103 protein-coding genes, 6 tRNA genes, 3 rRNA genes, 2 pseudogenes and 1 riboswitch (2 of these 115 only partly in view) are annotated in these 115,343 nt (G+C 52.6%); of the genes and pseudogenes, 53 read left to right on the forward strand and 61 right to left on the reverse strand.

Annotation, left to right across the window (positions count from 1 at the left end; all coding sequences use genetic code 11):
- The 12 genes from rpoB to G8S19_RS21135 all read right to left on the reverse strand — a co-directional run.
- A protein-coding gene (gene rpoB / locus G8S19_RS21080; protein ID WP_003033111.1) for a DNA-directed RNA polymerase subunit beta crosses the window boundary here: on the reverse strand, positions 1–1,822 show its 5' portion. 2,207 nt of this gene lie to the left of the window's left edge; only the first 1,822 of its 4,029 coding nucleotides appear in the window; the start codon lies at positions 1,820–1,822; the stop codon falls past the left edge of the window.
- Positions 1,823–2,142: 320 nt separating this feature from the next.
- Positions 2,143–2,508 (reverse strand): 50S ribosomal protein L7/L12, encoded by a 366-nt coding sequence (gene rplL / locus G8S19_RS21085; RefSeq protein WP_000028882.1) that lies wholly within the window; start codon positions 2,506–2,508, stop codon positions 2,143–2,145.
- A gap of 66 nt (positions 2,509–2,574) precedes the next feature.
- Positions 2,575–3,072 (reverse strand): 50S ribosomal protein L10, encoded by a 498-nt coding sequence (gene rplJ / locus G8S19_RS21090; protein ID WP_005132895.1) that lies wholly within the window; start codon positions 3,070–3,072, stop codon positions 2,575–2,577.
- Between the two features lie 418 nt (positions 3,073–3,490).
- A complete protein-coding gene (rplA, locus tag G8S19_RS21095; protein ID WP_005132897.1) occupies positions 3,491–4,198 on the reverse strand; it encodes a 50S ribosomal protein L1 in 708 nt (235 codons plus the stop codon).
- A 3-nt stretch (positions 4,199–4,201) separates the two neighbouring features.
- Complete coding sequence (gene rplK, locus G8S19_RS21100; RefSeq protein ID WP_003033122.1) at positions 4,202–4,630, reverse strand: 50S ribosomal protein L11; 429 nt, start codon at positions 4,628–4,630, stop codon at positions 4,202–4,204.
- Positions 4,631–4,785: 155 nt separating this feature from the next.
- The gene (nusG, locus tag G8S19_RS21105) at positions 4,786–5,331 is read right to left on the reverse strand and encodes a transcription termination/antitermination protein NusG (protein ID WP_003033125.1); all 546 of its coding nucleotides are present in this window, start codon (positions 5,329–5,331) and stop codon (positions 4,786–4,788) included.
- 1 nt (position 5,332) lies between these two features.
- The gene (gene secE / locus G8S19_RS21110; RefSeq protein ID WP_003033128.1) at positions 5,333–5,716 is read right to left on the reverse strand and encodes a preprotein translocase subunit SecE; all 384 of its coding nucleotides are present in this window, start codon (positions 5,714–5,716) and stop codon (positions 5,333–5,335) included.
- Positions 5,717–5,946: 230 nt separating this feature from the next.
- The gene (gene tuf, locus G8S19_RS21115; protein ID WP_003031109.1) at positions 5,947–7,131 is read right to left on the reverse strand and encodes an elongation factor Tu; all 1,185 of its coding nucleotides are present in this window, start codon (positions 7,129–7,131) and stop codon (positions 5,947–5,949) included.
- Positions 7,132–7,249: 118 nt separating this feature from the next.
- Positions 7,250–7,325: transfer RNA gene (locus G8S19_RS21120), tRNA-Thr, on the reverse strand.
- A 5-nt stretch (positions 7,326–7,330) separates the two neighbouring features.
- Positions 7,331–7,405 (reverse strand) — tRNA-Gly (locus G8S19_RS21125).
- Between the two features lie 115 nt (positions 7,406–7,520).
- A tRNA-Tyr gene (locus G8S19_RS21130) sits at positions 7,521–7,605 on the reverse strand.
- 8 nt (positions 7,606–7,613) lie between these two features.
- Positions 7,614–7,689: transfer RNA gene (locus G8S19_RS21135), tRNA-Thr, on the reverse strand.
- Positions 7,690–7,708: 19 nt separating this feature from the next.
- Between G8S19_RS21135 and G8S19_RS21140 the strand changes: the two are divergent.
- Positions 7,709–7,789, forward strand: a pseudogene (locus G8S19_RS21140) (hypothetical protein); the annotation flags it as partial.
- A gap of 290 nt (positions 7,790–8,079) precedes the next feature.
- Positions 8,080–9,030, forward strand: a complete 951-nt coding sequence (gene coaA, locus G8S19_RS21145) for a type I pantothenate kinase (protein ID WP_043018507.1) — start codon at positions 8,080–8,082, stop codon at positions 9,028–9,030.
- Positions 9,031–9,065: 35 nt separating this feature from the next.
- Here coaA and birA read toward each other — a convergent pair whose 3' ends face one another.
- From birA to btuB, 9 genes are all read right to left on the reverse strand, one after another.
- The gene (gene birA / locus G8S19_RS21150) at positions 9,066–10,028 is read right to left on the reverse strand and encodes a bifunctional biotin--[acetyl-CoA-carboxylase] ligase/biotin operon repressor BirA (RefSeq protein ID WP_124022169.1); all 963 of its coding nucleotides are present in this window, start codon (positions 10,026–10,028) and stop codon (positions 9,066–9,068) included.
- Positions 10,025–11,053 carry a UDP-N-acetylmuramate dehydrogenase gene (gene murB, locus G8S19_RS21155; protein ID WP_253685860.1) on the reverse strand — a complete coding sequence of 343 codons (1,029 nt, stop codon included), beginning with the start codon at positions 11,051–11,053 and terminating at the stop codon, positions 10,025–10,027. The genes birA and murB overlap by 4 nt, the downstream gene beginning before the upstream one ends.
- A 185-nt stretch (positions 11,054–11,238) precedes the next feature.
- Positions 11,239–11,354, reverse strand: a 5S ribosomal RNA gene (gene rrf / locus G8S19_RS21160).
- 96 nt (positions 11,355–11,450) lie between these two features.
- Positions 11,451–14,357 (reverse strand): 23S ribosomal RNA (locus G8S19_RS21165).
- Positions 14,358–14,563: 206 nt separating this feature from the next.
- Positions 14,564–14,639 (reverse strand) — tRNA-Ala (locus tag G8S19_RS21170).
- Positions 14,640–14,750: 111 nt separating this feature from the next.
- Positions 14,751–14,827: transfer RNA gene (locus G8S19_RS21175), tRNA-Ile, on the reverse strand.
- Between the two features lie 71 nt (positions 14,828–14,898).
- A 16S ribosomal RNA gene (locus G8S19_RS21180) occupies positions 14,899–16,440 on the reverse strand.
- The 16S, 23S and 5S rRNA genes sit together here with 2 tRNA genes alongside, the layout of an rRNA operon.
- 353 nt (positions 16,441–16,793) lie before the next feature.
- Positions 16,794–17,645 carry a glutamate racemase gene (gene murI / locus G8S19_RS21185; RefSeq protein WP_124022002.1) on the reverse strand — a complete coding sequence of 284 codons (852 nt, stop codon included), beginning with the start codon at positions 17,643–17,645 and terminating at the stop codon, positions 16,794–16,796.
- A complete protein-coding gene (btuB, locus tag G8S19_RS21190; RefSeq protein ID WP_101741940.1) occupies positions 17,590–19,428 on the reverse strand; it encodes a TonB-dependent vitamin B12 receptor BtuB in 1,839 nt (612 codons plus the stop codon). Before btuB ends, murI begins: the two co-directional genes overlap by 56 nt.
- Before the next feature lie 63 nt (positions 19,429–19,491).
- A riboswitch (cobalamin riboswitch) is annotated at positions 19,492–19,689 on the reverse strand.
- 115 nt (positions 19,690–19,804) lie between these two features.
- Between btuB and trmA the strand changes: the two genes are divergently transcribed.
- On the forward strand, positions 19,805–20,905 hold the full coding sequence (trmA, locus tag G8S19_RS21195) for a tRNA (uridine(54)-C5)-methyltransferase TrmA (RefSeq protein WP_048213972.1): 1,101 nt from the start codon (positions 19,805–19,807) through the stop codon (positions 20,903–20,905).
- An 82-nt stretch (positions 20,906–20,987) separates the two neighbouring features.
- Here trmA and G8S19_RS21200 read toward each other — a convergent pair whose 3' ends face one another.
- Both G8S19_RS21200 and fabR read right to left on the reverse strand, forming a co-directional pair.
- On the reverse strand, positions 20,988–21,347 hold the full coding sequence (locus G8S19_RS21200; protein WP_003028863.1) for a YijD family membrane protein: 360 nt from the start codon (positions 21,345–21,347) through the stop codon (positions 20,988–20,990).
- A gap of 15 nt (positions 21,348–21,362) precedes the next feature.
- On the reverse strand, positions 21,363–21,998 hold the full coding sequence (gene fabR / locus G8S19_RS21205) for an HTH-type transcriptional repressor FabR (protein ID WP_003028862.1): 636 nt from the start codon (positions 21,996–21,998) through the stop codon (positions 21,363–21,365).
- A gap of 191 nt (positions 21,999–22,189) precedes the next feature.
- On the opposite strand from fabR, the gene sthA reads away from it, so the two are divergent.
- Complete coding sequence (sthA, locus tag G8S19_RS21210; protein WP_124022000.1) at positions 22,190–23,590, forward strand: Si-specific NAD(P)(+) transhydrogenase; 1,401 nt, start codon at positions 22,190–22,192, stop codon at positions 23,588–23,590.
- On the opposite strand, the gene oxyR is transcribed toward sthA, so the two are convergent.
- The 4 genes from oxyR to argC form a co-directional block, all read right to left on the reverse strand.
- Positions 23,573–24,490, reverse strand: coding sequence for a DNA-binding transcriptional regulator OxyR (gene oxyR, locus G8S19_RS21215; RefSeq protein WP_003028858.1), 918 nt, complete (start codon positions 24,488–24,490; stop codon positions 23,573–23,575). The two genes, sthA and oxyR, sit on opposite strands and share 18 nt — an antisense overlap.
- Positions 24,491–24,775: 285 nt before the next feature.
- On the reverse strand, positions 24,776–26,149 hold the full coding sequence (gene argH / locus G8S19_RS21220) for an argininosuccinate lyase (RefSeq protein ID WP_048213973.1): 1,374 nt from the start codon (positions 26,147–26,149) through the stop codon (positions 24,776–24,778).
- A 108-nt stretch (positions 26,150–26,257) separates the two neighbouring features.
- Positions 26,258–27,034 (reverse strand): acetylglutamate kinase, encoded by a 777-nt coding sequence (gene argB, locus G8S19_RS21225; protein ID WP_086523529.1) that lies wholly within the window; start codon positions 27,032–27,034, stop codon positions 26,258–26,260.
- A 7-nt stretch (positions 27,035–27,041) separates the two neighbouring features.
- A complete protein-coding gene (gene argC, locus G8S19_RS21230) occupies positions 27,042–28,046 on the reverse strand; it encodes an N-acetyl-gamma-glutamyl-phosphate reductase (protein ID WP_116361113.1) in 1,005 nt (334 codons plus the stop codon).
- 155 nt (positions 28,047–28,201) lie between these two features.
- Here argC and argE point away from each other — a divergent pair, with 155 nt between their 5' ends.
- The 6 genes from argE to G8S19_RS21260 all read left to right on the forward strand — a co-directional run bounded on the left by argE (position 28,202) and on the right by G8S19_RS21260 (position 37,150).
- Positions 28,202–29,353: an acetylornithine deacetylase gene (gene argE, locus G8S19_RS21235; protein ID WP_061066984.1), complete on the forward strand. Its 1,152-nt coding sequence runs from the start codon at positions 28,202–28,204 to the stop codon at positions 29,351–29,353.
- A 242-nt stretch (positions 29,354–29,595) separates the two neighbouring features.
- Complete coding sequence (gene ppc, locus G8S19_RS21240) at positions 29,596–32,247, forward strand: phosphoenolpyruvate carboxylase (RefSeq protein ID WP_048213977.1); 2,652 nt, start codon at positions 29,596–29,598, stop codon at positions 32,245–32,247.
- A gap of 209 nt (positions 32,248–32,456) precedes the next feature.
- Positions 32,457–34,190, forward strand: coding sequence for a phosphoethanolamine transferase CptA (locus G8S19_RS21245; RefSeq protein WP_061066983.1), 1,734 nt, complete (start codon positions 32,457–32,459; stop codon positions 34,188–34,190).
- A gap of 85 nt (positions 34,191–34,275) precedes the next feature.
- The gene (locus G8S19_RS21250; RefSeq protein WP_253685861.1) at positions 34,276–35,124 is read left to right on the forward strand and encodes an AraC family transcriptional regulator; all 849 of its coding nucleotides are present in this window, start codon (positions 34,276–34,278) and stop codon (positions 35,122–35,124) included.
- Positions 35,125–35,371: 247 nt separating this feature from the next.
- Positions 35,372–36,034: a fructose-6-phosphate aldolase gene (gene fsa, locus G8S19_RS21255; protein WP_115601188.1), complete on the forward strand. Its 663-nt coding sequence runs from the start codon at positions 35,372–35,374 to the stop codon at positions 36,032–36,034.
- Between the two features lie 12 nt (positions 36,035–36,046).
- The gene (locus G8S19_RS21260; RefSeq protein ID WP_253685862.1) at positions 36,047–37,150 is read left to right on the forward strand and encodes a glycerol dehydrogenase; all 1,104 of its coding nucleotides are present in this window, start codon (positions 36,047–36,049) and stop codon (positions 37,148–37,150) included.
- 85 nt (positions 37,151–37,235) lie between these two features.
- Here G8S19_RS21260 and katG read toward each other — a convergent pair whose 3' ends face one another.
- From katG to G8S19_RS21275, 3 genes are all read right to left on the reverse strand, one after another.
- Positions 37,236–39,416 carry a catalase/peroxidase HPI gene (gene katG, locus G8S19_RS21265; protein WP_048213982.1) on the reverse strand — a complete coding sequence of 727 codons (2,181 nt, stop codon included), beginning with the start codon at positions 39,414–39,416 and terminating at the stop codon, positions 37,236–37,238.
- A 168-nt stretch (positions 39,417–39,584) separates the two neighbouring features.
- The gene (metF, locus tag G8S19_RS21270; RefSeq protein WP_005121692.1) at positions 39,585–40,472 is read right to left on the reverse strand and encodes a methylenetetrahydrofolate reductase; all 888 of its coding nucleotides are present in this window, start codon (positions 40,470–40,472) and stop codon (positions 39,585–39,587) included.
- A gap of 157 nt (positions 40,473–40,629) precedes the next feature.
- Positions 40,630–41,538, reverse strand: a complete 909-nt coding sequence (locus G8S19_RS21275; protein WP_253685863.1) for a LysR family transcriptional regulator — start codon at positions 41,536–41,538, stop codon at positions 40,630–40,632.
- 89 nt (positions 41,539–41,627) lie between these two features.
- On the opposite strand from G8S19_RS21275, the gene G8S19_RS21280 reads away from it, so the two are divergent.
- Complete coding sequence (locus G8S19_RS21280) at positions 41,628–42,005, forward strand: carboxymuconolactone decarboxylase family protein (RefSeq protein WP_199970770.1); 378 nt, start codon at positions 41,628–41,630, stop codon at positions 42,003–42,005.
- A gap of 38 nt (positions 42,006–42,043) precedes the next feature.
- Here G8S19_RS21280 and G8S19_RS21285 read toward each other — a convergent pair whose 3' ends face one another.
- On the reverse strand, positions 42,044–43,600 hold the full coding sequence (locus G8S19_RS21285) for a bifunctional UDP-sugar hydrolase/5'-nucleotidase (RefSeq protein ID WP_253685864.1): 1,557 nt from the start codon (positions 43,598–43,600) through the stop codon (positions 42,044–42,046).
- Positions 43,601–43,733: 133 nt separating this feature from the next.
- On the opposite strand from G8S19_RS21285, the gene G8S19_RS21290 reads away from it, so the two are divergent.
- Positions 43,734–44,906, forward strand: a complete 1,173-nt coding sequence (locus G8S19_RS21290) for a cytoplasmic protein (RefSeq protein ID WP_124021993.1) — start codon at positions 43,734–43,736, stop codon at positions 44,904–44,906.
- A 26-nt stretch (positions 44,907–44,932) separates the two neighbouring features.
- Here G8S19_RS21290 and metL read toward each other — a convergent pair whose 3' ends face one another.
- Both metL and metB read right to left on the reverse strand, forming a co-directional pair.
- The gene (gene metL / locus G8S19_RS21295) at positions 44,933–47,365 is read right to left on the reverse strand and encodes a bifunctional aspartate kinase/homoserine dehydrogenase II (protein ID WP_048213987.1); all 2,433 of its coding nucleotides are present in this window, start codon (positions 47,363–47,365) and stop codon (positions 44,933–44,935) included.
- A 2-nt stretch (positions 47,366–47,367) separates the two neighbouring features.
- The gene (gene metB / locus G8S19_RS21300; RefSeq protein WP_124021992.1) at positions 47,368–48,528 is read right to left on the reverse strand and encodes a cystathionine gamma-synthase; all 1,161 of its coding nucleotides are present in this window, start codon (positions 48,526–48,528) and stop codon (positions 47,368–47,370) included.
- Positions 48,529–48,793: 265 nt separating this feature from the next.
- On the opposite strand from metB, the gene metJ reads away from it, so the two are divergent.
- Entirely contained in the window at positions 48,794–49,111 is a 318-nt protein-coding gene (metJ, locus tag G8S19_RS21305) for a met regulon transcriptional regulator MetJ (RefSeq protein ID WP_048213988.1), read from the forward strand.
- 59 nt (positions 49,112–49,170) lie between these two features.
- Here the strand turns inward: metJ and G8S19_RS21310 are convergent, their stop codons facing one another.
- The 3 genes from G8S19_RS21310 to rpmE all read right to left on the reverse strand — a co-directional run bounded on the left by G8S19_RS21310 (position 49,171) and on the right by rpmE (position 51,918).
- Positions 49,171–50,595: an MFS transporter gene (locus G8S19_RS21310; protein ID WP_253685865.1), complete on the reverse strand. Its 1,425-nt coding sequence runs from the start codon at positions 50,593–50,595 to the stop codon at positions 49,171–49,173.
- An 89-nt stretch (positions 50,596–50,684) separates the two neighbouring features.
- Positions 50,685–51,365, reverse strand: a complete 681-nt coding sequence (locus G8S19_RS21315; RefSeq protein WP_124021990.1) for an oligogalacturonate-specific porin KdgM family protein — start codon at positions 51,363–51,365, stop codon at positions 50,685–50,687.
- A 340-nt stretch (positions 51,366–51,705) separates the two neighbouring features.
- Complete coding sequence (gene rpmE, locus G8S19_RS21320; RefSeq protein WP_003028810.1) at positions 51,706–51,918, reverse strand: 50S ribosomal protein L31; 213 nt, start codon at positions 51,916–51,918, stop codon at positions 51,706–51,708.
- Positions 51,919–52,122: 204 nt separating this feature from the next.
- Here rpmE and priA point away from each other — a divergent pair, with 204 nt between their 5' ends.
- The 8 genes from priA (at position 52,123) to G8S19_RS21360 (ending at position 61,042) form a co-directional block, all read left to right on the forward strand.
- Complete coding sequence (gene priA / locus G8S19_RS21325; RefSeq protein ID WP_253685866.1) at positions 52,123–54,321, forward strand: primosomal protein N'; 2,199 nt, start codon at positions 52,123–52,125, stop codon at positions 54,319–54,321.
- 156 nt (positions 54,322–54,477) lie between these two features.
- Positions 54,478–55,503: a DNA-binding transcriptional regulator CytR gene (gene cytR / locus G8S19_RS21330; RefSeq protein WP_003825179.1), complete on the forward strand. Its 1,026-nt coding sequence runs from the start codon at positions 54,478–54,480 to the stop codon at positions 55,501–55,503.
- Between the two features lie 93 nt (positions 55,504–55,596).
- A complete protein-coding gene (gene ftsN / locus G8S19_RS21335) occupies positions 55,597–56,571 on the forward strand; it encodes a cell division protein FtsN (protein ID WP_071887306.1) in 975 nt (324 codons plus the stop codon).
- Between the two features lie 92 nt (positions 56,572–56,663).
- Positions 56,664–57,194 (forward strand): ATP-dependent protease subunit HslV, encoded by a 531-nt coding sequence (hslV, locus tag G8S19_RS21340; RefSeq protein ID WP_003028805.1) that lies wholly within the window; start codon positions 56,664–56,666, stop codon positions 57,192–57,194.
- 9 nt (positions 57,195–57,203) lie between these two features.
- On the forward strand, positions 57,204–58,535 hold the full coding sequence (gene hslU / locus G8S19_RS21345; protein ID WP_003028803.1) for an HslU--HslV peptidase ATPase subunit: 1,332 nt from the start codon (positions 57,204–57,206) through the stop codon (positions 58,533–58,535).
- A gap of 67 nt (positions 58,536–58,602) precedes the next feature.
- Complete coding sequence (gene menA, locus G8S19_RS21350; RefSeq protein ID WP_048213993.1) at positions 58,603–59,532, forward strand: 1,4-dihydroxy-2-naphthoate polyprenyltransferase; 930 nt, start codon at positions 58,603–58,605, stop codon at positions 59,530–59,532.
- A gap of 92 nt (positions 59,533–59,624) precedes the next feature.
- On the forward strand, positions 59,625–60,110 hold the full coding sequence (rraA, locus tag G8S19_RS21355) for a ribonuclease E activity regulator RraA (RefSeq protein ID WP_008787034.1): 486 nt from the start codon (positions 59,625–59,627) through the stop codon (positions 60,108–60,110).
- 188 nt (positions 60,111–60,298) lie between these two features.
- Positions 60,299–61,042 carry an SDR family NAD(P)-dependent oxidoreductase gene (locus G8S19_RS21360; RefSeq protein ID WP_199970752.1) on the forward strand — a complete coding sequence of 248 codons (744 nt, stop codon included), beginning with the start codon at positions 60,299–60,301 and terminating at the stop codon, positions 61,040–61,042.
- 202 nt (positions 61,043–61,244) lie between these two features.
- Here G8S19_RS21360 and zapB read toward each other — a convergent pair whose 3' ends face one another.
- On the reverse strand, positions 61,245–61,490 hold the full coding sequence (zapB, locus tag G8S19_RS21365; RefSeq protein WP_019077914.1) for a septal ring assembly protein ZapB: 246 nt from the start codon (positions 61,488–61,490) through the stop codon (positions 61,245–61,247).
- Between the two features lie 426 nt (positions 61,491–61,916).
- On the opposite strand from zapB, the gene G8S19_RS21370 reads away from it, so the two are divergent.
- The 4 genes from G8S19_RS21370 to fpr all read left to right on the forward strand — a co-directional run bounded on the left by G8S19_RS21370 (position 61,917) and on the right by fpr (position 66,280).
- On the forward strand, positions 61,917–62,762 hold the full coding sequence (locus G8S19_RS21370) for an MIP/aquaporin family protein (protein WP_048213998.1): 846 nt from the start codon (positions 61,917–61,919) through the stop codon (positions 62,760–62,762).
- Positions 62,763–62,783: 21 nt separating this feature from the next.
- The gene (glpK, locus tag G8S19_RS21375) at positions 62,784–64,292 is read left to right on the forward strand and encodes a glycerol kinase GlpK (protein WP_048213999.1); all 1,509 of its coding nucleotides are present in this window, start codon (positions 62,784–62,786) and stop codon (positions 64,290–64,292) included.
- Between the two features lie 135 nt (positions 64,293–64,427).
- A complete protein-coding gene (gene glpX, locus G8S19_RS21380) occupies positions 64,428–65,438 on the forward strand; it encodes a class II fructose-bisphosphatase (RefSeq protein ID WP_061066970.1) in 1,011 nt (336 codons plus the stop codon).
- A 95-nt stretch (positions 65,439–65,533) separates the two neighbouring features.
- Complete coding sequence (gene fpr, locus G8S19_RS21385) at positions 65,534–66,280, forward strand: ferredoxin--NADP(+) reductase (RefSeq protein ID WP_200045124.1); 747 nt, start codon at positions 65,534–65,536, stop codon at positions 66,278–66,280.
- 51 nt (positions 66,281–66,331) lie between these two features.
- Here the strand turns inward: fpr and G8S19_RS21390 are convergent, their stop codons facing one another.
- Positions 66,332–66,760 carry a DUF805 domain-containing protein gene (locus tag G8S19_RS21390; protein ID WP_137364414.1) on the reverse strand — a complete coding sequence of 143 codons (429 nt, stop codon included), beginning with the start codon at positions 66,758–66,760 and terminating at the stop codon, positions 66,332–66,334.
- A gap of 100 nt (positions 66,761–66,860) precedes the next feature.
- Between G8S19_RS21390 and G8S19_RS21395 the strand changes: the two genes are divergently transcribed.
- Together G8S19_RS21395 and tpiA are read left to right on the forward strand one after the other, a co-directional pair.
- The gene (locus G8S19_RS21395; RefSeq protein WP_061066968.1) at positions 66,861–67,457 is read left to right on the forward strand and encodes a YiiQ family protein; all 597 of its coding nucleotides are present in this window, start codon (positions 66,861–66,863) and stop codon (positions 67,455–67,457) included.
- A gap of 111 nt (positions 67,458–67,568) precedes the next feature.
- Positions 67,569–68,336: a triose-phosphate isomerase gene (gene tpiA, locus G8S19_RS21400; protein ID WP_003028783.1), complete on the forward strand. Its 768-nt coding sequence runs from the start codon at positions 67,569–67,571 to the stop codon at positions 68,334–68,336.
- 41 nt (positions 68,337–68,377) lie between these two features.
- Here the strand turns inward: tpiA and G8S19_RS21405 are convergent, their stop codons facing one another.
- From G8S19_RS21405 to fieF, 6 genes are all read right to left on the reverse strand, one after another.
- On the reverse strand, positions 68,378–69,850 hold the full coding sequence (locus tag G8S19_RS21405) for a DASS family sodium-coupled anion symporter (RefSeq protein WP_061066967.1): 1,473 nt from the start codon (positions 69,848–69,850) through the stop codon (positions 68,378–68,380).
- Positions 69,851–69,963: 113 nt separating this feature from the next.
- Positions 69,964–71,268, reverse strand: a complete 1,305-nt coding sequence (locus G8S19_RS21410; protein ID WP_137364412.1) for an SLC13 family permease — start codon at positions 71,266–71,268, stop codon at positions 69,964–69,966.
- A 73-nt stretch (positions 71,269–71,341) separates the two neighbouring features.
- A complete protein-coding gene (locus G8S19_RS21415) occupies positions 71,342–72,091 on the reverse strand; it encodes a CDP-diacylglycerol diphosphatase (protein ID WP_048214005.1) in 750 nt (249 codons plus the stop codon).
- Between the two features lie 104 nt (positions 72,092–72,195).
- Positions 72,196–73,185: a sulfate/thiosulfate ABC transporter substrate-binding protein Sbp gene (gene sbp, locus G8S19_RS21420; protein WP_048214006.1), complete on the reverse strand. Its 990-nt coding sequence runs from the start codon at positions 73,183–73,185 to the stop codon at positions 72,196–72,198.
- Positions 73,186–73,388: 203 nt separating this feature from the next.
- Entirely contained in the window at positions 73,389–74,351 is a 963-nt protein-coding gene (gene pfkA / locus G8S19_RS21425; protein ID WP_003028778.1) for a 6-phosphofructokinase, read from the reverse strand.
- 184 nt (positions 74,352–74,535) lie between these two features.
- On the reverse strand, positions 74,536–75,438 hold the full coding sequence (fieF, locus tag G8S19_RS21430) for a CDF family cation-efflux transporter FieF (RefSeq protein ID WP_048214007.1): 903 nt from the start codon (positions 75,436–75,438) through the stop codon (positions 74,536–74,538).
- Between the two features lie 326 nt (positions 75,439–75,764).
- Between fieF and G8S19_RS22540 the strand changes: the two are divergent.
- Together G8S19_RS22540 and G8S19_RS21435 are read left to right on the forward strand one after the other, a co-directional pair.
- Positions 75,765–76,327, forward strand: a pseudogene (locus G8S19_RS22540) (type IV secretion protein Rhs).
- Positions 76,324–76,683: a putative T6SS immunity periplasmic lipoprotein gene (locus tag G8S19_RS21435; RefSeq protein WP_048214009.1), complete on the forward strand. Its 360-nt coding sequence runs from the start codon at positions 76,324–76,326 to the stop codon at positions 76,681–76,683. The pseudogene G8S19_RS22540 and the gene G8S19_RS21435 overlap by 4 nt, the downstream one beginning before the upstream one ends.
- A gap of 192 nt (positions 76,684–76,875) precedes the next feature.
- On the opposite strand, the gene cpxP is transcribed toward G8S19_RS21435, so the two are convergent.
- Positions 76,876–77,376, reverse strand: a complete 501-nt coding sequence (gene cpxP, locus G8S19_RS21440) for a cell-envelope stress modulator CpxP (RefSeq protein ID WP_005121753.1) — start codon at positions 77,374–77,376, stop codon at positions 76,876–76,878.
- Between the two features lie 150 nt (positions 77,377–77,526).
- On the opposite strand from cpxP, the gene cpxR reads away from it, so the two are divergent.
- Together cpxR and cpxA are read left to right on the forward strand one after the other, a co-directional pair.
- Complete coding sequence (cpxR, locus tag G8S19_RS21445; RefSeq protein ID WP_048214010.1) at positions 77,527–78,225, forward strand: envelope stress response regulator transcription factor CpxR; 699 nt, start codon at positions 77,527–77,529, stop codon at positions 78,223–78,225.
- Positions 78,222–79,595, forward strand: a complete 1,374-nt coding sequence (gene cpxA, locus G8S19_RS21450) for an envelope stress sensor histidine kinase CpxA (RefSeq protein ID WP_003840485.1) — start codon at positions 78,222–78,224, stop codon at positions 79,593–79,595. The genes cpxR and cpxA overlap by 4 nt, the downstream gene beginning before the upstream one ends.
- A 61-nt stretch (positions 79,596–79,656) precedes the next feature.
- Here the strand turns inward: cpxA and yiiM are convergent, their stop codons facing one another.
- On the reverse strand, positions 79,657–80,331 hold the full coding sequence (yiiM, locus tag G8S19_RS21455) for a 6-hydroxyaminopurine reductase (RefSeq protein WP_048214011.1): 675 nt from the start codon (positions 80,329–80,331) through the stop codon (positions 79,657–79,659).
- 152 nt (positions 80,332–80,483) lie between these two features.
- Here yiiM and G8S19_RS21460 point away from each other — a divergent pair, with 152 nt between their 5' ends.
- Positions 80,484–81,380, forward strand: coding sequence for a dihydrodipicolinate synthase family protein (locus G8S19_RS21460; RefSeq protein WP_048214012.1), 897 nt, complete (start codon positions 80,484–80,486; stop codon positions 81,378–81,380).
- A gap of 42 nt (positions 81,381–81,422) precedes the next feature.
- Here G8S19_RS21460 and kdgT read toward each other — a convergent pair whose 3' ends face one another.
- Entirely contained in the window at positions 81,423–82,406 is a 984-nt protein-coding gene (gene kdgT / locus G8S19_RS21465; RefSeq protein WP_048214013.1) for a 2-keto-3-deoxygluconate transporter, read from the reverse strand.
- A gap of 236 nt (positions 82,407–82,642) precedes the next feature.
- Entirely contained in the window at positions 82,643–83,263 is a 621-nt protein-coding gene (sodA, locus tag G8S19_RS21470; RefSeq protein WP_005121766.1) for a superoxide dismutase [Mn], read from the reverse strand.
- A gap of 289 nt (positions 83,264–83,552) precedes the next feature.
- Here sodA and rhaT point away from each other — a divergent pair, with 289 nt between their 5' ends.
- Positions 83,553–84,587: an L-rhamnose/proton symporter RhaT gene (rhaT, locus tag G8S19_RS21475; protein WP_199970745.1), complete on the forward strand. Its 1,035-nt coding sequence runs from the start codon at positions 83,553–83,555 to the stop codon at positions 84,585–84,587.
- Here the strand turns inward: rhaT and rhaR are convergent.
- Together rhaR and rhaS are read right to left on the reverse strand one after the other, a co-directional pair.
- Complete coding sequence (rhaR, locus tag G8S19_RS21480; RefSeq protein ID WP_253685867.1) at positions 84,584–85,432, reverse strand: HTH-type transcriptional activator RhaR; 849 nt, start codon at positions 85,430–85,432, stop codon at positions 84,584–84,586. The two genes, rhaT and rhaR, sit on opposite strands and share 4 nt — an antisense overlap.
- 152 nt (positions 85,433–85,584) lie before the next feature.
- Complete coding sequence (rhaS, locus tag G8S19_RS21485) at positions 85,585–86,433, reverse strand: HTH-type transcriptional activator RhaS (protein ID WP_048214016.1); 849 nt, start codon at positions 86,431–86,433, stop codon at positions 85,585–85,587.
- A 303-nt stretch (positions 86,434–86,736) separates the two neighbouring features.
- Here rhaS and rhaB point away from each other — a divergent pair, with 303 nt between their 5' ends.
- From rhaB to rhaM, 5 genes are all read left to right on the forward strand, one after another.
- The gene (rhaB, locus tag G8S19_RS21490) at positions 86,737–88,206 is read left to right on the forward strand and encodes a rhamnulokinase (protein ID WP_253685868.1); all 1,470 of its coding nucleotides are present in this window, start codon (positions 86,737–86,739) and stop codon (positions 88,204–88,206) included.
- Complete coding sequence (rhaA, locus tag G8S19_RS21495) at positions 88,203–89,462, forward strand: L-rhamnose isomerase (RefSeq protein WP_061066962.1); 1,260 nt, start codon at positions 88,203–88,205, stop codon at positions 89,460–89,462. Before rhaB ends, rhaA begins: the two co-directional genes overlap by 4 nt.
- 143 nt (positions 89,463–89,605) lie before the next feature.
- Positions 89,606–90,430 carry a rhamnulose-1-phosphate aldolase gene (gene rhaD / locus G8S19_RS21500; RefSeq protein ID WP_086523527.1) on the forward strand — a complete coding sequence of 275 codons (825 nt, stop codon included), beginning with the start codon at positions 89,606–89,608 and terminating at the stop codon, positions 90,428–90,430.
- An 11-nt stretch (positions 90,431–90,441) separates the two neighbouring features.
- Positions 90,442–91,590: a lactaldehyde reductase gene (gene fucO / locus G8S19_RS21505; protein ID WP_057063170.1), complete on the forward strand. Its 1,149-nt coding sequence runs from the start codon at positions 90,442–90,444 to the stop codon at positions 91,588–91,590.
- Complete coding sequence (gene rhaM, locus G8S19_RS21510) at positions 91,587–91,901, forward strand: L-rhamnose mutarotase (RefSeq protein ID WP_061066959.1); 315 nt, start codon at positions 91,587–91,589, stop codon at positions 91,899–91,901. The genes fucO and rhaM overlap by 4 nt, the downstream gene beginning before the upstream one ends.
- An 84-nt stretch (positions 91,902–91,985) precedes the next feature.
- Here rhaM and G8S19_RS21515 read toward each other — a convergent pair whose 3' ends face one another.
- Positions 91,986–92,534 carry a helix-turn-helix domain-containing protein gene (locus G8S19_RS21515; protein ID WP_003028726.1) on the reverse strand — a complete coding sequence of 183 codons (549 nt, stop codon included), beginning with the start codon at positions 92,532–92,534 and terminating at the stop codon, positions 91,986–91,988.
- A 101-nt stretch (positions 92,535–92,635) separates the two neighbouring features.
- On the opposite strand from G8S19_RS21515, the gene G8S19_RS21520 reads away from it, so the two are divergent.
- Together G8S19_RS21520 and G8S19_RS21525 are read left to right on the forward strand one after the other, a co-directional pair.
- Positions 92,636–93,295, forward strand: a complete 660-nt coding sequence (locus tag G8S19_RS21520; RefSeq protein WP_048214023.1) for an AzlC family ABC transporter permease — start codon at positions 92,636–92,638, stop codon at positions 93,293–93,295.
- The gene (locus tag G8S19_RS21525; protein WP_061066958.1) at positions 93,295–93,618 is read left to right on the forward strand and encodes an AzlD domain-containing protein; all 324 of its coding nucleotides are present in this window, start codon (positions 93,295–93,297) and stop codon (positions 93,616–93,618) included. Before G8S19_RS21520 ends, G8S19_RS21525 begins: the two co-directional genes overlap by 1 nt.
- 42 nt (positions 93,619–93,660) lie before the next feature.
- Here the strand turns inward: G8S19_RS21525 and G8S19_RS21530 are convergent, their stop codons facing one another.
- Both G8S19_RS21530 and fdhD read right to left on the reverse strand, forming a co-directional pair.
- Positions 93,661–93,873 carry a DUF1471 domain-containing protein gene (locus G8S19_RS21530; RefSeq protein WP_003825262.1) on the reverse strand — a complete coding sequence of 71 codons (213 nt, stop codon included), beginning with the start codon at positions 93,871–93,873 and terminating at the stop codon, positions 93,661–93,663.
- A gap of 128 nt (positions 93,874–94,001) precedes the next feature.
- Positions 94,002–94,802 (reverse strand): formate dehydrogenase accessory sulfurtransferase FdhD, encoded by an 801-nt coding sequence (fdhD, locus tag G8S19_RS21535; RefSeq protein ID WP_217438277.1) that lies wholly within the window; start codon positions 94,800–94,802, stop codon positions 94,002–94,004.
- 230 nt (positions 94,803–95,032) lie between these two features.
- Between fdhD and fdnG the strand changes: the two genes are divergently transcribed.
- Genes fdnG through fdhE form a run of 4 tightly spaced genes read left to right on the forward strand, consistent with a single transcriptional unit; the run spans position 95,033 to position 100,556 of the window.
- Positions 95,033–98,083 carry a formate dehydrogenase-N subunit alpha gene (gene fdnG, locus G8S19_RS21540; protein WP_253685869.1) on the forward strand — a complete coding sequence of 1,017 codons (3,051 nt, stop codon included), beginning with the start codon at positions 95,033–95,035 and terminating at the stop codon, positions 98,081–98,083.
- Positions 98,084–98,095: 12 nt separating this feature from the next.
- Positions 98,096–98,998, forward strand: coding sequence for a formate dehydrogenase O subunit beta (gene fdoH, locus G8S19_RS21545; protein WP_003028691.1), 903 nt, complete (start codon positions 98,096–98,098; stop codon positions 98,996–98,998).
- Positions 98,995–99,630, forward strand: coding sequence for a formate dehydrogenase cytochrome b556 subunit (gene fdoI / locus G8S19_RS21550; protein ID WP_137381433.1), 636 nt, complete (start codon positions 98,995–98,997; stop codon positions 99,628–99,630). The genes fdoH and fdoI overlap by 4 nt, the downstream gene beginning before the upstream one ends.
- The gene (gene fdhE, locus G8S19_RS21555) at positions 99,627–100,556 is read left to right on the forward strand and encodes a formate dehydrogenase accessory protein FdhE (protein WP_003028685.1); all 930 of its coding nucleotides are present in this window, start codon (positions 99,627–99,629) and stop codon (positions 100,554–100,556) included. Before fdoI ends, fdhE begins: the two co-directional genes overlap by 4 nt.
- Positions 100,557–100,592: 36 nt before the next feature.
- Here the strand turns inward: fdhE and G8S19_RS21560 are convergent, their stop codons facing one another.
- On the reverse strand, positions 100,593–100,967 hold the full coding sequence (locus tag G8S19_RS21560; RefSeq protein ID WP_003028682.1) for a type II toxin-antitoxin system VapC family toxin: 375 nt from the start codon (positions 100,965–100,967) through the stop codon (positions 100,593–100,595).
- Positions 100,967–101,209, reverse strand: a complete 243-nt coding sequence (locus G8S19_RS21565) for a CopG family transcriptional regulator (protein ID WP_043018956.1) — start codon at positions 101,207–101,209, stop codon at positions 100,967–100,969. Before G8S19_RS21565 ends, G8S19_RS21560 begins: the two co-directional genes overlap by 1 nt.
- Before the next feature lie 204 nt (positions 101,210–101,413).
- On the opposite strand from G8S19_RS21565, the gene G8S19_RS21570 reads away from it, so the two are divergent.
- The 3 genes from G8S19_RS21570 (at position 101,414) to G8S19_RS21580 (ending at position 103,183) form a co-directional block, all read left to right on the forward strand.
- Positions 101,414–102,343, forward strand: coding sequence for an alpha/beta hydrolase (locus tag G8S19_RS21570; protein WP_253685870.1), 930 nt, complete (start codon positions 101,414–101,416; stop codon positions 102,341–102,343).
- 85 nt (positions 102,344–102,428) lie between these two features.
- Positions 102,429–102,740 carry a type II toxin-antitoxin system HigB family toxin gene (locus tag G8S19_RS21575; RefSeq protein ID WP_115601211.1) on the forward strand — a complete coding sequence of 104 codons (312 nt, stop codon included), beginning with the start codon at positions 102,429–102,431 and terminating at the stop codon, positions 102,738–102,740.
- The gene (locus G8S19_RS21580) at positions 102,737–103,183 is read left to right on the forward strand and encodes a type II toxin-antitoxin system HigA family antitoxin (RefSeq protein ID WP_253685871.1); all 447 of its coding nucleotides are present in this window, start codon (positions 102,737–102,739) and stop codon (positions 103,181–103,183) included. The genes G8S19_RS21575 and G8S19_RS21580 overlap by 4 nt, the downstream gene beginning before the upstream one ends.
- A gap of 11 nt (positions 103,184–103,194) precedes the next feature.
- Here G8S19_RS21580 and fabY read toward each other — a convergent pair whose 3' ends face one another.
- The 6 genes from fabY to G8S19_RS21610 form a co-directional block, all read right to left on the reverse strand.
- A complete protein-coding gene (fabY, locus tag G8S19_RS21585; protein WP_048214031.1) occupies positions 103,195–104,136 on the reverse strand; it encodes a fatty acid biosynthesis protein FabY in 942 nt (313 codons plus the stop codon).
- A gap of 44 nt (positions 104,137–104,180) precedes the next feature.
- On the reverse strand, positions 104,181–104,618 hold the full coding sequence (gene dtd, locus G8S19_RS21590) for a D-aminoacyl-tRNA deacylase (protein WP_003028671.1): 438 nt from the start codon (positions 104,616–104,618) through the stop codon (positions 104,181–104,183).
- Positions 104,615–105,487, reverse strand: coding sequence for a virulence factor BrkB family protein (locus G8S19_RS21595; protein ID WP_121585273.1), 873 nt, complete (start codon positions 105,485–105,487; stop codon positions 104,615–104,617). Before G8S19_RS21595 ends, dtd begins: the two co-directional genes overlap by 4 nt.
- Positions 105,481–106,080 (reverse strand): glucose-1-phosphatase, encoded by a 600-nt coding sequence (gene yihX / locus G8S19_RS21600; RefSeq protein ID WP_048214033.1) that lies wholly within the window; start codon positions 106,078–106,080, stop codon positions 105,481–105,483. Before yihX ends, G8S19_RS21595 begins: the two co-directional genes overlap by 7 nt.
- A 105-nt stretch (positions 106,081–106,185) precedes the next feature.
- The gene (locus G8S19_RS21605; protein ID WP_253685872.1) at positions 106,186–106,989 is read right to left on the reverse strand and encodes a DeoR/GlpR family DNA-binding transcription regulator; all 804 of its coding nucleotides are present in this window, start codon (positions 106,987–106,989) and stop codon (positions 106,186–106,188) included.
- Positions 106,990–107,022: 33 nt separating this feature from the next.
- Positions 107,023–107,919, reverse strand: a complete 897-nt coding sequence (locus tag G8S19_RS21610) for a sugar kinase (RefSeq protein WP_121585272.1) — start codon at positions 107,917–107,919, stop codon at positions 107,023–107,025.
- 166 nt (positions 107,920–108,085) lie between these two features.
- Between G8S19_RS21610 and yihU the strand changes: the two genes are divergently transcribed.
- The 6 genes in view from yihU to G8S19_RS21640 are tightly spaced (at most 48 nt apart) and all read left to right on the forward strand, a layout consistent with a single transcriptional unit that may run on beyond the window.
- Entirely contained in the window at positions 108,086–108,982 is an 897-nt protein-coding gene (gene yihU, locus G8S19_RS21615) for a sulfolactaldehyde 3-reductase (protein ID WP_137376917.1), read from the forward strand.
- A 10-nt stretch (positions 108,983–108,992) separates the two neighbouring features.
- Complete coding sequence (gene yihT / locus G8S19_RS21620; RefSeq protein WP_043018880.1) at positions 108,993–109,868, forward strand: sulfofructosephosphate aldolase; 876 nt, start codon at positions 108,993–108,995, stop codon at positions 109,866–109,868.
- Positions 109,869–109,882: 14 nt separating this feature from the next.
- Entirely contained in the window at positions 109,883–111,124 is a 1,242-nt protein-coding gene (yihS, locus tag G8S19_RS21625) for a sulfoquinovose isomerase (protein ID WP_061066948.1), read from the forward strand.
- A gap of 18 nt (positions 111,125–111,142) precedes the next feature.
- Positions 111,143–111,985: an aldose-1-epimerase gene (locus G8S19_RS21630; RefSeq protein WP_253685873.1), complete on the forward strand. Its 843-nt coding sequence runs from the start codon at positions 111,143–111,145 to the stop codon at positions 111,983–111,985.
- A 48-nt stretch (positions 111,986–112,033) separates the two neighbouring features.
- Positions 112,034–114,070 carry an alpha-glucosidase gene (locus G8S19_RS21635; RefSeq protein ID WP_137346556.1) on the forward strand — a complete coding sequence of 679 codons (2,037 nt, stop codon included), beginning with the start codon at positions 112,034–112,036 and terminating at the stop codon, positions 114,068–114,070.
- 45 nt (positions 114,071–114,115) lie between these two features.
- On the forward strand, positions 114,116–115,343 hold the 5' portion of the coding sequence (locus G8S19_RS21640) for an MFS transporter (protein ID WP_101741981.1). It continues 155 nt past the right edge of the window; the window shows 1,228 of its 1,383 coding nt (coding positions 1–1,228); the start codon lies at positions 114,116–114,118; the stop codon falls past the right edge of the window.

A 115,343-nucleotide genomic window follows, 5' to 3' on the forward strand; every position in this document is an offset into this window, starting at 1 on the left:
CAGACAGGTAATGAATTTCATCGGTTACAACACCGTCGGTCACTTTACGGTACGGCGTCTCGAGGAAGCCGTATTCGTTAGTCTGTGCATACACGGACAGGGAGTTGATCAGACCGATGTTCGGGCCTTCAGGCGTTTCGATTGGACATACGCGACCATAGTGAGTCGGGTGTACGTCTCGAACTTCGAAGCCTGCGCGTTCACGGGTCAGACCGCCTGGGCCGAGTGCAGAGATACGACGTTTGTGCGTAATCTCAGACAGCGGGTTGTTCTGGTCCATAAACTGAGACAGCTGGCTGGAACCAAAGAACTCTTTCACTGCTGCAGAAATCGGCTTGGCGTTGATCATATCCTGAGGCATCAGGGTATCCAGATCGCCCAGAGACAGACGCTCTTTCACCGCACGCTCAACACGCACCAGGCCAACGCGGAACTGGTTTTCCGCCATTTCGCCTACGGAACGGATACGACGGTTGCCGAGGTGGTCGATATCATCGACTTCGCCTTTACCGTTACGGATATCGATGAGCTTCTTCATCACTTCGATGATGTCGTCTTTGCTCAGGATACCGGAACCTTCGATTTCGTCGCGCAGCAGAGAACGGTTGAACTTCATACGACCAACCGCAGACAGGTCATAGCGGTCTTCGGAGAAGAACAGGTTCTCAAACAGGCTTTCAGCAGCTTCACGAGTCGGCGGCTCACCAGGGCGCATCATGCGGTAGATTTCTACCAGTGCGCTCAGACGATCGTTGGTTGGGTCGACGCGTACAGTTTCAGAAATGTACGGACCGTGGTCCAGATCGTTAGTGAACAGCGTTTCGATACGTTTGTGGCCAGACTGGCTCAGCTTAGCCAGCAGATCCAGGCTCAGCTCCATGTTAGCTGCGCAGATCAACTCGCCAGTAGATTCGTCAACGTAGTCTTTAGCCGCAACTTTACCAGCAATGTATTCAACCGGAACTTCGATATGTTTGATATCGTCTTTTTCCAGTTGGCGAATGTGGCGCGCAGTGATGCGACGGCCTTTTTCGACGTACACTTTGCCGTTAGCTTCGATGTCAAAGGAGGCGGTTTCACCACGCAGGCGTTCCGGCACCAGTTCCATCTGCAGCTTGTTGTCACGAATTTCGAAAACAACTTTCTCAAAGAACAGGTCAAGGATCTGCTCAGTGGTGTAGTTCAGCGCACGCAGAATAATGGTCGCAGGCAGTTTACGGCGACGGTCAATACGTACGAACAGGTTGTCCTTCGGATCGAATTCGAAGTCCAGCCAGGAACCACGGTAAGGAATGATGCGCGCGTTATACAGCACTTTACCCGAAGAGTGGGTTTTACCTTTGTCGGAGTCAAAGAAGACGCCAGGACTACGGTGCAGCTGAGAAACGATAACACGCTCAGTACCGTTGATAACAAAGGTACCGTTGTCAGTCATGAGCGGAATTTCGCCCATGTAGACTTCTTGTTCTTTAATGTCTTTTACGGTGCCTTCCGGCGCTTCGCGCTCGTAGATCACCAGACGCAGTTTTACGCGCAGCGGTGCGGAATAGGTCACGCCACGGATCTGACATTCCTGAACGTCAAACACCGGTTCGCCAAGGCGGTAGCTGACGTATTGCAGCTCGGAATTACCGCTGTAGCTCTGAATCGGGAAAACGGAACGGAAAGCTGCTTCCAGACCATACTGCCCTTCAGGATCTTGCTCGATGAACTTCTGAAACGAGTCAAGCTGGATAGAAAGGAGATAAGGTATGTCCAACACTTGTGGACGTTTACCAAAATCCTTACGAATACGTTTTTTCTCGGTATAGGAGTAAACCATTAGGGTTCCTCAGCTCGCTGACAAGTCGACCCATCTGTCCGACGAAGGGACAGTTTGTGCAACACTATTTTGTTGACCGGAAAATCGAATACTTTCCGCAATGCCTGTTGCTATCACGCTTAAACCATTTCATTGCGATTTACACAGAACTGACGCTCTGTCGCAGTATATTAAGGCGTCGATAGAAACAAGCATTGAATGGCACAGCAGTAGTCAAACAGTGTGAAATGCTACTGGCGCCTTACAGCGCAAAAAGGCTGGTGACTAAAAAGTCACCAGCCATCAGCCTAATTTCTTAGGCTGCAACCAGAAAAGTTGGCTTATTTAACTTCAACTTCAGCGCCAGCTTCTTCCAGAGATTTTTTCAGTGCTTCTGCGTCGTCTTTGCTCACGCCTTCTTTCAGCGCAGCCGGTGCAGATTCTACCAGGTCTTTAGCTTCTTTCAGACCCAGGCCAGTTGCGCCACGTACTGCTTTGATAACAGCAACTTTGTTAGCGCCAGCAGCTTTCAGAATTACGTCGAATTCAGTTTTTTCTTCAGCAGCTTCAGCCGGGCCCGCAGCTACAGCTACAGCAGCAGCAGCAGAAACACCGAATTTTTCTTCCATTGCAGAAATCAGTTCTACAACGTCCATTACGGACATAGCGGATACTGCTTCAATGATTTGATCTTTAGTGATAGACATTTAAATTGTTCCTGAAAATCAGAATAAGTTTATACGTAAGCAGATGCTTGAGAAAGATAACTGCGATTAAGCAGCTTCTTTCGCATCGCGTACAGCAGCCAGAGTACGAACCAGTTTGCCAGCCGAAGCTTCTTTCATGGTTGCCATCAGGCGTGCAATTGCTTCTTCGTAGGTCGGCAGGGTTGCCAGGCGATCGATGTTCGATGCCGTGATCAACTCACCTTCAAAGGCTGCGGCTTTGACCTCAAATTTTGCATTCGCTTTCGCGAACTCTTTGAACAGACGAGCAGCAGCGCCCGGGTGTTCCATAGAGTATGCAATCAGGGTCGGACCAACAAACGTGTCTTTCAGGCACTCGAACTGAGTACCTTCAACGACGCGGCGCAGCAGGGTGTTACGAACAACACGCATGTATACGCCAGCTTCACGACCTGCTTTACGCAGTTCAGTCATTTTATCTACAGTTACGCCACGGGAATCCGCAACTACTGCAGACAGCGCGCCTTTGGCTACTTCGCTGACTTCAGCAACAATCGCTTGTTTGTCTTGAAGATTTAAAGCCATTAGCTTTGCTCCTGGATGTTTGCCGGAACTCATGTTCCGGAACTCACTTCACTCTCCCCAACGGAGAGAGCGTCTAAATACGGTGAGCAGAAACAAGCCAGAGTATCAGAAATAATCTTAGCGTTCTGTCACCGTCTACGCAGGGCATTAAGTTTCTGACGAAACACCTGCGGTCTTCGACGGAGGCCTGGATAGGCCAGGCTCCAACGAACAAATCTTGTCTATGACTTCGCCCTTTGAACCGTAGCTGCGTTAGCTGCTCTCGTTCACACCGGTCATGTAGTTAACTACACTCCCAGCGATTCACTCAATTGCTGCCTTGCTACAATTCAAATGACTCGCATAGAGTTCTGTTTATTTCAACAGAAACGTGGGGGTAAGATTGTAGACAAAATCACCGCCCACGTAAAGGCGAATATTAGTTCGCCACAGTCGCAGTCAGACCGGACTGATCAACGGCAACACCAGCACCCATGGTGGTGGAGATGCTAACTTTCTTGATGTACACGCCTTTTGCCTGAGTCGGTTTTGCTTTTTTCAGCGCAACCAGCAGAGCTTCCAGGTTTTCTTTCAGTTTGTCAGCGTCAAAATCCACTTTACCGATGGTGGTGTGGATGATGCCGTTTTTGTCGTTACGGTAACGAACCTGACCCGCTTTAGCGTTCTTAACAGCTTCAGCAACGTTAGGGGTTACAGTACCAACTTTCGGGTTTGGCATCAGGCCGCGCGGACCCAGAACCTGACCCAGCTGGCCAACAACGCGCATTGCATCCGGGGAAGCAATAACAACGTCAAAGTTCATTTCGCCTTTCTTGATCTGGTCAGCCAGATCTTCCATACCTACCAGCTCAGCGCCTGCAGCTTTAGCAGCTTCAGCGTTTGCGCCCTGGGTAAATACGGCTACGCGAACGGAACGGCCAGTACCGTGCGGCAGTACAGTTGCACCACGTACGTTCTGGTCAGATTTACGAGCGTCGATGCCGAGGTTAACAGCAACGTCCACGCTTTCTACGAATTTAGCAGTGGCCAGCTCTTTCAGCAGAGCGATAGCTTCGTTGATGTCGTACTGCTTAGTAGCATCAACTTTGTCACGGATCACGGACATGCGCTTGGTCAGTTTAGCCATTTCTTAGTCCTCCACTACCAGGCCCATGGAACGTGCAGTACCTTCAATGGAGCGAGTCATCGCTTCAATGTCGGAACCAGTCATGTCGGCAGCTTTGGTCTGCGCGATTTCCTGCAACTGAGCGCGGGAAATTTTACCCACTTTGTCTTTGTTCGGCTTGCCGGAACCAGACTTGATACCAGCCGCTTTCTTCAGCAGAACTGCTGCCGGAGGCGTTTTGGTAACGAAAGTGAAAGAACGGTCAGCGTAAACGGTGATAACAACCGGGATCGGCAGACCTTTTTCCATGGAATCAGTCTTAGCGTTGAACGCTTTGCAGAATTCCATGATGTTCACGCCTTGTTGACCCAGTGCTGGACCTACCGGCGGACTCGGGTTAGCCATACCAGCTGCAACCTGCAGCTTGACATAGGCTTGGACTTTCTTAGCCATTCTAAATTCCTCTGATTGGGTTATAGCGCCTCAAGGAGGCTCCCCGTGATTAAATTCGTTTTACGGATAGGATCCATAAAAACAAAAGGCGCGAAATTGTATTCCAATCTCGCGCCTTGTGCAACGATTAAATCGTCGCTTTTTTGATCGGCGTATTAGGCTTTTTCAACCTGAGCGAAGTCCAGTTCAACCGGAGTCGCACGACCGAAGATAGATACGGAAACTTTCAGACGAGACTTCTCGTAGTCCACTTCTTCAACGACGCCGTTAAAGTCAGCAAACGGACCGTCGCTAACGCGAACCATTTCACCTGGTTCAAACATCGTTTTCGGACGCGGCTTATCGCCAACCTGCTGCAGACGGTTCATGATCGCATCAACTTCTTTGTCGCTGATCGGCGCCGGACGGTCAGATGTACCGCCGATAAAGCCCATCACACGCGGCACACTGCGCACCAGGTGCCAGCTTGCATCATTCATCACCATCTGGACCAGTACATAGCCCGGGAAGAATTTACGTTCGCTCTTGCGACGCTGGCCGCCACGGATTTCGACCACTTCTTCGGTCGGCACCATGACTTCGCCAAACAGCTCTTCCATATTTTGTAACTTGATATATTCGCGCAGCGATGTGGCTACGCGGCCTTCAAAACCGGAAAACGCCTGAACGACGTACCAGCGCTTTTTAGGGGCTTCAGACATCTTAGAACCTCAGGCCAGTGATAAAGGATACCAGGCGAACCAGAATACCATCCAGTCCCCACAGGATCAGTGACATTACCGCAGTGACCGCAGCAACGATCAGCGTGGTGTGCAGCGTTTCCTGGCGAGTTGGCCAAATGACCTTACGGACTTCGGTTCTCGCTTCACGGGCAAAAGCAACGGTCGCTTTACCTTTTGTTGTCAACAGCGCGACACCACCCGCTGCGGCAATCAGAATCACTACGGCCAGCGCACGCAGCGGCAGCATCATGTCACGATAGAGGTAGTTGCCAACGATAGCTACAAGCAGCAATACAGCGACAACAACCCACTTCATCGCTTCCAGGCCGCGCCCGCTTCCTTGAGCTTCGGTATTCGCACTCATAAACCAACCTGTCAGAAGTATTCTACAAACATTTTCACCCCGCGTAAGCGAGGCGATCCAAACCGAAATGCTCTGGTGCGTTTCGGACTAAACGCCCTCTTCAGAGCCTGTCTCAGCAATGATTATGACAAAAAAAATCACTGATGAGCCAGGTTCTGGTGTGAAAGCGTGCAAAAAGGGCATCAAATGATGCCCTTTTATTGCGCATTGCGTCAAATGTTATTCGGCAATTAGCTCATTACTTTGGCAACAACGCCCGCACCTACAGTACGGCCGCCTTCACGGATTGCGAAACGCAGACCGTCATCCATCGCGATTGGGTGGATCAGGGTAACAACCATTTTGATGTTGTCGCCCGGCATTACCATCTCTACGCCTTCCGGCAGTTCGATGGTACCCGTCACGTCAGTAGTACGGAAGTAGAACTGCGGACGGTAGCCTTTGAAGAACGGAGTATGACGGCCGCCTTCGTCTTTGGACAGAATGTACACTTCAGATTCGAACTTGGTGTGCGGCTTGATAGAGCCCGGCTTAGCCAGTACCTGACCACGTTCGATTTCTTCACGTTTGATACCACGCAGCAGAACACCAACGTTCTCACCAGCACGGCCTTCGTCCAGCAGTTTGCGGAACATTTCAACGCCAGTACAGGTAGACTTGGCAGTCTCTTTGATACCAACGATTTCAACTTCTTCACCAACTTTGATGATACCGCGTTCTACACGACCGGTAACAACGGTACCACGACCGGAGATGGAGAATACGTCTTCGATTGGCAGCAGGAACGGCTTATCGATAGCACGTTCTGGTTCCGGGATGTAAGAATCCAGGAAGCCAGCCAGTTCGATGATTTTCGCTTCCCACTCTGCTTCGCCTTCCAGCGCTTTCAGAGCAGAACCACGAACGATCGGCGTATCGTCGCCCGGGAAATCGTACTGAGACAGAAGTTCACGAACTTCCATTTCTACCAGTTCCAGCAGCTCTTCGTCATCAACCATGTCGCATTTGTTCAGGAACACGATGATGTATGGAACGCCTACCTGACGACCCAGCAGGATGTGCTCACGAGTCTGCGGCATCGGGCCGTCAGTCGCAGCAACAACCAGGATCGCGCCGTCCATCTGCGCAGCACCGGTGATCATGTTTTTAACATAGTCGGCGTGGCCCGGGCAGTCTACGTGTGCGTAGTGGCGAGTCGGGGTGTCATATTCAACGTGAGAAGTGTTGATGGTGATACCACGTGCTTTTTCTTCCGGCGCGTTATCGATCTGATCGAATGCGCGAGCAGCACCGCCGTAGGTTTTAGCCAGAACGGTAGTGATTGCAGCGGTCAGCGTTGTTTTACCATGGTCAACGTGGCCGATAGTACCGACGTTAACGTGCGGTTTAGTACGTTCAAATTTTTCTTTAGACATCGATTGTCCCTCTAAGACACGGATAAATCGGTGATATCACCACATCAACCAGGCAATATACCTGAGCTGTTGAATGCTTTTAAAAGTAAACAGAGAGAAACGGGAGGGAGAAGTGAAGTGGTGCTGATACCCAGAGTCGAACTGGGGACCTCACCCTTACCAAGGGTGCGCTCTACCAACTGAGCCATATCAGCACGTCTGGAGCGGGCAGCGGGAATCGAACCCGCATCATCAGCTTGGAAGGCTGAGGTAATAGCCATTATACGATGCCCGCATCCTGAAACTCGGCTACCCAGTTCTTTCTGTAACAAAAAAGAGATTTCTCTCTTTTATGTTTGAGCTGATTAAATTTTTTAACCAACTCAGGCGGCGATAACGCTGCCAGAAAGTGGTGGTGGGGGAAGGATTCGAACCTTCGAAGTCTGTGACGGCAGATTTACAGTCTGCTCCCTTTGGCCGCTCGGGAACCCCACCGGACTTGATGGTGCCGACTACCGGAATCGAACTGGTGACCTACTGATTACAAGTCAGTTGCTCTACCTACTGAGCTAAGTCGGCATCAAGTAGCGCGCATTTTATGGATACCTGCGTGCTCATGCAACTAAAAAATTGCATAAAATGTTCTTCCGCTCACATTTTGCACTATACGCCCGATAAATAATCTATTTCTTATCTGAATTGCACAAATTTCCAACGTTGAGCGTTATAACCGGAGAGGGTTTTGCTCCGTTATTCACGTCCAGACAGAGAGAAAGCACATCTTTATACATCTGGAATACTCGTCACAATGCTTTTCAGGGGACGATTTTTTCTTATTATTCCCCCTCATCTGGTGTTACCCTCCTGCCCATTGTCCAAATTAACTGAAATGTGCGTGCCATTGCGTGCCGGGGATGATTTCGTTTTTTATCACTGACCTGATATAGCAATGACAGCCAGACCATGCGTATGAGTATAAAAGAGCAAGCGTTAACGTCGCCTTACCTACAGTTTGATCGCAACCAGTGGGCTGCGCTTCGTGATTCAGTGCCGATGACCCTGACCGAGGAAGAGATTGCTCGTCTTAAAGGCATTAACGAAGACTTATCGCTGGAAGAAGTTGCCGAGATTTATTTGCCTCTATCGCGTTTGCTAAATTTTTACATCAGTTCGAACCTGCGACGTCAGGCAGTGCTGGAGCAATTTTTAGGCACGAATGGCGAGCGTATTCCTTATATCATTAGTATTGCAGGCAGTGTTGCGGTGGGTAAAAGTACAACCGCACGCGTTTTGCAGGCACTGCTTAGCCGCTGGCCAGAGCACCGCAAAGTTGAGCTGATTACGACCGATGGGTTTCTTCACCCAAACCAGGTGTTGAAAGAACGCGGGCTCATGAAGAAGAAAGGTTTCCCTCAGTCTTATGATATGCACCGTCTGGTAAAATTTGTTTCCGACCTGAAGTCAGGCGTCCCTAACGTCACAGCGCCGGTCTATTCTCATCTGATCTATGATGTGATCCCTGATGGTGACAAAACCGTTGCCCAGCCGGATATATTGATTCTCGAGGGGTTAAATGTATTACAAAGCGGAATGGACTATCCCCACGACCCGCATCATGTATTTGTTTCTGACTTCGTCGATTTTTCTATTTACGTTGATGCTCCAGAAGAATTACTCCAGACATGGTATATCAACCGCTTCCTGAAATTCCGTGAAGGGGCATTTACCAACCCGGACTCTTATTTCCATAACTATGCAAAATTATCAGAAGATGAGGCTATCAACACTGCCACATCGCTATGGAAAGAAATCAACTGGCTGAATTTAAAGCAAAATATTTTACCAACGCGTGAAAGAGCCAGCTTGATAATGACTAAAAGTGCCAATCATGCCGTTGAGCAAGTCAGGTTAAGAAAATAAATAAAAAAGGGGAGCCGATGCTCCCCTTCTTTTTATTATTCAGCGCTTCTGAGCGATATTTCCCCACCCATCCATGGCTTTATCTCACCATTCTGCTCCAGCAATAGTGCACCTTGAGTATCTATTCCCCGCGAGACACCAAATATTTCTTTATCGCCAATAATGAGTTTAACCGGGCGGTTGATAAAGTTATCAAGTGCCTTCCAGCGTGATAAATAAGGCACTAACCCCTCTTGCTCAAACAGTATCAGTGCAGCACGAAGCTCGCGGATCAGTCGAGCCGCAAGAGTATTACGGTCAATGTTTATGCCTGCTTCCTGTAGGTTAATCCACCCCTGATTAACCACATTCTCTTCGACCCGGCGCATAGACATGTTAATTCCGGCACCAATAACGATTTGTGCGGCATCACCCGTCTTACCAGTGAGTTCTACCAGGATCCCTGCCAGTTTACGATCGAGCAAATAGAGATCATTAGGCCATTTAACACGAACTTTATCCGCACCCAGATCGCGTAAAACCTCAGCCATGACGATACCAATGACCAGACTCAGGCCAATTGCAGCGGCCGGGCCCTGCTCCAGGCGCCAGAACATAGAGAGATACAGGTTAGCACCAAATGGCGAAAACCATTTACGCCCACGCCGACCACGACCAGCCTGCTGATACTCCGCCACGCAGGCATCTCCGGATTCCAGTTGCCCAATTCGATCCAGCAGATACTGGTTGGTTGAATCGATTACGGGTAGAACAGTAATGTTTCCGCCACCCAGCTGAGAATGAATAAGTGATGAATCTAATAGCTGGATAGGTTCAGGTAAGCTATATCCTTTACCAGGGACAGTAAATACATCAACACCCCAGTCACGTAGCGTCTGGACATGCTTATTGATTGCCGCACGGCTCATTCCCAGCGTTTCACCGAGTTGCTCACCGGAGTGAAATTCGCCATCGGCTAATAATGAAATAAGCGTCAGGGGGACGGTATTATCCTTCATGCAACGATCTCCACGGCATTCACCTCACCCTGCGGGCCGATAAACCGGACTTCCGGTTCGAGCCAGACATTGAATTTCTCACCGACTTTTTGGCGTACGTGATGCGCAAGTTGCACCACATCCTGACTCGTCGCATGCTCTGCATTTATCAGCACCAGTGCCTGCTGCTGATGTACCGCTGCGCCACCAATGCGCATGCCTTTAAGCTGGCATTGATCGATAAGCCAGCCAGCAGCCAGTTTCACAGAACCATCAGCCTGCGGGTAATGAGGCGCAATCGGAAATTTCGCCAGTAGTTCCTGTGCGATATCCGAACTGACAACCGGATTTTTGAAGAAACTCCCCGCATTACCGTTTACTTTTGGATCGGGCAGCTTTGTGGTGCGCATATGACAAACAGAACCAAAAACCTGCTGAGGCGTTACCGTTGCAGGATCCAGGCGCGTCAGGTCACCGTAAGTGAGGACGGGCTGCCACTGTTTAGGTAAACGCAGCCCAACGGCTACAATCGCGAAACGATCCTGGTACTCATGCTTGAAGATACTGTCGCGGTATCCAAATCGGCATTCTGTGGCACTTACACGCAGATGCTTACCGGTAGCCAGTTCAATGCAGTCCACATATTCGCAAACACGCTGAAGTTCCACACCATAAGCACCAATATTCTGGATTGGCGATGAGCCAACACAGCCGGGAATAAGCGCCAGGTTTTCCAGTCCAGGCATGCCAAGCTGCAATGTATGCTGTACCAGATGATGCCAGTTCTCACCAGCCCCAACATGTAGGTACCACGCGTCAGGCTTCTCTGTAACCTCTATACCTTTAATACGATTGACGATCACTGTTCCCTGGAAGGTATCAAGAAACAGGACGTTACTCCCTTCGCCCAGGATCAGTACTGGATGATGTGATGCATTGGCTAATTGCCAGGCATTCAGTAGTTGTTGCTCATTTTCGGCGCGGACAAGTTCATTAGCTTGTTGATCGATACCGAAGGTGTTCCAGGCTTTAAGGGAGTGATTCATAGACGCTTTCCTGATGCAAAATCGCGCTTAGTTTACCGCATATGCTGCAGGATGGCTTGTGTTATGGAGGCTCAGGATGTTGCTTTGCCCCCGATGGTACGCGCTGCGCCGCATCCGGCAATGTGCACCCCGCACAGACGCAAAAAAGCCCATCCGTCAGGATGGGCTTCTTCACTTTAATTAATGCCTGGCAGTTCCCTACTCTCGCATGGGGAGACCCCACACTACCATCGGCGCTACGGCGTTTCACTTCTGAGTTCGGCATGGGGTCAGGTGGGACCACCGCGCTACAGCCGCCAGGCAAATTCTGTTTATCAGACCGCTTTATGCGTTCTGATGTCATCTGTAATCAATGCTGAAAATCGTCTCAATTCCGCCAAAACATCTTCGGCGTTGTAAGGTTAAGCCTCACGGTTCATTAGTATCGGTTAGCTCAATGTATCGCTACACTTACACACCCGACCTATCAACGTCGTCGTCTTCAACGTTCCTTCAGGAGACTTATAGTCTCAGGGAGAACTCATCTCGGGGCAAGTTTCGTGCTTAGATGCTTTCAGCACTTATCTCTTCCGCATTTAGCTACCGGGCAATGCCATTGGCATGACAACCCGAACACCAGTGATGCGTCCACTCCGGTCCTCTCGTACTAGGAGCAGCCCCCCTCAATTCTCCAGCGCCCACGGCAGATAGGGACCGAACTGTCTCACGACGTTCTAAACCCAGCTCGCGTACCACTTTAAATGGCGAACAGCCATACCCTTGGGACCTACTTCAGCCCCAGGATGTGATGAGCCGACATCGAGGTGCCAAACACCGCCGTCGATATGAACTCTTGGGCGGTATCAGCCTGTTATCCCCGGAGTACCTTTTATCCGTTGAGCGATGGCCCTTCCATTCAGAACCACCGGATCACTAAGACCTGCTTTCGCACCTGCTCGAGCCGTCACTCTCGCAGTCAAGCTAGCTTATGCCTTTGCACTAACCTCCTGATGTCCGACCAGGATTAGCTAACCTTCGTGCTCCTCCGTTACTCTTTAGGAGGAGACCGCCCCAGTCAAACTACCCACCAGACACTGTCCGCAACCCGGATTACGGGTCCACGTTAGAACACCAGCCATTAAAGGGTGGTATTTCAAGGTTGGCTCCATGCAGACTGGCGTCCACACTTCAAAGCCTCCCACCTATCCTACACATCAAGGACCAGTGTTCAGTGTCAAGCTATAGTAAAGGTTCACGGGGTCTTTCCGTCTTGCCGCGGGTACACTGCATCTTCACAGCGAGTTCAATTTCACTGAGTCTCGGGTGGAGACAGCCTGGCCATCATTACGCCATTCGTGCAGGTCGGAACTTACCCGACAAGGAATTTCGCTACCTTAGGACCGTTATAGTTACGGCCGCCGTTTACCGGGGCTTCGATCAAGAGCTTCTCCTTACGGATAACCCCATCAATTAACCTTCCGGCACCGGGCAGGCGTCACACCGTATACGTCCACTTTCGTGTTTGCACAGTGCTGTGTTTTTAATAAACAGTTGCAGCCAGCTGGTATCTTCGACTGATTTCAGCTCCATGAGTAAATCACTTCACCTACATATCAGCGTGCCTTCTCCCGAAGTTACGGCACCATTTTGCCTAGTTCCTTCACCCGAGTTCTCTCAAGCGCCTTGGTATTCTCTACCTGACCACCTGTGTCGGTTTGGGGTACGATTTCGTGTTACCTGATGCTTAGAGGCTTTTCCTGGAAGCAGGGCATTTGTTACTTCAGCACCGTAGTGCCTCGTCATCACACCTCAGCGTTAAAAAGGTACCGGATTTACCTGGAACCTCCGCCTACATGCTTAAACCGGGACAACCGTCGCCCGGCTAACATAGCCTTCTCCGTCCCCCCTTCGCAGTAACACCAAGTACAGGAATATTAACCTGTTTCCCATCGACTACGCCTTTCGGCCTCGCCTTAGGGGTCGACTCACCCTGCCCCGATTAACGTTGGACAGGAACCCTTGGTCTTCCGGCGTGCGGGTTTTTCACCCGCATTATCGTTACTTATGTCAGCATTCGCACTTCTGATACCTCCAGCATGCCTCACGACACACCTTCAACGGCTTACAGAACGCTCCCCTACCCAACAACACATAGTGTCGCTGCCGCAGCTTCGGTGCACAGTTTAGCCCCGTTACATCTTCCGCGCAGGCCGACTCGACCAGTGAGCTATTACGCTTTCTTTAAATGATGGCTGCTTCTAAGCCAACATCCTGGCTGTCTGTGCCTTCCCACATCGTTTCCCACTTAACTGTGACTTTGGGACCTTAGCTGGCGGTCTGGGTTGTTTCCCTCTTCACGACGGACGTTAGCACCCGCCGTGTGTCTCCCGTGATAACATTCTTCGGTATTCGCAGTTTGCATCGGGTTGGTAAGTCGGGATGACCCCCTAGCCGAAACAGTGCTCTACCCCCGAAGATGAGTTCACGAGGCGCTACCTAAATAGCTTTCGGGGAGAACCAGCTATCTCCCGGTTTGATTGGCCTTTCACCCCCAGCCACAAGTCATCCGCTAATTTTTCAACATTAGTCGGTTCGGTCCTCCAGTTAGTGTTACCCAACCTTCAACCTGCCCATGGCTAGATCACCGGGTTTCGGGTCTATACCCTGCAACTTAACGCCCAGTTAAGACTCGGTTTCCCTTCGGCTCCCCTATTCGGTTAACCTTGCTACAGAATATAAGTCGCTGACCCATTATACAAAAGGTACGCAGTCACCCCATAAAGAGGCTCCCACTGCTTGTACGTACACGGTTTCAGGTTCTTTTTCACTCCCCTCGCCGGGGTTCTTTTCGCCTTTCCCTCACGGTACTGGTTCACTATCGGTCAGTCAGGAGTATTTAGCCTTGGAGGATGGTCCCCCCATATTCAGACAGGATACCACGTGTCCCGCCCTACTCTTCGAGTTCACAACCTGTGCATTTTGGTGTACGGGACTATCACCCTGTACCGTCGGACTTTCCAGACCGTTCCACTAACACACAAGCTGATTCAGACTCTGGGCTGCTCCCCGTTCGCTCGCCGCTACTGGGGGAATCTCGGTTGATTTCTTTTCCTCGGGGTACTTAGATGTTTCAGTTCCCCCGGTTCGCTTCATTACGCTATGTATTCACGTAATGATAGTGTGTCGAAACACACTGGGTTTCCCCATTCGGAAATCGCCGGTTATAACGGTTCATATCACCTTACCGACGCTTATCGCAGATTAGCACGTCCTTCATCGCCTCTGACTGCCAGGGCATCCACCGTGTACGCTTAGTCGCTTAACCTCACAACCCGAAGATGTTTCGTAAAACACCACCGTGTTGCGAAAATTTGAGAGACTCGAACACACCATTTTTCATTTCTTATTACGGAGAAATGAAACAGTGTGTCGTTTCAATTTTCAGCTTGATCCAGATTTTTAAAGAGCAAAACTTCGCAGTGAACCTTTTCAGGTACACTCTGAAGTTTTCTTGTGTTTTTGCAGTAAAGATGGTGGAGCTATGCGGGATCGAACCGCAGACCTCCTGCGTGCAAAGCAGGCGCTCTCCCAGCTGAGCTATAGCCCCATCGTAAAACTGTTTTCTCTGTTACCGTTAATTCGGTGTCGGGCAAGGCGTGGTGACACGAAGCATACTGAAGTATGCGAGCGTCGCCGCAACGCAGCACGGCAGCGAATTTGGTAGGCCTGAGTGGACTTGAACCACCGACCTCACCCTTATCAGGGGTGCGCTCTAACCACCTGAGCTACAAGCCTGCAGAGATTTTCTTACTGCTAATTTTCATCAGACAATCTGTGTGAGCACTACAAAGAACGTTTCTTTAAGGTAAGGAGGTGATCCAACCGCAGGTTCCCCTACGGTTACCTTGTTACGACTTCACCCCAGTCATGAATCACAAAGTGGTAAGCGCCCTCCCGAAGGTTAAGCTACCTACTTCTTTTGCAACCCACTCCCATGGTGTGACGGGCGGTGTGTACAAGGCCCGGGAACGTATTCACCGTGGCATTCTGATCCACGATTACTAGCGATTCCGACTTCATGGAGTCGAGTTGCAGACTCCAATCCGGACTACGACGCACTTTATGAGGTCCGCTTGCTCTCGCGAGGTCGCTTCTCTTTGTATGCGCCATTGTAGCACGTGTGTAGCCCTACTCGTAAGGGCCATGATGACTTGACGTCATCCCCACCTTCCTCCAGTTTATCACTGGCAGTCTCCTTTGAGTTCCCGACCGAATCGCTGGCAACAAAGGATAAGGGTTGCGCTCGTTGCGGGACTTAACCCAACATTTCACAACACGAGCTGACGACAGCCATGCAGCACCTGTCTCACGGTTCCCGAAGGCACCAAGCCATCTCTGGCAAGTTCCGTGGATGTCAAGAGTAGGTAAGGTTCTTCGCGTTGCATCGAATTAAACCACATGCTCCACCGCTTGTGCGGGCCCCCGTCAATTCATTTGAGTTTTAACCTTGCGGCCGTACTCCCCAGGCGGTCGACTTAACGCGTTAGCTCCGGAAGCCACGCCTCAAGGGCACAACCTCCAAGTCGACATCGTTTACGGCGTGGACTACCAGGGTATCTAATCCTGTTTGCTCCCCACGCTTTCGCACCTGAGCGTCAGTCTTTGTCCAGGGGGCCGCCTTCGCCACCGGTATTCCTCCAGATCTCTACGCATTTCACCGCTACACCTGGAATTCTACCCCCCTCTACAAGACTCTAGCCTGCCAGTTTCGGATGCAGTTCCCAGGTTGAGCCCGGGGATTTCACATCCGACTTGACAGACCGCCTGCGTGCGCTTTACGCCCAGTAATTCCGATTAACGCTTGCACCCTCCGTATTACCGCGGCTGCTGGCACGGAGTTAGCCGGTGCTTCTTCTGCGAGTAACGTCAATTGCTGAGGTTATTAACCTCAACACCTTCCTCCTCGCTGAAAGTACTTTACAACCCGAAGGCCTTCTTCATACACGCGGCATGGCTGCATCAGGCTTGCGCCCATTGTGCAATATTCCCCACTGCTGCCTCCCGTAGGAGTCTGGACCGTGTCTCAGTTCCAGTGTGGCTGGTCATCCTCTCAGACCAGCTAGGGATCGTCGCCTAGGTGAGCCGTTACCCCACCTACTAGCTAATCCCATCTGGGCACATCCGATGGCAAGAGGCCCGAAGGTCCCCCTCTTTGGTCTTGCGACGTTATGCGGTATTAGCTACCGTTTCCAGTAGTTATCCCCCTCCATCGGGCAGTTTCCCAGACATTACTCACCCGTCCGCCACTCGTCACCCAAGGAGCAAGCTCCTCTGTGCTACCGTTCGACTTGCATGTGTTAGGCCTGCCGCCAGCGTTCAATCTGAGCCATGATCAAACTCTTCAATTTAAGTTTGATGCTCGTGAATTAAACTTCGTAATGAATTACGTGTTCACTCAGAGACTTGGTATTCATTTTTCGTCTTGCGACGTTAAGAATCCGTATCTTCGAGTGCCCACACAGATTGTCTGATAAATTGTTAAAGAGCAGTTGCGACGCGCTTTAGCGCTCTGTCGCGAGGTGGCGTATATTACGCTTTCCTCATTCAGAGTCAAGCATTTATTTTTGCTTTTCTCCGCTGACCCGGCGGCGTGTAATCCGTTGTTCCGTGTCAGTGGAGGCGCATTATAGGGAGTTATTTCAGGCTGACAAGGGGAAATTTAAAATAATTCTCCGAGTGCGTATTTTTTCACCAAAACAGACTAAATTGCCAGTTTTTCGAGCGTTTTGAAGCCATAGCGCTGCAACACTGGCAATAATTGTTCAGCCTCTGTTGTCATTGCCATGCAAAATGCCACATTCTCATCGGCCGATTTTGCATCTGGCGCTTCGTGTTCTAATAACCAGGCCGTTCGACGCGCAATCGCAGCACCAGAATCCACCAGCCTCGTCCCCTCGGGCAGGACCTGTAAAAGCTCTTCCTGTAATAGAGGGAAATGGGTGCATCCAAGGACCACCGTATCAGGAGGTTCCGACATCCGCAGCCACGGTCGCAGAATACGGCGCAGCTCTTCCAGAGAAACTGTTTCGCCGTGCAGCTTCGCTTCTGCCAGCTCCACCAACTCAGCGGATCCCAACATCGCTATCTGACACTCGTTAGCAAAGCGCGCAATCAATTCGTGTGTGTACGAGCGTTTCACCGTCGCGCGCGTCGCCAGTAGCCCTACAATACCATTCGCCGTGAGCCGCGCCGCGGGTTTAATCGCAGGCACCACACCGACAACCGGAAAAGCGAACTTTTCACGTAATGCCGGGAGTGACACCGTGCTGGCGGTATTGCATGCGATAACCGCAAGTGCGAGGGGATATCGTTGCTGAACTGCAGTCACAATCTCAACAACACGCTCAACGATAAACCCTTCGCTTTTCTCACCATAAGGAAAGGCGACGTTATCGAAAGCATATATATAGTGGAGATCCGGCAGGAGATTCCGGATCTCATTGTAGACCGACAACCCACCGACGCCGGAATCAAACACCAGCACGGTGGGACGTGAATCAGAAGGTGTAGCTGCCAGACAAGGTGTATTCCCGTCCTGCAGTTGGGTAGCCATAAACTGTCTCGTAATCTTTATCGAACAGGTTGGCGATTTTACCACGAACTGTCAGCTGTGAGGTGATCGGATATGACACTGCCAAATCCCACAAACTCACACCGCCCATTTTTACCGGTTGATAAGTAACGTAGTCCGTATCGTATCGCGTCCCCAGATATTGATATGTCAGGCCCCAGTCAAAATCATAGACCTGCCAGTCGAGCTGGTATTTCACCTGCTGTTTAGAACGACGAGCCAGTGGCTCGTTGGTAATCGCATTACGCGAATCTACGTAGTCGTAGCTAAGCGTATGCGCCAACGGCCCGGTGTCGAAGTTTGCAGTCGCTTCGATACCTTTAATACGCGCTTTGCCTTCGTTGTAGTACTTCTGAGTGTGGGTGTTGTAGTCGATCATGTCATCGATATCGTTGCGATACCCTGACACGCGCCAGTTAACCCCTGATGTTATCCCTTCAAACGCCCCTTCCCACTGCTTACTCTCTTCGGGATCAAGGTTTGCATTGCCGTAATAGCCATGCAACTGACCCAAATTTGGCGCTTTGTAAGATGTGCCATAGGAGGCAATGAAACGATAGCCTTCGATAAACTCCCATCCGGCACTGGTTTGCCATGTACCATGACGACCAAACTCAGAGTTATCATCACTACGTGCCGCACCTTCGAAGGTGAAGTCACCAAGTTGCTGCAATCCCGTCAAATAAAGGCCAGTATTACGTTGGTCGTAACCGTCCGTAACATACCCAGTGCCAGGTTCCGTAGTTTGCTTTTGCCAGTCCACGCCTGCACCAATGTTACCGTGGCCAACAACTATGCTGTTTGACCACTGAACATTGTATTGCTTCATATCATCTAACGTGGCCGAGGTATCATAGCGGCCATAGTTCGGATCATAGTTGTAGTCTTTACTGTGGCTGTAGCTCGAAACCAGTTGTGACTGAATCAGCTCGCCATTAAAACGTAACCCAGCGTCCCAGCTCTGGCTATAAAGCTGTCGGGTATCAAGTAGCGCCGAGCCAGGAGAATAATACGAGTCATAATCTGTGCGGTTATCATAACCATAACCACGAACAAACCCGCTCCATGTCTCGGAGAAGTTGTGCTCCAGTGCGCCATACAGCGTCTTGCTTAAGAAACCGTCTTTATCCGGTTGAGCCTGTGCGCCAGTGCTACCGTAGGCCACGACATCGAAGCCTTTGGTGTAGGCATAATCGCCCATCAACGTGACACGCGTATTTTCGCCAAGCTGTTGTTGGGTTGCGATATCGTAATTTTGATACCCATTGCTTCCCACGCCGGCAGTCAGTTCCGTCCCTGGTTTTTCGCGCGTAGTAATGATATTCACCACGCCGCCAATCGCATCCGAACCATATATAGCGGAACGCGGCCCGCGGATATACTCAATACGTTGCACCAGCGATACCGGGAACTGGCTAAGATCGGCCGAGCCGCTAACTCCCGCTAAATTAAGACGCACACCATCTATCAACACCAGAACATGGCTGGCGTTAGTGCCGCGAATAAAAATAGACGAGTTTTGCCCCATACCGCCGCTTTGTGCGATATCAACACCAGGCAAACGACGCAGTACATCGTTTACCGAGGTAGATTGCCAGCGATCGATGTCCTGACGTGTAACGACGGTGATGGGTGCAAGTACTGCACTTAGGGGCTGCTGAAAACGGTTGGCAGTAACGACGAGAGTATCTGGGCTAGCATCCTGCGCCCAACCAGAAGATGCCGCGACGGAAAGCGCCGTCAACAGCAACGATTTTTTAATCATTGTAAAGCATCCACAATATAAGAAGGATGCCGCAGGTCCACCGATAGTACGCGATAGTGAAAACCAGATGCGACGTTAGCCGGCAGGTCTTCGGGCTTGGAAGGTTATTCAGGATACCGAATAAAAAGAAATGAGGACTTCCCACCCACAGGCAGTGTCTGCTTTACGCTCTCATTTCACCTTTCCTTACCGCTGCGCGTCAGCTCCAGATTTACACTGGATTCCCTTTTAACTCACAGGACCGGAAAACGGATGCTACAGTTTGTTACAACCTGGTGTCCAGACCGGATATCACAATATCGGAAATCATCAATAACTGGACATCTGATGAGCAATCCCTACAATCCCCGCGTACTTTTATTTTTCAGGACGCATCATGACCCCCGAACACCTTCCGACAGAACAGTACGACGCCCAGTTAGCTGAGAAAGTAGTGCGTCTGCAGAGCTTAATGACGCCATTTTATGCACAGGCTCCGGAAGTGTTCCGCTCACCGGTTAGCCATTACCGTATGCGTGCCGAGTTCCGTCTGTGGCATGACGGGGACGACCTGTACCACATCATGTTCGACAGCCAAACGAAAAACCGTATTCGCGTCGACAGCTTTCCGGCGGCCAGCGAGCTTATCAATACGCTGATGACGGCAATGATTGCAGGTGTACGCAACAACCACGTCCTGCGCCACAAACTGTTTCAGATTGATTACCTCACCACCCTGAGCGATCAGGCGGTGGTATCGATGCTGTACCATAAAAAGCTGGATGATGAATGGCGTAAGGAAGCCGAAGCGCTGCGGGATGCGCTGCGGGCGCAAAACCTGAACGTGCATTTGATTGGCCGGGCCACCAAAACCAAAATTGAGCTGGACCAGGACTACATTGACGAGCGCTTGCCGGTTGCAGGTAAAGAGATTATCTACCGCCAGGTTGAGAACAGTTTTACCCAGCCGAATGCCGCCATGAATATCCAGATGCTGGAATGGGCAATTGATGTCACCAGAGGATCAAAAGGCGACCTGCTTGAGCTGTACTGCGGTAATGGCAACTTCTCGTTAGCTCTGGCGCAAAACTTCAACCGCGTACTGGCCACCGAAATCGCCAAACCGTCCGTTGCTGCAGCCCAGTACAACATTGCGGCTAACCATATTGATAACGTGCAAATTATTCGTATGGCGGCCGAAGAGTTTACTCAGGCGATGAACGGTGTTCGCGAGTTCAACCGTTTGCAGGGAATCGATCTGAAGAGTTACCAGTGTGAAACTATCTTCGTTGACCCACCGCGCAGCGGTCTGGACAGCGAAACGGAGAAAATGGTGCAGGCGTATCCGCGCATTCTGTACATCTCCTGCAATCCGGAGACGCTGTGTAAGAATCTGGAAACGTTAAGCCAGACGCACAATGTTTCACGTCTGGCGCTGTTCGATCAGTTCCCGTATACGCACCATATGGAGTGCGGAGTACTGTTAACGAAGAAGTAAGACTGAACGGAGGCCGGATAAGCACTACCGGTTCAGATTGCCGGATAGCGGCTTTGCCTTATCCGGCCTACAGCGACAACTGTTACTCCACAATTTCCTGTTTACGGTTACGCACTTTAAAGCCGATCCAGAACACCAGAATCACCGACAGCACCGCCGGGAAGAAGTTAGAGCCAATATCCGGATATTCAGCACGTACCACGGTGCTGTACAGCAGAACACCGAGAATAAAACAGGCGGCGGCCAGGCCCGGCAATCCCACAGGCATGGTGCGGTTCTGATAGCGTTGATGCAGACAATAAACCGTCAGCACCAGCGAAATAATCGGGAATACGGAGAATGGCACAATGGAGCTAAACAGCGCCGCAAATGTGCCATTGATCGATAAGCCAGCAACCAGCGCCAGCAGCAGCGTACCTTTATCTTGACCTGACTGTTTCATTGCTTGTCCTTCTCGTTACTCGGAGTGGTGCGTCATCTTCTCTTGTTCACGGCGGTACCAATAAAATGCGCCTTTCGCGATCATGCGCAGTTGCAATACCAGCCGCTCTTCCAGCTGCCGACGCTGTTCAGCGCCAACATCCAGTGCTTCTGCCCCGGCGCTGAAAACAATGGTTACCATGGCTTCGGCTTGCGCTTCAGTAAACGCACGAGGCATATGGTTTTCGAGTTCCAGATAGTCCGCAAGTTCCGCAATGAAGTGCTGAATTTCACGTGCGACCGCTGCACGAAACGCTGCGGAAGTCCCCGAACGCTCGCGCAATAATAAACGGAAGGCGTTGGGATTGTTGCCGATGAACTCCATAAATGTTGAGACCGAGGTGCGGATCACACTCCCGCCTTTAGCGATGCGCTGACGCGCCTGGCGCATCAACTGGCGCAGCATCAGACCACTCTCGTCCACCATCGTCAGACCGAGTTCATCCACATCGCGGAAATGGCGATAAAACGAGGTTGGCGCAATGCCCGCTTCACGAGCGACTTCGCGTAAACTGAGGCTGGCAAAACTACGCTCAGCGCTGAGTTGACTAAATGCGGCTTCTACCAGCGAACGCCGGGTTTTCTCTTTTTGTTGCGCTCTAACGCCCATCACGATGTCTGAATCCTTCCACATACCTTGCTGGCACTATACCAGAGATTAGGCGGTTGGCATGGCTTTGTGAATGATTGTTTACGCGCAGTTTGTGCTTCGACTTCGCAAAAAAGCACAACGATAATTGGGTTATCCCGACAACGATGTTACTATTCTGTTGCTTTTATGTATAAGAACAGGTAAGCCTGACCATGTCACATTCCTACGATTACGATGCAATAGTAATAGGTTCCGGTCCCGGCGGCGAAGGCGCTGCAATGGGTCTGGTTAAGCAAGGAGCGCGCGTCGCGGTAATTGAGCGCTATCATAACGTCGGCGGAGGCTGTACCCATTGGGGCACAATCCCGTCGAAAGCGCTCCGCCACGCAGTCAGCCGTATTATCGAATTCAATCAGAACCCACTTTATAGCGACCATTCCCGACTTCTTCGTTCTTCTTTCGCCGATATTCTCAACCACGCTGATAACGTCATTAATCAGCAAACGCGTATGCGGCAAGGATTTTACGAGCGTAACCACTGCGAAATTTTGCAGGGCAATGCCCGTTTTGTTGATGAACACACGATCGCCCTGGAATGCCACGACGGTACAGTGGAAACACTCACCGCAGATAAGTTTGTTATTGCCTGTGGCTCACGCCCTTATCACCCAACTGACGTCGATTTTTCGCACCCACGCGTTTACGACAGTGATTCTATCCTCAGCCTGCATCACGAACCTCGCCATGTTCTGATTTATGGCGCAGGCGTGATTGGCTGTGAATATGCGTCGATCTTCCGAGGAATGGACGTAAAAGTTGATTTAATCAACACCCGCGATCGTCTGCTGGCGTTCCTCGATCAAGAGATGTCCGACTCGCTCTCTTACCACTTTTGGAACAGCGGTGTGGTCATTCGCCACAACGAAGAGTATGAGAAGATTGAAGGCTGCGATGACGGCGTCATCATGCACCTGAAATCCGGTAAGAAACTGAAGGCAGACTGCCTGCTGTACGCCAATGGTCGCACCGGTAATACCGATTCGCTGGCACTGGAAAATATTGGTCTGAAAACCGACAGTCGCGGGCAGCTAAAAGTAAATAGCATGTATCAGACCGCGCTGCCGCACGTCTATGCCGTTGGCGATGTGATCGGTTACCCAAGCCTGGCATCTGCAGCTTACGATCAGGGGCGTATCGCCGCCCAGGCACTGGTCAAAGGCGAAGCCACCGCGCATCTGATCGAAGATATCCCGACCGGGATTTATACCATTCCGGAAATCAGCTCCGTCGGTAAAACCGAACAGCAGCTAACGGCAATGAAAGTCCCATACGAAGTCGGTCGCGCCCAGTTTAAACATCTGGCGCGGGCGCAAATCGTCGGTATGAGTGTCGGAACGCTGAAGATCCTGTTCCATCGCGAGACCAAAGAGATTTTGGGGATCCACTGCTTTGGGGAACGCGCAGCCGAAATTATTCATATCGGTCAGGCGATCATGGAGCAAAAAGGTGGTGGTAACACCATCGAGTACTTCGTTAACACCACCTTTAACTACCCAACCATGGCAGAAGCCTATCGGGTAGCGGCGCTAAACGGCTTAAACCGCCTGTTTTAACGCACTGTCGAAATGGCCATCCATTGATCCCCGGATGGCCTCTGCCAGCTGTTCATAACGGCTGCGCAGCGGCGAACCAGGACGGTACACCAGACCAATCGTACGACGCGGTTCGGGTTTAATGCACGGCAGATAAACGACACCATCACGCTTACGCTCCGGCGGAACAGCCAGCGCAGGCAGTAAGGTAATCCCGCTTCCTGCCGCCACCATGTTACGCAGCGTTTCCAGACTGGTTGCCCGAAAATGGGTATCTTCATCAGCACCCGCTTCAAAGCAGAAGCCCATTGCCTGATCGCGCAGGCAGTGCCCATCTTCCAGCATCAGCAGTTTTTCACCCGCCAGATCGGACATCGGTACACAGTCACGGTTTGCCCACGGATGATCTTCATAGATCGCCAGCAGCATAGGCTCATCAAATAGCGGTACTTCGATGAACGCCTCACTCTCTTTCACCAACGCCAGGATCACGCAGTCGAGCTTACCGCTATCCAGTTGCGCCAGCAGCTGATGCGTCTGCGCTTCATGCAGGTACATTTCCAGTTTCGGGAAGGTCTGGTGCAACATAGGGATAATATGCGGCAACAGGTATGGCCCCACCGTTGGGATCAAACCAATGTGCAGCGGGCCTGACATTGTCTCGCCTTGTTGGCTTGCCATTTCCTTGAGCACTTTGACCTCGCGCAGCACGGTACGCGCCTGATCCACCAGCAGTAAACCTGCCTGAGTGAACAGCACTTTACGACTCGTACGCTCCAGCAGCATAACGCCAAGCTCATCTTCCAGTTTGCGGATTTGCCCGCTAAGCGTTGGCTGGCTGACGTGGCAGGAGTCCGCCGCTCGCCGGAAGTGACGATGCTCGGCTAGCGCCACCAGGTATTCAAGATCACGAATATTCATTATTCATCCTCCATCGCCACGATAGTTCATGGCGATAGGTAGCATAGCAACGAACGATTATCCCTATCAAGCTTTCTGTTTAATAATGCACCACAGAAACGGAACGGTACCCTTTAACCCTTGAAGCGCCTGTCCGTTCTCATACTCGAAATAACTAAAGCCAACGTGAACTTTTGCGGACCTCTGGTCCGCATTTTTTTTGCATAAAAAAGCCCGGCTTAATGCCAGGCTCTGATAACTTTTTGCCTGATGACGCTACGCTTGTCAGGCCTACAACAACAAAGGTTATGCGAGACGCGCCTTTGCATCGTCGATCGCCTGCGCAACCTGCTGGGGTGACACGCCGCCTTTCGCCGCACGTTTATCCAGACAGGATTGCAGTGAGAGTATCGGATAGACATCATCGCCAATGACGCTGCTGAACTTTTGCAAGTCAGCAAGCGACAGCGCTTCCAGCGGTTTGCCCTGACGAATCGCCTCAACCACCGTCTCACCTACGATATGGTGTGCTTCTCTGAACGGAACACCTTTGGCAACCAGATAATCCGCCAATTCAGTGGCGTTGGCATAACCCTGCTGCGCCGCTTCCTGACAACGCGGACGTTTCACCTGGATGCCATCCAGCACCAGCGCGGCCATATGCAGACAGTCCAGCCAGGTGTCGAGCGCGTCGAACAGCCCTTCTTTGTCTTCCTGCATATCTTTGTTGTACGCCAGCGGCAGACCTTTCAGTGTCATCATCATGCCGGTCAACGCACCCTGCACGCGACCGCATTTGCCACGGATCAGCTCTAATGCATCCGGGTTTTTCTTCTGCGGCATCAGAGATGAACCTGAGGTCACACGATCGGACAGCTCGACAAAGCCCGCTTCACCGGTGTTAAAGAAAATCAGATCTTCAGCAAAACGCGACAGATGCACCATGCCGATAGAGGCATCAGAGAGCAACTCCAGTACATGGTCACGATCAGAAACGCTGTCCAGGCTGTTGCGGGTCGCCGAGGCAAAGCCCAACCAGCCCGCCAGCTGCTCGCGATCGATTTCATACGCCGTACCCGCCAGCGCGCCGCAGCCTAACGGACTAACGTCCAGACGCTTAAGCGCGTCCTGCAGACGGCTCTCGTCACGTGCCAGCATTTCGACATAAGCCAGACACCAGTGAGCAAACGTCACCGGCTGTGCTCGTTGCAAGTGCGTGTAACCCGGCATAACCGCGTCCTGATTATCTTGCGCGGTGTCGACCAACGCGCTTTGCAACTGACGATTAGCAGACAGCAGTTCCATGACCGTGTCTTTGCACCACAGTTTAAGATCAGTTGCCACCTGGTCATTACGGCTACGCCCGGTGTGCAGTTTTTTACCTAACTGCCCGACTTTATCAATCAGCTTGCCTTCCACCCAGCTGTGAATATCTTCAGCATCGCTTTGCAGGATCTGCTGCGGATTCGCGCGAACCTCTTCCAGCAGATTATTCAACGCTTCTTCCAGCTGCAGTTGTTCATCAGCAGTCAGTACGCCGACGGTTACCAGCGCTTTGGACCAGGCCACAGAGCCGACAATATCCTGCTCTGCCAGGCGGTAGTCAAAACGCAACGAGTCGTTGAACTGTTTGAACCGCTGATCTGCTGCCTGTGTAAAACGCCCACCCCAAAGTGCCATAACGAATTTCCTTAATATGATATTTTTGCCCGGTGGCGCTGCGCTTACCGGGCCTACAAAACCCATCCAGGCCGGATAAGGCGAAGCCGCCATCCGGCACATTAATAGTTAAGCCAGAATACGCGTACCAATTGGCGTGCCGTTAAACAGCGCCGGGAGTTGCTCAGCATGACGCCAGGAAGCGATATCTACCGGGCGGCCCAGCGTACGCGCAGCATCCAGCGCCGCATTGACCTTCACGATCATGCCATCGGTAATAATACCCTGCTCAATCAACTGTTCCGCTTTCGTCGCGGTCATTTCGGCAATACGCTGGCCTTTGCCATCCAGAATACCGCTCACATCAGAAAGCAGGATCAGATCCGCACCCAGCGTTGCCGCCAGCGCCGTCGCCGCCTGATCGGCATTAACGTTCATCAACAGCCCATCCTCAGTAACGCCAATAGAGCTCACTACCGGCAGAAAACCGCTTTCCAGCAGCGTGTTAATCAGCTTAGGCGAACCCGGCTGCGCCAGTCCAACGTGACCCAACTCTTTATCGAGTGGCGTCACTTTTACACTGTCGCCATCGCCAAGATACAGACCCACAGAGGCAATTTGATGTTTCTTCGCCCAGGCCAGTAAAGTTTTATTCGCGGTTCCCGCCAGTGCCCCTGTGATGATGTCGATTTGATCGGCTGGCGTAACACGCAGACCATTTTTCTTTTTCACCGGCAGATTGAGTTGTTTCATCAGCTCGTCGACGACACAGCCACCACCGTGCACAATGACCAGCGGACGCTGATGCGACTCGCGATAATTTACCAGCGCGGTAAACAGACGCTCCAGCGCCTCTTCGCTATCCAGTAAAACGCCGCCCAGCTTGATAATTAATGGATTCATCATTGCACCCTTAAATAAGAGACTGCGTCTCAGCAAAGCCGAAACGGATATTTGCGCACTGCATGGCCTGTGCCGCCGCGCCCTTCAATAAGTTATCTTCAGTCGCTACCACAATCAGATGTTCGCCCTGCACTGCAAATCCGATATCACAGAACGGTAAGCCAACCACGTTTTTCAGTGCCGGAACGCCTTTTTCATACAGACGCACCAGTGGTTTATCGCTATATGCCTGTTGCAGCGTCTGCGCTACCTGAGCCTGAGTTACACCCGCATTCAGACGGCAGGTAATGGTTTCCAGGATCCCACGTGGGAAATTGCCCAGATGTGGAGTGAAGATCACCTCCGTACCCAGGTGAGTCGCGATTTCCGGCTGATGGCGGTGAGTAAACACGCCATATGGTTGCAGGCTCACTTCACAAAAGCTGTTCGAAATAGCGGCCTTACGGCCCGCACCGCTCACCCCACTGGTGGCGTTAATCACCGGCCACTGACGGAGATCCAACAGCCCGGCATCAATCAGTGGTTTCAGCGACAATTGTGCTGCCGTCGGGTAACAACCCGGCACAGCAATCAAATTCGCGTCTTTCAGTCTGTCTGCGCTCCACTCAGCCAGACCGTATACTGCCTGTTCCAGCAGTTCAGGATGCTGATGGGTAAAGCCATAGTATTTCTCATAAAATGCGCCGTCGTTTACGCGGAACGCGCCTGAGAGGTCAAACACCACACACCCGGCACGCAGAAACTGCGGTGCCAGATCATGACTGACCTCATGAGCCGTCGCGAGAAACACAACGTCCACCCCTGCGCTAAACTCGCTGATATCGGACATTGGCTGTAACGGCAAATCGACAATGCCTTTTAGCTGCGGATGTAAATCGGAGATTAATTTTCCTGCATCATTGCTTTGCGCTGAGACGGTCAAAGCGGTTATGGTCATATCAGGATGGCGATTTACATAGGTCACAAGCTCTGCGCCAGCGTAGCCACTCGCGCCCACAATCAGCGTATTCAACATCGGAGCTGTTCACCTTCTTAGATTCGGTTGCCAGGTATAAGCCTTTATCACCTCACCTTACACTTGGTGGGTTTTATTACGCTCAACGTTATTGTATTTTTATTCACAAATACTGCATGAATATTGATACTATCATGACCCGAGGTGTGTCAACAATGAAAAACAATTTACCGCCATTTATCGAGATTTACCGCGCTCTGATTGCCACACCGTCGATTAGCGCAACCGAAGAAGCGCTCGATCAAAGCAATGCAGGTTTAATCACTCTGCTGGCGAACTGGTTTAAAGATTTAGGCTTCAATGTTGAAGTTCAGCCTGTTCCTGGTACGCGCAATAAATTCAACATGCTGGCGAGTGTCGGGCACGGTGCTGGCGGCCTGTTGTTGGCAGGCCATACCGATACCGTACCTTTTGACGATGGCCGTTGGACACGCGATCCCTTCACCCTCACCGAACACGACAATAAGCTTTACGGTCTGGGTACGGCGGATATGAAAGGCTTTTTCGCCTTTATTCTCGATGCACTGCGCGGTGTGGATGTAACGAAACTGAAAAAACCACTCTACATTCTGGCTACCGCTGATGAAGAAACCAGTATGGCCGGCGCACGTTACTTTTCTGAAACGACCTCGCTCCGCCCGGACTGTGCAATCATTGGCGAACCGACATCTCTGCAGCCCGTTCGCGCGCACAAAGGCCATATCTCCAACGCAATTCGAATTTTGGGTCAGTCGGGTCACTCAAGCGATCCGGCACGCGGCGTGAATGCGATTGAACTGATGCATGATGCCATCGGCCATATCATGAAGCTGCGCGATGACCTGAAAGAACGCTATCACCATGACGCCTTTACCGTGCCGTACCCCACGTTAAATCTGGGCCATATTCATGGCGGCGATGCTGCTAACCGTATCTGCGCCTGCTGCGAACTGCATATGGATATTCGCCCGCTACCGGGTATGACGCTAAACGATCTCAATGGGTTACTTAACGATGCGCTGGCCCCGGTCAGTGAACGTTGGCCGGGTCGCCTGACGGTATCGGAACTGCATCCGCCGATTCCTGGCTATGAGTGTCCGCCGGACCATCAGCTGGTCGAGGTGGTTGAGAAACTGCTGGGCGCACAGACTGAAGTAGTGAACTACTGCACCGAAGCGCCCTTTATCCAGACGCTGTGTCCGACGCTGGTATTGGGTCCCGGTTCTATTAATCAGGCACATCAGCCGGATGAATATCTGGAAACACGCTTTATTAAGCCAACCCGCGAATTAATCACCCAGGTTGTGCACCATTTCTGCTGGCATTAGCGGCTTGTTGCCCTGATAACCCTTTAGGGGTGATTGGGGCGATTTCTTAACATTTCCATAAGCAACGCTTATTTGGTTCGATGTGAATTAAATAACGTAAATTGCCGCCATTTTTTCGTTTGCTGAACCGATTTCGCAGCAATTGACGCCACGAGTTTTACGTGGCTTTATAAAAGACGGCTAAAAAGTTAAGCCCGAAAAATACAGGGCTAATAATTTCAAGATGGGGTGTCTGGGTAAATATGAACGAACAATATTCCGCGTTGCGTAGTAATGTCAGTATGCTCGGCAAAGTGCTGGGAGAGACCATCAAGGACGCGCTGGGAGAGAACATTCTCGACCGCGTAGAAACAATCCGTAAGTTGTCCAAGTCATCCCGCGCTGGCAATGAAGTTAATCGCCAGGAACTGCTCACCACACTGCAAAATCTGTCTAACGACGAGCTGCTTCCCGTTGCCCGCGCATTTAGCCAGTTCCTGAATCTGGCCAATACCGCCGAGCAGTACCATAGTATTTCGCCAAAAGGCGAAGCTGCCAGCAACCCGGAAGTGATTGCTCGCACCCTGCGTAAATTGAAAGACCAGCCCAACCTCGATGAAACCACCATCAAGAAAGCCGTGGAATCGCTGTCTCTGGAGCTGGTGTTGACCGCGCACCCAACCGAAATCACCCGCCGCACCTTGATTCATAAAATGGGTGAAGTAAACGCATGCCTCAAACAGCTTGATAATAAAGACATCGTCGATTACGAGCGCCACCAGCTGATGCGTCGTCTGCGTCAGTTGATTGCTCAGTCCTGGCATACGGATGAAATCCGTAAACTACGACCAAGCCCGGTTGATGAAGCCAAATGGGGCTTCGCAGTGGTTGAAAACAGCCTGTGGGAAGGCGTACCCAACTACCTGCGCGAGCTAAATGAACAGCTGGAAGAACATCTGGGCTATAAGCTACCTGTCGATTTTGTTCCGGTACGTTTTACCTCCTGGATGGGCGGCGACCGTGATGGTAACCCGAATGTCACCGCAGATATCACCCGCCATGTGCTGCTGCTTAGCCGTTGGAAAGCCACTGACTTGTTCCTGAAAGACATCCAGTTTTTGATTTCTGAACTGTCGATGGTTGAAGCCACTCCGGAACTGATGGCGCTGGTCGGTGAAGAAGGTGCGGCAGAACCTTATCGCTATCTGATGAAAATGCTGCGTTCACGTCTGATGGCAACTCAGGCCTGGCTGGAAGCGCGTCTGAAAGGCGAAAAACTGCCAAAACCTGTTGGCCTGCTAACCCAAAACGAACAGCTTTGGGAGCCGCTATACGCGTGTTACCAGTCTCTACAGGCCTGTGGTATGGGCATCATAGCCAATGGCGAGTTGCTCGACACCCTTAGGCGCGTGAAATGTTTTGGCGTACCGCTGGTACGCATTGATATTCGTCAGGAAAGCACTCGTCATACCGAAGCACTGGGCGAACTGACCCGCTATCTGGGAATTGGCGACTACGAAAACTGGTCAGAAGCGGATAAACAAGCGTTCCTGATCCGCGAGCTGAATTCCAAGCGTCCGCTGCTGCCGCGTCACTGGGAACCGAGCAACGATACCCGTGAAGTGCTCGATACCTGCCGGGTGATTGCCGAAGCGCCTTATGGCTCCATTGCTGCCTATGTTATCTCAATGGCGAAAACACCGTCTGACGTACTGGCCGTGCATTTACTGCTGAAAGAATCCGGCATTGGTTTTGCTATGCCTGTTGCCCCGCTGTTTGAGACACTGGACGACCTGAACAACGCCGATGATGTCATGAGCCAGCTACTGAATATCGACTGGTATCGCGGCTTTATTCAGGGCAAACAGATGGTCATGATTGGCTACTCTGACTCCGCAAAAGATGCGGGCGTGATGGCGGCCTCCTGGGCGCAATACCAGGCACAGGACGCGCTGATCAAAACCTGCGAAAAAGCCGGTATCGAACTGACGCTGTTCCACGGTCGCGGCGGCTCCATTGGTCGCGGCGGCGCGCCTGCCCATGCGGCACTGCTCTCTCAACCGCCAGGCAGCCTGAAAGGCGGCCTGCGCGTGACAGAACAAGGTGAGATGATCCGCTTTAAGTACGGCCTGCCGGAAGTCACCATCAGCAGCCTGTCGCTGTACACTGCCGCAATTCTGGAGGCTAACCTGTTACCGCCGCCGGAGCCAAAAGATAACTGGCGTCATATCATGGATGAGCTTTCAGATATCTCCTGCGATCTCTATCGTGGATATGTTCGTGAAAACAAAGACTTTGTACCTTACTTCCGTTCCGCAACACCAGAGCAGGAACTGGGCAAGTTACCACTCGGCTCACGTCCGGCAAAACGTCGCCCGACCGGTGGCGTAGAGTCTCTGCGTGCTATTCCGTGGATCTTCGCCTGGACGCAGAACCGCCTGATGCTTCCGGCCTGGCTGGGTGCGGGGACGGCACTGCAAAAAGTGGTTGAAGACGGTAAGCAAAGCGAGCTTGAAGCAATGTGCCGTGACTGGCCATTCTTCTCCACGCGTCTTGGCATGCTGGAGATGGTGTTCTCAAAAGCTGACCTGTGGCTGGCGGAGTACTACGATCAGCGCCTGGTCAAAAAAGAGCTTTGGCCATTGGGTGAAGAACTGCGTCAGCGTCTGGAAGCCGATATCAATGTGGTGTTGGCAATCGCCAATGACTCACATTTGATGGCCGATCTACCATGGATTGCCGAGTCTATTCAGTTAAGGAATATTTATACTGACCCACTGAACGTCTTACAGGCCGAATTATTATATCGTTCGCGCCAGGCAGAAGAGCAAGGTCATGCACCAGACCCACGCGTCGAACAGGCGCTAATGGTGACAATTGCTGGCGTTGCTGCCGGTATGCGTAACACCGGCTAATTTTTATGCCTGTCACCCTCGTGCTATTGCGCGAGGGTGATATAAAATACTGCTGTCATAACCATCTCATTTTTAATATATTCCTGTCTGCATTTTATACATCCAATGGATATTTGTTAGCAGAACGCGATTTTCGACTCGCATTGCTTCAGATCCTCTTAATGTTTAGCCGCTAACGTTGGCGCTACGATTAAAGACAGGCTCACACTATGCAATCCTTACAACTCCAGTCTAAACCCAAATTTAGCTGGAAAGCCCTGGGTTGGGCACTCCTCTATTTTTGGTTCTTCTCTACCTTACTCCAGGCCATTATTTATTTTACTGGCTATAGCGGAACTAACGGATTACGCGACTCAATACTGTTCAGCTCATTGTGGTTGATTCCGGTATTCTTATTCCCGAACCGTATTCGCATTATCGCTGCCGTTATTGGTGTGGCACTCTGGGCTGCTTCATTGGCCGCGCTGAGTTATTATGTTATTTACGGACAAGAATTCTCACAAAGCGTTCTGTTCGTCATGTTTGAAACCAACGCCAACGAAGCCCGCGAATATCTGAGCCAATATTTCAGTCTCAAGATCGTACTTATCGCACTGGCCTACACAGCAACCGCAATCCTGCTGTGGACGCGTTTACGCCCGGTTCATATTCCTTCGCCATGGCGTTATCTGGTGTCATTTGCGCTGTTGTACGGTTTAATTCTGCACCCAATGACCGTCAATACGTTTATCAAGCATAAGCCTTTTGAGAAAACGCTGGGCGGCCTTGCATCGCGCATGGAGCCTGCCGCGCCATGGCAGTTCATCTCTGGTTATTATCAATACCGTCAACAATTGACCGCATTAAATAGCCTGCTGAATGAGAACAACGCATTGCCACCACTGGCTAACTTTAAAGACAATTCTGGTGATGCTCCGCGTACGCTGGTGCTGGTGATTGGCGAGTCAACTCAACGTGGCCGCATGAGCCTGTACGGCTACCCACGTGAAACCACGCCGGAACTGGATGCGCTGCATAAATCCGATCCAAACTTCACCGTTTTCAATAATGTCGTGACCTCACGTCCGTACACGATTGAAATCCTGCAACAGGCGCTGACCTTCGCGAACGAGAAGAACCCGGATTTATATCTGACGCAGCCGTCGTTGATGAATATGATGAAACAGGCGGGTTATAAAACCTTCTGGATCACCAACCAGCAAACAATGACCGCCCGTAACACCATGCTGACCGTATTTTCCCGGCAGACAGACAAGCAGTTCTATATGAACCAGCAGCGTACCCAAAGTGCGCGTGAATATGACAGCAACGTACTGGCGCCGTTTAAAGAAGTCATGGCCGACCCGGCTCCGAAAAAGTTCATCATCGTCCACTTGCTGGGTACGCACATTAAATACAAATTCCGCTATCCGGAAGGCCAGGGCAAGTTTGACGGTAATACCGAGAACGTACCTGCAGGTCTGAGCAGTGATGAACTGGAGTCATATAACGATTATGACAATGCCAACGTCTATAACGACCATATCATTGCCAGCCTGATCAAAGACTACAAAGCAACTGATCCAAACGGCTTCCTGCTCTACTTCTCTGACCATGGTGAAGAAGTGTATGACACGCCGCCACATAAAACGCAGGGCCGTAACGAAGATAGCCCAACGCGCCATATGTATACGGTACCGTTCCTGCTGTGGACGTCTGAAAAATGGCAGGCTGCGCACCCACGCGACTTCTCACAGGACGTTAATCGCAAGTACAGCAGCTCTGAACTTATCCATACCTGGTCAGATTTGGCCGGCTTTACGTACGACGGTTTCGATCCGACCCGTTCTATTACCAGCCCGGAGTTCAAAGAGACGACCCGCTGGATTGGTAATCCGTACAAGAAAAACGCCCTGATTGATTACGACTCCCTGCCTTACGGCGATCAAATCGGGAATCAGTAATGCCCTCTCAGGCCACTCTTTAAGAGTGGCCTTTTTTTATGATGACGGTTACTGTTTCCCTGTCCACGATCTGTCAGGGATTCACATGTATCACAACATCAGCCACCTACTTTCCCGCCTGATTAACGGTCCCTTACCGCTGCACCAGGTTTACTTCGCCAGCAGCAACGCCGCAACGCCAGAACTGGCGTATAAGGTCGATTTTCCGCGACTGGAAATTGTGCTGGAAGGTGAATTTGCGGATTCTGGTATCGATAAGGTGCTTACCCCCGGCGATGTTTTGTTTGTTCCGGCTGGCGGCTGGAATATTCCGCAGTGGGTCACACCGGTCACGACACTCAGCATTCTGTTCGGCAAACAGCAACTGGGTTTCAGCATCGTCCAATGGGACGGCAAGCAATATCAAAACCTTACCCACCAGCACGTCGCTCGGCGTGGGCCGCGTATTGGCTCTTTTCTGCTGCAAACGCTCCATGAGATGCAAATGCAGCCACAGGAGCAGCAAACGGCCAGGCTAATCGTTGCGAGCTTGCTGAGCCACTGTCGCGATCTGCTCGGCAGCCAGATCCAAACCGCATCACGTAGTCAGGCGCTTTTCGACGCCATTCGCAGCTATATTGACGAACGCTACGCTTCGCCGCTCACCCGTGAATCCGTCGCACAGGCGTTTTACATTTCACCCAACTACCTCTCCCACCTGTTTCAAAAAACGGGCGCTATCGGGTTTAACGAATACCTGAACCACACGCGACTGGAACACGCAAAAACGTTGCTCAAGGGTTACGAGCTGAAGATCAAAGACGTGGCGCACACCTGTGGGTTTATTGACAGCAACTACTTCTGCCGCCTGTTTCGCAAGAATACTGAACGTTCGCCGTCAGAGTATCGTCGGCAGTATCACAGCCAGTTGTCGGAGAAAAAAACTGACCAGTAATCATCGCATACTGGGACAGAAAACGGAGACAAAGGTAACATTTACTGGATTTTTGTATTATCAAAAAACATATACCAGCACATATCACTTACATGTGAAGTATCTCTCACTTTTATAGACATATTACATTTATCCAGCTTTTGGCAGATTTGTCAGATAGCGCCGCGTGACGAAACACTCTTATCCTGTGCATAGCAAAGCAACCCGGCAACGGGCAGCTAACGGAAAACATAGAGGGTGTTTTTGTATGGAACTTTATCTTGATACCGCCAACGTCGCAGAAGTCGAACGTCTGGCACGCATCTTCCCTATCGCGGGCGTCACCACCAACCCAAGCATTGTGGCAGCAAGCAAAGAATCTATCTGGGATGTACTGCCACGCCTGCAGAACGCCATTGGCAAAGAGGGTATTCTGTTTGCCCAGACCATGAGCCGGGATGCACAAGGCATGGTGGAAGAAGCCAGACGCCTGAGCAACGCCGTGCCCGGTCTGGTGGTGAAGATTCCCGTCACGGCTGAAGGTCTGGCCGCGATCAAAATGCTGAAAAAAGAGGGTATCACCACACTGGGCACCGCGGTATACAGTGCTTCTCAGGGTCTGCTGGCCGCACTGGCTGGGGCAAAATATATCGCACCTTACGTTAACCGTATTGACGCTCAGGGCGGCGACGGAATTCGCACAGTACAAGAACTGCAAACATTGCTGGAACTGCATGCGCCAGACAGCATGGTGTTGGCGGCCAGCTTTAAAACTCCGCGTCAGGCGCTGGATTGCTTGCTGGCAGGATGTGAAGCAATCACCCTGCCATTAGACGTAGCGCAACAAATGCTCAATACCCCTGCGGTAGAGTCAGCGATAGAGAAGTTTGAGCAGGACTGGAACAACGCATTTGGTCACATCAACCTGTGAGGGAAATAAAGTATGGATCGCATTATTCAATCACCTGGTAAGTACATCCAGGGTGCTGATGTTATTACCCGTCTTGGCAGCTACCTCAAACCACTGGCAGAGCGCTGGCTGGTCGTTGGGGACAAGTTTGTCTTAGGCTTTGCCCAACCTGCGCTGGAAAAAAGCTTCCATGACGCCGGATTGGCGCTGGAAATTGCACCATTTGGCGGCGAATGTTCGCAAAACGAAATCGACCGCCTGCGTGGCATGGCAGAAAAAGCGCAATGCGGGGCCGTGCTCGGTATCGGCGGCGGTAAAACGCTGGATACCGCCAAAGCGCTGGCGCACTTTATGGGTGTACCGGTCGCCATTGCGCCAACCATCGCCTCCACCGATGCACCGTGTAGCGCACTGTCCGTCATTTACACTGATGCCGGTGAATTTGACCGCTATCTGCTGCTGCCGAACAACCCGGACAGGGTCATTGTTGATACCAAAATTGTCGCGGGCGCACCGGCGCGTCTGCTGGCAGCAGGTATCGGCGATGCGCTGGCAACCTGGTTTGAAGCACGCGCCTGCTCACGCAGCGGCGCAACAACCATGGCGGGTGGTCAATGCACTCAGGCCGCACTGGCGCTGGCGGAGCTGTGCTTCAATACGCTGATCGAAGAAGGTGAAAAAGCGATGCTGGCCGCCGAGCAGCACGTGGTCACGCCTGCACTGGAGCGTGTAATTGAAGCCAATACCTATCTGAGCGGCGTCGGTTTTGAAAGCGGCGGCCTGGCTGCGGCACACGCCATTCATAACGGTCTGACGGCAATCCCGGATGCGCATCACTACTACCACGGTGAGAAGGTGGCTTTCGGCACGCTGACGCAACTGGTGCTGGAAAACGCGCCGGTAGACGAAATCGAAACCGTGGCAGCGCTGTGCCATTCCGTTGGCTTGCCGATTACCCTGGCGCAACTGGATATCAAACAGGATATTCAGGCGAAAATGCGCATTGTGGCTGAGGCAGCCTGTGCCGAAGGCGAAACCATCCACAACATGCCTGGCGGCGCAACGCCGGATCAGGTTTACGCTGCGCTGCTGGTGGCCGATCAGTATGGCCAGCGGTATCTGCAAGAGTGGGAATAACCTGCCAATAAAAATCCCCGCAAATGCGGGGATTTTTTTATTCCTACGATGCCGGACCCGCACAAGCGGCATCCGGCATCGTCTGTTACAGCAGATCGAAACGATCCAGGTTCATCACTTTCACCCATGCGGCCACGAAATCTCTCACGAACTTCTCGTGGGCATCGCTGCAGGCATAAACTTCAGCCACTGCGCGCAGTACAGAGTTAGAACCAAATACCAGATCGGCGCGGGTTGCGGTGTATTTTACTTCGCCGCTCAGACGATCACGGCCTTCAAACAGCTCTTTTGACTCATCAACCGCCTTCCACTCATGACGCATATCCAGCAGATTGACGAAGAAGTCAGTGCTGAGTACGCCAGGACGATCGGTAAAGACGCCATGCTGGCTACCATCAAAGTTGGCACCCAGTACGCGCATCCCGCCCACCAGCACGGTCATTTCCGGTGCTGTCAGGGTCAGCTGCTGCGCTTTATCGATCAGCAGCGACTCGGTGGTCGACACGTCAGGACGGGCACGATAGTTACGGAAACCATCTGCAATAGGCTCCAGCAGCTCAAACATCTCGATATCGGTTTGGTCCTGACGCGCATCTACGCGGCCCGGAACAAAAGGTACAGTGATGTTAACACCCGCCGCGCTTGCCGCTTTCTCGACACCGACCACACCGGCCAGCACGATAATATCGGCCAACGAGGCGGTATGAGCAGATTTATAAATACCTTCCAGCACAGGCAGAACGCGTGCTGCGGTGGCATTCACATCCCAGCCGCGCTGTGGATCCAGCGCCAGACGCGCACCGTTAGCGCCACCACGTTTGTCACCACCACGGAAAGTCGATGCGGAAGCCCACGCCACCGATACCAGCTCACTGACAGAAAGTCCGGAAGCTGCAATGGTCGCCTTCAGGTTAAGAATGTCTTCTTCGCTTGGGTTGAAGAACGCATGCGGCAGTGGATCCTGCCAAATCAGATCTTCTTGCGGTACTTCCGGTCCGATGTAACGCGCTTTCGGCCCCATATCACGGTGCGTCAGTTTAAACCACGCACGGGCAAAGGCTTCGTTGAACGCCTGCGGATCGTTAAGGAAACGACGAGAGATCTTCTCGAACTCAGGATCAAAGCGCAAGGTCAGGTCGGTGACCAGCATTGTTGGCTTGCGTTTTTTCGACGGATCAAACGGATCGGGGATAATCTCCGGTGCGTCAACCGCTTCAAACTGAATAGCGCCTGCCGGGCTGCGAGTTTGCACCCACTCATATTTGAACAGGTTCTCGAAGAAATAGTTGCTCCACTGGGTCGGAGTCTGCGTCCAGACAACTTCCAGACCAGAAGTGATGGCATCTGCACCCGAGCCGCTGCCGTAGCTGCTGGCCCAGCCCAGGCCCTGCGCTTCAATTGGTGCAGATTCCGGATCAGGACCAACATGGGATGCTGGTGCTGCACCGTGGGTTTTGCCCAACGTATGACCACCACCAATCAGCGCGACAGTTTCTTCGTCGTTCATTCCCATGTTACCGAAGGTCGCGCGAATAGCCGCTGCCGCAGAAAGCGGTTCGCCGCTATGGTCCGGCCCTTCCGGGTTCACATAGATAAGGCCCATTTCGGTTGCGCCCAGCGGCGCTTTTGCCAACTCTTCAGGATGGCGGTGAGTCAGCCAGGCTTTCTCATCACCCCAGTTTACGTCCAGATCCGGTTCCCAGACGTCTTCACGCCCTGCGCCAAAACCGAAGGTACGGAAACCTGAGTTTTCCAGCGCCACGTTACCCGCGAGGATAAACAGGTCGGCCCAGGAAATTTTCTGACCATATTTCTGCTTGATTGGCCACAGCAGACGACGCGCCTTATCAAGGCTAACGTTGTCCGGCCAGGAATTCAGTGGTGCAAAACGCTGCTGTCCGCGACCCGCGCCACCGCGTCCATCGATGGAGCGATAGGTCCCTGCACCGTGCCATGCCATACGGATGAATAAACCGGCATAGGTACCCCAGTCAGCAGGCCACCACGGTTGAGATTCGGACAGAAGGGCTCTGAGATCCCCTTTCAGGGCAGAATAGTCGAGTTTGCTAAATTCTTTGCGGTAGTTGAAGTCCTCGCCCAGCGGGTTCGAACGGTTGGAATGTTGGTTCAGCAAATCTACACGGAGTTGATTAGGCCACCAGTCGCGGTTGTTCGTTCCTGCTCCCGCGCTCTGGTCGTGACCGCCCTGATGAAAAGGACACTTACCGGCAGTTGATGTGTTCTGGCTATCGTCGGACATGCTCATCTATATGCTCCCTTTACAGTGTTCTGACTACGATATACACCACCAGAGATAAGATATAGTCGAAATAACCCACAGATTCGATAGCTAATTCCTTTTATATTTTACGTTACAGAGATGTAGATCAAAATGATCAATAAAAAGCCCTCCGTAGAGGGCTGGGGCATCTGTTTAATTCGGTCTTACACCCAGTGTGTGACAAATAGCGTAGCTCATCTCAGCGCGGTTGAGCGTATAGAAGTGAAAATCTTTCACCCCTTCGCGACTGAGGATCTTCACCATGTCCATGGCGATATTCGCCCCTACCAGCTTGCGGGTTTCGGCATCATCATCCAGACCATCAAACATTGTCGACATCCAGGAAGGGATACGAACATTGGTCATGTCGGCAAATTTTTTCGCCTGCTTAAAGTTGGAGACTGGCAGGATACCCGGAATAATTTCCACATCGATACCCGCAGACACGCAGCGATCGCGAAAACGCAGATAGCTTTCTACATCGAAGAAGAACTGGGTAATCGCACGGTTCGCACCGGCATCAACCTTACGCTTCAGGTTCAGCAAATCAGCCTGAGCACTCTTTGCTTCCGGGTGCACTTCCGGGTAAGCCGCAACGGAGATATCAAAGTCAGCAACGTCTTTCAGCAGCGTCACCAGGTCAGAAGCATACATATCCGGTTTACCGCTTCCCGGCGGCAAGTCACCGCGCAGGGCAACAATATGACGAATACCGTTGTTCCAGTAATCCTGAGCAATGGTACGCAGCTCATCACGGGTCGCATCAATGCAGGTCAGGTGCGGCGCCGCTTCAAGACCCGTGCGATCCTTAATACCTTTAATAATGCTGTGAGTACGGTCGCGCTCACCAGAGTTTGCACCGTAAGTGACTGAAACAAACTTCGGCTTCAGGCTGCTCAGGCGATCGATGGAGTTCCACAGGGTTTGCTCCATTTCACTGGTGCGCGGCGGGAAAAACTCAAATGAAACGTTAATCTGACCGGCAACTTCTGCCAGGCTCTGATTCAGGGCTTCCCGCTGGTTGGCGTGAAAAAAGCTCATACCTTACCTCATCAATCTTTTGTCGTTATATGTTGTGTTGTAAACTGCTATACGTTTAGACGTCTAGATGTAAAAATGACGGAAAAGCATGCTGGCGTCAACACAAAAATCATCGCTAAAGGTGAGGAATACTCAGCCAACGTGAAAAAAATTCACATCAGTCTGAATTGATGAGGGATTGCGTCATGAGTTCTTGCACCCACTGCAACCGGCTCTCATTTTCAGGCAACATCACTAACCCGGCACGGATACACAGCTCAGCATCGCTCAGTGGATGGAATACCACGCCCTGGCGCTGGACAGCAGCAAATGAAGCCGGGAGCAAACTTAAACCATCGCCCTGGGCAATCCGCGCAAGCAGCACATCATGCTCCAGTGGTTCTTCAAGACAGGAAGGAGAGTAACCAGCGCGGTGGAAAATCTGCCGGGTATAGTCAAAGAAAGCCGGGTTACGTTCCCGCTGGAACCAGAACAACGGTCGGTGGTTGAGTGCCGATAAGGAAAGAGAAGCCGTACAAGCCTCTGACCAAAAGGAGGGTAATGCAGCAATTATCGGCTCTTGCCAGGCTAAAGGGGTGACGGTAAGCCCAGATGCCTCAATAGGCAAAGCCACCAGCGCCGCATCCAGTTTGCCTCGCCTTACCTGACGAACAAGTTCAGGTGAGCCGTGACGCATGACACGCAGCATTTTTACACGAGCATTTAGCGTTGATTCAAGCGCCACAAAAACGCCCTGTTCAAACGCCGTGCTTAATCCTAAACGCAGAGGTTGCACCTCCATCTGCGCTAGCTGGCTCAATGCAATATAGGTCTTGTCCTGTAGCGCCAGCAGCGGACGCACCATTTCAAGTACGCGCTGGCCGTCCTCCGTCAGCGTAAGCCCACGGGTATGACGGACAAAAAGCGTCACCCCCAGGCGTTCTTCAAGCTGGCGAATATGACGGCTTAGCGGCGGCTGCGACATAAAAAGACGTTGCGCCGCACGACTCATGTTGTTCTCTTCGGCCACTACGGTGAAGTAGCGCAGCAGACGGATATCCAGAGAGTGCAGGGGCGATATTGTCATACCAAAAAAGTATCACGGAAACGGTATTATCCCAATCATTCTGCGCGCTCTATCCTCACGCCACAGACCACACGATAGAGGAAGAAATGATGCTTTCAAAACGCTTTATTACCGGCCAGGAGATGTTGCAAAAAGTAGATGGCAAAGGGGGCGATGCAGTCATCGAAAGTCTGCAGGACATTGCGCCAGACTTCGCCCAATACCTGATTGAATTTCCTTTTGGCGACATCTATTCAAGACCGGGGCTGGATTTACGCAGTAGAGAAATAGCTACCGTCGCGGCATTAACTGCGCTGGGTAACGCCACACCGCAACTGAAAGTACATATTGGCGCGGCATTACACGTGGGTTTAACGCAGGATGAGATCGTTGAAGTGATTATGCAGATGGCCGTATATGCTGGCTTCCCCGCGGCACTCAATGGTTTGTTTGCCGCGAAAGAGGTGTTTGCCTCTCACAGAGGCTAAAACAACAGGCCAGCGGATTGTCTGCTGGCCTGAGCTCGCTACGGTTTCACATCTGCCACACGCATGCCTTTGAGTTGCTCATCCGTCAGCGGATTTCCCGCTTTGAAATAATCAACAACCGCATTAGAGATGTAGTAGCCTCCGGATGTATTTCGCGCTTTACCTTCGGTAAATGCGGCAAAACCATCACCGCCGTCAGCCAGGAAGCTATTGGTGGCTATGTGATAAACCGTGGCATCCTCAATCGGTTTACCGTTTAACGTTAGTACGGTGACGCGCTGACCGACCGGTTTACTGCTGTCATACTTCATCTCCAGTCCTTTGGACACCTGCAAAACACCGTTACTTAAACTCGCACCGTGCTCCATCAAACTACGCAACTGCTTACCGGTGAGATCCATTGTGGCCAGCTCGTTCGGGAACGGGAAGGTGCTAATGACTGCCCCCATGGTGATGGCTCCTGCGGGGACTTCATTACGGATGCCGCCTGAGTTAGTGAGCGCTAACTGGGTATCTTTACCTGCCGCCACCAGCAACGCATCCGCCGCCAGATTACCCAACGAAGAAGATTCACCGTAAGCACGCGTCAGCTCAACCGGAGAGTTTGCAACCGTTTGTTGTACCACCTTATCAAGCTTTTTATTCCAGCCATCGATGACCTGTTTCGTCTGCGGGTCTGGTTGCCATTCATCCGCAAAAATGGTCTTTAGCTCGAAATTCTTCACGGTAAATTGATGCGGTTTCTGCTGATAATCCAGCACCAGTTTACCCACATCAATGCCCCCGCTGTCGGTGGAAAGGATCAGGGTATTACCGACTTTAATCGGCTCCGGCGTGCCCACATGCGCATGACCGGTGATCAGGATATCCAGCCCCTGCACCTGGCCTGCGGTCTGGATGTCTTTATCCAGCGCACGGCGCACATCGGTGCCGCCCAGACTGGACTGACGCGCTGGCGTGCCTTCATGGATCAGCGCCACGGTGAGATCGACTTTGCCTTTAAGCTCATCGATATAGCGTTGCAACCACTTCACTTCATCACGCGCTTCGATACCAATACGTGTCGCCGCAGAAACCGTATCATCAAAAGCAAACACGCCGTGCAGGCCAATCACGCCAATCTTCACGCCATCTTTTTCAATAATGGTGTAAGGCTTATCCCAGAACATTTTGCTGCTGTTCTGATAAAAGATGTTGCCCTGCACAATCGGGAATTTCGCCTGACTCAGTTGCAACAGCGTATTGTCCCAACCGTGATCGAATTCATGATTACCCATGGTGACAGCGTCAAAATTCATGGTGTTCATGATATCGATAATCGCCTTACCCTTGGTCAGACTGCTGATATACGGCCCGGTAAAATAATCACCCGCATCAAAAAACCAGGTGGCGCTGTTTTTCGCTTTTTCCTGCCTCACCATCGTCGTGATATTGGCCCAACCGCCAATGTCACGCGTGCCATTAGCAATCCATGGGACTTTATAAGGTTCAACGTGGGCGTGAAGATCGTTGGTATAAATAATTGTGACATCTTTGGCACTCGCCCAAAGCGGCAACGATACCAGAACACCAACAGCAAGCATTTTTAACTTCATAATCAATCCCTTTCAGTCATATAAAGAATCGCTACGTTACGTTCTGAAAGGGTTTTTTATGTGAGAAAACTCACATCCACCGGTGATAGTCGCGGGTCAAAATCAACGACCATTAAAAATCGTTGGTAATACGATGACATCTCCGTTCACTATCAATTGCTGTAAATCCTTTGGCTGCCAAAATCTGGGACTGGCGAGCTCAGCAGATTACAGCTGGCCAGAGTATCGGCTGGGTTATGCCGCACTGCATTGCCGGGCATGCGGCAGCTATCCCCCGCTGTTTAATGAGGAACAGTTTGGTAGGTGGTTGTCAGCATATTTAACGGATTTTGCCGCCCAAAGCGGTCATTTTTGCCCACGTTGTTACCAGCGAGAAACGATACGCTATGGCCGAAATCCCCAGGGCAGCCAGCGCGTTCAGTGCCGGAGTTGCAAAAAGGTCTGGACACCAAAGCAGCAACCGCTTGTCGCCATCCAACCGCCCGAACAAATCGCAACAGTCTCTCTGATCGTACCTTTTCAGGGCGCCAGTGCAGATCAGCAACTCTATGTGTTGCTCAGTTTTGACGCTATTCGCGGTAATATTCTGCATATTTCCAGCAATTTCACACCTCATCCTGCCGGGGCTTCATTGCGTTACCGCTGGCGCGGCAGCACTGAGCCAGTGGTGAGTCATGATGATATTGTGGAACGAGTCAGTCAGCGAGAAACGCAGTTTTTACGCCGCAGCCAATTTGACGAAATTCAGTACGGCAGCGCGATGCTCAAGCGTAACGCCAGCGGCGCAATTTTACGCCCGGTCATTACCGCGCATGGGCATTTCCGCATACTGAGCCACCTCTGGCCTGCGGTAAAAACGCACATTATTGCCCACGAATGTTTTCTGCGCGGCGCGGCGATTACCGCATGGGCGGAACAATTTCGCGAACATCACGCCTCGCTTTGGTTTGTGGATGAAGAAATCAGCGACGATCAACACACCAGGCCCTGGCAGTTACTGGGCAAAAGTTATCAGGGATGGTGGCAGAACCAGTGGCAAATTTGGCAACAAGGCGACACGCGTAAAATGGTGTGTTTGTTAACAGAGGGTCAGGTTGAAAAAGGAGCGTCAATAACCCTGGCGGCAAGTCATCATTTTCTCAACTGGTTGCAGCAACAGACGGAATTTCAGCAAAGCCCACGTTACTCTGCCCATTCTGTGTTTCAGACGATAAGGACGCTGACGGAGAAATACAACATCCTGGATTTGCCCGGTGGCGCTGCCGCTTACCGGGCCTACGGTTTGTGTCATCGCCAGGCCGGATAAGCGTAAGCGCCATCCGGCAACGCAAACTACAGCAGTTGCGCCAAACGGTTGATGTCGGACTGGATAGCACCGGCGGTCACATCACGACCTGCGCCCGGCCCGCGGATCACCAGCGGGTTATCACGATACCAGCGGCTTTCAATGGCGAACACGTTATCGCACGGCAACAGCGCAGCCAGCGGGTGTTCAGCGCGGACTGCTTCAACACCCACACGCGCTTTACCATTGGCGTCAAAACGCGCCACGTAGCGCAACACCAGCCCCATTTCACGTGCAGCTTCCAGACGTTGCACCATCTGTTCATTCAACTCATCGCCATTTTCAAAGAAATGGTCAATGGAGCCTTCTTCGCAGTGCGCAGGCACCAGTGACTCAACGCGAACCTGGTCCGGCTCAATATCGTAACCTGCTTCACGCGCCAGGATCACCAGCTTACGCATCACATCTTTGCCAGAAAGATCGACGCGCGGGTCCGGTTCAGTTAGCCCTTGCTGCCAGGCCTGATCCACCAGATCGGTGAACGGGACCGTGCCATCAAATTGCAGAAACAGCCAGGATAACGTGCCGGAGAAGATCCCGCTGATCGACAGAATCGTATCGCCACTATCAATCAGATCGCGCACAGTATGGTTGATCGGCAAACCTGCGCCCACGGTGGCGTTATACAGCCAGTGGCGACCGGTTTTTTCGAAAGCATCATGAATTTGGCGATACTTATCACTGGTACTCGCCCCCGCCAGTTTATTGGCGCTAATGACATGGAAACCATGGCTGGCGAAGTCCAGATACTGATCGGCCAATTGTTCACTGGCCGTCACATCCAGCACCACTAAATCATCATACGGGTGGGCGCGCATCCACAGGAATAGCGCCTCTTCATCCTGCTCTACCGCTTCGTCGTCGAAGAAGGCCAGGGCACGGCTGGCATCCAGCCCTTCATAGTTCAGCAGGCTGCGGCGGCTATCCACCACGCCTGCCAGCACGAATTCAAACCCGGTACGCGCGGAAAGCGTTGTTTGTTCGCGGGCAAACAGTTCCAGCCAGCGTGAACCAATATTCCCCTTGCCGAACAGCACCAGACCAATACGTTTTTCTGCGCGGAAAATAGACTGATGCAAACCCTGAATCAGGCTTTCGGTCGGGCCGGTACGCAGTACCGCAACCAGACTGATCCCCTCTTCCGACTGCCAGGTAAACTCGACTGGCTGGCCTTTTAACTGTTGCCAGAAACGGTGGCAATGCAGCGGATTACGCGTTACGCCTGCCCCAACCATCGCCACCAGCGCCAGCCCCTGGCGCAGACGCAGCTCGCCCGGCAGGCCAGCTTCATCCAGAATTTTCAGCGCGCCGTCAGCGACTTCGGAGGTATAGCAAAATTGCAGTAGCTGACGGTCAGGATGCACGCCCACCGCCAGTGGACGCACCTGGGTGCGTTTTAAAATCTGGTCGACTTCTTTGTAGGCCAGCTTAAAGTCCTGGCCGGTGGGAACCTGAAACTCAATCAGACAGACGTCGTCATGGCTGGTCACGATGCGCGCCCCGGTACCAGAAGCCAGGACTCGCTCAATCCGCGTTGATCCCTGATCCGGCGTGTAGCTACAGCGCAGCTGGAGGTCGATATCACTACCCGAAACCGGCTGTAAGGTGCGGGCATGCAGAACCGGAGCCGCCAGACGCGCCAGCTCGCTGGCCTCATCAAGACGCAGCAGCGGTAGCAAACAGGCATCTTTGACTTTACGTGGGTCCGCACTATAAACCCCGGCGACATCGCTCCAGATGGTGACACGAGAAACCCCTGCCAGCGCGCCAACCTGCGTCGCCGAGTAGTCAGAGCCGTTACGCCCCAGCAGGACCGTTTCACCCGCATTGCTACGGCTGATAAAACCAGTCACCACCAGGCGCTTACCCGGATGCTGCGCCAACAGTTGCTGCAGTAATGGGTAAGAAAGACCTTCATCCACCTGCGGCTGAGCGCCGCGTTCAGCACGTAAAAACTCACGCGCATCCAGCCAGGCCGATTCCAGCCCCTGTTGATTAAGGACAGCGGACATCAAACGCGCGGACCACACCTCGCCATGCCCGACGACTTCAGCATAAACGGCATCGTTTACACCGCTGTCGAGTAACCCGGCCAGGCGTTCCAGATCGTGAATAAACGCGCCGATCAACCCATCCGCCACCTCAGGAGGTAACAAACCGCTGATAAGCTCGCTTTGATAGCGACGTAACGCCTGTTGAACCTGATGCGCAGAAAGACGATCGGTCTGGCTTAACTTCAGCCAGCTAATCAACTGGTTAGTGGTACTGCCCGCGGCGGAAACAACCATCATATCGTCAGGCTGCGAGTACTCCGCCATAATACCTGCGACACGCAAATAACATTTCACGTCTGCCAGACTACTACCACCAAATTTGTGCAGTTGACGACCCTTCGCCCCTGCCTGCGCAATCACACTCATGTTTACCCCTTGTTTGCAGCCCGGAAGCCATTTTCCAGGTCGGCAATTAAATCTTCGCCATCTTCAATACCGGTGGAGATACGCAACAACGTTTCTGAAATTCCGGCAGCAGCACGCGCTTCTGGCGCCATACCCGCATGTGTCATGGTCGCGGCGTGGGAGATCAAACTTTCAACGCCCCCTAATGATTCCGCCAGCGTAAACAATGACAACCCGCTCAGGAAGCGACGCAATGTTTGCTCGTCGCCATCCAGTTCAAAACTCAACATCGCGCCAAACCCTTTTTGCTGACGCGCGGCAATCTCATGCCCCTGATTATCCGGCAGTGACGGATGATACAGTTTCTTCACCAGCGGCTGGGTTTGCAGGTAGTCCACAATAGCCTGAGCATTACGTTGTGCCACTTCCATACGCGGTGACAGAGTACGCAGGCCGCGCAACAGCAGATAACTATCAAATGCGCCGCCGGTCACGCCAATATTATTCGCCCACCATGCCAGTTCAGTGACCGTTTCCGGATCTTTGGCTATAACAACACCAGCCACCACGTCTGAGTGACCGTTTAAATATTTCGTGCATGAATGCAACACCAGATCGGCGCCCAATGCCAGTGGATTTTGCAGTGCAGGACTTAAAAAAGTGTTGTCGACAACGCTCACCGCACCAGCCTCACGTGCCAGTTGGCAGATTTTTGCAATATCTACCACGCGCAGCAGCGGGTTGCTTGGACTTTCGACCAGCACCAGCTTCGGTTTTTCTGCCAGCGCCGCTTTCAGCGCCTGATCATCACTCTGATCGACAAACAGCACACGATAACAGCCACGTTTTGCCAGACTGTCAAACAGGCGGTAACTACCACCGTAACAGTCGTGCGGTGCGACCAGCAGATCGCCAGGCTTCAGAAACACCGTGGTGACCAGATGAATCGCCGACATGCCGGTATTGGTCAGCACTGCACCAGCGCCCCCCTCCAACTCCGCCAGCGCACGCTGAACCACATCACGCGTCGGGTTGCCACGGCGTGAATAGTCATGAGCACGAGGCTCATTAAAACCGGTGAAATTATAGGTACTGGAGAGGTGAATCGGCGGGACAACGCAACCGTACTGCTCGTCGTCATTTAATCCGCTACGCACTGCAATGGTGGCCTGTTTACGCGTCATATTGAGGAGATCCTGGCTGAGTCGGTGAAAAGTCAGACACCAGAGTAATCATTGTTACAATAGCCGTCAATACATCTGGACATCTAAACTTCTTTGCGTATAGATTGAGCAAACAGGAAATAGCCGTTAAAATTATATGCATTAGCGTACATTTGCGTCGGCTAACTTCGTGTCAGGGCCGCGCCACTACGATAAACTACGCGCAATTATGGTCCGGGCTCAGGTTCTGGCCTCAATATTAATGACAAAGAGGATTAGGTATCTCATGGCTGAATGGAGCGGCGAATATATCAGCCCATACGCTGAGCACGGTAAGAAGAGTGAGCAAGTCAAAAAAATTACGGTTTCCATTCCTCTGAAGGTGTTAAAAATCCTTACCGATGAACGCACGCGTCGTCAGGTCAATAACCTGCGCCACGCCACCAACAGCGAACTGCTGTGTGAAGCGTTTCTGCACGCCTTTACCGGACAACCGTTGCCAAACGACGAGGATCTGCGCAAAGAACGCAGTGATGAGATCCCGGAAGAGGCGAAGATCATCATGCGTGAACTGGGGATCGACCCGGAGACGTGGGAGTACTGATCGGCTGACGGTTAGAAAAAAAGAGAAAAGGCGGGATAACCCCGCCGTTTCTCACAACGTTATTTTCTAATACCATTGATTTTATTCAATGTTTCTTCCATTTTGAGCGTCTCTTTACGGTTCAATGGATAGAAATAAATCAGAATGACCGCGGCCAAAAACAGGCATAACGCCGGTAAAAGATTCGCCATCGTATAAATATTTTCCTGCACGATGCTGGTTTGCACAGCGCCGCCCGTTGACGAAGATTGATAACCAATAATGGCCAGCATAAAGCCACCAATCGCCCCTGCACACGCCTGACCCACCTTGCGGGCAAAGAAGTTCACACCATAAACGGTACCATCCTCGCGATCGCCGGTGACATACTGGTGATAATCACAAACATCGGTCATAAACGCCCAAATCATCAGGTTGAATAGTCCGGCCCCCAACGTCGCCAGGAACAGGAAAACCAAATAGACTTTCGCGTCCGTAATATGGATGAAGTACATAATCAGATACATCGCCACCGCAAAGAGCAATGCGCCGACGCTGGCCTCTTTTTTGCCAAACCGCTTCGTCAGCCAGGATGCCGAGGGTGCCAGCAAAACCAGAGAGCCGAAGGTAAATAGCAACGCCACGGACATGGCCTCTTTGTTGTGGAAGTAGTCATTAAACAGGTAAGTCATGTTGGTACCTGACAACCCCTGGTTAATCACAATCAGCAGATCCACCACAACTAAATCGATCAGTGCTTTATTGCGTAACAATCCCTTCAGCAGCACCGATACGGGCATACTCTCTTTTCGCTCCACGCGCACACGTTCTGTTGTTAACTGACAGGTCAACGTTAAAAAGATAAAGCCCAGTACGGCACAACCAATAGCAATCCAGAAAAAATGTTGCCCGGAAATCACCTGACTTCCGTCCACCAGGGTGGTGTACATCAGAATCGGGATAAAAAAGCCGGTTGCTCCACCGCCGATGGCGGAACCCACGCTGCGCCAGGTTGACAGTGACACCCGATCTTCCGGGTTCGAGCTAATCGCCGCAGACATGGCGCCATATGGAATGCTGACTGTCGATAACAGTGAACCGTAAACAAAATAGGAACAGCAGATATAGATAATTTTCGCCGTATAAGAAAAATCATTCACAAACGGCAGGAACAGGACCACCGCAATGATGCAGAACGGGTACTTCATACGGCGCACCCACGGATTAAATCGTCCATGTACCGTCAATTTAGAGGTATCGCATAAGCGCCCTACACCAACATCGACAAACGCATCAAAGAGCTTAGTCACAAAATAGAGCGAGCCGACAATAACTCCTGAAATGCCGAGGACGTTAGTGTAATAAATCATTAAAAAACTATTTACTAACCCAAGAATAAAACAGGTTCCCAGGTCACCACACAAATAACCAATTTTATCCCTGAATCCGAAAGGTCTGACGACAATATCTTGATTGCTTCCACTCACTGTTCCATCATTAGACATGATGTCAACTCCTTAGACATATTATTCACGCAAACTATGCGTATATCCTGGTGTTCAACGTAATAAACCAATACGCAGAGTATTAACAATCAGAAGTTATAACCGAGGCCGACACGATAGCGGGTCTGGCGATCGTCAGTCGTGGTGGTGTCATAACCCGAAGAAACATTACCAATTTCAATAAATGGAACCCAGGAATCTATTTTATAAGCGACACGGAAGTTATATTCATAATCATCTTTCCGGTTGTTATATAAATCTTCGCTATCGGCAATTTTATAAATGCCGTTTAGCTCAAACATCCAGTTATTGACGTTATAACCAAGCCAGACTTCCGGACGATAGACCATGCGGTCATCTTTGCCGTCAGTGTTTCTGCGCATGTACTCCTGACGATAGCGGAACGCGGTCCACCAGCTGTCGTTGATGTTGTACTGCACGCGGATATAAGGTTTATAAATCGTGATGTTATCGCCCGTTTCGATCGCAATACCTGGCTGCCAGATGAGATCCCGCCAGGTAAACTGGTAACTTGCCGTATACTCGTTACCGTTACTTTCCATATTATTCCACGCATCGTTCGATTGCGTATCTTCAGAACGTGAAATGGCCTCTACCGCTACACCAAAACCTGTAGCAAAACGATGAGACATATAAACACGATCGTAATTTCGCCCGTCATCATAATATTCATGGCGGTAATCAACATAACCCGCCTGCGCGGCCGCAGATAATAATGGAATAAGTAACAAGGTAGATTTGAATTTCATGACAATCCCTTTTCACACTAAATAAAGAAAATTCACCATCACATTCCGGGCTATAAACAGGAAAGCAATAGAGTCGTAAGAATAATTTTATATTTCCGCGAAAGTGTATTTTAGAAAGAGGGGATAAACCTTTGAGATTTTGCCAGGAATTGGCATGAGTGGCAAAGAACAGAAGATAAAAATGACGAAGATCACTAGTGCGAATATTTTATCTTAAAAAATAAAAACACTGTTTCATTTATTAAAAGTGAAACATCATTCAATACATCAATGTAAGTTTTATTATCAAGTACAGATACAAAAAAAGCGCCATAAGGCGCTTTTTTCTGACAGCAGGAACTTATTTGCTGCCCGGGATGCTGAAACGCTTGTTGAAGCGATCAACACGGCCACCGGTAGCAACATCACGCTGCTTGCCAGTATAGAACGGGTGGCACTTGCTGCACACGTCGAGGTTCAGATCGTGACCGACAGTAGAGCGGATTTTAATGACGTTACCGCAAGAGCAGTTTGCAGTAATTTCTTCGTATTTCGGGTGAATATCTTTTTTCATGGGAAAACCTCGGTTTAAGGCCGCGTCGCTCTTCCAGCCCTAACGCCAGACACCACGCGATGTTAATAGTATAGGTCAGTGATACAAATTTGTATCAAAGGCGGCGAATCATACAGAAATTAACCTGCTCATGCAAACTGATCCGCATTCTACCCTCCACTAATGTGTATACTAACCCGCCAGATTTCAAGTCAGGATGATTCAATGCCCGTTGCGCACGTTGCCTTACCCGTTCCGCTACCTCGTACTTTTGACTACCTCCTGCCGGAAGGCATGAGCGCCAAAGCCGGGTGTCGTGTACGCGTGCCTTTTGGCAAGCAGCAAGAGCGCGTGGGTATCGTCCTTTCCGTCAGCGAGCACAGTGAACTACCGCGGAGCGAATTGAAAGCCGTTCTCGAAGTGCTGGACAGCGAACCGGTCTACTCGACCTCTGTCTGGCGTCTGCTGTTGTGGGCGGCGGATTATTATCATCATCCTATCGGTGACGTACTGTTTCACGCTCTGCCAATTTTACTGCGCCAGGGACGTCCGGCGACTAACGCGCCCATGTGGTACTGGTTTGCCACTGAAGAAGGCCAGGTTATTGATCTGAACAGCCTGAAGCGCTCTCCCAAACAGCAGCAGGCGCTGGCTGCGCTACGCCAGGGAAAAATATGGCGCGACCAGGTCGCTGAACTGGAATTTAATGACGCCGCATTACAGGCACTGCGGAAAAAAGGTCTGTGCTCCCTGGCGAGTGAAACGCCAGGCTTTAGCGACTGGCGTACGCACTACGCCGTTTCCGGTGAGCGTCTGCGGCTGAATACCGAGCAAGCCACCGCTGTTGGCGCGATTCATAGCGCGTCGGACAGCTTTAGCGCCTGGCTATTAGCGGGCGTGACGGGGTCGGGCAAAACAGAGGTCTATCTAAGCGTACTGGAAAATGTCCTTGCCCAGGGCAAGCAGGCGTTGGTGATGGTGCCGGAGATTGGCCTGACGCCGCAAACTATTGCCCGTTTTCGCGAACGCTTCAATGCGCCTGTCGAAGTCCTGCACTCGGGTTTAAATGACAGTGAACGTCTTTCGGCATGGCTGAAGGCGAAAAATGGCGAAGCGGCGATTGTTATCGGCACGCGCTCGTCACTGTTTACGCCGTTTAAAAATCTGGGCGTGATTGTCATCGACGAAGAGCACGACAGCTCTTATAAACAGCAGGAAGGCTGGCGCTATCATGCGCGCGACCTCGCGGTTTATCGCGCCCACAGCGAGCAGATCCCGATTATTCTCGGCTCAGCCACCCCGGCGCTGGAAACGCTGTGCAACGTGCGGCAGAAAAAATACCGCATGCTGCGCCTGACGCGACGCGCCGGAAACGCACGCCCAGCCACTCAGCACGTGCTGGATCTCAAAGGTCAGCAGGTACAGGCCGGGCTCGCCCCTGCGCTTATCGCCCGTATGCGTCAGCATCTGCAAGCAGATAACCAGGTAATTCTGTTTTTGAACCGCCGGGGTTTTGCGCCTGCGCTGCTGTGCCACGACTGCGGCTGGATTGCCGAATGTCCGCGCTGCGATCACTACTATACCCTGCATCAGGCACAGCACCATTTACGCTGCCACCACTGCGACAGCCAGCGCCCAATACCGCGTCAGTGTCCTTCCTGCGGCTCGACGCATATGGTTCCGGTTGGACTTGGCACCGAACAGCTTGAGCAGGCTCTGGCGCCTTTTTTCCCCGGCGTGCCAATCTCACGCATCGATCGCGATACTACCAGCCGCAAAGGGTCGCTGGAGCAGCATCTGGCGGAAGTGCATCGTGGCGGCGCGCGAATCCTAATCGGCACGCAAATGCTGGCGAAAGGCCACCATTTCCCGGACGTCACCCTGGTGGCGCTGCTGGACGTTGACGGCGCGCTGTTCTCCGCAGATTTCCGGTCGGCGGAACGCTTCGCCCAGCTCTACACGCAGGTTTCCGGGCGTGCCGGTCGCGCCGGGAAGCAGGGCGAAGTGGTACTGCAAACGCACCACCCTGAACATCCGCTGCTGCAAACCTTGCTGTATAAAGGGTATGACGCCTTTGCCGAGCAGGCGCTGGCCGAGCGACAAACGCTCCAGCTTCCCCCATGGACCAGCCATGTGATCGTGCGGGCAGAAGATCACAACAACCAGCATGCGCCAATGTTCTTACAGCAGTTACGAAATCTGATTCAGGCCAGTCCGCTGGCCGATGACAAACTGTGGGTGCTCGGCCCGGTTCCCGCCCTGGCGCCCAAACGCGGCGGTCGCTATCGATGGCAAATTTTGTTGCAGCACCCGTCGAGAATTCGCCTGCAACATATCGTCAGCGGCACGCTGGCGCTGATCAATACGTTACCCGATGCACGTAAGGTTAAATGGGTGCTGGATGTCGATCCCATCGAGGGATAATGCCTCATGATGCGAGGCGGATCGTAAAATTAAACATCCATCACACTTTTTATGAAAATTCTGTAACCGCTTCCATTAACTATCTGATAAAAATGTTTCAGATGAAGGTTACCCAGGGACGAGTCTGTGCCAGCAGCCCTCTGGCGAGGAGAAAGAGTGAAACCGAATAAGCAGGTTGCCGCCGCTACGATGAAAGATGTTGCTCTGAAGGCGAAAGTCTCAACGGCAACCGTATCCCGCGCATTAATGAACCCGGACAAAGTCTCACAGTCAACCCGTAACAAGGTTGAGCAGGCCGCGCTGGAAGTGGGATATTTACCCCAATCAATGGGACGCAATGTTAAGCGTAATGAGTCACGTACCATTCTGGTGATTGTGCCGGATATCTGTGATCCCTTTTTTAGCGAAGTGATTCGCGGCATAGAAGTGACCGCCGCAGAACAGGGATATCTGGTGCTGATCGGCGATTGCGCGCACCAGAACCAGCAGGAAAAGACCTTCCTCAACCTCATAATCACCAAGCAGATCGATGGCATGGTCCTGCTCAGCTCGCGCCTGCCGTTTGATGCCAGCGTGGAAGAGCAACGCAACTTGCCGCCAATGGTCATGTCCAACGAGTTCGCGCCAGAGCTGGAACTGCCCACCGTGCACATTGATAACCTCACTGCCGCCTTTAACGCGATGAATTATCTGCTGGAACTGGGGCATAAGCGCATTGGTTGTATTGCCGGGCCAGAGGATATGCCGCTGTGCCACTACCGCCTGCAAGGCTATGTTCAGGCACTACGCCGCAGTGGAATTACCGTCGATCCACACTTCATCGCGCGCGGTGATTTCACCTATGAAGCGGGCGCCAACGCGTTAAAACAGCTGCTTGAGCTACCGCAACCTCCGACCGCGGTCTTTTGTCACAGCGATGTGATGGCGCTTGGCGCACTCTCTTACGCCAAACGTCAGGGCTTAAAAGTACCGGATGATTTATCTATCATTGGCTTCGATAATATTTCACTGACGGAATTTTGTGATCCACCCCTGACAACCGTCGCACAACCGCGTTTCGATATCGGACGTGAAGCTATGCTGTTACTGCTCGATCAATTACAAGGGCAGAGCGTCAGCAGTGGCTCACGTTTACTGGACTGCGAGCTAATTATTCGGGGTACTACCCGGGCACTGACGTAAAGTAAAGTGCTTTCGGACTCCCCTGTCTGGTCAAAGGCCCGTCGCTTAAGTAACATGGCGGGCTGACGAACGAATAAATACAGCGAAACGATAGTGGCACAACGAGATTATGTACGTCGCGGCCAACCGGCACCTTCGCGGCGCAAAAAGAGCACATCACGGAAAAAGCAACGCAGTACGCCAGCGGTATCCCCCGCGATGGTCGCTATTGCTGCAGCCGTACTCGTGACCTTTATCGGTGGTCTGTACTTCATTACGCATCACAAGAAAGAAGAGTCCGAGACGCTGCAAAGCCAGAAAGTCACCGGTAATGGCATCCCGCCTAAACCGGAAGAACGCTGGCGCTATATCAAAGAGCTGGAAAGCCGTCAGCCTGGCGTGCGTGCACCTACCGAACCCTCTGCGGGTGGCGAAGTGCTTAACGCCGATCAGTTGACCAATGAGCAGCGCCAGTTGCTGGCGCAAATGCAGGCTGATATGCGTCAACAGCCGACACAGCTCAACGAAGTACCGTGGAACGAACAAACGCCTGAACAGCGCCAGCAAACGCTGCAGCGCCAACGCCAGGTGCAGCAACAGCAATGGGCCAACACGCAGCAGCAGGCTCAGCAGCCGCGCCCACGGGCGACGGAACAGCCTTACCAGCAGCCACAAACGCGTACGGCACAAGCCGCACCGGTACAACAGCCGAAAGCGCAGCCAAAACCAGTGACCCAGCAGCCGTATCAGGATCTGTTGCAGACGCCTGCGCACACCACCGCCGCGCAGCCGAAAACGCAGCCGGCCGCGCCAATAACGAATGAAACGCAGCCGCCAAAACAGACGGCGGAGAAAAAAGACGAACGCCGCTGGATGGTGCAGTGCGGGTCATTTAAAGGCGCAGAGCAAGCAGAAACCGTGCGGGCGCAGCTGGCTTTTGAAGGCTTCAACTCCCGCATTACCACCAACAACGGCTGGAATCGCGTGGTGATTGGCCCGGTGAAAGGCAAGGAAAATGCCGACAATACCATCAGCCGCCTGAAAGTTGCCGGCCACACAAACTGCATTCGACTCGCCACTGGGGGTTGAAACCCCCAAAATCTCCCCCATCTATACTTGCATTACGCCCCGTACAACTGTGCGGGGCCTGTATTCTGCATTTGTAACCAAGGGGTCTGCTCGTGACAACAATAGTAAGCGTACGCCGTAACGGCCATGTGGTAATCGCCGGTGATGGTCAGGCCACACTGGGTAACACCGTAATGAAAGGCAACGTGAAAAAAGTCCGCCGTCTGTACAACGACAAAGTCATTGCGGGCTTTGCGGGCGGGACTGCGGATGCATTCACGCTGTTTGAACTGTTTGAACGCAAACTGGAAATGCACCAGGGTCACCTGGTTAAGGCCGCCGTTGAGCTGGCTAAAGACTGGCGTACCGACCGTATGCTGCGCAAACTCGAAGCGTTGCTGGCCGTTGCAGATGAAACAGCATCGCTCATCATCACCGGTAACGGTGACGTCATTCAGCCAGAAAACGATCTGATTGCCATCGGCTCCGGCGGTCCCTACGCCCAGGCTGCAGCACGCGCTCTGCTGGAAAACACCGAGCTTGGCGCACGCGAAATTGCTGAGAAAGCGTTGGATATTGCAGGGGATATCTGCATTTATACCAACCACTTCCATACCATCGAAGAATTGAACTCCAAAGCGTAAGGATCCCCCATGTCTGAAATGACCCCACGCGAAATTGTCAGCGAACTGAACAAACACATCATCGGCCAGGATAACGCTAAGCGTTCCGTGGCGATTGCCCTGCGTAACCGCTGGCGCCGCATGCAGCTCAACGAAGAACTGCGCCATGAAGTCACACCGAAAAACATTCTGATGATTGGCCCGACCGGCGTCGGTAAAACCGAAATCGCCCGTCGCCTGGCAAAACTGGCCAACGCGCCGTTCATCAAAGTTGAAGCAACGAAATTCACCGAAGTCGGCTATGTAGGTAAAGAAGTTGACTCGATCATCCGCGATCTGACCGATGCTGCCATTAAGATGGTTCGCGTTCAGGCAATCGAGAAAAACCGCTTCCGCGCAGAAGAAATGGCGGAAGAGCGCATTCTCGACGTGCTGATCCCACCGGCTAAAAATAACTGGGGACAGTCAGAGCAACCGCAGGAACCTTCTGCAGCGCGTCAGGCGTTCCGTAAAAAACTGCGTGAAGGCCAGCTGGATGATAAAGAGATCGAAATCGATCTCGCGGCCGCACCGATGGGCGTTGAAATTATGGCGCCTCCGGGAATGGAAGAGATGACCAGCCAGCTGCAGTCCATGTTCCAGAACCTGGGCGGTCAGAAGCAAAAACCGCGTAAGCTGAAAATCAAAGACGCAATGAAGCTGCTGATTGAAGAAGAAGCGGCCAAACTGGTCAATCCGGAAGAGCTGAAACAGGAAGCTATCGACGCCGTTGAACAGCACGGGATCGTGTTTATCGACGAAATCGACAAAATCTGTAAGCGCGGCGAATCCTCCGGTCCGGATGTTTCCCGTGAAGGCGTACAGCGCGACCTGCTGCCGCTGGTTGAAGGCTGCACCGTCTCTACCAAACACGGTATGGTGAAAACCGATCACATCCTGTTTATCGCCTCTGGCGCATTCCAGGTGGCGAAACCGTCCGACCTGATCCCGGAACTGCAGGGTCGTCTGCCGATTCGTGTTGAACTTCAGGCGCTGACCACCAGCGATTTTGAGCGTATCCTTACCGAACCGAATGCCTCCATCACCGTGCAGTACAAAGCGCTGATGGCGACTGAAGGTGTGGACATCAACTTCACCGAATCGGGTATTAAACGCATTGCCGAAGCGGCCTGGCAGGTTAACGAAACCACCGAAAACATCGGTGCGCGTCGCCTGCATACCGTTCTTGAACGTCTGATGGAAGATATTTCCTATGATGCGAGCGATTTGAACGGTCAAAGCATCACAATTGATGCCGAATATGTGAGCAAACATCTGGATGCGCTGGTCGCAGATGAAGATCTGAGCCGTTTTATCCTATAATCGCGTTCAATGCATTTTCATCACTGTTGATGGGGCTGATAAAGCCCCATTTTTATTGGCGCTAAATATGACTGAACAACAACAAATTAGCCGCTCACAAGCCTGGCTGGAAAGTTTACGACCTAAGACCTTACCGCTCGCCTTCGCGGCGATCATCGTCGGTACGGCATTAGCATGGTGGCAAGGGTTCTTTGATCCGCTGGTCGCTCTGCTGGCATTGATTACTGCAGGACTTCTGCAAATCCTGTCCAATCTCGCGAACGACTATGGCGATGCCGTCAAAGGCAGCGACAAGCCCGACCGCATCGGACCGCTGCGTGGCATGCAAAAAGGCGTTATTACCCAGCAGGAGATGAAGCGTGCGCTGATTGTCACCGTGGTCTTAATCTGCCTGTCCGGTCTGGCGCTGGTGGCGGTGGCCTGTCACACGCTGGCGGATTTTGTCGGCTTCCTGATTCTCGGCGGCCTGTCGATTATCGCCGCGATCACTTACACCGTAGGCAATCGCCCTTACGGCTACATCGGCCTCGGTGATATTTCCGTGCTGGTGTTCTTCGGCTGGCTGAGCGTGATGGGAAGCTGGTATCTGCAGGCGCATACGTTGATTCCGGCGCTCATTCTGCCTGCTACCGCCTGCGGCCTGCTGGCAACAGCCGTGCTCAACGTCAACAATCTGCGCGATATCAACAGCGACAGAGAGAACGGCAAGAATACGCTGGTGGTGCGTTTAGGCGCCGTCAATGCCCGCCGCTACCACGCCTGCCTGCTGATGGGGACACTAGTCTGCCTGGCGCTGTTTAACCTGTTTTCGCTGCAAAGCCTGTGGGGATGGCTGTTTATCCTCGCCGCTCCGCTGCTGATTAAACAGGCGCGGTACGTGATGCGTGAGATGGATCCTGCGGCAATGCGCCCGATGCTGGAACGCACCGTAAAAGCGGCATTGTTAACTAACCTGCTGTTTGTCGTTGGAATTTTCTTAAGTCAGTGGTCTCTTTAACTGACAAATATCAATTAACAATTGATGATTTTGCCAACAGTACACATAGCGCGATATACTAAAAATTCTCGCAGCAACTGAACGTTGAGCCTATGAAATACGATACATCCGAGCTTTGTGACATCTATCAGGAAGATGTCAACGTCGTGGAACCACTGTTCTCTAACTTTGGAGGACGGTCGTCGTTTGGCGGACAAATCATCACGGTAAAATGTTTCGAGGACAACGGGTTGCTGTACGATCTGCTCGAACAAAACGGCCGTGGTCGCATTCTGCTGGTCGATGGCGGCGGTTCTGTCCGTCGTGCGCTGGTCGATGCCGAACTGGCTCGACTGGCCGTACAGAATGAATGGGAAGGTCTGGTCATCTACGGCTCAGTCCGTCAGGTAGACGATCTGGAAGAACTGGATATCGGCATTCAGGCGATTGCCGCCATTCCGGTAGGTGCTTCAGGAGAAGGTATCGGGGAAAGCGATGTGCGCGTCAACTTTGGCGGCGTAACGTTCTTCTCTGGCGACCACCTGTACGCCGACAACACCGGGATAATCCTCTCCGAAGACCCGCTCGATATCGAGTAAAGAAAACACCGCAATTTGGTGTGATGCCAGTCGGTTAAACAACTGACTGGCTTTTTTTCGCTTCTGGAAATCTCCAGAGCCTCTTTTTGCCACTTTCCCCTTTCGATTCCCCTATCCTGCGCATTGACGAAGAAAAAACTCTCTCTATACCTAATGATGAATCTCATCACTCTCATCACGAGGTCATCATGCATATCGATCTGACAGGTAAAAAAGCGCTGGTCACCGGAGCCAGTCGTGGATTAGGGCGCGCCATTGCACTGTCGCTGGCGAAAGCCGGTGCTGATGTTGTTATAACCTATGAAAAATCTGCGGAGAAAGCCCAGGCCGTTGCCGATGAAATTACAGCGCTTGGCCGCCATGGTGAGGCCATTCAGGCAAACAGTGCAGACGCTCAGGCGATTCAGAACGCCGTACACCGCACGGTACAGTCACTCGGAGGACTGGATATTCTGGTCAACAACGCAGGGATCGCACGCGGCGGCCCGCTGGAGTCGCTGTCACTGGAGGACATCGACGCATTGATTAACGTGAACATCCGTGGCGTGGTAGTTGCCATACAGGCCGCGCTGCCGCATCTCCCTGAAGGTGGGCGAATCATCAATATTGGCAGTTGTCTTGCCAACCGCGTCGCCCAGCCGGGGATTGCCGTCTACGCGATGACTAAATCAGCGCTCAACTCGCTAACCCGTGGCCTGGCTCGTGATCTCGGCCCACGGGGTATTACCGTTAATCTTGTCCATCCCGGCCCAACTGACAGTGATATGAACCCGGCAGATGGCGAGCAGGCAGAATCCCAACGGCAGCTTATTGCGACAGGGCATTATGGAACACCGGAGGATGTTGCAGCGGCGGTGACGTTTCTGGCAAGCCCAGCGGCTGGGCAGATTTCCGGCATCGGTCTGGACGTAGATGGGGGGTTGAATGCCTGAAATTAACGTTGTGTTGCGGTAAAACGATTGTATTGCCGGATGACGGCTTACGCCTTATCCGGCCTACACAGGAACGATTACGCAATAGATTTCGTGTTGTAGCAAGGCGGCAAACGAAGGTATCCCCAGGAGCGTAGTAAACTACGTGACTGGGGTAACTGAGCGCAGCCAACGCAGCTACGGCACGAAAGATGAAGCGTAATTAGACTTCTTCCATACGACCTAAAAGGGCATGCAGACGATCCTGCCAGCCATTCTGCTGTTCTTTCAGGTTGTTGTTCTCACGCTCCAGCTCTTCACGCTGCTGCTGTGCAGACTGAACTTCCTGCGACAGTGAGTTGTTCTTTTCTTTCAGCTCTTCGATTTCCATCTGCAACAGCGTGATGGTATCAATCGCCTGCTGTACTTTTGCTTCCAGTTTCTCAAACACTTCTAATGACATCGTCATACCTCTCCTGAATTGCAAGGCGTTGATGGATAAAAATCCTCGTCCCGATAACCGGCGACGCCTTAATAAAAACGAGCGCACACTACTTAACACCGATTGTATGAAGCCGCGCCATCCCTGTCCAGCGGCATCCCGCGCAGATTGCGGTTTGCAACACTTTTAATCTTTGTCCTGGTGACACAACTGTCATAACTCTTAAGTGTTAACAGGATGATCGGTGAAATGATTCAGCTCACACTATTTTTGTATAACAAATACCGCGCAATGGCGCGAAAACGCTCATTTTGTTGATGGAGTACACACATTTTAATTTCGATATTTCTCGTTTTTGAGCGTTAACGATAAATTAACAGTGTGCCTACCGGCTCCGGGGATGTCAGTGACCTTCTCGCATACAATAAACATTAAACTCTTCAGGATCCGATTATGAGTCAAACATCAACCTTGAAAGGCCAGTGCATTGCTGAATTCCTCGGTACCGGGTTGTTGATTTTCTTCGGTGTGGGTTGTGTCGCTGCACTCAAAGTGGCCGGGGCTACTTTTGGTCAGTGGGAAATCAGTATCATCTGGGGTCTGGGGGTAGCCATGGCTATCTATCTGACCGCAGGCGTTTCTGGCGCACACCTGAATCCAGCAGTCACAATCGCACTATGGCTGTTTGCGTGTTTTGACAAACGCAAAGTCGTTCCTTTTATTATTTCGCAAATTGCCGGCGCCTTTTGCGCAGCGGCACTGGTTTACGGGCTTTATTACAATCTTTTCATCGATTTCGAACAAACGAACCATATCGTGCGCGGTAGTGTAGAAAGCCTCAATCTGGCAGGTACTTTCTCCACCTATCCAAACCCGCATATCAATTTTGTGCAGGCCTTCGCGGTTGAAATGGTCATTACCGCTATTCTAATGGGGCTGATTCTGGCGCTGACCGATGATGGTAATGGTGTACCGCGTGGTCCACTGGCACCGCTGCTGATCGGCTTACTGATTGCCGTTATTGGTGCATCCATGGGCCCACTGACCGGTTTTGCGATGAACCCGGCACGTGACTTCGGACCGAAACTCTTCGCCTGGATGGCCGGATGGGGTGAGATTGCCTTCACGGGTGGTCGTGATATCCCTTACTTCCTGGTTCCGGTGTTTGGCCCAATTACCGGCGCGATTTTGGGCGCATGGGCATATCGCAAACTGATTGGTCGCCATTTACCGTGCGATGTCTGCGCGATTGAAGAAAAAGACGCGGCGGCTAACACTCAACAAAAAGCTTCGCTGTAATGTGACTACGGGACAAAAATTATGACTGAAAAAAAATATATCGTTGCGCTCGACCAGGGCACCACCAGCTCCCGCGCGGTCGTAATGGACCACGATGCGAATATCGTTGCCGTTTCACAGCGCGAATTCGAGCAAATCTACCCGAAAGCAGGTTGGGTAGAACACGACCCAATGGAAATTTGGGCAACCCAAAGCTCTACGCTGGTTGAAGTTCTGGCGAAAGCCGATATCAGTTCCGATGAAATTGCAGCGATCGGTATTACCAACCAGCGTGAGACCACCATCGTCTGGGAGCGTGAGACCGGTAAACCAATCTATAACGCTATTGTGTGGCAGTGTCGTCGTACCGCAGATATCTGCGAAAAGCTCAAGCGCGATGGCATGGAAGAATACATCCGTAACAACACCGGCCTGGTGATTGACCCGTACTTCTCCGGTACCAAGGTGAAGTGGATCCTCGACCACGTAGAAGGCTCGCGTGAGCGCGCTCGTCGTGGCGAACTGCTGTTCGGTACCGTTGACACCTGGCTTATCTGGAAAATGACGCAGGGACGCGTACACGTCACGGATTACACCAACGCCTCGCGTACCATGCTGTTCAACATCCACTCCCTGGACTGGGATGACACGATGCTGGATGCGCTGGACATTCCGCGTGCCATGCTGCCAGAAGTGCGTCGTTCTTCTGAAGTCTATGGCCAGACCAACATCGGTGGTAAAGGCGGCACACGTATTCCTATCTCCGGTATCGCGGGTGACCAGCAGGCTGCACTATTCGGTCAGCTGTGCGTGAAAGAAGGGATGGCGAAGAACACCTACGGTACTGGCTGCTTCATGCTGATGAATACTGGCGAGAAAGCCGTTAAGTCAGAAAATGGACTTCTGACCACTATCGCCTGCGGACCGACCGGGGAAGTGAACTACGCGCTGGAAGGTGCCGTGTTCATGGCGGGTGCATCCATCCAGTGGCTGCGTGATGAAATGAAACTCATCAGCGATGCTTTCGACTCAGAGTACTTCGCCACCAAAGTGAAGGACACCAACGGCGTATATGTTGTTCCGGCATTTACTGGCCTGGGTGCACCGTACTGGGACCCGTATGCACGTGGCGCCATCTTCGGCCTGACCCGTGGCGTAAACTCCAACCACATCATCCGCGCAACGCTTGAGTCTATCGCTTATCAGACGCGTGATGTTCTGGAAGCGATGCAGGCGGACTCAGGTATTCGTTTACACGCCCTGCGCGTCGATGGCGGTGCGGTCGCCAACAACTTCCTGATGCAGTTCCAGTCTGACATTCTGGGTACCCGCGTAGAGCGTCCGGAAGTCCGCGAAGTCACCGCATTGGGTGCAGCATATCTGGCCGGTCTGGCTGTCGGCTTCTGGCAGAATCTGGATGAGCTGCAGGAAAAAGCGGTCATTGAGCGTGAGTTCCGCCCTGGCATCGAAACCACCGAACGTAACTTCCGTTACAGCGGCTGGAAAAAAGCGGTCAAACGCGCTCTGGCGTGGGAAGATCACGACGAGTAATACGTCATTGCCGGATGGCAACTTTGGCTTATCCGGCAATCTCTTCGTGCGGGGGCAACCCCGCACACACATCAATAATCTCGTCCCCTCCCCTGTGCTACACTTCGCGCCATTCCTTTCAGCTACGAGTTTGCAATGAGACGAGAACTTGCCATTGAATTTTCACGCGTGACCGAAGCGGCCGCGCTGGCTGGCTATAAATGGCTGGGCCGCGGCGATAAAAATACCGCTGACGGCGCGGCGGTGAACGCCATGCGTATTATGCTCAACCAGGTCAACATCGACGGCACCATCGTGATTGGCGAGGGTGAGATTGATGAAGCGCCGATGCTGTTTATCGGTGAAAAAGTCGGGACCGGTCTTGGTGATGCGGTCGACATCGCCGTCGATCCTATCGAAGGCACACGCATGACGGCCATGGGTCAGGCAAACGCGCTGGCCGTACTGGCCGTTGGCGATAAAGGCTGCTTCCTGAACGCGCCGGATATGTACATGGAAAAGCTGATTGTCGGCCCAGGCGCAAAAGGGTCCATCGACCTGAACCTGTCGCTGGAAGCCAACTTGCGTAACATTGCTACCGCGCTCAACAAACCGCTCAGCGAACTGACCGTTACCATCCTGGCAAAACCACGCCATGACGAGGTTATTGCCGGGATGACAAAACTGGGCGTACGCGTCTTCGCCATTCCTGACGGCGACGTGGCGGCCTCGATTCTGACCTGCATGCCAGACAGCGAAGTTGACGTGCTGTACGGCATTGGTGGCGCGCCGGAAGGTGTCGTCTCTGCCGCCGTTATCCGCGCTCTGGATGGCGACATGCAAGGCCGCCTGCTGGCTCGCCATGACGTCAAAGGCGACAGCGAAGAGAACCGTCGTATCGGCGAACAGGAGCTGGCTCGCTGCGCCGCGATGGGTATTGAGGCAGGTAAAGCGCTGCGTCTGGATGAAATGGCCCGCAGCGACAACGTTATTTTCTCCGCGACCGGGATCACCAAAGGCGATCTGCTGGAAGGGATTAGCCGCAAAGGTAATATTGCCACCACCGAAACACTGCTGATCCGCGGCAAATCACGTACGATCCGTCGCATTCAGTCGATTCACTACCTCGATCGCAAAGATCCGGATGTACAGACGCATATCCTGTAATTGATTTGATCAATAGAGCCTTCCAGCCCATCTGGGCTGGAAATCTTTCGTGCAACGAACGAAGATAAGGCAATCACAGCAGACAGGAGAAAACCATGGCAGATTGGGTAACAGGCAAAGTCACGAAGGTACAGAACTGGACCGATGCCTTATTTAGTTTGACCGTGCGAGCTCCGGTTCTTCCCTTCACCGCAGGTCAGTTTACCAAGCTCGGCCTCGAAATCGACGGCGAGCGCGTCCAGCGCGCCTATTCTTACGTGAATGCGCCTGATAACCCCGATTTAGAGTTCTATCTGGTGACGGTTCCTGACGGAAAACTCAGCCCCCGTCTGGCCGCACTGAAACCTGGCGACGAAGTCCAGGTGGTGAGTGAAGCCGCCGGTTTCTTCGTGCTGGATGAAGTCCCCGATTGTGACACGCTATGGATGCTGGCAACCGGTACCGCTATCGGCCCATATTTATCGATTCTGCAGTTGGGCAAAGATCTGGACCGTTTTAAGAATCTGGTGCTGGTCCATGCCGCCCGCTATGCCGCCGATTTAAGCTATCTGCCGTTAATGCAGGACCTGGAAAAACGCTACGAAGGTAAATTACGTATCCAGACGGTTGTGAGCCGTGAAACCGCCGCAGGTTCATTAACCGGGCGAGTTCCGGCGTTGATTGAGAGCGGTGAGCTAGAAAAAGCAGTCGGGTTGCCAATGGAAAAAGAAACCAGCCATGTGATGCTATGCGGAAACCCGCAAATGGTACGCGACACGCAGCAGTTGCTGAAAGAGACCCGGCAAATGACCAAACACCTGCGCCGTCGACCGGGCCATATGACCGCAGAGCACTACTGGTAAGAACGTTTCAATGCCCGGTAAACACCCGGGCATTTTGCCGGATGGCGCGGCCTACGAGTCAGCTCTGTACTTTACGTCCTGCGTATCCTTACCATATTTATTTGCGTCCTGGGTGCCAATGAACGCCCCCAGATCGATAAGCATACCAACCAGAATCAACGTTGGAACAAAGCGGCCTACCGCCCATTGCCAGACGCCGGGTAATATCGCCCAATTTCCGGCCAGCAGCATCCACGCCAGAATCATCAACAGCGCCCACGCTCCGGAGCGCCCCCGGTCATGCAGACGTTTTACTGTGACTGCAGCCGTCGGCCACAGCAGACAAACCAGACAAAATGCCGCCGTCTGGATATCGAGCAATTGTTTACTCGCCAGCGAGAACAGAACCAGCATCCCGACTATCCACAAGCCTATCCAAATCCAGAAATCACGGCGTCCAAGACGCCCTTTAAATGAGAATAACCACTGCTGTATGGTCATGTAAGTTCCTTTATTATTACCTTCCAGAACAGTTTACCCTTTTGACAAGCCCGACGGTTACCGTTTTAATCGTGAGCAGTGAGAATGAAAGGTACGATTGATGAAGCAAGGATTTACACTGTTTTTATTATTGTTTTCAGCCATGTCCGTGAATACAGCGGCGCTGGCGGAAGAGCCATCGACGGCAACCACGGCCCCCTATTTACTGGCGGGTGCGCCGACCTTTGACCTGTCGATTAGCCAGTTTCGCGAAAACTTTAATACGCAGAATCCGAAGCTTATTCTGAATGAGTTCCGTGCCATCGACAGCAGCCGCGATCGGGCAAATCTCACCCGCGCGGCCAGTAAAATTAATGAAAACCTGTATGCGTCCTCCGCCCTTGAGCGCGGCACCTTAAAAATCAAAAGTATGCAGATAACCTGGCTGCCGATTCAGGGGCCAGAACAAAAGGCGGCCAAAGCGAAAGCGCTGGAATACATGACCGCCGTCATTCGCACCGTCGCGCCGCTGTTGACGAAAGAACAGAGTCAGAAAAAGCTGCAAAAACTGCTCGCTGCCGGCAAAGGTAAGCACTATTACGCCGAAACGGAAGGCGCAATCCGCTATGTTGTTGCAGATAACGGCGAAAAGGGGCTGACCTTCGCTGTTGAACCGATTAAGCTGGCACTATCAGAAAGTCTTGAGAAGGCGAATTGATGACAAAAAGCAAAGCCTTTCCGCAGATGAATCTCTATACTGTTTCACAGACCATGCTGCCCTGACGGGCGGCCATCTTCCTTAATTCGCTGACAAGCGTGGAGAAATGAAATGCGACATCCTTTAGTGATGGGTAACTGGAAACTGAACGGCAGCCGCCACATGGTAAACGAACTGGTTGCTAACCTGCGTAAAGAACTGGCTGGCGTTGCTGGCTGTGCAGTAGCAATCGCTCCGCCGGAAATGTATATCGACCTGGCGAAACACGCCGCTGCCGGTAGCCACATCATTCTGGGCGCGCAGAACGTTGACCTGAACCTGTCTGGCGCATTCACCGGTGAAACTTCTGCTGAAATGCTGAAAGATATCGGCGCGCAGTACATCATTATCGGTCACTCTGAGCGTCGTACTTACCACAAAGAATCTGACGAGCTGATCGCGAAGAAATTCGCTGTGCTGAAAGAACAGGGTCTGACCCCGGTTCTGTGCATCGGTGAAACCGAAGCGGAAAACGAAGCGGGCAAAACTGAAGAAGTTTGTGCACGTCAGATCGACGCAGTGCTGAAAACTCAGGGCGCAGCAGCATTCGAAGGCGTGGTTATCGCTTACGAACCTGTATGGGCTATCGGTACCGGTAAATCTGCAACGCCTGCTCAGGCTCAGGCAGTCCACAAATTCATCCGTGACCACATTGCTAAAGCTGATGCGAAAATCGCTGAGCAAGTTATCATCCAGTACGGCGGTTCTGTAAACGCAGCAAACGCCGCAGAACTGTTCGCTCAGCCGGACATCGACGGTGCGCTGGTTGGCGGTGCTTCTCTGAAAGCAGACGCCTTCGCAGTCATCGTTAAAGCAGCAGAAGCCGCTAAACAGGCCTAAGTTGTTAAAAGGGGAGCATCGCTCCCCTTCTTATACCCGCTTTACCAGTATCCCAGCCAGTGCCACCAGAAGGCCCCCGTGACACCCCAGATGGTCAGGTTGACCACACTCATCACCAGCCCCGTTTTCCACCACTCCGCCAGCGTGACATAGCCCGAACCAAAGATAATAGGCGCAGTACCCGTGCCATAGTGCGTGAGTGACATCATCAAGGAGGAGGAGAAGCCCAGCATCAGACCGAGCAGCGCCGGTGGAGCACCGAGGCCTAATCCGGCAGCAAAGAAAGCCGCGAACATGGCCGTGATATGTGCAGTGGTACTGGCGAAAAAGTAGTGTGAATAGACATAAAGCAGGATCAGCAGCAGCGTGGCGATACTCCAGTGCACGCCGAGATGGTCAATTGCGCTACCAACACTCGTCGCCAGCCACCCCACCAGACCCAGTTTGCTCAGGAAATCCGCCATCATAACCAGTGCGGCAAACCAGACTATCGTATCCCATGCACCGCGGCATTTAAGGATATCGTCCCAACTCAATACCCCTGTCACTAACAGAACAGACAAGCCAATGAGCGCCGCGCTGGTGGGGTTAACGGCCCAGGTACTGCCCATCAGCATGGCAGGAACACCTGCCCACAGGCAGAGCAGCAAAGCGAAAACCGCGAGGGTGATTTTTTCAGCCAGCGACAACGGACCGAGTGCCCCCAGCTTTTCCCGGGCAAACTCTGGCGCATTCGGCGTGCGTGTAATAGCGGGCGGATAGAGCCACCAGATGACAATAGGCATCACGACCAGTGAGACAACGGCAGGAAGAAGCGCCGCAATCGCCCACATTCCCCAGGTCATATTCAGCACCCCATCCGTCCCTTTGGTCAAGAAACTCACAATAAGCGGGTTTGGCGCGGTAGCGGTAATAAACATTGCCGAACTGATCGGGTTAATGTTGTAGTTCACCAGAGCCAGATAACGACCTGTAGCACCGTTCTCTTTGTCACCGGGTTGAGAACCCAGACTTTCCGCAATCGCCCGCATCACTGGGTGAATAATACCGCCGCCGCGTGCGGTATTGCTTGGCGTAACGGGTGCGATCAGCGTTTCTGCCAGCGTTAGCGCCCACGCGATACCCAACGTTCTTTTGCCAAACAAAGCAATAAACCCATAGCCGATACGCGCGCCCAGCCCCGTTTTCAACAGGCTTTGCGACAACATAATCGAGATGCCGATCAGCCAGATAAGCTGGTTGGAGAAACCACTTAACGCATCGCTCAGCGCCGCGGTGGGTTTACCGGGATGCGTCACGCCGGTCATGGCTACCAGCATAATTGCCACAATCGCAATCGCGCCGATAGGCATCGCTTTACCAATAATTGCCGCGATAGTACCGATAAATAACGCCAGCAGATGCCACGCCTCGGGGGTGACATCTGCTGGACATGGGATAACAAACCAGATGGTCAGCGTAATAACAATCGAGATGATGGCAGGCCAACAGCGGATGGGGGTCAATCTGTCCATGAATCAATCCTTGAGTTTCCAGCACGCAATTATGCGCTCAGGTATTAACCAATATCGGTGCGCATAATACAATTCACCCACTCACAAAACAAAAAATTAACATTCTGATGCAACTATAATTTCCCCAACACGCTAAACCACAGATAATCCAGCGGCAGCAGTATCAGATACGTTGCCGCCGCCAGCGCGATACACAGCAGCATTCCAGCTCTTGCCGGTACTTTTCCTAACGCCATTGCCACCACAATCGGTGATGCCTGATACGGCAATAGCGGTGTGGAATAACCCAGTACCTGAATCATAATCACCGAGAGTAGCGGGAAACCGGTCGCATCTGAAAAGCTTTGTGCCAGTGTGGTATACAGTGCTGGAACGCCGTTCGCCGTCATGATGAAATTGAGCGCGGTGGTAATGCCGGTCAATGCAAGGAAGCTGGTAAACGGTTTGTCCGCATCCAGCGGCATCACCTGTAACAGCGCCTCGCCTACCGCGCTACCGATACCGGTCTGTGTCACGGTGATGGCCAGCCCCAGAATACCCGCCACGTAAATGCAGGTACGGATATTCACCCCACTGGAAAATTCTTCGCCATTAATAAATCCTACGCGCGGCAACAGCGTAATCACCGCCGCCACCAGCCCGGTCCACGCGGGGCCAATGCCGTGCCAGCTTTCGCTTACCCAAAGAAGCAACACCACCGCTAACATCCAGGCCAGACGTTTTTCATCTCCGCTCATCGGTTCCGACGGCGTGAGATCGCGCGGCGCATGGGGCTTGCCAGGGAACAGCCAGCAGATAAGCACGATGAGAACCGCGCCTTTAAGCCAACCCAGAACCGGCGTATGCAGCAGCAAATAGGGAAGATAATTCAAGTGGATGCCGTAAGAGCCTTCCGCAGCGCCACTCATCACCAGGTTTGGTACGTTAGCAGGTAAGATCGTGGCGGAAAGCTGGAACGTCCCAAACCCAACGGCCAGCGCCAGACCATACCAGGCGCGCGTGCCGTCGTTAATTCCAGCCCGTTTCGCCATCGCCGCCACAATCGGCATCAGCAGCGCAATACGTCCCATGTTGGACGGCATGACGAACGCCAGCGCGTAACTCAATAGCACTACGCTTGCGACCATTAATGGCCAGGAGTCTGTCAGCCTTGACGACAATGCCCTCGCCGCCCGGTCCGCCAGCCCCGTTTTACGAATCGCGATACCCAGCACAAAACCACTGAAAACCAGCCAGAACGCCGATGAGGCAAAGCCACCAAAGATGACATCCGGTGGCGCGATTTTGGCCACCATCGCCACGGCAAAGAACAGCAGCGCCGTGATAAACTCCGGCAGCAGCGACGTAGCCCAGAGCAGAATGGTGATGCCAACCACCAGAGAGGGGATAAACAGAGGGTGTGTAAGCCAGAGCGACATGCCTGTCTCCTGTTGTTTTTTTCAACAAGAATACGGGGACAGGCATGCGGAGTAAACGCCAGATTAGGTGGGGTTAACGCAGAATATCACATTGATGATCCTGAATTTCCTCAGCGGAGGCGAGATTGAGCGCCAGCAGATTGCGCTGGGTCGCCAGCAGAACAAAGGATTCGTCGCTTTGACGCACCATTGCCAGGGCGTAGCGGCCCATATGCTCGCGAGCATCCGGCACCTCCTCTGCCAGCATCATAAACGGGCTGCGTTGCGCCAGTTCATTTTCCGTGACGCGGCGCGCCAGATATTCATGCCCGCGTAATCCGCCGGGCAATGGCAACCAGCGAGTGCTGATTTCCGCTATATTATCATCCAGTTGCGTTCTGACGTCGGTTCGCAGACAGGAGATATGAATATGCAAATGATTTTGCGTACGTCCGCTACGCGAGTTAATGGTCAGCGAGACCGCTTTGTCAGGGATTTCGTGCCCGTATTTTTGGCTCATAAAGCTGCGCGCCTGCCAGGCCAACCAGAAAAAGTTCGGCGTGCCTGATTTCAACAGCAGTGGGCTTTCCGTACCATTGATACGGTAAGTGGGCATCAACAGATATTGCAGCGGACCGTTTCGGTCTTTGAATACCACATATCCGGCATCGGGTTTAACTTCAGTACACGGCGCGGGATCGTGCTGCTGCAATTGATGTGGCAGGCATTGTTCAAGGACTATCTGGCGTAACGCGTCCGGGTTACCGCTAAATTTCCAGTACCCAACGCCCGCAGCGGCGGCAACCACCATAACCGCCAGTAAAAGATAACCTGCTTTTTTCATTACGCGTTCCCTGTATCCCATTGAGGCGCAAGAGTAACGCAAAACGATGACAAATAAAAAACCCGGTCGCGCTAAGCCACCGGGTCGGTAAATCACAGACTTATTTAGCGTTTGCTGATCTGGTCGAACGTACCGCCGTTAGAAAAGTGCTCTTTCTGCGCTTTCGTCCAGCCGCCAAACTCTTCGTCGATGGTGAACAGCTTCAGCTTCGGAAATGCATTTTCGTATTTCTTCGCGACGTCTGCATCACGTGGACGATAGTAGTTTTTCGCTGCAATTTCCTGACCTTCCGGAGAGTAGAGATACTTCAGATAAGCCTCTGCCACCGCTTTGGTGTCTTTCTTTTCCACCACTTTATCGACGACGGAAACGGTCGGCTCCGCGAGAATAGATTCACTCGGCGTCACTATCTCGAATTTATCTTTACCCAGTTCGTTCGTTGCCAGCAGCGCTTCGTTTTCCCAGGCGATCAGCACATCACCGATACCGCGTTCTACGAAGGTATTGGTTGAACCACGCGCACCGGAATCCAGCACTTCAACGTTTTTAAACAGTGCTTTGACGAAGTCCTGCGCTTTGGCCTGATCGTTGTTGTTGTGGTGCAGGGCATAGCCCCATGCCGCCAGATAGTTCCAGCGTGCGCCGCCTGAGCTTTTCGGGTTTGGTGTAATCACTGACACGCCCGGTTTGATCAAATCGTTCCAGTCATGAATTTGTTTGGGGTTGCCTTTGCGGACCAGGAACACAATGGTGGAGGTGTAAGGCGCGGAGTTGTCCGGCAGGCGCGTAATCCAGTTTTTATCGATACGGCCACGTTCAGCAATGGCATCCACGTCGTATGCCAGTGCCAGCGTCACGACATCGGCTTCAATGCCGTTGATGACGGAAGTCGCCTGTTTACCCGAACCACCATGCGACTGGCGGATCACGACGTTGTCGCCCGTTTCCTGCTTCCAGTGCGCGCTGAAGGCTTTATTGTACTGCTCGTACAGTTCACGCGTTGGATCATACGATACGTTAAGTAACTGAATATCCTTTGCCAGTACGCTGGTCGATGCCAGCAATAATGTTAACCCTACGCCCCATTTGTTCATCGCCCAGCTCTCTTATGTGATGTTGTGATGAGCAAAGCGTGCCAGAAAGGCATCCAAACATTAAAGAATAAAAAAAGATTTGCTATAACTCTGGGGAATAAATGAGGAAGGTTGTACCGGATGACGGCTTACGCCTTATCCGGCCTACAAGAGTACACGTTGTAGGCCCGGTAAGCGAAGCGCCACCGGGCAACCAAAAACAATCAGTACAGTTTTTTCGCGCAGTCCAGCCAGTCACCTTTGAACGGACGCTTCATGTTTTCGATAGCGTCGATGATGTCGTGGTGAACCAGTTGCTCGTTCTGAATACCGACACAGCGACCGCCATGACCTGCCAGCAGCAGTTCAATAGCATATGCGCCCATACGGGACGCCAGAATACGATCGTAAGGAACCGGAGAACCACCACGCTGGATATGACCCAGTACAGTAGAACGCGTTTCACGGCCCGTTTCTTTCTCAATGTAATGTGCCAGTTCATCAACATCACACATGTGCTCAGTGATCGCGACGATTGCGTGTTTTTTGCCCTTCGCGATACCGGCTTTGATTTCAGCAACCAGATCATCACGGCTAAATTCAACTTCCGGAACCACGACAAATTCACAGCCACCGGCAATTGCTGCAGCCAGGGTCAGGTCGCCGCAGTAACGCCCCATCACTTCAACGATGGAGATACGCTGGTGAGAAGAAGAAGTATCACGCAGACGGTCAATCGCTTCGACGACGGTACCCAATGCGGTGAAGTAACCGATGGTGTAATCAGTACCTTTAATATCGTTGTCGATAGTGCCCGGCAAGCCGATGCACGGGAAGCCCATTTCAGTCAGGCGTTTTGCACCCATGTAAGAACCGTCACCACCAATAACAACTAATGCATCGATGCCACGTTTCTTCAGATTTTCGATAGCCACTGCACGCACATTTTCGTCGCGGAATTCCGGGAAGCGAGCAGAACCGAGGAAAGTACCACCACGGTTGATCATGTCGGACACGCTGTAGCGGTCAAGCTGGACCATACGGTCTTCATACAAACCCAGGTAGCCATCATGGATCCCCATGACTTCCAGTCCTTCCGTTAACGCTGCACGTACAACACCACGGATTGCTGCGTTCATGCCCGGCGCATCACCGCCGCTTGTCAACACACCGATTTTCTTAATCATGACTACCTCTGAACTTTGGAATGCAAAATGAAATCTGCTGCCGGAAGTCGATTCCGCATATCGAAACGATCCAACGAATATGCAGATAGTATAACAATCACTTCCTGCTGAATTGATTCAGGTCAGGCCAAATGGTGGTAATTTATACACAAAATGCTGGCCCGGCTCACTTTTTTACAACGAATTATGAAAGCTCAAACATCTTGCCTTCCTTGGGTACGACTGAACAGGGATCCTGGTGAATAATCACATCCGATCCCGGGAAACGCCGTAAAATTGCCTGCTCCACCTGCTCAGCCACTAAATGCGCCTGAACGAGCGGCAGATTATCTTCCATTTCCAAATGAATCTGAATAAAGCGGGTCGGCCCTGACTGCCGCGTGCGAAGATCGTGAGCGCCGCTGACACCGGGCCATGACGTCACTATATCAATAATTTCCTGACGTTCCTCATCGGGTAAGGCGCGATCCAACAAGGATTGCACTGCCTCATACCCCATGCGTAATGCACTATATAAAATATAGATGCCAATCCCGAGCGCAAACAAGGCATCCGCACGATGCCAACCGTACCAGGCCAGTCCAAGCGCCACGAGAATCGCACCGTTCATCATAACATCAGACTGATAATGAAGCATATCTGCCCGTACAGCCTGACTTTGCGTACGTTTCACCACCCAGCGCTGAAACGTGACCAGAATGATTGTACACACTAACGCAATGATGGTGACCACCACCCCAACGCCAGGATCTTTCATCGGCGTCGGTTGGATGAGATGCTGAATCCCGGTCAGGAATAAAAACAGCGCCGAACCGGAAATAAACATGCTTTGCGCCAGCGCCGCCAGCGATTCCGCTTTTCCGTGTCCGAACGTATGTTCATCATCGGCCGGTTGCAACGAATAGCGCACCACCAACAGGTTGGTTAACGACGCCGCGATGTCCACCAGAGAATCCACCAGTGCAGCCAGAATACTGACCGATCCGGTGTACCACCACGCAAAAATTTTGATCAAAAGTAACAGCGATGCCATCACGGTAGCCGCGATTGCCGCCCGGCTAACCAGCCGCCCATAGGTTTGATTCATAAACACTCCTGCCAGGATATGCCGCTAGTATAACGGATGAAGTAAAACAGTCAGGCAATAACCGAGTGACAAATTTGGGGCCCCCACACATCATGTGAAGGAAGACAGGGATGGAATGTTGTAGCAATACATAACACACTTAAATTAAAAATTTATTCTAATAAAAAATCTACATTACGGCCTATCTTACAGCCGGATCAGCATGACCCATACGTCACCTGAATACGTTTTATTCTGAATTTTTAAGACCTCTCTATAACTCTTCCAATGCTGATTTACTTTAGGTGTACGATAAACACTCAATCAACATATCTTGAGGGATTAAGATGGCGTATTACCCTAATTCTATTGACTGGAAACCGATCCAGGAAGGAGGTCTGCGTAGGCTAAGGCTTGGCGAGATAAATCTTGCAAACTCGCTCTTTGGCTTCAGCGTTCTTTACCATCAAGTTTGAGTTCATCTGGAAAGTTATCTTCCTTTTGATAGTCAAAACCCCGGCCAGGCGATGACGCCTAACGGCGAAATGTGGTTTAGAAAAATAAAATATGAAGATGATTTCTCAATGCCAACAAAACAGCCAACTCCAAATGCCCAGCATCTTTTTTTACATGAAATGATGCATGTTTGGCAGCACCAATATGGAATGTGGGTGCGAACACGCGGAGCGTTCTCATGGGCAGCTGATTATACATACAGCCTAAATGAGAAAACTTACTTGATTACGGACTGGAGCAGCAAGCATCCTTAGTCAGCGATTACTGGTTGTTAAAGCATTATGGGTTTGATGGGCATAGCGATCTGTATGTTTACCGTGATTATGACCCAGAGGAACCGGTGCTGGAGTTAATTCAGAAATATGAAAAGGTACTAGGGGACTTTCCGATATGAAGAAATCGATCATTTTTCTCCCTTTGCTTTTATTTCTTGCCGGGTGCCCTGGGAAAGATAGAGAGGGTGCAGAGTCCGGCGAAAGACGGGCGATCTACGTAGACGGGAATCGTGTTTGCTTTACCACTGATAAAAACGATGTGTTAAACCGCTATATTCTGTCAACTAATGGTAGAGAAAATAAAAAATTATTAGTCGGCGATTTTAAGCATCTCACCTACCCAAGAACCTGCTTTACGGTAAATTTAGAAAAAGGGTTAGTGTATGGTGCAAGCTACACCTTAAATGGAAAAAATCACTACTACACCTTTATCATTACCAATGATGGTACTGTGTTGGATTTAGGAAAAAGCTGAGCATTATTATCAGATTACACGGCTCTACATAAATGCAGTCAGTCACACATAACAAAAACGTTTATAAGCTCCAAATATCTTCTGTAATTGGCTGCTTATCTTTGGTAATTCGCTGTAATTTTGGGCAAAAAAAACCCCCACATCATGTGGGGGAAGACAGGGATGGTGTCTATGGCAAGGAAAACAGGGTTACTACTGGGAACGTGAGTTGCTACTACTCAATAAATTTAACGATGAGCTTTGTTTCCAGTGCGCTACGTCGCGCAGTTGCTCCATTCGTTGTTCATGTTTCTCATTTAAAACCGCTTGCTGCTCGGGCGTTAACAGGCGATACATCTGGTTGCGGACCCTGGCTATTTCAACCTGGCGGGCAACCTGTTCTTGTGCCATTTTTTCTGCCTGAGCGCGCACAGCGCTTTCATCAAATTTCTCTGCGGTGACAAGACGATGCATTGTCTCCATTTCGCTAACATTAACAGGAGGCTGTTCGTGTCTTGCCTGCTGCATTAAATCTCGCATCTGTTGACGTTGATGTTCGGTTAAACTGATACCGTCAAACATGTGGCTCTGTACGCTGCGCTGCGAGGAGCCTTCACCCAGGTGCCAGTGATCGCCTGTGACGACTTCAGCTGCATGGCTCAAAGTACTGAGTGCCAGCGTTGAGGCCATGACGGCAGCGGTAACTTTGCCCATCACTTGCTCCCAAAATCTTTTCTGTCGCGATTCAACGAGAGACAGTTTACGATTCGGGCTGCAAACATGCGTCAGGGGGTGTAAAACAACGTAAAGTCATAGATTAGCGACGCCTGATGACGTAATTTCTGCCTCGGAGGTACGTAAACAATGAATAAAATCCTGTTAGTTGATGATGACCGAGAGCTGACTTCCCTGTTAAAGGAGTTGCTCGAAATGGAAGGTTTCGATGTGCTGGTTGCCCATGATGGGGAGCAGGCACTTGAGCTTCTGGATGACAGCATCGATTTACTTTTGCTCGACGTCATGATGCCGAAGAAAAACGGCATCGATACACTGAAAGCGCTTCGCCAGACACACCAGACGCCCGTAATCATGCTGACCGCTCGCGGCAGCGAATTGGATCGCGTACTCGGCCTTGAGCTGGGCGCGGACGACTATTTACCCAAACCGTTTAATGACCGCGAACTGGTCGCGCGTATCCGCGCTATTCTGCGCCGCTCTCACTGGAGCGAACAACAGCAGACCAGCGATAATGGCTCGCCGACGCTGGAAGTGGATGCGTTAAGTCTGAATCCGGGTCGCCAGGAAGCCAGTTTTGATGGGCAAACCCTGGAGTTAACCGGCACCGAATTCACCCTGCTTTATTTACTGGCACAGCATCTCGGCCAGGTAGTTTCTCGTGAACACCTGAGTCAGGAAGTGCTGGGCAAACGCCTGACGCCGTTTGACCGCGCGATCGACATGCACATCTCGAACCTGCGCCGTAAGCTGCCAGAGCGGAAAGACGGGCACCCCTGGTTTAAAACCCTGCGTGGTCGCGGCTACCTGATGGTCTCCGCTTCATGATAGGAAGCTTAACCGCACGCATCTTTGCCATCTTCTGGTTAACGCTGGCGCTGGTGTTGATGTTGGTACTGATGCTGCCCAAGCTCGACTCACGCCAGATGACCGAGCTACTGGACAGCGAGCAGCGCCAGGGGTTGATGATCGAGCAACACGTTGAAGCTGAGCTGGCGAACGACCCACCCAACGATCTGATGTGGTGGCGTCGCCTGTTCCGTGCTATCGACAAGTGGGCGCCGCCAGGACAGCGGTTATTGCTTGTCACTACAGAAGGACGTGTGATCGGCGCAGAACGCAACGAAATGCAGATCATTCGTAACTTTATTGGTCAGGCTGATAACGCTGACCATCCGCAGAAGAAAAAATACGGTCGCGTTGAGATGGTCGGGCCTTTCTCCGTCAGAGACGGGGAAGATAACTACCAGCTGTATCTCATTCGACCAGCCAGCAGTTCACAGTCTGATTTCATCAACCTGTTGTTTGACCGGCCACTGTTGCTGCTGATCGTCACCATGCTCGTCAGCTCACCGCTGCTGCTTTGGCTGGCATGGAGCCTGGCGAAACCGGCGCGTAAGTTGAAAAACGCGGCGGATGAGGTGGCACAGGGTAACCTGCGTCAGCATCCGGAACTGGAAGCCGGCCCGCAGGAATTTCTGGCGGCAGGTGCCAGTTTTAACCAGATGGTGACCGCGCTGGAACGCATGATGACCACGCAGCAACGCCTGCTGTCGGACATCTCTCACGAGTTGAGAACGCCACTAACACGTTTGCAATTGGGGACTGCGCTGCTGCGCCGTCGTAGCGGTGAGAGCAAAGAGCTGGAGCGCATTGAAACAGAAGCGCACCGGCTGGACAGCATGATCAACGACCTGCTGGTGATGTCACGTAATCAGCAGAAAAACGCGCTGGTCAGTGAAACCGTGAAAGCTAATCAGCTGTGGGGCGAAGTGCTGGATAACGCCGCCTTTGAAGCCGAGCAGATGGGTAAATCACTCACGGTGAATTTCCCGCCGGGTCCGTGGCCGCTGTACGGTAACCCAAATGCACTGGAAAGTGCGCTGGAAAACATTGTGCGCAATGCCCTGCGCTATTCACACACGAAGATCGAAGTGGGCTTCGCGGTGGATATCGACGGGATTACCATCACCGTGGACGACGACGGCCCAGGCGTAAGCCCTGAAGACAGAGAACAGATTTTCCGTCCGTTCTATCGTACCGATGAGGCGCGCGATCGCGAGTCTGGCGGAACAGGTCTGGGTCTGGCGATTGTTGAAACCGCAATCCAGCAGCATCGTGGCTGGGTGAAGGCCGAAGACAGCCCGCTGGGTGGTTTACGGCTGGTAATTTGGTTACCGTTGTATAAGCGTTCCTGAGTCTCTCTGTGTTGCCGGATGGCGGCGTAATGCCTCATCCGGCCTCCACGGACAGGGGGAATTATTTCCCCCACAAACGGCGGGAATTGTCCTCGATCTTGCCGCTTAAACGGCGTTTTTGCATCGTTCTGGTCCAGCTTTTCGATAGCCCTGCAGCCGACAGTAAACGGTGATATTGCGAATCATCAAACGGCATATGCCAGGCAATAGCAATCGCCTCCCGCAGACTGACATCGCTCACGCGCGATGCCAGTACCAGCGGCGCATCCGCCGACACCATGCCCGGCGCGATAACACTGTACAGCCAGCCTATCTTCCCCGAGGCCTGCATCTGACTTGCCATATCGCTAATGCCAAAATGGAAATTCAGCTTAAAACACGGTGAACGTGGCTGCGTGACCTGAATCAACGCCTCGCCCCACTGGAAAATATCGCCGATATAGACATTCTCTTCTGTCAGCCCAAGCGTTGAGAGGTTCTCCCCAAAGGCGGGGGCGACAAATAACTCCGCCTGTTCAGGGAATTCTTGTATCCAGTGCTGATAGTGTTCACGCGGATAGTGGCACAACGCGCGATCCGGCCCGCCGTGAATTTTAGTCTCCGCCTGTTCATCGCCCGTGAGCCCCAGATCGGTCAGCATCAACTCGCCATCAACCTGAACTTTAGCAATCGCGCTGGGACGGCTTCCCGTGTAGTCCCGAATCTTGCCTGTAAAAACATCGACCGGATATCGCATCTGTTCCCTCTCCCGATAAATTTCTCCCATTACACCACATTTATTTTACCCCAGTCGCTCAAAATGAGAGCACGGTTCACATGAAAGTTAGGGACACATGCTATCAATGTAAGCTGGTTTTGAAACATCATTTCAAATAAGGAGTCGACAACGTGACTGGTCAATCGCAATTTGCTGGCGTCTGGTGTCCTTCCATTACGCCAATGGACAATGACGGCAAGATCGATCTTAACGGTCTGAGCCAGCATCTTAAACGCCTTACCGAGGCCAACATCGACGTGATTTTGTTGATGGGCAGCATCGGGGAATTTGCCTCCTTTACGCTCGAGGAAAGGCTGTTGCTGATCCGTGAAGCCCGTGCCATGAGCTCGCTGAAGATGGTCGCCAACGTCTCATCCACTTGCCAGAACGATGTGCTGTTGATGGCACAGGAAGCGTATCGCGCCGGTTACGATGCCGTGATGATCCTACCACCTTACTATTACGGGCAAACGGCGAAACAGCTCCTGAGCTACTTCCGTCAATTGGGGCAGAAACTCAGCGGCAAATGGTTTGCCTATAACTTCCCGGCGCGAACCGGTTGCGACTTAACGCCTGAACTGGTTGCCACCCTTGCCTCTGAGTTCCCCAACTTCGCAGGCATCAAAGATACCGTCGACTGCCAGTCCCACACCCGCAGCATGATCCAGACCACCCGCGCCGTACGCGAAGATTTTGCCGTGCTATCCGGCTATGACGAATACTATATTCCTAACCTGCTGGCAGGCGGCGCAGGGATTATTTCAGGATTAAACAACGTCATGCCGGAGCTGTTTGTCAGCGCACGAGAAGCCTTCAAGCAGGGGGATCTGGCTGCACTTCGCGATATTCAGGACCAGATTGGCACCTACATGTCCATCTACGCCATCGGTGAGGATTTCGTCACCACCATCAAAACCGTGGTATCGCGTAAGTTTGGCTATTGCACCGGGGTTTCACGTAATGCAGGCGGGGAGCTGAATGAAAGTGAGTGTCGAACAATTGATGAGGTGTTTGTAATCAAGGGTTAAAACGGTTAAGCCGGATGGTGCAAACCATCCGGCTTAATCACGTTACTTCACCGCGTTGCGTATATCGATTGCCGCCGCTCTGGCTTTGGCTCTTTTCGACCAGATGGAGGTGATAATCGGCACGAGGATGGAGGTTACAATCACTGACGTCGCCACCAGAGAGGTTGCCGCCGGCGCCATGGGTTTGAACGCCGGAACCATTTCCGCAATCAGCACCGGCGTGGCAACGGCCGCGCCAGCAGAACTGGACGCCGCAATTCCCGCCGTACCATCGCCGCCGCCAATCAGTTTATCGGCAATAATCAGCGGGATACCGGTGATTATAATCACCGCCACGCCCAGCAGAATACCCAGTACGCCGGTCTGTGCAATCACGCTCAAATCAATGGTGTTACCTAATGCGAAGGCGAAGAAAGGGATCAGCGTCTGCACGGCCTTACTGAAGAATTCCCGCAGCTCAGGATCCAGATTACCCAGCGCAAAACCAATCAGGAACGGCAATACCGCCCCTACAAATACATGCGGTTCAAACGAAGCAATCCCGGCGGTTCCCAGAATCACCATGGTCATCAACGGGCCAGACTCCAGCGACATCAGGACAAACGCCCCAGCCTCTTCTTTGGTGCCGTACTGCTGCATAATCGAGGCATACAGCCCGCCGTTAGTCATATCCATTGCGGCCACCAGCGCCAGCGTGGACAACCCGGCAAAGAACCCCACTTCCACGCCATGTTCAGGAAGAATGCGCGATGCAATCGCCGCTACCACCCATGCGACCAGGATCTTGGTTATCACTAACGTGCCGGATTTACGCAGTACGGTTCCGGTAGCGCTCAGCTTAATCGATGCCCCCATGCAAAAGAACCAGACTGCCAGAATCGGCACCGTACCGGTGATCATACCGTTGGTAAATGAGCCGAAGTATTTCCCGGCGCCGGGGGAAAAGGTATGACACAACGCGCCCAGAAACAGCGGCACCAACATCATACCGCCTGGGATTTTCTCTATCGTACGTTTGATCTGCATTTCCATCACCTGTAGACATAAAAATGGGGCAATTTTTATGGGCGACTGCATCTTGCTTTTGAGATGCGCCCGTCTTGATGAAAAGAAGATAGACATTCGCAGAAACTATAAAAGTGATCCCACTCGCATAATAAAACCTTGTTTCAATTTAAATGGATCATTGTTTTTATATTGATTTTGATCACAAAAAAGCCCCCGCAGGCATCGCTTGCAGGGGCTTAATTAACGCGTCGAACTTATTTTTTCGCGGCGAAACGTGCAGCAGCTTCGTCCCAGTTCACCACGTCCCAGAACGCTTTGATGTAGTCCGGGCGACGGTTCTGGAATTTCAGGTAGTAAGCGTGTTCCCAAACGTCCAGGCCCACGATCGGGAAGCCGGAAGCGCCAGAGATAGCTTCACCCATCAGCGGGGAATCCTGGTTAGCGGTGGAAACAACAGCCAGTTTGTCACCTTTCAGAACCAGCCACGCCCAGCCGGAACCGAAACGAGTGGCTGCTGCTTTTTCAAATTCAGCTTTGAAGTTGTCAACAGAACCGAAGTCACGTTCGATAGCCGCTTTCAGGTCGCCCTGCAGCGTGGTACCGGTTTTCAGGCCTTTCCAGAACAGGCTGTGGTTAGCGTGACCGCCAGCGTTGTTACGCAGAACGGTTTTCTTATCCGCAGGCAGCTGATCCAGTTTGGTGATCAACTCTTCAGCAGACAGGCTCGCGAATTCAGGCAGGCTTTCCAGCGCAGCATTAGCGTTGTTTACGTAAGCCTGGTGGTGTTTGGTATGGTGGATTTCCATCGTCTGCTTATCGAAGTGCGGTTCAAGGGCATCATAAGCGTACGGCAGGGATGGCAGTGTATAACTCATAATCATCTCCAGTATTGTCGGGCGGCCAGTGTTAACGCCGCGTAAGCAGTTGGGTCATTATAGTTAATTAAATGATATTGAAAATGATTATCAATGCCGTACTTTTTACAGGGTCTTAATTATTCATCACCATTACTGAAGATGTGAGCCAAATCACCCAGTTAACGTGATGATTGCCAACAAGAGGACAAAGGCGGCAATCGTCAAAAGGTTAATCATCTGCGTAATTTTTAAACTCGTTGTGTCGGAGGGGTTATGACCGACGATAAAAAATAACGAGGATTCAGTCATGAGTAACGCGATTACGATGGGTATTCTTTGGCATTTGATAGGTGCAGCCAGCGCAGCCTGTTTCTATGCCCCGTTCAAACAAGTTAAACATTGGTCATGGGAAACAATGTGGTCGGTTGGCGGGATCGTCTCCTGGCTTATCCTGCCATGGACCATCAGCGCCATGTTGCTTCCCAACTTCTGGGCCTACTTCAGTTCTTTCAGCCTCTCCACGCTGGCACCCGTATTTCTGTTTGGCGCGATGTGGGGGATCGGTAATATCAACTATGGCCTGACCATGCGCTATCTCGGCATGTCGATGGGGATTGGTATTGCGATTGGTATTACCCTGATTGTCGGCACGCTGATGACCCCTATCATCAACGGTAACTTTGATGTGCTGATCAGCACCGATGGCGGGCGCATGACGCTACTGGGCGTATTGGTCGCGCTGATTGGCGTGGGCATTGTGACCCGCGCAGGACAGTTGAAAGAACGTAAAATGGGCATCAAAGCAGAAGAGTTCAACCTGAAGAAGGGGCTGGTGCTGGCGGTAATGTGCGGCATTTTCTCTGCCGGGATGTCCTTTGCGATGAACGCGGCGAAACCCATGCACGATGCAGCTGCCGCGCTGGGCGTTGATCCGCTGTATGTCGCGCTACCAAGCTATGTCGTCATCATGGGCGGCGGTGCTTTAGTCAACCTGGGCTTCTGTTTTATTCGTTTGGTAAAAGTGAAAGATCTTTCGATAAAAGCCGACTTCTCGTTAGCCAAACCGCTGATCATCACCAACGTGCTACTGTCCGCGCTCGGTGGCCTGATGTGGTATCTGCAATTCTTCTTCTACGCCTGGGGCCACGCTCGCATTCCGGCGCAGTATGATTATGTCAGTTGGATGCTGCACATGAGCTTCTATGTCCTGTGCGGCGGTATTGTTGGTCTGGTGCTGAAAGAGTGGAAAAACGCGGGCCGCCGTCCGGTCAGCGTACTGAGCCTCGGCTGCGTGGTCATTATTCTCGCGGCAAATATTGTCGGTCTGGGGATGGCCAGTTAATCATTCGGGCTGCTGAGATGACGCCACTGGCTCGGCGTCATCCCGGTTTCCCGCGTAAATACCACCGAAAAGTAGTTACTGTCTTCAAAGCCGCAGCGCATAGAAATTTCACTGATCATCAGTCTACTGTGCTTAAGCAGATACTGAGCATGGCAAACCCGTACCTGGCGGAGATACTGATTGATGGTCATCCCTGTCTGGCTGCGAAACTGCTGACGCAAAACTCGCTCACTGCACTGTTCCTGCTCACAGAATTTATCCAGCGCAAAGGCATGTTCATGACTCCCGGCCAACGCGGTAATCAGCTTATCCAACAACGTTTCACTTGATGTCGCTGGCAGCGTATCCGTGGCGTAGCGGTGCCGCTTGAAATGAGTCACCAGTTGCCCAAACAGCAACTCGGCCATTTCAAAAGCCAGCGGGTCACGCTGATTACTCTCATGTTCAAGCTGACTAATTATCTGCCGGGCCTGGGACATACCCGCGCTGCCAAGCCGCCAGTGGGGCTGTCGCGGCGAGCCGTTAAATCCTGGGATCGCGCTTTCCCAGCCGACATTCAGCGTCAGCCGTTCCGGGCAGTAAATGATATTTTGCAGGACGAGATCGTTAACTGAGGTGTAGGAGTGTTTGTCTTCGGCACGGATATAAAACAGATCGCCGCGGGTTATCCGGTACGGGCGATCGTTGAGAACATGCAGGCCATTGCCGCGCCAGACCAGAACCAGCTCGCAAAACTCATGGGTATGCTCTGCAAAGACATCCTGCGGATAACGATCGGCTACGGCGACAGCCTGCTGCTCATGCGCAAAAAAGTCTGATTTCAGAAGGACCAGATGATTCACCATCACATCACCTCAACCTGAACGCTTGCCGGATGCGCTACGTTTATCCGGTCTACAAGGCATCCACGTAGGCCGGATAAGGCACAGCCGCCATCCGGCATAAAAGGGTATGATTATCAGCAAACGGACGGCAAAAAACGTTGATAGCTTTCGCGTTACTGGAGGCTGCTTCCAGTAATGACATCGCGTCCCTGTCGGATATCGCGCGGCGACCAGTTAAACTCCCGGCGAAACAGCGTCGAAAAATGGTTACTGTCACCGAACCCACAACGATAAGCGATGTCCGTCACGCTGTCATCACTGTGACGTAGCAAATGGCGGGCTTTGATAAGCCGTAGGCGGTTGAGATAGCGCTGTGGCGTCAGCCCGGTCTGTTGTTTAAGCTGGCGGTGCAAAGTCCGTAAAGAGAGCGAAAACTGCTCGGCTACAGCTTCCCAGCACACTTCGTCGGCAAAGTTATCCTCCAGCCATGCCAGTAGTTGGTTCAGTCGCGCATCATTATCTGTTGCCGCTTCCATCAGGCTGCTTTTACGCAACAGCACCAACAGCTGCATGAACAAGATCTCACGATTTGCCGCCGTTGGCGTATCCATTGCCTCTCCAAGATTTTCCATTTGCCCCACCAGATGCCGAACCTGCTGCAACACGCTCTGATTCACCCGCCAGTGTGACGGATATTGCCCATTCAGCTCCTGGGGTAACAACTGATTCAGCCCGGCCAAAAACTGAAACGCATCCGGGGAACGATACAGAATATTGGTCAGACACAGGTTGTCAGTATGTTCATATAAGTGTCTGTCATGATCGCGGACAAAACACACCGTTCCCCCGCTAATGGTATAAGGCTGTCCATTGAACACATGAATTCCCGTACCATGTTCAACCACTACAATTTCATGAAAATCATGATGATGTTCTGGAAAAGCAGGCTGAGGAAGCCGGGGCTCAATCGCCACGGGCGCTTTACCTGTCGGAAAAAAATCCACGCAATGCAATACCGTCATGATGACATCCTTCCCGATCAAATGAACATGACTGAATAGTAATTAAGGGTTATCACCCTCACCTTAAATTTTTGACGCCAAAGTGCGTAAACACGGTCAATTCTTCAAGAAATAGCGGGAAAGATCGGGAATTGCGGAAGGGGTCACATCAGGTGAAACCGTCCCCATTAGTAGAAACTGTGAACGCTATCACGTTCACCTTTGCCATGCTGCCAGCCGCGTATTGTCGCTGTCACTAACAAGAAGGTACGCCATTTCACGGGTTCTTAGACTGAGTGCAATGAAACTCAGAAGGACCTCGCTATGACTCTTCGCCATTGTGTCGCTGTTGATCTCGGTGCATCCAGTGGACGCGTAATGCTGGCGCGTTACGACAGTAAACACCGTACCCTGACACTGCGTGAAATCCACCGCTTTGTTAACTGTCTGCAAAAAACAGACGGTTTTGACACCTGGGACATCGACAGCCTGGAAAACGACATTCGTCTGGGGTTGAAGAAAGTCTGCGATCAAGGCATTCGGATCGACAGCATCGGCATTGATACCTGGGGCGTGGATTATGTCCTGATCGATAAAAACGGTCAGCGCGTTGGGTTGCCAGTCTCTTATCGCGATAGCCGCACGAACGGCATTATGTCGCGGGCCATGACGCAGCCAGGTAAAAGTGACATCTATCACCGTAGCGGCATTCAGTTTCTGCCCTTTAATACCCTGTATCAGCTCCGCGCGCTGGTCGAGCAGCAACCGGAACTAATCCCCCAGGTGGCGCATGCCCTGCTGATCCCCGATTACTTCAGCTATCGCCTGACCGGCGAACTGAACTGGGAATACACCAACGCCACCACCACCCAGTTAGTCAATATCAACACCGACGACTGGGACGAAACCCTGCTGGCCTGGAGCGGTGCCGACACAACGTGGTTTGGCCGCCCCACGCATCCGGGGAACGTAATTGGTTACTGGATTTGTCCACAGAAAAATCAAATCCCGGTGGTTGCCGTCGCCAGCCACGACACCGCCAGCGCGGTGATCGCATCACCGCTGGCCGATAAAAATAGTGCCTATCTCTCTTCCGGTACCTGGTCACTGATGGGGTTTGAAAGCCGAACCCCATATGCCAACGATGCGGCACTGGCGGCGAACATCACCAACGAAGGGGGCGCGGAAGGGCGCTACCGCGTGCTGAAAAACATCATGGGGCTGTGGCTACTTCAGCGCGTGTTAAAAGAGCGGCAGATAACCGACCTGCCTGCCCTTATCGCTCAAACCCAGGCGCTGCCGGCCTGCCAGTTTCTGATTAACCCCAACGACGAGCGCTTTATCAATCCTGACGATATGAGTGCGGAAATTCAGGCGGCCTGTCGTGAATCAGGCCAGCCCGTTCCTCAGCAAAACGCCGAACTGGCGCGCTGTATTTTCGACAGTCTGGCGTTGCTGTACGCCGATATCCTGCAGGAACTGGCTGAGCTTCGCGGCGAAGCATTTCACCAACTGCACATCGTCGGCGGTGGGTGCCAGAACGCATTACTCAACCAGCTTTGCGCGGACGCCTGCGGTATTCGCGTCATATCCGGGCCTATTGAGGCCTCCACGCTCGGCAATATTGGCGTCCAGTTGATGACGCTGGACGAGCTTAACAACGTCGATGATTTCCGTCAGGTGGTGCGCGCCAACTACGACCTGACCAGCTTCATCCCCAATCCTGAAAGTGAAATTGCCCGCCACAAAGCGCAGTTTCAACCATTACGACAGACAAAGGAGCTTTGCGCATGACCACTCAACTTGAACAAGCCTGGGAACTGGCAAAACTGCGTTTCGCAGCGGTAGGTATTGATGTCGAGGAAGCATTACGCCAGCTCGATCGTCTGCCGGTCTCCATGCACTGCTGGCAGGGCGACGACGTAGCCGGATTCGAAAACCCGGAAGGTTCGCTCACGGGTGGAATTCAGGCAACCGGTAACTATCCGGGCAAAGCGCGTAACGCCAGCGAACTGCGTGCCGATCTGGAGCAGGCGCTGAGCCTGATCCCGGGTCCAAAACGTCTGAATTTGCATGCGATCTATCTGGAGTCTGATACGCCAGTTGCCCGCGACCAAATCAAACCTGAACACTTCAAAAACTGGGTTGAGTGGGCGAAAGCGAACCAGCTAGGGCTGGATTTCAACCCGTCCTGCTTCTCACATCCGCTGAGTGCCGACGGTTTCACGCTGGCCCACGCCGATGACACCATTCGCCAGTTCTGGATTGACCACTGCAAAGCCAGCCGTCGCGTCTCGGCGTATTTTGGCGAGCAGTTGGGTACGCCATCAGTGATGAACATCTGGATCCCGGATGGCATGAAAGACATCACCGTTGATCGTTTAGCGCCGCGCCAGCGTCTGCTGGACGCGCTGGACGAAGTGATCAGCGAGAAACTCGACCCGGCGCACCATATCGATGCCGTCGAAAGCAAGCTGTTTGGCATTGGTGCGGAAAGCTACACCGTCGGCTCTAACGAGTTCTACATGGGTTACGCCACCAGTCGCCAGACGGCGCTGTGCCTGGATGCGGGTCACTTCCACCCGACCGAAGTGATTTCCGACAAGATCTCCGCCGCCATGCTGTACGTGCCGCGCCTGCTGCTGCATGTCAGCCGTCCGGTGCGTTGGGACAGCGATCACGTGGTGCTGCTGGATGATGAAACCCAGGCGATTGCCAGCGAGATCGTGCGCCACAACCTGTTTGACCGCGTACACATCGGCCTCGACTTCTTCGACGCCTCCATTAACCGCATCGCCGCGTGGGTGATCGGCACCCGCAATATGAAAAAAGCCCTGCTGCGCGCGCTGTTAGAACCGACCGGGCAACTGCGCCAGCTCGAAGCCAGCGGCGACTACACCGCACGCCTGGCTCTGCTGGAAGAGCAAAAATCGCTGCCGTGGCAGGCCGTCTGGGAGATGTATTGCCAGCGTCACGACACGCCAGCGGGCAGCCAGTGGCTGGAAAGTGTGCGCGCTTATGAAAAAGAGATTTTGAGCAAACGTGGCTAACTGTGACGCCAGGCTTGTAGGCCGGATAAGACGCCCCGCGTCGCCATCCGGCAATAAATGAAACACGATTGCCGGATGGCGCTTCGCTTATCCGGCCTACGTAAGACCCGATAACGTTCGGGCAATAAATGGGAACACCGAACATGCAAAACATTACCACTTCCTGGTTCGTCCAGGGGATGATTAAAGCCACTTCCGATGCCTGGCTGAAAGGTTGGGACGAACGCAACGGCGGCAACCTGACACTGCGCCTGGATGAGGCAGATATTGCGCCATTTAGCGCCGATTTCCACGAAAAACCACGCTATATCGCGCTGAGCCAGCCGATGCCGCTGCTGGCGAATACGCCGTTTATCGTCACCGGTTCGGGAAAATTTTTCCGCAACGTCCAGCTCGACCCGGCCGCAAATCTGGGCGTGGTGAAAATCGACAGCGATGGCGCGGGTTACCACATTCTGTGGGGTCTGACCCACGAAGCCGTACCGACTTCCGAACTGCCCGCCCACTTCCTATCCCACTGCGAGCGCATTAAAGCCACCAATGGCAAAGACCGCGTGATCATGCACTGCCATGCCACCAACCTGATCGCCCTGACCTACGTACTGGAAAACAATACCGCGCTGATGACCCGCAAACTGTGGGAAGGCAGCACCGAGTGTCTGGTGGTGTTCCCGGATGGCGTCGGTATTCTGCCGTGGATGGTGCCAGGTACCGATGAAATCGGTCAGGCCACCGCCGAAGAAATGCAGAAACACTCGCTGGTACTGTGGCCGTTCCACGGCGTGTTCGGCAGCGGACCTACCCTCGACGAAGCGTTCGGTTTGATCGATACCGCAGAGAAGTCCGCTGAGGTTCTGGTCAAGATTTACTCGATGGGCGGTATGAAGCAGACCATTACGCGTGAAGAGCTGATCGCACTTGGCAAACGCTTCGGCGTGACGCCGCTGGCCAGCGCACTGGCATTGTAAGGAGAATAATGATGAGCTTTATGTTGGCACTGCCAAAAATTAGCCTGCATGGCGCCGGCGCGATTGCCGATATGGTGAACCTCGTGGCGAATAAGCAATGGGGTAAAGCGCTGATCGTCACCGATGGTCAACTGGTAAAACTGGGCCTGCTGGATAGCCTGTTTGCCGCGCTGGATGAACATCAGATGTCTTACCACCTGTTTGATGAAGTGTTTCCAAACCCGACGGAAGAGCTGGTGCAGAAAGGTTTCGCGGCGTATCAGGACGCAGAATGTCACTACATTATTGCCTTCGGTGGCGGTAGCCCGATCGATACCGCTAAAGCGGTGAAGATCCTGACCGCCAACCCCGGCCCTTCTACCGCTTACTCCGGCGTAGGCAAAGTGAAAAATGCGGGTGTACCGCTGGTCGCCATCAATACCACCGCCGGTACGGCAGCAGAGATGACCAGCAACGCGGTCATTATCGACTCTGCCCGTAAGGTCAAAGAGGTGATCATCGACCCGAATATCATCCCGGATATCGCCGTGGATGACGCCAGCGTCATGCTGGACATTCCGGCATCCGTCACCGCCGCAACCGGCATGGACGCCCTGACCCATGCGGTAGAAGCCTATGTTTCCGTTGGCGCGCATCCGCTCACCGACGCTAACGCGCTGGAAGCGATTCGCCTGATCAACCTGTGGCTACCGAAAGCGGTCGACGACGGTCATAACCTCGAAGCTCGTGAGCAAATGGCGTTTGGTCAGTATCTGGCGGGTATGGCATTTAATAGCGCTGGCCTGGGTCTGGTACATGCGTTGGCACATCAGCCGGGCGCAACCCATAATCTGCCGCACGGCGTCTGCAACGCCATCCTGCTGCCGGTAATCGAAAACTTTAACCGCCCGAACGCCGTGGCGCGCTTTGCCCGCGTGGCGCAAGCGATGGGCGTCGATACCCGTGACATGAGCGATGAAGCGGCAAGTATGGAGGCCATCAACGCGATTCGTGCACTCAGCAAGCGTGTCGGTATTCCTGCGGGCTTTAGTTCACTTGGCGTGACGAAAGAGGATATTGAAGGCTGGCTGGATAAAGCGTTGGCCGATCCGTGTGCGCCGTGCAACCCGCGCACCGCCAGCCGCGACGAGGTCCGCGAGCTGTATCTGGAGGCGTTATGATCCGCAAAGCCTTTGTGATGCAGGTGAATGCCGATGCGCACGTTGAGTACCAGCGTCGTCATAACCCCATCTGGCCAGAACTGGAAGCAGTGCTGAAAGAACACGGTGCCCATCACTACGCGATTTATCTCGACGAGGAGCGCAATCTGCTGTTCGCCACCGTTGAGATTGAGTCCGAAGAACGCTGGAATGCCGTTGCCAGCACCGACGTTTGCCAGCGTTGGTGGAAACATATGCGTGACGTAATGCCGGCCAACCCAGACAACAGTCCGGTCAGCGCAGAGCTAAAAGAAGTGTTTTATTTGCCGTAAGTCGTGTGCCCGGTGGCGCAAGCTTACCGGGCCTACGGTTCTATTTTTTCCTGGTCGGATAAGCGATAGCGCCCTCCGGCAATTTCAATTCTGCTCAGAAACCAGAATCGCCTGGGTGTCAGGCTCCAGTGCTTTAAAGATATGCGCCTGGTCAGCGGGGTAGCAAATATAGTCGCCCTCGCCTAACTCCTCCGGCGCTTCCGTCAACCCCACCATCGCCTTACCCTGCGTCACGATAATATGTTCAACCGATCCCGGTGGATGCGGTTGTGAAATACGATCTGCGCCCGGTTGCGTCAGCAGCAGATAGATATCCCGCCGCGCGCCCGGTGGGCAGGCTGCCAGTAAAATAGCCTGATAGTGGGCCTGCTCAGCCACGACTTTTGTCCCTTCGCCACGGCGAATCACCTGCGTTTTTTGCTCCTGCGGTTCCAGTAATCGGGCAAAGGGGATATCCAGCGCCACACACAGCGACCACAGCGTTTCCAGGCTAGGATTACCATTTCCCGCTTCCAGCTGCGAGAGTGTCGATTTTGCAATTCCCGCGCGACGGGCAATTTCTGCCAGCGATAAACCGGTGCGCTGACGTTCACGCACCAGACTTTTCGCGATCATACTGATGGGTTGGGTCATTCTCGACTCCATGTTCTTTATATCGAACGAATCGTTCGACTTGTAAATCAAACTGATTGTGTTCATTATAATGGAAACTCGTTCGATATGGCTAAAACGGTATGAAACATTATTTTTCCAGCCTAAAAGGCGACACGATTAAAGCGATATTTTTAGTGTGCCTGGCCGTCGGCGTGGTAGGCATGTCCTACGGTTCGCTGGCAATGGCTTACGGCTTCCCGATTTGGGTGCCCTTTGTACTCTCGATTACAGTACTGGCCGGAGCTTCTGAATTTATGTTTATCGGTATTATCGCCAGCGGCGGAAATCCGTTAGCGGCAGCGGCGGCCGGGTTACTGGTGAATGCCCGACATGTACCGTTTGGCGTGACGGTACGCGATCTGGTCGGCACTCGCGCCGCCAGCTTTCTAGGCTGTCATATCATGAACGATGAAAGCGTGGTGTTCGGCCTGTCGCAGAAAACACCGGAACAACGTAAAGCCGCCTACTGGTTATGCGGTCTGGGCGTCGCCATTTTCTGGCCGATTGGCACACTGATCGGCGCCGGTGTCGGCAAGCTGCTCCCGGCACCTGAAACCATTGGGCTGGATGCCGTTTTCCCTGCCATTTTGTTGGCCTTAGTGGTTCCGGCCTTTAAAAACCGCACCACTCTCATCCGTGCCTGTAGCGGGGCCGCATTGTCACTCGCTTCCGTACCTTTCGCACCGGTAGGCTTGCCGGTACTGCTTTCACTGTTTGGCTTACTGACGAGGAAAAAATAATGGGCAACATGACGCTGTTTATCGTCGGTATCGCCGTGTTATCTCTGGGAACCTATTTAATGCGTTTAGGAGGAGCAAAACTGGGAGGCCGTTTAGCCTTTTCTGAACGTTCACAGGCGTTGCTTTCTGATGCTGCAACGGTGCTACTGTTTTCCGTTGCGCTGGCAACCACCTTTTACGAAGGCGAACACTTTGCCGGCATGGCGCGCGTGCTGGGCGTGGCTTTTGCGGTGTTTCTCGCCTGGCGTAAGACGCCATTGATTGTGGTGATTATCGCTGCAGCAGTGGTAACCGCACTGCTGAGAATGGCGGGTATAAACTAAAAAAGCGCCCCAAGGGCGCTCTTTCGACAATACTAAGGTCTCTTATTTCAGCAGTTCAGCAGTCATGTGCACGCGGTTACCGGTGTATGCCTGAGTGATTTTGTAATCGCTGGCACCTGCGCGTTCAGCCTGAGCGGCAATTTTTGCTTCAGCGCTTTCCAGCGTAGAACCGGTTGCGGTAACTGTCTGAGCAGCGAAAGAACCGAAAGACGTAGCCAGAGCGATAACTGCGACAAAAGTTTTGATGCTTTTCATGATATAAACCCTTTCACTTAGTTGTTTGAGTAAGGCACCGTGCCTTGATGTGATAAATAGTAGCCTTCATATCACGCAACTAAAAGCGGAAGGATTTGCCTATCTTATTCAAATTAACTGAACACTTATTACTCAGCGATCAACCGCTGCGGATGGGTGTAGATCGTCGCCCTGCCGGGTTTGCAAAAACCCACCAGCGTCAGGTTACAACGTTCGGCAACTTCTACGGCAAGCGTTGTCGCGGCTGAGACAGCAAACAGGATCTCCACGCCACACATCGCCGACTTTTGCACCATCTCGTAGCTGGCGCGGCTGGAGACTAATACTGCGCCCGCCCGCCAGGCTTCCCCTTCGATAGCACGTCGTCCCAGCAGTTTATCCAGCGCCACATGACGCCCGACATCTTCATGTCCACCCGCCAGATGGCCTGATGGCTGTACCCAGGCAGCCGCGTGCGTGCAGCCTGTCAGTTGCCCCACGGGCTGGAAATCAGGGAGATGCCTTAAGGCGTTATCGAGATGTGCCAGATCGAATGTCTGGGTAAACGGCAGAGGCTGGACCGGCTTGCCAATGTCATTGAGTTGTTCAACGCCGCAAACGCCACAACCGGTACGACCGGCCAGTGCACGACGTCGCTCCTTCAGCCCCATAAATCGACGACTGGACAGCTCAACCTGCACTTCTAATCCGTTACAGGAAGGAACCACTTCCATGGCGTAGATATCCTGCGGGCGCTCAATAATGCCTTCAGAAAGTGAAAAGCCCAGCGCAAAGTGCTCAAGATCTTTCGGTGACGCCATCATCACCACGTGCGAAATCCCGTTGTAAACCAGCGCAACCGGCACTTCTTCAGCGACCTCATCTGGCTGAGGATGTTGCAAATCCTCGCGTTTCCAGAGAGTCAACTGACGCGATCCTGCACAATTCATCACATTTTTGACTTCTTCTTGATGGATTTTATTCACTTTCTTTTAACCATATTGGAACACACATACCAACATTGTGGTATTCTTTACAAACCCCTCCTGGACGGAGGGAAATTCACCCAATTCTGGACCTTTGCGGTCCCGTCCGCAAAGAAAAATAACAACCACTTCCCTCGCGCTCGAGTAACGGAAAAGTGAAGGGAACGTGACAATGTCGAAACAAGGAGCGAACCATGCAGGTCAGCAGAAGGCAGTTCTTTAAGATCTGCGCTGGCGGTATGGCAGGCACCACGGCAGCGGCACTGGGTTTTGCACCCGGCGTAGCGCTCGCGGAAACACGGCAATATAAACTGCTGCGCACCCGCGAAACCCGTAACACCTGCACTTACTGTTCCGTTGGCTGTGGACTGTTAATGTACAGTCTCGGTGACGGAGCAAAAAACGCCAAAGCATCCATCTTCCATATCGAAGGGGACCCGGATCACCCGGTGAACCGTGGCGCGCTGTGCCCGAAAGGGGCAGGACTTGTGGACTTCATCCACTCCGAAAGCCGCCTGAAATTCCCGGAATACCGCGCACCAGGCTCTGATAAGTGGCAACAGATTAGCTGGGATGAGGCATTTGACCGCATCGCTAAGCTGATGAAAGAAGACCGCGACGCAAACTACGTTGCACAAAACGCCGAAGGCGTAACCGTTAACCGCTGGCTTTCCACCGGGATGCTGTGTGCTTCCGCTTCCAGTAACGAAACCGGCTATTTAACGCAAAAATTCTCCCGCGCGCTCGGTATGCTCGCGGTCGACAACCAGGCACGCGTCTGACACGGACCAACGGTAGCAAGTCTTGCTCCAACATTTGGTCGCGGTGCGATGACCAACCACTGGGTCGACATTAAAAACGCCAACCTCGTTGTGGTGATGGGCGGTAACGCCGCTGAAGCCCACCCGGTCGGATTCCGCTGGGCGATGGAAGCTAAAATTCACAACGGCGCGAAGCTGATTGTGATCGATCCGCGCTTTACGCGAACCGCAGCGGTGGCTGATTTCTATGCGCCGATTCGTTCCGGTACTGACATTGCCTTCTTGTCAGGCGTCTTGCTGTACCTGCTGAACAACGAAAAATTCAACCGCGAATACACTGAAGCCTATACCAACGCCAGCCTGATCGTGCGTGAGGATTACGGTTTCGAAGATGGCCTGTTCACTGGCTACGACGCGGACAAACGCAAGTATGACAAAACCAGCTGGAACTACGAGCTGGATGAAAAAGGCTTCGCCAAACGCGATGTCACCCTGCAACACCCGCGCTGCGTGTGGAACCTGCTGAAACAGCACGTCTCCCGCTATACGCCGGACGTTGTAGAAAATATCTGCGGTACGCCAAAGGCTGACTTCCTGAAGGTCTGTGAGTACATCGCAGAAACCAGTGCCAAAGATAAAACCGCGTCGTTCCTGTACGCCCTTGGCTGGACACAACACTCCGTAGGTGCGCAGAACATCCGTACCATGGCGATGATCCAGTTGCTGCTTGGCAACATGGGGATGGCTGGTGGTGGTGTTAACGCCCTGCGCGGTCACTCCAATATTCAGGGTCTGACCGACTTAGGCCTGCTGTCACAAAGCCTGCCGGGCTATATGACGCTGCCAAGCGAGAAACAAACTGACCTGCAAACCTACCTTGCCGCCAACACGCCAAAACCGTTGCTGGAAGGTCAGGTGAACTACTGGGGCAACTACCCGAAATTCTTCGTTTCGATGATGAAAGCCTTCTTTGGCGATAAAGCGACAGCGGAAAACAGCTGGGGCTTCGACTTGCTGCCGAAGTGGGATAAAGGGTACGACGTTCTGCAATACTTCGAGATGATGAACCAGGGCAAAGTGAATGGCTATATCTGCCAGGGCTTTAACCCGGTCGCGTCATTCCCGAATAAAAACAAGGTCGTGGCTTCACTGTCCAAACTGAAATTCCTGGTCACCATCGACCCGCTCAATACCGAAACGTCTACCTTCTGGCAGAACCACGGTGAGTCGAACGATGTGGATCCGTCGAAAATCCAGACCGAAGTATTCCGTCTACCATCCACCTGCTTCGCCGAAGAGAACGGTTCTATCGTCAACTCCGGTCGCTGGTTGCAGTGGCACTGGAAAGGCGCGGACGCCCCGGGGATTGCCGTTACCGATGGTGAAATCCTCGCCGGTATCTTCCTGCGCATGCGCAAGATGTATGCCGAGCAGGGTGGCGCGAACCCGGAACAGGTGCTGAGCATGACCTGGAACTACTCCACGCCGCACGAACCGGCTTCGGAAGAAGTGGCGATGGAGAGCAACGGTAAAGCGTTGGCCGACATTATCGACCCGGCAACGGGGGCAGTCATCGTTAAGAAAGGCCAACAGCTTAGCTCGTTTGCCCAACTGCGTGACGACGGCACCACTTCCAGCGGCTGCTGGATTTTTGCCGGTAGCTGGACGCCGGAAGGTAACCAGATGGCACGTCGCGATAATGCTGACCCGTCAGGCCTTGGCAACACGCTGGGCTGGGCATGGGCGTGGCCGCTCAACCGACGCATTCTGTATAACCGCGCCTCCGCTGACCCGCAGGGGAATCCGTGGGATCCAAAACGTCAGATCCTGAAATGGGATGGAGCGAAATGGAGCGGGATGGATATTCCGGACTACAGCGCCGCCGCACCTGGCAGCAACGTTGGGCCGTTCATCATGCAGCCTGAAGGGATGGGACGCCTGTTTGCTATCGATAAGATGGCGGAAGGTCCGTTCCCGGAACACTACGAGCCGTTTGAAACGCCGCTGGGGACTAACCCGCTGCACCCGAACGTTATCTCAAACCCTGCCGCGCGTATCTTCAAAGATGACGCGGAAGCACTGGGTAAAGCAGATAAGTTCCCGTACGTCGGTACGACCTACCGTCTGACCGAGCACTTCCACTACTGGACCAAGCATGCGCTGCTGAACGCCATCGCTCAGCCGGAACAGTTCGTGGAAATTGGCGAGAAGCTGGCGAATAAGCTCGGTATCTCCCACGGCGATACCGTCAAAGTCTCCTCTAACCGCGGCTACATTAAAGCCAAAGCAGTGGTGACCAAACGTATTCGCACGCTGAAGGCCAACGGTCAGGATATCGATACCATCGGTATTCCGATTCACTGGGGCTACGAAGGTGTGGCGAAAAAAGGCTTTATCGCTAACACGTTAACGCCATTCGTCGGTGATGCGAACACGCAGACGCCGGAATTTAAGTCCTTCCTCGTGAACGTGGAAAAGGTGTAACGGAGACGACCTATGGCTTATCAATCGCAAGACATCATTCGTCGTTCCGCCACTAACGGTTTCACCCCCGCGCCTCAGGCGCGGGACCATCAGGAAGAGGTGGCGAAGCTTATCGACGTCACCACCTGTATCGGCTGTAAAGCGTGTCAGGTGGCGTGTTCTGAATGGAACGACATCCGTGATGAAGTGGGCAACAACGTTGGGGTGTACGACAACCCGGCTGATTTGACCGCCAAATCCTGGACGGTAATGCGCTTCTCGGAAGTGGAACAAAACGACAAACTGGAGTGGCTTATCCGCAAGGATGGCTGTATGCACTGCGCCGATCCGGGCTGCCTGAAGGCGTGTCCGGCTGAAGGCGCAATCATTCAGTATGCCAACGGTATCGTCGACTTCCAGTCCGAGCAGTGTATCGGCTGTGGCTACTGTATCGCAGGCTGTCCGTTCGACGTGCCGCGCCTCAACCCGGAAGACAACCGCGTCTACAAATGTACGCTGTGCGTTGACCGTGTCGTGGTCGGGCAAGAACCGGCCTGCGTGAAAACCTGCCCAACCGGCGCCATTCATTTCGGCACCAAAGAGTCGATGAAAACGCTGGCAGGCGAGCGTGTGGCAGAGCTGAAAACGCGTGGTTACGAAAACGCGGGTCTGTACGATCCGGCAGGCGTTGGCGGTACGCACGTCATGTACGTATTGCACCATGCCGACAAGCCGAATCTGTATCACGGCCTGCCGGAGAACCCGGAAATCAGCGCCACCGTGAAATTCTGGAAAGGCATCTGGAAACCTCTCGCAGCCGTCGGCTTTGCAGCGACATTTGCGGCCAGTATCTTCCACTACGTCGGCGTAGGTCCGAACCGTGCGGAAGAGGAAGAAGACAATCTGCATGAAGAAAAAGACGAGGTGCGCAAATGAAACGACGTGACACCATCGTGCGCTACACGGCGCCGGAACGCATCAACCACTGGGTAACCGCCTTCTGCTTCATTCTGGCGGCAGTGAGCGGGATGGGCTTTCTCTTCCCGTCTTTTAACTGGCTGATGCACATCATGGGCACGCCGCAACTGGCGCGAATTGTGCACCCGTTTGTCGGCGTGATTATGTTTGCCTCGTTTATCATCATGTTTTTCCGTTACTGGCATCACAATCTAATCAATCGGGATGATATCTTTTGGGCGAAGAATATTCGTAAGATTGTCGTCAACGAGGAAGTAGGTGACACGGGACGTTATAACTTCGGCCAGAAATGCGTATTCTGGGCGGCGATTATCTTCTTGGTCCTGTTGCTGGTGAGCGGAGTGGTCATCTGGCGTCCGTATTTTGCGCCTGCTTTCTCAATCCCGGTGATCCGATTCGCGTTAATGCTGCATTCATTTGCCGCAGTAGCGCTAATTGTGGTTATCATGGTGCACATTTACGCCGCCCTTTGGGTGAAAGGCACCATTACCGCGATGGTGGAAGGATGGGTTACCAGTTCATGGGCGAAGAAACATCACCCGCGCTGGTACCGTGAAGTCCGAAAGACAACGGAAAAGAAAACTGAATGAGTATTCGCATAATCCCGCAAGATGAGCTGGAGAAGAGCGAGAAACGCACGGCGGATATGATTCCGCCGTTATTATTCCCCAGACTCAAAAATTTGTATAACCGCCGCGCTGAGCGACTGCGCGAGCTGGCCGAGAACAACCCGCTGGGCGATTACCTGCGCTTTGCCGCGCTGATCGCCCACGCGCAGGAAGTGGTGCTGTACGACCATCCGCTGCAGATGGATCTGACCGCGCGCATCAAAGAAGCGAACGATCAGGGCAAACCGCCGCTGGATATCCACGTCCTGCCACGCGACAAGCACTGGCAAAAGCTGCTGCAGTCGTTGATTGCTGAGCTGAAGCCAGAGATGAGCGGTCCGGCGCTCGCCGTGATCGAGAACCTGGAAAAAGCCTCAGAGCAGGAGCTGGAGCTGATGGCCAGCGCGCTGTTTGCCTCTGATTTTGCCTCCGTCAGCAGCGACAAAGCACCGTTCATCTGGGCTGCCCTGTCGCTCTACTGGGCGCAGATGGCAAGCCTGATCCCCGGCAAAGCCCGTGCGGAATACGGTGAACAGCGTCAGTACTGCCCGGTGTGTGGTTCAATGCCGGTCTCCAGCATGGTGCAAATCGGTACCACCCAGGGTCTGCGTTATCTGCACTGCAACCTGTGCGAAACCGAGTGGCACGTGGTGCGCGTGAAGTGCAGCAACTGCGAACAGAGCCGTGATTTGAACTACTGGTCGCTGGATAACGAACAGGCGGCAATCAAAGCTGAAAGCTGCGGCGACTGCGGGACTTACCTGAAGATTCTCTATCAGGAAAAAGACCCGAAAGTCGAAGCCGTGGCCGACGATCTCGCTTCACTGATGCTGGACGCGCACATGGAGCAGGAGGGCTTTGCCCGCAGTTCCATCAACCCGTTCCTGTTCCCGGGTGAAGGGGAGTAAGGTCTTCACACTACCGGGCGGCGTAGGTCGCCCGGGTTATAATGTATACGGTGTGACCACACCGGATAGGCCTGCAAAATCCTTAGTATTTCGCGTAACCAGCGTAAGACGATGAATCTGTGCTGTTGCCAAAATAATGGCATCCGGCAATTTCATCCCATATTCCTGTCTGATACTCACGCTTCGTTCAGCAATATCCTGTGAAACGCCGATCACGTTAAAAGCACCTAGCGCAACACGAGTACGGGCTTCCTGATGGTATTTTTTTGCACCCACCATCACCTCCATCCATGTAATGAGGCTGATTGCATTCTGCGGCGGCCATGTTTCTATCGCTAGTTTTGCTTCATTTCTCCCGCTAAACAGGTCGATGAGGATGTTGGTGTCAAAAAGTGCGGATCCTTTGACCATTACCATTCCTCACGGAGTTTACGCTGGTATTCAACACCATCTTCCTCACAGCCTTGCCACAGCCCAAGAGCACGTGAAATTGTGGTTTCGGCCTGATCCTGCCTCTCAAGATACTGTTCAACGGCCTCCCGTAAAAGTTCTGCTCGCGGCAGGTTGCGCTGCACCTTGAGATCATCAAGACGTTTAATCACTTCATCTGATAAATCGAGTAAAATTCTGCCCATATCCATCCCAGCCATCATACTCACATATACCTCCAGTATATCATCAGCGATTAATTTCCACACAACATACACCTAGGAAAAGCGGGAAAATAGCTTTCACGTGAACGATTTTTACTTTTGCGAGCCGCTTTCCAGAATCATAACGCCCCTTTTTTTCCCATTTTCATTTGTGAGTATCCAGGTTATAAAACTGTATATCCATACAGATAAGAGTATTTAAAAATGGCACTGGAAAGCGGGATTGCGCAGTTAGTTGAGGCATTTATCGCGGCGGGACGCCCTTCTTCCCGCGAACAGAATATTGATGACCGGAGAGCGGGCTATATTGCCAGTACGGCGTTGGCCGGAGAAACAGAAACCCGCGTACAGGTTGAAGATATTGAACTCGATACCATGACGTTTCGCGTTGTTTCGCCTCTTAACTCTGCGGAAACGCTGCCCTGCGTCATTTACTATCATGGCGGATGTTTTGTCAGCGGTGGGTTTGCTACGCATGATAACCAACTAAGGCAGCTCGCCTGGTTCAGCGGCTGTAGGGTCATTGCAGTACAGTACCGCCTTGCGCCAGAGCATACTTTCCCGGCAGCACATAACGACGCTGAAACCGGGGCCAATATCATCTGGAAATATGCCCAGAAACTGGGAGTCGATCGCGAGCGCATAACCCTTGCTGGCGACAGCGCGGGCGGGCACCTGGCGCTGGTCACAGCACTACGCCTGAAAGCGGCCAGGCAATGGCAACCTGCACAGCTTATGCTGATCTACCCGATGCTGGACGCAACCGCCAGGTTTGCGAGCTATGACCATAATGGACAGGATTACATTATCACCCGCGACACGCTGCTTTCGGGCTACGAAATGTATATGCCGAAAACCGATCCATTGCATCCCGAAGTCAGCCCACTCTGGCGTGAAGACTTCAACGGTTTACCGCCCACGCACATCATTACCGCTGAATTTGACCCACTGTGCGATGAAGGAGAGGCCCTGTTTCACCAGCTCCAGAAGCAAGGTGTGGACTGCACCTGTCAGCGCTATCCCGGCGTTATCCACGGATTTTTTCAGTTAGGAGGCGTAAGCCAGACAGCGCGAAACGCAATGCGCGACGTGGCCTGGCGTGTTAGAAGCCAATCAGCGGAGATAATTTCTTAATATTCAATGTTGTTTTCAACTTGAAAACATGATGGCATTGCGTTAGATTGTTTTCAGGTTGAAAACTATGTAATGGAACTACATCGTGCATGTTATCAGCCGAAAACCATTCAATGAGGGTATGCTCATGTATCCAAACCATGGGCTTGCTCTCTCTGAGTTGCTGAATGTTTTGGAGAAAAAAACATTCCATCACCCTGAAGAGATGAAACAGTATATTCCTTCTCTTGATAATTTTAAGTACAGGAATAAATGGTGGGTAATTGATGTTTCTGGTAACAACCTGAGACTCATTGCCTACATAGATTTCAGGTTACATAAGGTATTTGTGAAGCATATCGTTCTCCACGCCGAATATGACAAACTGACAGAATATTATCGGGGCCATAAAGAATGAGATCTCATCGTCATATGGACGCAGCCAGCGCAAAAAAGATCGTTGATACCTTCAGTTGTGCTGTAAAAACGATCCCTCTTTTGGGGGAAGAACGCAATGAAACGGAGTATCGAAGGGCACTAGCGCTAGTAGAGTTTCTGGTTGACCACGACGATCTTGAAAACCCACTATTTGAATTACTTAGTGCCCGAATCAGTGAATACGAAAAACATGCACCAGAATTCAGAGCGCTCAATCAACACCTGAAACAAATCCCCTCTGGCGTTTCCGTATTGCGTACGCTCATGGATCAGTACGGATTAAAAGCCACCGACCTCGCCAAAGAGCTTGGTTCTAAATCGAACGTCAGCAACATCCTAAATGGCCGTAGAGCACTGACTGTAAGCCATATTAAAGCACTTGCAGAACGCTTTAAACTTCCGGCAGATGCATTTATCGAGTAGAGGGTATCCCCCTACTCTTCCTCGTTACCGCCTTCTTCATATGCGCCAAACGGTTTCGCAGGTAGCACAATGTAAGTACCTTCAAACACGACGCCCGCCGTGTCATCGCCAAATACCCCGACCTGCATCTGCACGCGCGCCTTGCGGCCTCTTGCCAGACGATCAAGGTCACCGCTCAGCGAGCCCAGATCGGCAATAGCAGTTGGTTTCCCGGTGATTGGCCTGCTGTATCGGATATGCGCGTCGGCGAGGATAATCGTTCCCCCCAGATGACGCTCACGCAGCATCAGCCAGATAAGTCCCCAGCCCGTTAGCGTCGCCAGTGAAAACAGGCTTCCGGCAAACAGCGTGTGGTGCGGATTCTGATTGCCCGTCTCGGGCATCGTGGTAATAAATTTCTGCCCGGTGTACTGCTGAATACGCACGCCCATTTTCTCACTCAATGGAATATGTTCGTACCAGGCTTGCTGTAGCTGTCCACACCAGTCACCGCGATGGAGAATATCGTCCAGCGTCGCAATGGGCTTAATCATCAAAAAGTGGCGCACCGGCGTGGTTTGCGGCGTGGTGATTTCTCCCTGGCTCACAAAACCGAGCTTGGCGAAAAACTCGACCGCATCTTCACGGGCGCTACAGGTTACACGCTTTACTCCTTCCTGACGTGCCACTGACTCCAGAGTCATCGCCATCAGCGTGCCCAACCCTTTCTCTTGCACGGAGGGATCTACGGCCATAAAACGTATGGAGGCTTCGTTATCCGCATTGATATACAAACGCCCTACAGCAACCAGATTCCCCTCTTCGTCCACCACCATCTGGTGATGCGCCATCGCGTCCCAGGCATCCCGTTCGGAGCCTTTTGGCTGGTGCAATGGTTTACGCAGCATCTCCCAGCGAAACTGGTAGTAGCGCTCCAATTCTTCTTCTGTTTGCGGTACTCGAAGGTGATACATAGTTGTATTCTCTCTTGTTACCCGCGACCACGCCGGAAGCTGGTTCATACTTGTAACCAGAACGTCACGGGGCCATCATTTACCAGCGAAACCTGCATATCAGCAGCGAATCGCCCGGTTTGCGTATTCATTTCCTGTTGGCGGCAACGCTCAACAAAGTACTCATACAGCGCTTCTGCCCGCTCGGGCGCTGCGCCTTTCGAAAACCCCGGGCGCATGCCGCGTTCGGTATCTGCCGCCAGCGTAAACTGTGAAACCACCAGCACGCTGCCGCCTGACTGCTGCACGTTGAGGTTCATTTTGCCTTCGGCATCGCTAAATATTCGATAGCCGAGTACGCGCTCGCACAGGCGGTTCGCTTTCTGTTCGTCATCATCCCTTTCGACACCTAACAGGACCAAAAGTCCTGGGCCAATTTCACCCGTCACCTCGCCCTCCACGGTGACGCTGGCACGGGTTACGCGCTGAATTAATGCAATCATGGTTGCTCTGCTTCTTCTTGTTCTGCGGCTTGTTTAAGTTTGCGGTATTCCCCGAGAGTGACAGTTATTTCCGCGCCTAGCAAGACGATACACCACGTCCAGTAAACCCAGACGAATAAAATGGGGATCACCGCCAGGACGCCGTAAATGAGCTGATAAGACGGGAACATCGTGATGTAGAGCGCAAATCCTTTCTTCCCGGCTTCGAACAACACGGCGGCCACAAAAGCGCCAATCACCGCATCACGATTAGGGACGCGCGTAGTCGGTACAATGCTGTAGAGGAGCCAGAATGAGAGCCAGGAAAGCACCAGCGGGAAAATACGCAGGACGTTATCAATCACCGTGTTAAGATCGCTGGCCCAGCGCAATGACAACAGATAAGAGCTGATCGCCAGACTGGCTCCCGCCAGCAGCGGCCCCAGCGTTAAAATCATCCAGTAGACGGCGAAAGAGTAAACTTTGGGACGCGTGCGCCTGCTGCGCCAGATAGTATTCAGCGCGTTATCAATGGCATACATCAGCAATAATGCTGTGACAATCAGCCCGCATGCCCCGACTGCCGTCATTTTGTTCGAATTGGCGACAAACTGTTCGATATAACGTTGAATGACGTCTCCCGTCGCCGGGATAAAGTTTGCGAAAATAAAATGACGTAGCTGGACACTGACGTCGGAAAACATCGGAAATGCGGCGAAAAGCGCAAATACGACGGCAATAAGCGGCACTAATGAGAGCAATGAAACGTAGGCAAGATTCCCTGCCAGCGTCGTCATGTTGTCCTCATCAATCCGCTGCCATAGTAGCTTCAACCAGTCTCGTACAGGACGCGTATGATGCCTGGTCTGTTGCCGAACATTTTTTAGCATAACAACGTCGCGAAATAGTCAGGAATCGTCTTTTTATCGACGACCTGGATACTGGTGATCCCTAATCGGTTAGCCCCTTCAATATTATCGGCGTTATCGTCAAAAAAGACCGCATCCTGCGCAGAAAAACCTTCAGACTGCAGGACGTGCTGGTAAATTCGCGCTTCCGGTTTACGCATGCCCAGGTCCTGGGAAAGATAAATATGGTCAGCAGCCTGACGGATCTCGGGATATTCATCCGGCCAAAACGTGGTGTGCAGGCGGTTAGTATTTGATAACACAACGACACGATGCCCCTGCTCACGCAGCTTATGCATGATGTCGATAACCTCAGGGCGCAAGGCGACAAACACGGCCTGCCAGCCGTGAGAGAACTGCTCGTAACTTAGCGGCAGCGCCATCTCGTGACATAGTGCCTCGGCAAAGGCTTCATCCGTTATTTCGCCTCGCTCGTGCTGGTGAAAAGCCTCCCCCATGGTGAAACTTTGCTTTAGCGAAGCCAACGGTACACGACTTAGATCGCTCCATGTGCCCAACACGCGGTTGAAGTCGATATCGACAATCACATTACCCAAATCAAAGATATAGAGCATGCCCTTCTCCTTATTCGCCGTGGATGAATAACTGTAGCGGGAAAGGAGAAGTTTGACTATGCGAGAGTGATGGCTGCGAAGTTATCGGGCCATCATTGGGAAGAATTACACAGCCAGAGCATCATCCTGTGAAGGACTCACCTGCACAATTTCAACCTGCTGTGACTGGAGTAAATTGTGCAATGCCGGACCTGGGTATTCATCAGTAAACAGCGAAGTCACCTGAGACACGTTACCAATTTCTACCGCGGCAGAAGCCGTATATTTCGTATGATCCGCTGCCAGCAGAATGTGTCTTGAATGGGACATCATCGTTTTCACTACGCTGGCCTCGTTAACATCAAACTCCAGCAGCGCGCCGTCACTTTCAATCGCGCCAACGCTGGTAACCAGGTAGTCGGCCCGAAAATCAGCGACAAATGCCGAGGCAGAAGGACCAATAATGCCGCTGTTGTGCGGGCGTAACGTTCCACCTGGTACCATAACTTCAAAACGCGGATTGTTATACAGAATATGCGCCACGCGCAGGCTGTTGGTGATGATGCGCAAATGGTTATGGTTTAACAGCGCGCGGGCCACCTGCTCCACGGTGGTGCCTATGGTAATAAACACCGTCGAACCGTCAGGAATATAGTCAGCCACCGCCTCCGCAATGGCTTTCTTCTCTTCCGTCCACGAGACTTCACGCTGCTCAAAAGCCGTATTCACCACGCTGGAGGCTCTGCCCGCGCCACCATGATGACGCGTAATTAATCCCTGCTCGCTGAGTTTACGAATATCACGACGCACAGTTTGCGTAGACACGTCCAGCAGGCTGGCCAGCTCGTCGATATTCATATAACCGCGCTCGCTAATCAGCATAAGCAGTTGATCGTGTCGCGGATTACCGGTCAGTTCGGTAAGACTCATGAAATTTCCTCGAAAAACCATTGCCCTGGCATTTTATACAAAAAGTGACAGAAAAGATCGGGTTTGATCACAGTCAGGGATTCCGGATCTTCCTCCCGGGCGAGTGCATTTTAACGCAGCAACCCCACTGGCAAACCTGACGGCCTCTTCTGGAGCATCGCCGTCAGCCAGGCTGAATGCGAGCGCACCGTGGAAAACGTCTCCGGCCCCCGTAGTATCCACTACGTCGACTTTAAATCCAGATTGATGCTGCAACGTATTATTTTTTATCCAGTCACAGCCTTCGCTCCCTCGTGTCACATAGACATGACCATTTGTGAGCGTTTGCGATTTTTTTAGTCCAACGACAGGATCGGTTATCCCGGTTAAACGCGCCAGACCCGGTTCAGAGAACGCCGCATGATCGCTCAACGCCACCAGCTCACTGATATCTTGTGGCGTGACGTCACCATCCAGTACCGTCATCACTCCCGCCCGACGCGCCAGCGTGAACGCCTGCCTGGCGCCTTCGTGCCAGCGAACATCCGCCAGAACCACATCCCACTGCGAAAAATCGATCTCGTTGAGCCAGTCAGCGTCATGCAGTAAGTCCGGGCTGGGGTAGTTAACGATAATACGCTCCCCTTGCGCATCCACCATAATCGCCGATTGTGAAGACTTTGCCCCCGCATAGCGCCGGGTGTAGCGGGTGTTTACCCCCAGGGATTCCAGCTCCGCCAGCAGGCTGTTTCCGGTGTCGTCATCGCCCACACGGCCAATAAAGTCCACCTGCGCGCCCAGCTTCGCTGCAGCCACTGCGGCCGTTGCAGCAGGCCCGCCGCCCACTTCGGTATAGCGCTTCGCCACATATTTACCTCCTTCAGTCGGTAAACCTTCTACGTAATAGATGCGATCCATCACGGTAATACCCACACAAGCAACACGAATCATGGTCATTCCTTAGGCGTTTCAAGATGGGATCATTTTAATTTCACAAAATGTTTAAAAAGTGACGGTTGTCAATTTTTTGACCATAAATTACAAATACGATCAAAAACAGACAAAAACAAACGACCTTAAATGACAAAAAATGACATCCACGTCTCAGGAGAACGTTATGGCAGTTATAGCATTTATCGGATTAGGTCAGATGGGTTCACCCATGGCGAGCAACTTGCTGAAGCAGGGTCATCAACTCAGCGTCTTTGACGTTAACCCGGATGCCGTTCAGCGCCTGGTGGAAAAAGGAGCCCAACCTGCCAACAGCCCGGCTCAGGCAGCAAAAGGGGCAGAATTTGTTATCACCATGCTGCCAAACGGCGATCTGGTGCGCAGCGTACTGTTCGGCAAGCAGGGTATCTGTGAAAGCCTTTCCCCACAGGCATTAGTGATTGATATGTCGACTATTCACCCACTACAAACCGACAAACTGATCGCCGATATGCGTGCCAAAGGCTTCGACATGATGGATTGCCCGGTTGGACGTACCTCCGATCACGCTATCGCGGGAACGCTGTTACTGCTGGCAGGTGGCACGGCGGAGCAGGTAGAACGCGCCACACCGGTTCTGATGGCGATGGGCAATGAATTGATCAACGCAGGCGGTCCCGGTATGGGCATTCGCGTCAAGCTCATCAATAACTACATGAGCATCGCGTTAAACGCCCTGTCTGCCGAAGCCGCCGTGTTGTGCGAAGCGCTCGGCCTCTCCTTCGATGTGGCCTTGCAAGTCATGAGCGGCACTCCCGCCGGGAAAGGCCACTTCACTACCTCCTGGCCGAACAAAGTGCTGAAAGGCGATCTTTCCCCGGCCTTCATGATCGATTTAGCTCATAAGGATCTTGGCATCGCTCTGGACGTTGCCAACCAATTACACGTACCGATGCCGCTCGGCGCCGCCTCCCGCGAAGTCTATAACCAGGCGCGCGCCGCAGGTCGTGGCCGGGAAGACTGGACCGCCATTCTTGAACAGGTTCGCGCATCCGCCGGGCTAAATAAACACACAGATAAGTAAGGACTGAACAATGACGAAGTACACCCTGAAAGATATCACCCGAGCTTCCGGCGGTTTTGCCATGCTGGCGGTCGATCAGCGCGAAGCCATGCGCTTAATGTTTGCCGCAGCGGGTGCAAAATCCCCGGTCAATGACAGCGTGCTGACCGATTTCAAAGTCAATGCGGCAAAAATCCTGTCCCCCTATGCCTCCGCCATTCTGGTCGATCAGCAGTTCTGCTACCGCCAGGTTGTAGAGCAAAACGCGGTAGCCAAAAGCTGCGCCATGATTGTGGCCGCTGATGAGTTTATTCCGGGTAACGGAATTCCGGTCGATAGCGTAGTGATTGATAAAAAAATCAACCCGCAGGCTGTGAAGCAAGATGGTGCCAAGGCTCTCAAACTGCTGGTGCTGTGGCGTAGCGATGAAGATGCCCAACAGCGTCTGGACATGGTGAAAGAATTCAATGAGCTATGCCATTCCAATGGGCTGCTGAGCATCATCGAGCCGGTTGTTCGCCCACCGCGTCGTGGCGATAAGTTCGATCGCGAACAGGCCATCATCGATGCCGCAAAAGAGCTGGGCGACAGCGGTGCCGATCTCTACAAGGTCGAAATGCCGCTGTACGGCAAAGGAACCCAACAGGAATTGCTTAGCGCCTCTCAGCGCCTGAATGAAAACATCAACATGCCGTGGGTCATTCTCTCCTCTGGTGTGGATGAAAAACTGTTCCCACGCGCGGTCAGCGTAGCAATGACCGCAGGCGCATCCGGCTTCCTGGCCGGGCGTGCGGTCTGGTCATCCGTTGTGGGCCTGCCGGATACCGAACTGATGCTGCGTGATGTTTCCGCACCGAAGTTGCAGCGTCTGGGCGATATCGTCGACGAAATGATGGCCCGCCGCTAATAGAGGATCAAAGCATGAAATGGTTTAACACCCTAAGCCACAACCGCTGGCTGGAACAAGAAACCGATCGCATCTTTAACTTTGGTAAGAACGCGGCGGTGCCCACCGGGTTTGGTTGGTTAGGAAACAGTGGTCAGGTCAGAGCGGATATGGGAACACATCTGTGGATCACCGCCCGCATGCTGCACGTCTATTCCGTTGCCGCCTCCATGGGTCGCCCAGGTGCATATCAACTCGTCGACCACGGCATTAAGGCGCTGAACGGCGCGCTACGCGACACACGCTACGGCGGTTGGTACGCCTGCGTCAATGACGAAGGCGTGATGGATGCCTCCAAGCAGGGCTATCAGCATTTCTTCGTCTTACTTGGCGCGGCAAGCGCGGTCACTACCGGTCATCCACAGGCCAGAAAATTGCTGGATGACGCCATCGAGGTGATTGAGAAGTACTTCTGGAGCGAAGACGAACAAATGTGCCTGGAGTCCTGGGACGAAGCCTTCAGCCAGACAGAAGATTATCGCGGCGGCAACGCTAACATGCACGCGGTCGAAGCTTTCCTGATCGTGTATGACGTGACTCATGACCGTAAATGGCTCGATCGCGCACTGCGTATCGCTTCGGTGATTATTCACGATGTGGCCCGTAGCGGGGAGTACCGCGTCAATGAACACTTCGATTCACAGTGGAATCCAATCCGCGATTACAACAAGGACAACCCAGCTCACCGTTTCCGCGCCTACGGTGGCACGCCGGGTCACTGGATCGAGTGGGGCCGCCTGATGCTGCATCTACATGCCGCGTTGGAAGCTCGCTTCGAAACGCCGCCTGCCTGGCTGCTGGAAGATGCAAAAGGACTTTTCCACGCCACTATCCGCGACGCCTGGGCACCGGACGGCGCAGACGGTTTTGTCTATTCGGTGGATTGGGACGGCACACCGATCGTTCGCGAAAGAGTGCGCTGGCCGATAGTCGAAGCGATGGGCACCGCCTACGCCCTGTACACCCTCACAGGTGACAGCCAGTACGAAGCCTGGTACCAGAAATGGTGGGATTACTGCATCACCTACCTGATGGATTACGAGACCGGTTCATGGTGGCAGGAGCTGGACACCGATAACAAGGTGACCACCAAAGTCTGGGACGGCAAGCAGGACATTTATCACCTGCTGCACTGCCTGGTGATCCCGCGTCTGCCGCTGGCTCCGGGCCTTGCTCCGGCTGTTGCCGCCGGTCTGCTGGATATCAACGCTAAATAAGTAACAAGGTGGGCTGCCATGCATAGCGGTGGAAAAACCATTCATCTTCAGGCCGGACACTACCAGGCGAAAATCGTCACGGTTGGCGCTGGGCTAGCAGAATTGACGCACCGTGGGCGTCATATCGTTATTCCCCACAAACCGGAAGAAATGCCGCTGGCACACTTAGGGAAAGTGTTAATCCCCTGGCCAAACCGCGTTGTAGACGGCAGCTATCACTATAACGGCAAGGATTACCAGCTTGCCGTTAACGACTCAGTTTCACATACCGCCATTCATGGGTTACTGGCCTGGCGGGACTGGCAGATTAACCAGCAGTCGGTATCGGAAGTGTCGCTGACGATTTTTCTGCCGCCTTCTTATGGTTATCCCTTTGCGCTGGTTTCAGAGGTGATTTACCGACTGGAGGCAACCCGTGGACTGCACGTTTTTATCCGCACACAGAATGTGGGTGACGAAATCGCGCCGTATGGCGCGGGAGCACATCCCTACTTGACCTGCAATCTGCAACCCATTGATGACTGTGAATTAACACTCCCGGTGAGTGAAGAAACATGTGATGAACGATATTTCACCACGCCGCAACGCATTGCGCAGACCGCTATCGATCATACGTTCAGGACTCTGCCACCTGACGCTGAGTGGGAAGTCAGGATGACCAGCCCATCGCAAAACATGTCCACTTTTTTACGCAGCCACCAGCCCTGGTTGCAAGTGTATACCGGCGAAAAATTAGCACGGCGTGGCCTGGCGGTTGAACCGATGACCTGCCCGCCAGACGCCTTTAACTCCGGAATTAGCCTGATTCATCTCGCGCCCGGAGAACAACATCAGATGCATTTTTTAATCGGCAGTGAATAACAGATTTCCGACAAATTACCGAATTACCCTATTTTTACGGAGACAATAATGAATTCGCTACAACAACGGTCAACCGCCTTAGAACTCACATCATTACCTGATGGATTTGCTTTAACGTACCACCAGCGCCTGATTTTACGCCACAGCACAGAAAACCCCTGCCTGTGGATCGGCGCTGGTGTTGCCGACATTGACATGTTTCGCGGCAACTTCAGCATTAAAGACAAGCTCAATGAGAAAATTGCCCTGACCGACGCCACGGTCAGCGAGTCGCCTGACGGCTGGCGGGTGCATTTCAGCCGCGGTGATACCATCAACGCCACGCTGCATATTTCTACCGATGAACAAGGTCGCCTGAAGCTGGATCTGCACAACGGCGATCTCAACCATAACCGCATTTGGCTGCGACTGGCCGCTAATCCAGACGATCATATCTACGGCTGCGGCGAACAGTTCTCTTACTTCGACTTACGCGGTAAACCTTTCCCGCTGTGGACCAGCGAACAGGGCGTGGGCCGAAACAAAAACAGCTATGTCACCTGGCAAGCCGACTGTAAAGAGAACGCCGGCGGCGACTACTACTGGACCTTCTTCCCGCAACCGACCTTCGTCAGCACGCAGAAGTACTACTGCCACGTTGATAACAGTTGCTATATGAATTTCGACTTCAGCGCGCCGGAGTATCACGAACTGGCGCTGTGGGAGGACAAAACCACCCTGCGCTTTGAGTGCGCTGATACCTACATCTCTCTGCTGGAAAAATTGACTGCACTGTTAGGACGCCAGCCGGAGCTGCCGGACTGGATCTACGATGGCGTCACGCTCGGTATTCAGGGCGGTACTGAGGTTTGCCAGAGCAAACTGGACACCATGCGTAACGCAGGCGTGAAAGTAAACGGCATCTGGGCGCAGGACTGGTCCGGGATCCGCATGACCTCCTTTGGCAAGCGCGTGATGTGGAACTGGAAATGGAACAGCGACAATTATCCGCAGTTGGATAGCCGTATTAAGCAGTGGAAAGAAGAAGGCGTGCAGTTCCTCTCCTACATCAACCCGTATGTTGCCAGCGATAAAGATCTCTGTGCCGAAGCGGCCAAACACGGTTATCTGGCGAAAGATGCATCCGGCGGCGATTACCTCGTAGAGTTTGGCGAGTTTTACGGCGGCGTGGTCGATCTGACCAACCCGGAAGCCTACGACTGGTTCAAAGAGGTCATCAAGAAAAACATGATCGAACTGGGCTGCGGCGGCTGGATGGCGGATTTTGGCGAATACCTGCCGACAGATACGTATCTGCACAACGGCGTCAGCGCCGAGATCATGCACAACGCCTGGCCCGCACTGTGGGCGAAATGTAACTACGAAGCGCTACAGGAGACCGGCAAACTCGGCGAGATCCTGTTCTTTATGCGTGCGGGTTACACCGGTAGCCAGAAATACTCCACCATGATGTGGGCGGGCGATCAGAACGTGGACTGGAGCCTTGACGACGGTCTGGCTTCCGTCGTTCCTGCGGCGCTGTCGCTGGCGATGACCGGTCACGGTCTGCACCACAGCGATATCGGCGGCTACACCACCCTGTTTGACATGAAACGCAGCAAAGAACTGCTGCTGCGCTGGTGTGACTTCAGCGCCTTCACGCCGATGATGCGCACCCACGAAGGTAACCGCCCAGGCGATAACTGGCAGTTTGATGGTGATGCTGAAACCATCGCCCACTTTGCACGAATGACCACCGTGTTTACCACCCTGAAACCGTATCTCAAACAGGCCGTCGCGCAAAACAGCGCTACCGGTCTGCCGGTGATGCGCCCGCTGTTCCTGCATTACGAAGACGATGCGCGGACCTATACCCTGAAATATCAGTATCTGCTGGGACAAGATCTGCTGGTTGCGCCGGTTCACGAACAAGGCAAGTCCGACTGGACCCTGTATCTGCCAGAGGATAGCTGGGTAAATGTCTGGACCGGGGAAACTTACCAGGGCGGTGAAATTACCGTAGATGCGCCTATTGGCAAGCCTCCGGTGTTTTATCGCGCGAAGAGTGAATGGGCGTCACTGTTTGCCACTTTACGCAACATCTAATACGGCTCGCCCGTGAGGAGACTCACGGGCACATGGAGAATAATAATGAGTCAGACCTCTTCTAATCCGGCAACCCTACGCTTGCCGTTCAAAGAAAAACTCGCCTATGGGATGGGTGATTTAGGTTCCAATATCCTGCTGGACATAGGTACGCTCTATTTACTCAAGTTTTATACCGATGTTCTTGGTTTACCTGGAACTTATGGCGGTATCATTTTCCTTATCGCCAAGTTTTTTACCGCGTTTACCGATATGGGGACTGGGATTATGCTCGACTCGCGCCGCAAAATCGGCCCGAAAGGCAAATTCCGCCCATTCGTTCTGTATGCCGCATTTCCAGTGACGCTGCTGGCGATTGCGAACTTTGTCGGTACACCATTTGAAGTCACCGGTAAAACGGTGATGGCAACGGTACTGTTTATGCTGTACGGACTGTTCTTCAGTATGATGAACTGCTCTTACGGTGCGATGGTCCCCGCAATCACCAAAAACCCGGACGAACGCGCCTCGCTGGCAGCCTGGCGACAGGGCGGAGCCACTCTTGGCTTGCTGCTGTGCACCGTCGGCTTTGTTCCAGTAATGAACCTGATCGAAGGCAACTCTCAGTTGGGCTATATCTTCGCCGCCACCTTGTTCTCTCTGTTCGGCCTGCTGTTCATGTGGCTGTGCTATGCCGGGGTAAAAGAACGCTACGTAGAAGTGAAACCCGTTGATGCCGCGCAAAAACCGGGATTGCTGCAATCCTTCCGCGCCATCGCAGGTAACCGCCCGCTGTTTATTCTGTGCGTTGCCAACCTTTGCACACTTGGCGCGTTTAACGTCAAGCTGGCGATTCAGGTCTATTACACCCAGTACGTACTGAACGACCCGATCCTCCTTTCGTGGATGGGCTTTTTCAGCATGGGCTGTATCTTCATCGGTGTCTTCTTGATGCCGGGAATGGTCAGACGTTTCGGCAAGAAAAAGGTCTACATCGGCGGTTTGTTGATTTGGGTCGCGGGTGATCTGCTGAACTACTTCTTTGGCGGCGGCTCAGTCAGCTTTGTCACCTTCTCCTGTCTGGCATTCTTCGGCTCAGCATTCGTCAACAGCCTGAACTGGGCGCTGGTCTCCGACACGGTGGAATATGGCGAATGGCGTACCGGCGTTCGTTCGGAAGGAACGGTATACACCGGCTTCACTTTCTTTCGTAAAGTGTCACAAGCGCTGGCGGGATTCTTCCCCGGCTGGATGCTAACGCAAATCGGCTATGTCCCCAACGTGGTGCAATCTG

Origin of the sequence: Citrobacter sp. SX206, assembly GCF_024181025.1 — a bacterium.
In the GTDB taxonomy this organism is placed as follows: domain Bacteria; phylum Pseudomonadota; class Gammaproteobacteria; order Enterobacterales; family Enterobacteriaceae; genus Citrobacter; species Citrobacter youngae.

Coding starts and splice junctions, on each gene's coding strand:
- G8S19_RS21565 (WP_043018956.1), bottom strand. CDS start 101,209: ATGATGGCTGGGATGGATATGGGCAGAATTTTACTCGATTTATCAGAT.
- pfkA (WP_003028778.1), bottom strand. CDS start 74,351: ATGATTAAGAAAATCGGTGTGTTGACAAGCGGCGGTGATGCGCCGGGC.
- G8S19_RS21405 (WP_061066967.1), bottom strand. CDS start 69,850: ATGGACAGATTGACCCCCATCCGCTGTTGGCCTGCCATCATCTCGATT.
- rplA (WP_005132897.1), bottom strand. CDS start 4,198: ATGGCTAAACTGACCAAGCGCATGTCCGTGATCCGTGACAAAGTTGAT.
- G8S19_RS21360 (WP_199970752.1), top strand. CDS start 60,299: ATGCATATCGATCTGACAGGTAAAAAAGCGCTGGTCACCGGAGCCAGT.
- G8S19_RS21515 (WP_003028726.1), bottom strand. CDS start 92,534: ATGACCCAACCCATCAGTATGATCGCGAAAAGTCTGGTGCGTGAACGT.
- fdoI (WP_137381433.1), top strand. CDS start 98,995: ATGAAACGACGTGACACCATCGTGCGCTACACGGCGCCGGAACGCATC.
- rraA (WP_008787034.1), top strand. CDS start 59,625: ATGAAATACGATACATCCGAGCTTTGTGACATCTATCAGGAAGATGTC.
- G8S19_RS21310 (WP_253685865.1), bottom strand. CDS start 50,595: ATGTCTAATGATGGAACAGTGAGTGGAAGCAATCAAGATATTGTCGTC.
- tuf (WP_003031109.1), bottom strand. CDS start 7,131: ATGTCTAAAGAAAAATTTGAACGTACTAAACCGCACGTTAACGTCGGT.
- argC (WP_116361113.1), bottom strand. CDS start 28,046: ATGTTGAATACGCTGATTGTGGGCGCGAGTGGCTACGCTGGCGCAGAG.
- yihS (WP_061066948.1), top strand. CDS start 109,883: ATGAAATGGTTTAACACCCTAAGCCACAACCGCTGGCTGGAACAAGAA.
- G8S19_RS21200 (WP_003028863.1), bottom strand. CDS start 21,347: ATGAAACAGTCAGGTCAAGATAAAGGTACGCTGCTGCTGGCGCTGGTT.
- G8S19_RS21605 (WP_253685872.1), bottom strand. CDS start 106,989: ATGAGTCTTACCGAACTGACCGGTAATCCGCGACACGATCAACTGCTT.
- sthA (WP_124022000.1), top strand. CDS start 22,190: ATGTCACATTCCTACGATTACGATGCAATAGTAATAGGTTCCGGTCCC.
- G8S19_RS21410 (WP_137364412.1), bottom strand. CDS start 71,268: ATGTCGCTCTGGCTTACACACCCTCTGTTTATCCCCTCTCTGGTGGTT.
- kdgT (WP_048214013.1), bottom strand. CDS start 82,406: ATGCAGATCAAACGTACGATAGAGAAAATCCCAGGCGGTATGATGTTG.
- cpxA (WP_003840485.1), top strand. CDS start 78,222: ATGATAGGAAGCTTAACCGCACGCATCTTTGCCATCTTCTGGTTAACG.
- G8S19_RS21275 (WP_253685863.1), bottom strand. CDS start 41,538: ATGACAATATCGCCCCTGCACTCTCTGGATATCCGTCTGCTGCGCTAC.
- yihU (WP_137376917.1), top strand. CDS start 108,086: ATGGCAGTTATAGCATTTATCGGATTAGGTCAGATGGGTTCACCCATG.
- G8S19_RS21390 (WP_137364414.1), bottom strand. CDS start 66,760: ATGACCATACAGCAGTGGTTATTCTCATTTAAAGGGCGTCTTGGACGC.
- priA (WP_253685866.1), top strand. CDS start 52,123: ATGCCCGTTGCGCACGTTGCCTTACCCGTTCCGCTACCTCGTACTTTT.
- cpxP (WP_005121753.1), bottom strand. CDS start 77,376: ATGGGCAAAGTTACCGCTGCCGTCATGGCCTCAACGCTGGCACTCAGT.
- fucO (WP_057063170.1), top strand. CDS start 90,442: ATGAGCTTTATGTTGGCACTGCCAAAAATTAGCCTGCATGGCGCCGGC.
- yihX (WP_048214033.1), bottom strand. CDS start 106,080: ATGCTCTATATCTTTGATTTGGGTAATGTGATTGTCGATATCGACTTC.
- tpiA (WP_003028783.1), top strand. CDS start 67,569: ATGCGACATCCTTTAGTGATGGGTAACTGGAAACTGAACGGCAGCCGC.
- rplL (WP_000028882.1), bottom strand. CDS start 2,508: ATGTCTATCACTAAAGATCAAATCATTGAAGCAGTATCCGCTATGTCC.
- ppc (WP_048213977.1), top strand. CDS start 29,596: ATGAACGAACAATATTCCGCGTTGCGTAGTAATGTCAGTATGCTCGGC.
- G8S19_RS21435 (WP_048214009.1), top strand. CDS start 76,324: ATGAAGAAATCGATCATTTTTCTCCCTTTGCTTTTATTTCTTGCCGGG.
- fdoH (WP_003028691.1), top strand. CDS start 98,096: ATGGCTTATCAATCGCAAGACATCATTCGTCGTTCCGCCACTAACGGT.
- sbp (WP_048214006.1), bottom strand. CDS start 73,185: ATGAACAAATGGGGCGTAGGGTTAACATTATTGCTGGCATCGACCAGC.
- rplJ (WP_005132895.1), bottom strand. CDS start 3,072: ATGGCTTTAAATCTTCAAGACAAACAAGCGATTGTTGCTGAAGTCAGC.
- G8S19_RS21530 (WP_003825262.1), bottom strand. CDS start 93,873: ATGAAAAGCATCAAAACTTTTGTCGCAGTTATCGCTCTGGCTACGTCT.
- argB (WP_086523529.1), bottom strand. CDS start 27,034: ATGATGAATCCATTAATTATCAAGCTGGGCGGCGTTTTACTGGATAGC.
- glpX (WP_061066970.1), top strand. CDS start 64,428: ATGAGACGAGAACTTGCCATTGAATTTTCACGCGTGACCGAAGCGGCC.
- zapB (WP_019077914.1), bottom strand. CDS start 61,490: ATGACGATGTCATTAGAAGTGTTTGAGAAACTGGAAGCAAAAGTACAG.
- fdhE (WP_003028685.1), top strand. CDS start 99,627: ATGAGTATTCGCATAATCCCGCAAGATGAGCTGGAGAAGAGCGAGAAA.
- rhaD (WP_086523527.1), top strand. CDS start 89,606: ATGCAAAACATTACCACTTCCTGGTTCGTCCAGGGGATGATTAAAGCC.
- metL (WP_048213987.1), bottom strand. CDS start 47,365: ATGAGTGTGATTGCGCAGGCAGGGGCGAAGGGTCGTCAACTGCACAAA.
- G8S19_RS21370 (WP_048213998.1), top strand. CDS start 61,917: ATGAGTCAAACATCAACCTTGAAAGGCCAGTGCATTGCTGAATTCCTC.
- G8S19_RS21595 (WP_121585273.1), bottom strand. CDS start 105,487: ATGCTAAAAAATGTTCGGCAACAGACCAGGCATCATACGCGTCCTGTA.
- fsa (WP_115601188.1), top strand. CDS start 35,372: ATGGAACTTTATCTTGATACCGCCAACGTCGCAGAAGTCGAACGTCTG.
- G8S19_RS21630 (WP_253685873.1), top strand. CDS start 111,143: ATGCATAGCGGTGGAAAAACCATTCATCTTCAGGCCGGACACTACCAG.
- rhaM (WP_061066959.1), top strand. CDS start 91,587: ATGATCCGCAAAGCCTTTGTGATGCAGGTGAATGCCGATGCGCACGTT.
- G8S19_RS21570 (WP_253685870.1), top strand. CDS start 101,414: ATGGCACTGGAAAGCGGGATTGCGCAGTTAGTTGAGGCATTTATCGCG.
- hslU (WP_003028803.1), top strand. CDS start 57,204: ATGTCTGAAATGACCCCACGCGAAATTGTCAGCGAACTGAACAAACAC.
- murI (WP_124022002.1), bottom strand. CDS start 17,645: ATGGCTACCCAACTGCAGGACGGGAATACACCTTGTCTGGCAGCTACA.
- yiiM (WP_048214011.1), bottom strand. CDS start 80,331: ATGCGATATCCGGTCGATGTTTTTACAGGCAAGATTCGGGACTACACG.
- rhaT (WP_199970745.1), top strand. CDS start 83,553: ATGAGTAACGCGATTACGATGGGTATTCTTTGGCATTTGATAGGTGCA.
- sodA (WP_005121766.1), bottom strand. CDS start 83,263: ATGAGTTATACACTGCCATCCCTGCCGTACGCTTATGATGCCCTTGAA.
- G8S19_RS21610 (WP_121585272.1), bottom strand. CDS start 107,919: ATGATTCGTGTTGCTTGTGTGGGTATTACCGTGATGGATCGCATCTAT.
- birA (WP_124022169.1), bottom strand. CDS start 10,028: ATGAAGGATAATACCGTCCCCCTGACGCTTATTTCATTATTAGCCGAT.
- rhaR (WP_253685867.1), bottom strand. CDS start 85,432: ATGGTGAATCATCTGGTCCTTCTGAAATCAGACTTTTTTGCGCATGAG.
- G8S19_RS21245 (WP_061066983.1), top strand. CDS start 32,457: ATGCAATCCTTACAACTCCAGTCTAAACCCAAATTTAGCTGGAAAGCC.
- metJ (WP_048213988.1), top strand. CDS start 48,794: ATGGCTGAATGGAGCGGCGAATATATCAGCCCATACGCTGAGCACGGT.
- G8S19_RS21285 (WP_253685864.1), bottom strand. CDS start 43,600: ATGAAGTTAAAAATGCTTGCTGTTGGTGTTCTGGTATCGTTGCCGCTT.
- fieF (WP_048214007.1), bottom strand. CDS start 75,438: ATGAATCAAACCTATGGGCGGCTGGTTAGCCGGGCGGCAATCGCGGCT.
- rhaB (WP_253685868.1), top strand. CDS start 86,737: ATGACTCTTCGCCATTGTGTCGCTGTTGATCTCGGTGCATCCAGTGGA.
- secE (WP_003033128.1), bottom strand. CDS start 5,716: ATGAGTGCGAATACCGAAGCTCAAGGAAGCGGGCGCGGCCTGGAAGCG.
- murB (WP_253685860.1), bottom strand. CDS start 11,053: ATGAATCACTCCCTTAAAGCCTGGAACACCTTCGGTATCGATCAACAA.
- argE (WP_061066984.1), top strand. CDS start 28,202: ATGAAAAACAATTTACCGCCATTTATCGAGATTTACCGCGCTCTGATT.
- oxyR (WP_003028858.1), bottom strand. CDS start 24,490: ATGAATATTCGTGATCTTGAATACCTGGTGGCGCTAGCCGAGCATCGT.
- fdhD (WP_217438277.1), bottom strand. CDS start 94,802: ATGAATTGTGCAGGATCGCGTCAGTTGACTCTCTGGAAACGCGAGGAT.
- menA (WP_048213993.1), top strand. CDS start 58,603: ATGACTGAACAACAACAAATTAGCCGCTCACAAGCCTGGCTGGAAAGT.
- G8S19_RS21635 (WP_137346556.1), top strand. CDS start 112,034: ATGAATTCGCTACAACAACGGTCAACCGCCTTAGAACTCACATCATTA.
- cpxR (WP_048214010.1), top strand. CDS start 77,527: ATGAATAAAATCCTGTTAGTTGATGATGACCGAGAGCTGACTTCCCTG.
- rplK (WP_003033122.1), bottom strand. CDS start 4,630: ATGGCTAAGAAAGTCCAAGCCTATGTCAAGCTGCAGGTTGCAGCTGGT.
- fabY (WP_048214031.1), bottom strand. CDS start 104,136: ATGTATCACCTTCGAGTACCGCAAACAGAAGAAGAATTGGAGCGCTAC.
- rpmE (WP_003028810.1), bottom strand. CDS start 51,918: ATGAAAAAAGATATTCACCCGAAATACGAAGAAATTACTGCAAACTGC.
- nusG (WP_003033125.1), bottom strand. CDS start 5,331: ATGTCTGAAGCCCCTAAAAAGCGCTGGTACGTCGTTCAGGCGTTTTCC.
- btuB (WP_101741940.1), bottom strand. CDS start 19,428: ATGATTAAAAAATCGTTGCTGTTGACGGCGCTTTCCGTCGCGGCATCT.
- G8S19_RS21315 (WP_124021990.1), bottom strand. CDS start 51,365: ATGAAATTCAAATCTACCTTGTTACTTATTCCATTATTATCTGCGGCC.
- metF (WP_005121692.1), bottom strand. CDS start 40,472: ATGAGCTTTTTTCACGCCAACCAGCGGGAAGCCCTGAATCAGAGCCTG.
- fpr (WP_200045124.1), top strand. CDS start 65,534: ATGGCAGATTGGGTAACAGGCAAAGTCACGAAGGTACAGAACTGGACC.
- dtd (WP_003028671.1), bottom strand. CDS start 104,618: ATGATTGCATTAATTCAGCGCGTAACCCGTGCCAGCGTCACCGTGGAG.
- G8S19_RS21395 (WP_061066968.1), top strand. CDS start 66,861: ATGAAGCAAGGATTTACACTGTTTTTATTATTGTTTTCAGCCATGTCC.
- trmA (WP_048213972.1), top strand. CDS start 19,805: ATGACCCCCGAACACCTTCCGACAGAACAGTACGACGCCCAGTTAGCT.
- yihT (WP_043018880.1), top strand. CDS start 108,993: ATGACGAAGTACACCCTGAAAGATATCACCCGAGCTTCCGGCGGTTTT.
- G8S19_RS21580 (WP_253685871.1), top strand. CDS start 102,737: ATGAGATCTCATCGTCATATGGACGCAGCCAGCGCAAAAAAGATCGTT.
- glpK (WP_048213999.1), top strand. CDS start 62,784: ATGACTGAAAAAAAATATATCGTTGCGCTCGACCAGGGCACCACCAGC.
- coaA (WP_043018507.1), top strand. CDS start 8,080: ATGAGTATAAAAGAGCAAGCGTTAACGTCGCCTTACCTACAGTTTGAT.
- rhaA (WP_061066962.1), top strand. CDS start 88,203: ATGACCACTCAACTTGAACAAGCCTGGGAACTGGCAAAACTGCGTTTC.
- G8S19_RS21415 (WP_048214005.1), bottom strand. CDS start 72,091: ATGAAAAAAGCAGGTTATCTTTTACTGGCGGTTATGGTGGTTGCCGCC.
- G8S19_RS21280 (WP_199970770.1), top strand. CDS start 41,628: ATGCTTTCAAAACGCTTTATTACCGGCCAGGAGATGTTGCAAAAAGTA.
- metB (WP_124021992.1), bottom strand. CDS start 48,528: ATGACGCGTAAACAGGCCACCATTGCAGTGCGTAGCGGATTAAATGAC.
- G8S19_RS21520 (WP_048214023.1), top strand. CDS start 92,636: ATGAAACATTATTTTTCCAGCCTAAAAGGCGACACGATTAAAGCGATA.
- rhaS (WP_048214016.1), bottom strand. CDS start 86,433: ATGACGGTATTGCATTGCGTGGATTTTTTTCCGACAGGTAAAGCGCCC.
- G8S19_RS21525 (WP_061066958.1), top strand. CDS start 93,295: ATGGGCAACATGACGCTGTTTATCGTCGGTATCGCCGTGTTATCTCTG.
- G8S19_RS21260 (WP_253685862.1), top strand. CDS start 36,047: ATGGATCGCATTATTCAATCACCTGGTAAGTACATCCAGGGTGCTGAT.
- argH (WP_048213973.1), bottom strand. CDS start 26,149: ATGGCACTTTGGGGTGGGCGTTTTACACAGGCAGCAGATCAGCGGTTC.
- katG (WP_048213982.1), bottom strand. CDS start 39,416: ATGAGCATGTCCGACGATAGCCAGAACACATCAACTGCCGGTAAGTGT.
- G8S19_RS21560 (WP_003028682.1), bottom strand. CDS start 100,967: ATGGTCAAAGGATCCGCACTTTTTGACACCAACATCCTCATCGACCTG.
- G8S19_RS21250 (WP_253685861.1), top strand. CDS start 34,276: ATGTATCACAACATCAGCCACCTACTTTCCCGCCTGATTAACGGTCCC.
- G8S19_RS21290 (WP_124021993.1), top strand. CDS start 43,734: ATGACATCTCCGTTCACTATCAATTGCTGTAAATCCTTTGGCTGCCAA.